At 52.2% G+C, this 113,743-nt stretch carries 125 protein-coding genes and 1 pseudogene (2 of these 126 cut by a window edge); 43 read left to right on the top strand and 83 right to left on the bottom strand.

Going from position 1 to position 113,743, the window contains the following annotated elements:
- From HS100_16765 to HS100_16740, 6 genes are all read left to right on the top strand, one after another.
- Positions 1-62, top strand: the end of a protein-coding gene (locus HS100_16765) for an AAA family ATPase (GenBank protein MBE7435570.1). It extends 2,437 nt beyond the left edge of the window; the window shows 62 of its 2,499 coding nt (coding positions 2,438-2,499); its start codon lies beyond the left edge, outside the window; its stop codon occupies positions 60-62.
- 2 nt (positions 63-64) lie between these two features.
- On the top strand, positions 65-2,515 hold the full coding sequence (locus HS100_16760) for an N-6 DNA methylase (protein MBE7435569.1): 2,451 nt from the start codon (positions 65-67) through the stop codon (positions 2,513-2,515).
- Complete coding sequence (locus HS100_16755) at positions 2,506-3,741, top strand: restriction endonuclease subunit S (protein ID MBE7435568.1); 1,236 nt, start codon at positions 2,506-2,508, stop codon at positions 3,739-3,741. Before HS100_16760 ends, HS100_16755 begins: the two co-directional genes overlap by 10 nt.
- Complete coding sequence (locus HS100_16750) at positions 3,738-6,788, top strand: type I restriction endonuclease subunit R (protein ID MBE7435567.1); 3,051 nt, start codon at positions 3,738-3,740, stop codon at positions 6,786-6,788. Before HS100_16755 ends, HS100_16750 begins: the two co-directional genes overlap by 4 nt.
- A gap of 2 nt (positions 6,789-6,790) precedes the next feature.
- On the top strand, positions 6,791-7,507 hold the full coding sequence (locus HS100_16745; protein MBE7435566.1) for a M48 family metallopeptidase: 717 nt from the start codon (positions 6,791-6,793) through the stop codon (positions 7,505-7,507).
- A gap of 315 nt (positions 7,508-7,822) precedes the next feature.
- Positions 7,823-9,109, top strand: coding sequence for a hypothetical protein (locus HS100_16740; protein MBE7435565.1), 1,287 nt, complete (start codon positions 7,823-7,825; stop codon positions 9,107-9,109).
- Positions 9,110-9,710: 601 nt separating this feature from the next.
- Here HS100_16740 and HS100_16735 read toward each other — a convergent pair.
- The 20 genes from HS100_16735 to HS100_16640 all read right to left on the bottom strand — a co-directional run bounded on the left by HS100_16735 (position 9,711) and on the right by HS100_16640 (position 23,751).
- Positions 9,711-13,031: a hypothetical protein gene (locus HS100_16735; GenBank protein ID MBE7435564.1), complete on the bottom strand. Its 3,321-nt coding sequence runs from the start codon at positions 13,029-13,031 to the stop codon at positions 9,711-9,713.
- Entirely contained in the window at positions 13,012-13,629 is a 618-nt protein-coding gene (locus HS100_16730; protein ID MBE7435563.1) for an HNH endonuclease, read from the bottom strand. Before HS100_16730 ends, HS100_16735 begins: the two co-directional genes overlap by 20 nt.
- Before the next feature lie 71 nt (positions 13,630-13,700).
- Positions 13,701-14,090, bottom strand: coding sequence for a hypothetical protein (locus HS100_16725; protein MBE7435562.1), 390 nt, complete (start codon positions 14,088-14,090; stop codon positions 13,701-13,703).
- A gap of 10 nt (positions 14,091-14,100) precedes the next feature.
- Positions 14,101-15,177, bottom strand: a complete 1,077-nt coding sequence (locus HS100_16720) for a hypothetical protein (GenBank protein ID MBE7435561.1) — start codon at positions 15,175-15,177, stop codon at positions 14,101-14,103.
- Positions 15,177-15,440 (bottom strand): hypothetical protein, encoded by a 264-nt coding sequence (locus HS100_16715; GenBank protein MBE7435560.1) that lies wholly within the window; start codon positions 15,438-15,440, stop codon positions 15,177-15,179. Before HS100_16715 ends, HS100_16720 begins: the two co-directional genes overlap by 1 nt.
- On the bottom strand, positions 15,428-15,994 hold the full coding sequence (locus HS100_16710) for a hypothetical protein (protein MBE7435559.1): 567 nt from the start codon (positions 15,992-15,994) through the stop codon (positions 15,428-15,430). Before HS100_16710 ends, HS100_16715 begins: the two co-directional genes overlap by 13 nt.
- Positions 15,995-16,005: 11 nt before the next feature.
- Positions 16,006-16,323, bottom strand: coding sequence for a hypothetical protein (locus HS100_16705; protein ID MBE7435558.1), 318 nt, complete (start codon positions 16,321-16,323; stop codon positions 16,006-16,008).
- Complete coding sequence (locus HS100_16700; GenBank protein ID MBE7435557.1) at positions 16,320-16,748, bottom strand: hypothetical protein; 429 nt, start codon at positions 16,746-16,748, stop codon at positions 16,320-16,322. Before HS100_16700 ends, HS100_16705 begins: the two co-directional genes overlap by 4 nt.
- Positions 16,741-17,139, bottom strand: a complete 399-nt coding sequence (locus HS100_16695) for a hypothetical protein (protein ID MBE7435556.1) — start codon at positions 17,137-17,139, stop codon at positions 16,741-16,743. The genes HS100_16700 and HS100_16695 overlap by 8 nt, the downstream gene beginning before the upstream one ends.
- Before the next feature lie 60 nt (positions 17,140-17,199).
- Positions 17,200-17,964, bottom strand: a complete 765-nt coding sequence (locus HS100_16690) for a hypothetical protein (GenBank protein ID MBE7435555.1) — start codon at positions 17,962-17,964, stop codon at positions 17,200-17,202.
- 29 nt (positions 17,965-17,993) lie between these two features.
- Entirely contained in the window at positions 17,994-18,686 is a 693-nt protein-coding gene (locus HS100_16685) for a hypothetical protein (protein MBE7435554.1), read from the bottom strand.
- Positions 18,659-19,054 carry a hypothetical protein gene (locus tag HS100_16680; GenBank protein ID MBE7435553.1) on the bottom strand — a complete coding sequence of 132 codons (396 nt, stop codon included), beginning with the start codon at positions 19,052-19,054 and terminating at the stop codon, positions 18,659-18,661. Before HS100_16680 ends, HS100_16685 begins: the two co-directional genes overlap by 28 nt.
- 8 nt (positions 19,055-19,062) lie before the next feature.
- Positions 19,063-19,440 carry a hypothetical protein gene (locus HS100_16675; protein MBE7435552.1) on the bottom strand — a complete coding sequence of 126 codons (378 nt, stop codon included), beginning with the start codon at positions 19,438-19,440 and terminating at the stop codon, positions 19,063-19,065.
- A gap of 9 nt (positions 19,441-19,449) precedes the next feature.
- Positions 19,450-20,100 carry a DNA repair protein RadC gene (gene radC, locus HS100_16670; protein MBE7435551.1) on the bottom strand — a complete coding sequence of 217 codons (651 nt, stop codon included), beginning with the start codon at positions 20,098-20,100 and terminating at the stop codon, positions 19,450-19,452.
- A 132-nt stretch (positions 20,101-20,232) separates the two neighbouring features.
- Positions 20,233-21,402: a hypothetical protein gene (locus HS100_16665; GenBank protein MBE7435550.1), complete on the bottom strand. Its 1,170-nt coding sequence runs from the start codon at positions 21,400-21,402 to the stop codon at positions 20,233-20,235.
- Positions 21,399-21,569 (bottom strand): hypothetical protein, encoded by a 171-nt coding sequence (locus HS100_16660; protein ID MBE7435549.1) that lies wholly within the window; start codon positions 21,567-21,569, stop codon positions 21,399-21,401. The genes HS100_16665 and HS100_16660 overlap by 4 nt, the downstream gene beginning before the upstream one ends.
- Before the next feature lie 58 nt (positions 21,570-21,627).
- Positions 21,628-22,038 (bottom strand): single-stranded DNA-binding protein, encoded by a 411-nt coding sequence (gene ssb, locus HS100_16655; GenBank protein MBE7435548.1) that lies wholly within the window; start codon positions 22,036-22,038, stop codon positions 21,628-21,630.
- 33 nt (positions 22,039-22,071) lie between these two features.
- Positions 22,072-22,212: a hypothetical protein gene (locus tag HS100_16650; GenBank protein MBE7435547.1), complete on the bottom strand. Its 141-nt coding sequence runs from the start codon at positions 22,210-22,212 to the stop codon at positions 22,072-22,074.
- Between the two features lie 78 nt (positions 22,213-22,290).
- A complete protein-coding gene (locus HS100_16645; protein MBE7435546.1) occupies positions 22,291-23,301 on the bottom strand; it encodes a toprim domain-containing protein in 1,011 nt (336 codons plus the stop codon).
- 219 nt (positions 23,302-23,520) lie between these two features.
- On the bottom strand, positions 23,521-23,751 hold the full coding sequence (locus tag HS100_16640; protein ID MBE7435545.1) for a hypothetical protein: 231 nt from the start codon (positions 23,749-23,751) through the stop codon (positions 23,521-23,523).
- A 773-nt stretch (positions 23,752-24,524) separates the two neighbouring features.
- Between HS100_16640 and HS100_16635 the strand changes: the two genes are divergently transcribed.
- The 6 genes from HS100_16635 to HS100_16610 all read left to right on the top strand — a co-directional run bounded on the left by HS100_16635 (position 24,525) and on the right by HS100_16610 (position 30,387).
- Positions 24,525-25,466, top strand: coding sequence for a hypothetical protein (locus tag HS100_16635; GenBank protein MBE7435544.1), 942 nt, complete (start codon positions 24,525-24,527; stop codon positions 25,464-25,466).
- 109 nt (positions 25,467-25,575) lie between these two features.
- Positions 25,576-26,136 (top strand): hypothetical protein, encoded by a 561-nt coding sequence (locus tag HS100_16630; GenBank protein MBE7435543.1) that lies wholly within the window; start codon positions 25,576-25,578, stop codon positions 26,134-26,136.
- Positions 26,137-26,138: 2 nt separating this feature from the next.
- On the top strand, positions 26,139-27,053 hold the full coding sequence (locus HS100_16625) for a hypothetical protein (protein MBE7435542.1): 915 nt from the start codon (positions 26,139-26,141) through the stop codon (positions 27,051-27,053).
- Between the two features lie 236 nt (positions 27,054-27,289).
- Complete coding sequence (locus HS100_16620) at positions 27,290-28,414, top strand: ParA family protein (GenBank protein MBE7435541.1); 1,125 nt, start codon at positions 27,290-27,292, stop codon at positions 28,412-28,414.
- A 3-nt stretch (positions 28,415-28,417) separates the two neighbouring features.
- Entirely contained in the window at positions 28,418-29,866 is a 1,449-nt protein-coding gene (locus tag HS100_16615) for a type II/IV secretion system ATPase subunit (protein MBE7435540.1), read from the top strand.
- Positions 29,866-30,387 (top strand): hypothetical protein, encoded by a 522-nt coding sequence (locus HS100_16610; GenBank protein ID MBE7435539.1) that lies wholly within the window; start codon positions 29,866-29,868, stop codon positions 30,385-30,387. The genes HS100_16615 and HS100_16610 overlap by 1 nt, the downstream gene beginning before the upstream one ends.
- A gap of 159 nt (positions 30,388-30,546) precedes the next feature.
- Here the strand turns inward: HS100_16610 and HS100_16605 are convergent, their stop codons facing one another.
- Genes HS100_16605 through HS100_16570 form a run of 8 tightly spaced genes read right to left on the bottom strand, consistent with a single transcriptional unit; the run spans position 30,547 to position 35,932 of the window.
- Complete coding sequence (locus HS100_16605; GenBank protein MBE7435538.1) at positions 30,547-31,251, bottom strand: cytochrome c biogenesis protein CcdA; 705 nt, start codon at positions 31,249-31,251, stop codon at positions 30,547-30,549.
- A gap of 1 nt (position 31,252) precedes the next feature.
- Positions 31,253-31,894 carry an organomercurial lyase MerB gene (gene merB / locus HS100_16600; protein MBE7435537.1) on the bottom strand — a complete coding sequence of 214 codons (642 nt, stop codon included), beginning with the start codon at positions 31,892-31,894 and terminating at the stop codon, positions 31,253-31,255.
- Positions 31,895-31,923: 29 nt separating this feature from the next.
- Positions 31,924-32,511: a TlpA family protein disulfide reductase gene (locus tag HS100_16595; protein ID MBE7435536.1), complete on the bottom strand. Its 588-nt coding sequence runs from the start codon at positions 32,509-32,511 to the stop codon at positions 31,924-31,926.
- Positions 32,508-33,203: a hypothetical protein gene (locus HS100_16590; GenBank protein MBE7435535.1), complete on the bottom strand. Its 696-nt coding sequence runs from the start codon at positions 33,201-33,203 to the stop codon at positions 32,508-32,510. Before HS100_16590 ends, HS100_16595 begins: the two co-directional genes overlap by 4 nt.
- A 5-nt stretch (positions 33,204-33,208) precedes the next feature.
- The gene (locus HS100_16585; protein ID MBE7435534.1) at positions 33,209-33,514 is read right to left on the bottom strand and encodes a hypothetical protein; all 306 of its coding nucleotides are present in this window, start codon (positions 33,512-33,514) and stop codon (positions 33,209-33,211) included.
- A 6-nt stretch (positions 33,515-33,520) separates the two neighbouring features.
- Positions 33,521-34,039: a copper chaperone Copz family protein gene (locus HS100_16580; GenBank protein ID MBE7435533.1), complete on the bottom strand. Its 519-nt coding sequence runs from the start codon at positions 34,037-34,039 to the stop codon at positions 33,521-33,523.
- Positions 34,040-34,069: 30 nt separating this feature from the next.
- Entirely contained in the window at positions 34,070-35,503 is a 1,434-nt protein-coding gene (gene merA, locus HS100_16575) for a mercury(II) reductase (protein MBE7435532.1), read from the bottom strand.
- Positions 35,504-35,521: 18 nt separating this feature from the next.
- Entirely contained in the window at positions 35,522-35,932 is a 411-nt protein-coding gene (locus HS100_16570; GenBank protein MBE7435531.1) for a MerR family transcriptional regulator, read from the bottom strand.
- A 129-nt stretch (positions 35,933-36,061) separates the two neighbouring features.
- On the opposite strand from HS100_16570, the gene HS100_16565 reads away from it, so the two are divergent.
- The 12 genes from HS100_16565 (at position 36,062) to HS100_16510 (ending at position 50,093) form a co-directional block, all read left to right on the top strand.
- Entirely contained in the window at positions 36,062-37,549 is a 1,488-nt protein-coding gene (locus HS100_16565) for a long-chain-fatty-acyl-CoA reductase (GenBank protein ID MBE7435530.1), read from the top strand.
- Between the two features lie 12 nt (positions 37,550-37,561).
- The gene (locus HS100_16560) at positions 37,562-38,956 is read left to right on the top strand and encodes a hypothetical protein (GenBank protein MBE7435529.1); all 1,395 of its coding nucleotides are present in this window, start codon (positions 37,562-37,564) and stop codon (positions 38,954-38,956) included.
- A gap of 4 nt (positions 38,957-38,960) precedes the next feature.
- Complete coding sequence (locus HS100_16555) at positions 38,961-39,512, top strand: hypothetical protein (GenBank protein MBE7435528.1); 552 nt, start codon at positions 38,961-38,963, stop codon at positions 39,510-39,512.
- 68 nt (positions 39,513-39,580) lie between these two features.
- Positions 39,581-41,326, top strand: coding sequence for a hypothetical protein (locus HS100_16550; GenBank protein MBE7435527.1), 1,746 nt, complete (start codon positions 39,581-39,583; stop codon positions 41,324-41,326).
- Entirely contained in the window at positions 41,323-43,821 is a 2,499-nt protein-coding gene (locus tag HS100_16545) for a type IV secretion system DNA-binding domain-containing protein (GenBank protein MBE7435526.1), read from the top strand. The genes HS100_16550 and HS100_16545 overlap by 4 nt, the downstream gene beginning before the upstream one ends.
- 124 nt (positions 43,822-43,945) lie before the next feature.
- Positions 43,946-44,287 (top strand): hypothetical protein, encoded by a 342-nt coding sequence (locus HS100_16540; protein ID MBE7435525.1) that lies wholly within the window; start codon positions 43,946-43,948, stop codon positions 44,285-44,287.
- Between the two features lies 1 nt (position 44,288).
- Entirely contained in the window at positions 44,289-44,456 is a 168-nt protein-coding gene (locus tag HS100_16535; protein ID MBE7435524.1) for a hypothetical protein, read from the top strand.
- A 9-nt stretch (positions 44,457-44,465) separates the two neighbouring features.
- A complete protein-coding gene (locus HS100_16530) occupies positions 44,466-46,586 on the top strand; it encodes a hypothetical protein (GenBank protein ID MBE7435523.1) in 2,121 nt (706 codons plus the stop codon).
- Positions 46,587-46,609: 23 nt separating this feature from the next.
- Positions 46,610-47,158, top strand: coding sequence for a hypothetical protein (locus HS100_16525; protein MBE7435522.1), 549 nt, complete (start codon positions 46,610-46,612; stop codon positions 47,156-47,158).
- Between the two features lie 150 nt (positions 47,159-47,308).
- A complete protein-coding gene (locus HS100_16520) occupies positions 47,309-48,148 on the top strand; it encodes a hypothetical protein (GenBank protein MBE7435521.1) in 840 nt (279 codons plus the stop codon).
- A 120-nt stretch (positions 48,149-48,268) separates the two neighbouring features.
- Entirely contained in the window at positions 48,269-48,952 is a 684-nt protein-coding gene (locus tag HS100_16515; GenBank protein MBE7435520.1) for a response regulator transcription factor, read from the top strand.
- Positions 48,953-48,962: 10 nt separating this feature from the next.
- On the top strand, positions 48,963-50,093 hold the full coding sequence (locus HS100_16510; protein ID MBE7435519.1) for a HAMP domain-containing histidine kinase: 1,131 nt from the start codon (positions 48,963-48,965) through the stop codon (positions 50,091-50,093).
- Between the two features lie 228 nt (positions 50,094-50,321).
- Here the strand turns inward: HS100_16510 and HS100_16505 are convergent, their stop codons facing one another.
- The 32 genes and pseudogenes from HS100_16505 to HS100_16350 form a co-directional block, all read right to left on the bottom strand.
- Positions 50,322-50,609 carry a hypothetical protein gene (locus tag HS100_16505; GenBank protein MBE7435518.1) on the bottom strand — a complete coding sequence of 96 codons (288 nt, stop codon included), beginning with the start codon at positions 50,607-50,609 and terminating at the stop codon, positions 50,322-50,324.
- A gap of 9 nt (positions 50,610-50,618) precedes the next feature.
- A complete protein-coding gene (locus HS100_16500) occupies positions 50,619-51,614 on the bottom strand; it encodes a c-type cytochrome (GenBank protein ID MBE7435517.1) in 996 nt (331 codons plus the stop codon).
- Entirely contained in the window at positions 51,611-52,963 is a 1,353-nt protein-coding gene (locus HS100_16495) for a 4Fe-4S binding protein (GenBank protein ID MBE7435516.1), read from the bottom strand. Before HS100_16495 ends, HS100_16500 begins: the two co-directional genes overlap by 4 nt.
- A complete protein-coding gene (locus HS100_16490; protein MBE7435515.1) occupies positions 52,941-53,420 on the bottom strand; it encodes a cupredoxin domain-containing protein in 480 nt (159 codons plus the stop codon). The genes HS100_16495 and HS100_16490 overlap by 23 nt, the downstream gene beginning before the upstream one ends.
- A 4-nt stretch (positions 53,421-53,424) precedes the next feature.
- On the bottom strand, positions 53,425-53,871 hold the full coding sequence (locus HS100_16485; protein ID MBE7435514.1) for a hypothetical protein: 447 nt from the start codon (positions 53,869-53,871) through the stop codon (positions 53,425-53,427).
- 124 nt (positions 53,872-53,995) lie between these two features.
- Positions 53,996-54,295: a heavy-metal-associated domain-containing protein gene (locus HS100_16480; protein ID MBE7435513.1), complete on the bottom strand. Its 300-nt coding sequence runs from the start codon at positions 54,293-54,295 to the stop codon at positions 53,996-53,998.
- 12 nt (positions 54,296-54,307) lie between these two features.
- The gene (locus HS100_16475) at positions 54,308-54,511 is read right to left on the bottom strand and encodes a YHS domain-containing protein (GenBank protein ID MBE7435512.1); all 204 of its coding nucleotides are present in this window, start codon (positions 54,509-54,511) and stop codon (positions 54,308-54,310) included.
- 150 nt (positions 54,512-54,661) lie between these two features.
- Positions 54,662-56,275, bottom strand: a complete 1,614-nt coding sequence (locus HS100_16470; protein ID MBE7435511.1) for a multicopper oxidase domain-containing protein — start codon at positions 56,273-56,275, stop codon at positions 54,662-54,664.
- A 149-nt stretch (positions 56,276-56,424) separates the two neighbouring features.
- Positions 56,425-56,994 carry a DoxX family protein gene (locus tag HS100_16465; GenBank protein ID MBE7435510.1) on the bottom strand — a complete coding sequence of 190 codons (570 nt, stop codon included), beginning with the start codon at positions 56,992-56,994 and terminating at the stop codon, positions 56,425-56,427.
- A gap of 149 nt (positions 56,995-57,143) precedes the next feature.
- A complete protein-coding gene (locus HS100_16460) occupies positions 57,144-57,353 on the bottom strand; it encodes a YHS domain-containing protein (protein ID MBE7435509.1) in 210 nt (69 codons plus the stop codon).
- Positions 57,350-57,556 (bottom strand): hypothetical protein, encoded by a 207-nt coding sequence (locus HS100_16455; GenBank protein MBE7435508.1) that lies wholly within the window; start codon positions 57,554-57,556, stop codon positions 57,350-57,352. Before HS100_16455 ends, HS100_16460 begins: the two co-directional genes overlap by 4 nt.
- A 21-nt stretch (positions 57,557-57,577) precedes the next feature.
- Positions 57,578-57,955 (bottom strand): cupredoxin domain-containing protein, encoded by a 378-nt coding sequence (locus HS100_16450; protein MBE7435507.1) that lies wholly within the window; start codon positions 57,953-57,955, stop codon positions 57,578-57,580.
- Between the two features lies 1 nt (position 57,956).
- Positions 57,957-58,607 (bottom strand): methyltransferase domain-containing protein, encoded by a 651-nt coding sequence (locus HS100_16445; protein MBE7435506.1) that lies wholly within the window; start codon positions 58,605-58,607, stop codon positions 57,957-57,959.
- Positions 58,588-59,334 carry a prolipoprotein diacylglyceryl transferase gene (locus HS100_16440; protein MBE7435505.1) on the bottom strand — a complete coding sequence of 249 codons (747 nt, stop codon included), beginning with the start codon at positions 59,332-59,334 and terminating at the stop codon, positions 58,588-58,590. The genes HS100_16445 and HS100_16440 overlap by 20 nt, the downstream gene beginning before the upstream one ends.
- Positions 59,334-59,885, bottom strand: coding sequence for a TlpA family protein disulfide reductase (locus tag HS100_16435; protein ID MBE7435504.1), 552 nt, complete (start codon positions 59,883-59,885; stop codon positions 59,334-59,336). The genes HS100_16440 and HS100_16435 overlap by 1 nt, the downstream gene beginning before the upstream one ends.
- Positions 59,885-60,199 (bottom strand): thioredoxin family protein, encoded by a 315-nt coding sequence (locus tag HS100_16430; protein MBE7435503.1) that lies wholly within the window; start codon positions 60,197-60,199, stop codon positions 59,885-59,887. The genes HS100_16435 and HS100_16430 overlap by 1 nt, the downstream gene beginning before the upstream one ends.
- 6 nt (positions 60,200-60,205) lie before the next feature.
- Positions 60,206-62,842: a cadmium-translocating P-type ATPase gene (gene cadA / locus HS100_16425; protein ID MBE7435502.1), complete on the bottom strand. Its 2,637-nt coding sequence runs from the start codon at positions 62,840-62,842 to the stop codon at positions 60,206-60,208.
- A gap of 133 nt (positions 62,843-62,975) precedes the next feature.
- Positions 62,976-63,329: a hypothetical protein gene (locus HS100_16420; protein ID MBE7435501.1), complete on the bottom strand. Its 354-nt coding sequence runs from the start codon at positions 63,327-63,329 to the stop codon at positions 62,976-62,978.
- Positions 63,330-63,341: 12 nt separating this feature from the next.
- The gene (locus tag HS100_16415) at positions 63,342-63,515 is read right to left on the bottom strand and encodes a zinc ribbon domain-containing protein (GenBank protein MBE7435500.1); all 174 of its coding nucleotides are present in this window, start codon (positions 63,513-63,515) and stop codon (positions 63,342-63,344) included.
- 153 nt (positions 63,516-63,668) lie between these two features.
- Positions 63,669-63,848, bottom strand: a complete 180-nt coding sequence (locus HS100_16410) for a YHS domain-containing protein (GenBank protein MBE7435499.1) — start codon at positions 63,846-63,848, stop codon at positions 63,669-63,671.
- Between the two features lie 92 nt (positions 63,849-63,940).
- Positions 63,941-64,363 carry a rhodanese-like domain-containing protein gene (locus tag HS100_16405; protein ID MBE7435498.1) on the bottom strand — a complete coding sequence of 141 codons (423 nt, stop codon included), beginning with the start codon at positions 64,361-64,363 and terminating at the stop codon, positions 63,941-63,943.
- Positions 64,360-65,106 (bottom strand): DsbA family protein, encoded by a 747-nt coding sequence (locus tag HS100_16400; GenBank protein ID MBE7435497.1) that lies wholly within the window; start codon positions 65,104-65,106, stop codon positions 64,360-64,362. Before HS100_16400 ends, HS100_16405 begins: the two co-directional genes overlap by 4 nt.
- A gap of 34 nt (positions 65,107-65,140) precedes the next feature.
- Positions 65,141-65,317: pseudogene (locus tag HS100_16395) on the bottom strand (hypothetical protein).
- 686 nt (positions 65,318-66,003) lie between these two features.
- A complete protein-coding gene (locus tag HS100_16390) occupies positions 66,004-67,698 on the bottom strand; it encodes a HAMP domain-containing protein (GenBank protein ID MBE7435496.1) in 1,695 nt (564 codons plus the stop codon).
- The gene (locus HS100_16385; protein MBE7435495.1) at positions 67,695-68,384 is read right to left on the bottom strand and encodes a response regulator transcription factor; all 690 of its coding nucleotides are present in this window, start codon (positions 68,382-68,384) and stop codon (positions 67,695-67,697) included. The genes HS100_16390 and HS100_16385 overlap by 4 nt, the downstream gene beginning before the upstream one ends.
- On the bottom strand, positions 68,329-69,099 hold the full coding sequence (locus HS100_16380) for a DUF2085 domain-containing protein (GenBank protein MBE7435494.1): 771 nt from the start codon (positions 69,097-69,099) through the stop codon (positions 68,329-68,331). The genes HS100_16385 and HS100_16380 overlap by 56 nt, the downstream gene beginning before the upstream one ends.
- A gap of 9 nt (positions 69,100-69,108) precedes the next feature.
- Positions 69,109-69,687 (bottom strand): DUF3105 domain-containing protein, encoded by a 579-nt coding sequence (locus tag HS100_16375; protein ID MBE7435493.1) that lies wholly within the window; start codon positions 69,685-69,687, stop codon positions 69,109-69,111.
- A gap of 63 nt (positions 69,688-69,750) precedes the next feature.
- Complete coding sequence (locus HS100_16370; GenBank protein ID MBE7435492.1) at positions 69,751-70,152, bottom strand: FixH family protein; 402 nt, start codon at positions 70,150-70,152, stop codon at positions 69,751-69,753.
- Between the two features lie 22 nt (positions 70,153-70,174).
- A complete protein-coding gene (locus HS100_16365; GenBank protein ID MBE7435491.1) occupies positions 70,175-71,257 on the bottom strand; it encodes a copper oxidase in 1,083 nt (360 codons plus the stop codon).
- Positions 71,258-71,363: 106 nt separating this feature from the next.
- Positions 71,364-71,717: a hypothetical protein gene (locus HS100_16360; GenBank protein MBE7435490.1), complete on the bottom strand. Its 354-nt coding sequence runs from the start codon at positions 71,715-71,717 to the stop codon at positions 71,364-71,366.
- A 153-nt stretch (positions 71,718-71,870) separates the two neighbouring features.
- Positions 71,871-72,893 (bottom strand): beta-propeller fold lactonase family protein, encoded by a 1,023-nt coding sequence (locus HS100_16355; protein ID MBE7435489.1) that lies wholly within the window; start codon positions 72,891-72,893, stop codon positions 71,871-71,873.
- 215 nt (positions 72,894-73,108) lie between these two features.
- Positions 73,109-73,300 carry a YHS domain-containing protein gene (locus HS100_16350; GenBank protein MBE7435488.1) on the bottom strand — a complete coding sequence of 64 codons (192 nt, stop codon included), beginning with the start codon at positions 73,298-73,300 and terminating at the stop codon, positions 73,109-73,111.
- Positions 73,301-73,586: 286 nt separating this feature from the next.
- On the opposite strand from HS100_16350, the gene HS100_16345 reads away from it, so the two are divergent.
- The 8 genes from HS100_16345 (at position 73,587) to HS100_16310 (ending at position 80,714) form a co-directional block, all read left to right on the top strand.
- On the top strand, positions 73,587-74,060 hold the full coding sequence (locus HS100_16345; GenBank protein MBE7435487.1) for a hypothetical protein: 474 nt from the start codon (positions 73,587-73,589) through the stop codon (positions 74,058-74,060).
- Positions 74,057-74,536: a hypothetical protein gene (locus HS100_16340; GenBank protein MBE7435486.1), complete on the top strand. Its 480-nt coding sequence runs from the start codon at positions 74,057-74,059 to the stop codon at positions 74,534-74,536. Before HS100_16345 ends, HS100_16340 begins: the two co-directional genes overlap by 4 nt.
- Positions 74,537-74,548: 12 nt before the next feature.
- Entirely contained in the window at positions 74,549-75,046 is a 498-nt protein-coding gene (locus HS100_16335) for a ubiquinol-cytochrome c reductase iron-sulfur subunit (GenBank protein ID MBE7435485.1), read from the top strand.
- Between the two features lie 12 nt (positions 75,047-75,058).
- Positions 75,059-75,292, top strand: coding sequence for a hypothetical protein (locus HS100_16330; GenBank protein ID MBE7435484.1), 234 nt, complete (start codon positions 75,059-75,061; stop codon positions 75,290-75,292).
- On the top strand, positions 75,264-76,358 hold the full coding sequence (locus HS100_16325) for a L,D-transpeptidase (protein MBE7435483.1): 1,095 nt from the start codon (positions 75,264-75,266) through the stop codon (positions 76,356-76,358). The genes HS100_16330 and HS100_16325 overlap by 29 nt, the downstream gene beginning before the upstream one ends.
- Before the next feature lie 250 nt (positions 76,359-76,608).
- On the top strand, positions 76,609-78,666 hold the full coding sequence (locus HS100_16320) for a thioredoxin domain-containing protein (GenBank protein MBE7435482.1): 2,058 nt from the start codon (positions 76,609-76,611) through the stop codon (positions 78,664-78,666).
- Between the two features lie 30 nt (positions 78,667-78,696).
- Complete coding sequence (locus HS100_16315; protein MBE7435481.1) at positions 78,697-80,061, top strand: thioredoxin domain-containing protein; 1,365 nt, start codon at positions 78,697-78,699, stop codon at positions 80,059-80,061.
- Positions 80,062-80,072: 11 nt separating this feature from the next.
- Positions 80,073-80,714 carry an MgtC/SapB family protein gene (locus tag HS100_16310; GenBank protein MBE7435480.1) on the top strand — a complete coding sequence of 214 codons (642 nt, stop codon included), beginning with the start codon at positions 80,073-80,075 and terminating at the stop codon, positions 80,712-80,714.
- A gap of 322 nt (positions 80,715-81,036) precedes the next feature.
- Here HS100_16310 and HS100_16305 read toward each other — a convergent pair whose 3' ends face one another.
- The 17 genes from HS100_16305 to rpmF all read right to left on the bottom strand — a co-directional run bounded on the left by HS100_16305 (position 81,037) and on the right by rpmF (position 99,130).
- The gene (locus HS100_16305) at positions 81,037-82,554 is read right to left on the bottom strand and encodes a beta-lactamase family protein (protein MBE7435479.1); all 1,518 of its coding nucleotides are present in this window, start codon (positions 82,552-82,554) and stop codon (positions 81,037-81,039) included.
- 5 nt (positions 82,555-82,559) lie between these two features.
- Positions 82,560-83,516 (bottom strand): alpha/beta hydrolase, encoded by a 957-nt coding sequence (locus HS100_16300; protein MBE7435478.1) that lies wholly within the window; start codon positions 83,514-83,516, stop codon positions 82,560-82,562.
- A gap of 84 nt (positions 83,517-83,600) precedes the next feature.
- Positions 83,601-83,993 (bottom strand): hypothetical protein, encoded by a 393-nt coding sequence (locus HS100_16295; GenBank protein MBE7435477.1) that lies wholly within the window; start codon positions 83,991-83,993, stop codon positions 83,601-83,603.
- A gap of 41 nt (positions 83,994-84,034) precedes the next feature.
- Entirely contained in the window at positions 84,035-84,742 is a 708-nt protein-coding gene (locus HS100_16290; GenBank protein ID MBE7435476.1) for a GNAT family N-acetyltransferase, read from the bottom strand.
- A 28-nt stretch (positions 84,743-84,770) separates the two neighbouring features.
- Positions 84,771-85,136: a hypothetical protein gene (locus HS100_16285; protein ID MBE7435475.1), complete on the bottom strand. Its 366-nt coding sequence runs from the start codon at positions 85,134-85,136 to the stop codon at positions 84,771-84,773.
- Between the two features lie 22 nt (positions 85,137-85,158).
- Complete coding sequence (locus tag HS100_16280) at positions 85,159-86,157, bottom strand: NAD(P)-dependent alcohol dehydrogenase (GenBank protein MBE7435474.1); 999 nt, start codon at positions 86,155-86,157, stop codon at positions 85,159-85,161.
- Between the two features lie 6 nt (positions 86,158-86,163).
- Complete coding sequence (locus tag HS100_16275; protein ID MBE7435473.1) at positions 86,164-87,066, bottom strand: NAD(P)-dependent alcohol dehydrogenase; 903 nt, start codon at positions 87,064-87,066, stop codon at positions 86,164-86,166.
- Positions 87,067-87,069: 3 nt separating this feature from the next.
- Entirely contained in the window at positions 87,070-88,053 is a 984-nt protein-coding gene (locus HS100_16270) for an NAD(P)-dependent alcohol dehydrogenase (protein ID MBE7435472.1), read from the bottom strand.
- A 248-nt stretch (positions 88,054-88,301) separates the two neighbouring features.
- The gene (locus HS100_16265; GenBank protein ID MBE7435471.1) at positions 88,302-88,451 is read right to left on the bottom strand and encodes a hypothetical protein; all 150 of its coding nucleotides are present in this window, start codon (positions 88,449-88,451) and stop codon (positions 88,302-88,304) included.
- Positions 88,452-88,541: 90 nt separating this feature from the next.
- The gene (locus HS100_16260) at positions 88,542-89,477 is read right to left on the bottom strand and encodes a DUF4386 domain-containing protein (protein MBE7435470.1); all 936 of its coding nucleotides are present in this window, start codon (positions 89,475-89,477) and stop codon (positions 88,542-88,544) included.
- Between the two features lie 188 nt (positions 89,478-89,665).
- The gene (locus HS100_16255) at positions 89,666-92,392 is read right to left on the bottom strand and encodes a helix-turn-helix transcriptional regulator (protein ID MBE7435469.1); all 2,727 of its coding nucleotides are present in this window, start codon (positions 92,390-92,392) and stop codon (positions 89,666-89,668) included.
- Between the two features lie 221 nt (positions 92,393-92,613).
- Positions 92,614-93,288, bottom strand: a complete 675-nt coding sequence (locus HS100_16250) for an isoprenylcysteine carboxylmethyltransferase family protein (protein ID MBE7435468.1) — start codon at positions 93,286-93,288, stop codon at positions 92,614-92,616.
- A 142-nt stretch (positions 93,289-93,430) separates the two neighbouring features.
- The gene (gene pckA, locus HS100_16245) at positions 93,431-95,077 is read right to left on the bottom strand and encodes a phosphoenolpyruvate carboxykinase (ATP) (GenBank protein ID MBE7435467.1); all 1,647 of its coding nucleotides are present in this window, start codon (positions 95,075-95,077) and stop codon (positions 93,431-93,433) included.
- Positions 95,078-95,119: 42 nt separating this feature from the next.
- Positions 95,120-96,337, bottom strand: a complete 1,218-nt coding sequence (locus tag HS100_16240; GenBank protein ID MBE7435466.1) for a pyridoxal phosphate-dependent aminotransferase — start codon at positions 96,335-96,337, stop codon at positions 95,120-95,122.
- A 214-nt stretch (positions 96,338-96,551) separates the two neighbouring features.
- Complete coding sequence (locus HS100_16235) at positions 96,552-97,781, bottom strand: hypothetical protein (protein ID MBE7435465.1); 1,230 nt, start codon at positions 97,779-97,781, stop codon at positions 96,552-96,554.
- A 96-nt stretch (positions 97,782-97,877) separates the two neighbouring features.
- On the bottom strand, positions 97,878-98,819 hold the full coding sequence (gene fabD, locus HS100_16230) for an ACP S-malonyltransferase (protein MBE7435464.1): 942 nt from the start codon (positions 98,817-98,819) through the stop codon (positions 97,878-97,880).
- A gap of 110 nt (positions 98,820-98,929) precedes the next feature.
- Positions 98,930-99,130, bottom strand: coding sequence for a 50S ribosomal protein L32 (rpmF, locus tag HS100_16225; protein MBE7435463.1), 201 nt, complete (start codon positions 99,128-99,130; stop codon positions 98,930-98,932).
- Positions 99,131-99,258: 128 nt separating this feature from the next.
- Here rpmF and HS100_16220 point away from each other — a divergent pair, with 128 nt between their 5' ends.
- The 7 genes from HS100_16220 (at position 99,259) to HS100_16190 (ending at position 105,284) form a co-directional block, all read left to right on the top strand.
- Complete coding sequence (locus HS100_16220) at positions 99,259-99,966, top strand: SpoIIE family protein phosphatase (protein MBE7435462.1); 708 nt, start codon at positions 99,259-99,261, stop codon at positions 99,964-99,966.
- A complete protein-coding gene (locus tag HS100_16215; GenBank protein MBE7435461.1) occupies positions 99,959-101,017 on the top strand; it encodes an NAD-binding protein in 1,059 nt (352 codons plus the stop codon). Before HS100_16220 ends, HS100_16215 begins: the two co-directional genes overlap by 8 nt.
- Complete coding sequence (locus HS100_16210; protein ID MBE7435460.1) at positions 101,010-101,387, top strand: hypothetical protein; 378 nt, start codon at positions 101,010-101,012, stop codon at positions 101,385-101,387. Before HS100_16215 ends, HS100_16210 begins: the two co-directional genes overlap by 8 nt.
- Before the next feature lie 177 nt (positions 101,388-101,564).
- Positions 101,565-102,923, top strand: coding sequence for a protein translocase subunit SecD (gene secD, locus HS100_16205; GenBank protein ID MBE7435459.1), 1,359 nt, complete (start codon positions 101,565-101,567; stop codon positions 102,921-102,923).
- Between the two features lie 9 nt (positions 102,924-102,932).
- Positions 102,933-103,850 (top strand): protein translocase subunit SecF, encoded by a 918-nt coding sequence (secF, locus tag HS100_16200; GenBank protein MBE7435458.1) that lies wholly within the window; start codon positions 102,933-102,935, stop codon positions 103,848-103,850.
- 51 nt (positions 103,851-103,901) lie between these two features.
- A complete protein-coding gene (locus tag HS100_16195) occupies positions 103,902-104,684 on the top strand; it encodes an endo alpha-1,4 polygalactosaminidase (protein MBE7435457.1) in 783 nt (260 codons plus the stop codon).
- A gap of 3 nt (positions 104,685-104,687) precedes the next feature.
- Positions 104,688-105,284, top strand: a complete 597-nt coding sequence (locus HS100_16190) for a LysE family transporter (protein ID MBE7435456.1) — start codon at positions 104,688-104,690, stop codon at positions 105,282-105,284.
- Here HS100_16190 and HS100_16185 read toward each other — a convergent pair.
- From HS100_16185 to HS100_16160, 6 genes are all read right to left on the bottom strand, one after another.
- Complete coding sequence (locus HS100_16185) at positions 105,281-106,708, bottom strand: GGDEF domain-containing protein (protein MBE7435455.1); 1,428 nt, start codon at positions 106,706-106,708, stop codon at positions 105,281-105,283. The genes HS100_16190 and HS100_16185 overlap by 4 nt on opposite strands.
- Before the next feature lie 152 nt (positions 106,709-106,860).
- Positions 106,861-107,133 (bottom strand): helix-turn-helix domain-containing protein, encoded by a 273-nt coding sequence (locus HS100_16180; GenBank protein ID MBE7435454.1) that lies wholly within the window; start codon positions 107,131-107,133, stop codon positions 106,861-106,863.
- A 3-nt stretch (positions 107,134-107,136) separates the two neighbouring features.
- Positions 107,137-108,825 (bottom strand): ferrous iron transport protein B, encoded by a 1,689-nt coding sequence (gene feoB, locus HS100_16175; protein MBE7435453.1) that lies wholly within the window; start codon positions 108,823-108,825, stop codon positions 107,137-107,139.
- A gap of 67 nt (positions 108,826-108,892) precedes the next feature.
- On the bottom strand, positions 108,893-109,390 hold the full coding sequence (locus HS100_16170; protein MBE7435452.1) for a 50S ribosome-binding GTPase: 498 nt from the start codon (positions 109,388-109,390) through the stop codon (positions 108,893-108,895).
- Entirely contained in the window at positions 109,383-109,622 is a 240-nt protein-coding gene (locus HS100_16165) for a ferrous iron transport protein A (protein ID MBE7435451.1), read from the bottom strand. The genes HS100_16170 and HS100_16165 overlap by 8 nt, the downstream gene beginning before the upstream one ends.
- A gap of 193 nt (positions 109,623-109,815) precedes the next feature.
- On the bottom strand, positions 109,816-110,472 hold the full coding sequence (locus tag HS100_16160; GenBank protein MBE7435450.1) for a metal-dependent transcriptional regulator: 657 nt from the start codon (positions 110,470-110,472) through the stop codon (positions 109,816-109,818).
- Between the two features lie 142 nt (positions 110,473-110,614).
- On the opposite strand from HS100_16160, the gene HS100_16155 reads away from it, so the two are divergent.
- From HS100_16155 to HS100_16140, 4 genes are all read left to right on the top strand, one after another.
- Positions 110,615-111,370, top strand: a complete 756-nt coding sequence (locus HS100_16155; GenBank protein MBE7435449.1) for a dienelactone hydrolase family protein — start codon at positions 110,615-110,617, stop codon at positions 111,368-111,370.
- A gap of 54 nt (positions 111,371-111,424) precedes the next feature.
- Positions 111,425-111,697, top strand: a complete 273-nt coding sequence (locus HS100_16150; protein ID MBE7435448.1) for a hypothetical protein — start codon at positions 111,425-111,427, stop codon at positions 111,695-111,697.
- Between the two features lie 91 nt (positions 111,698-111,788).
- Entirely contained in the window at positions 111,789-112,286 is a 498-nt protein-coding gene (locus tag HS100_16145) for a hypothetical protein (GenBank protein ID MBE7435447.1), read from the top strand.
- A 537-nt stretch (positions 112,287-112,823) separates the two neighbouring features.
- Positions 112,824-113,743, top strand: the 5' portion of a protein-coding gene (locus HS100_16140) for a hypothetical protein (protein MBE7435446.1). The gene runs 4 nt beyond the window's last position; the window shows 920 of its 924 coding nt (coding positions 1-920); its start codon is at positions 112,824-112,826; its stop codon lies off the right edge, out of view.

Below are 113,743 nucleotides of genomic sequence, written 5' to 3'. Positions count from 1 at the left end.
TACATATCGAGAGATTACAATCAATCATTGGATCGCTTGGACTTCGTTCCGATAGAGAATAATCATGCCCCTCAAAAAATCTGAACTCTACTCTTCCATCTGGAAATCCTGCGATGAACTGCGCGGCGGCATGGACGCTTCGCAGTACAAGGATTATGTGCTTGTCTTGCTGTTTGTCAAATATGTCTCTGATAAGTACGCGGGACAAAAGGACTCAGAGATCGTCGTTCCAAAGGGCGGCAGTTTTGCCGACATGACCGCGCTGAAAGGTAAAAAAGACATTGGCGATAGGATGAACAAGATCATCTCAAAACTCGCCGAAGCCAATGACTTGAAGGGCGTGATTGACCTGACTGACTTCAACGATGAAGACAAACTTGGTAAGGGCAAGGAAATGCAGGAACGGCTTTCCAATCTTGTCGCCATCTTTGAAAACCCTGCGCTTGATTTTTCCAGAAACCGCGCCGAAGGCGATGATCTGCTGGGGGATGCGTATGAGTACCTCATGCGGCACTTTGCAACAGAATCGGGCAAGAGCAAGGGACAATTCTACACTCCTTCAGAAGTTTCAATTGTCATGGCGAAGATCATCGGCATCAGCAAATCGAATAACAAAAGTACAACACTATATGATCCCACATGTGGGAGTGGCTCGTTGCTTCTCAAAGCCGCCGATGAGGCTCAGAATAAAGTCACCATCTATGGGCAGGAAATGGATAACGCCACTTCCGCGCTTGCCAAGATGAACATGATTCTGCATGACAGTCCCACCGCCACCATCTGGAAGGATAATGTTCTCTCCCTTCCGCACTTCAAGAATGGAGATGGTAGTCTAAAGACTTTTGATTTCGTTGTGGCTAATTTCCCCTTCTCCACCAAATCATGGAGCAATGGATTTAATCCAGCCGAAGATTTATACAAACGTTTTGAAGACGGTATGCCGCCCAAGAAGAATGGCGACTATGCCTTTTTGTTGCACATCCTCCGTTCGCTGAAAAGCACAGGCAAAGGCGCGGTTATCCTGCCACATGGCGTTTTGTTTAGAGGCGGTACCGAAGGCGAAATTCGTAAGAACATTATTCGCAGGGGATACATCAAAGCAATTATCGGCTTGCCTGCCAACCTGTTCTATGGCACGGGTATCCCAGCGTGCATCATCGTGCTAGACAAGGAAAATGCCGCGGGTAGAAAAGGCATCTTCATGATCAACGCAAGCAAAGGCTTTGTTAAAGACGGGAACAAGAATAGACTTCGCCATCAGGATATTCATCGCATTGTGGATGTCTTCACCCGCCAACTTGAAACCCCCAAGTATTCCCGCATGGTTCCAATCTCGGAGATCAGCGATCCTAAAAACAATTACAACCTGAACATCCCGCGCTACATTGACAACACCGAGGAAGAGGATGTGCAGGATATTGCCGCGCATTTGCTCGGCGGTATTCCAGAACGCGATATCGAAAACCTTTCGGCATATTGGGATGTCTTCAAAACCCTGCGCGGAAAATTATTTGGCAACGGCAAACGCAAAGGATATAGCGAGATCAAAGTGGATGTCGTCAACATCAGGCAGACAATTTTCTCGCACCCTGAATTTGTGGATTTTACCAAGGTGATAACGGCTCGCTTCAATCGCTGGATGAAGAAGAATCAGCCGCTTCTTACTGCGCTGCAAGTTGGTTCTCACCCCAAAGCCTTGATCGAAGCTCTAAGCGAAGACATGCTTGGCACTTTCTCCGTTTCGCGTTTGATTGACCCCTACGATATTTATCAACACCTGATGTCGTATTGGACTGAAACCATGCAGGATGATGTGTACATGATTTCATCCGATGGCTGGAAAGAAGCCTGCAAACTCAGGTTGATCATCGAAGATGAAAACAAGAAGATCAAAGAGAAACCAGACCTTACCATCGGCAAACTCAAATACAAAGCTGATTTGATTCCGCCTAGCCTGATTGTTACCCGATATTTTGCGAAAGAGCAGAAACAAATTGACGATCTTTCTGCCGAAATCGAATCACTTGCACAGCAAATGGACACCCTTAAGGAAGAACATGGCGGCGAGGAAGGTTTGCTTTATGAAGTTGTTGATGAGAAAGGCAAGATCAGCAAAAACGCAGTAACCAAACGCCTGAAGGAAATCAATGCCGACACCGACGCCGCAGACGAACGCAAGGCGCTCGAAGAATATTTTGCATTGCTTGAAAAAGAAGGCGAGTTGAACAAAAAGGGGAAGGAAGCCCAAAAGAAATTGGACGAAACGGTGGCTGCCCAATACTCTAAATTAAGTGTTGAAGAAATCAAGACTCTGGTAATTGATGATAAATGGCTGACAACTCTTGCCACCGATATGGATTCGCAAATAAAAAATATTGCCTTCCAATTGGCGAACCGCATCAAGGAACTAGCAGAACGCTACACCGCTCCCCTGCCCGAACTCGCTGACGATGTTGTGACTCTATCGGGCAAGGTGAACGCTCACCTGAAAAAGATGGGGTTCACATGGAAGTAAAAAAAGGATACAAGCAAACTGAAGTAGGTGCAGTGCCAAAAGATTGGGATGTGAAACCGCTTGGTCAGTTGGTCTCATCAGTTGAATATGGATCATCTACCAAGTCCGATACGCAAGGTCAAATACCAGTTCTTAGGATGGGAAATTTACAGAGCGGAAAAATAGACTGGACAGACTTGGTCTATACTAGCAACGAGCGTGAAATAAGCAAATACCAATTGCATTCTGGAGACGTTCTTTTCAATCGAACCAACACCATCGATTTGGTAGGCAAAACCTCGATCTACAATGGCGAGCGCCCAGCAATATTTGCAGGGTATCTCATACGAATTAATACCGACAAATCATTGTTGAACCCCCAATTTCTTAATTACATTCTCAATGCTGAGTTTTCAAAGAAATACAGCAGTAAGGTTCTTAGTGTTGCGGTTGGGCAAGCAAATATTAACGGTCAGAAGCTAAAGACCTATCCCATTCCCCTTCCGCCAACTAAATCCGAACAGGACGCCATCGCTGCCGCCCTCAGTGACATGGACGCCCTGCTCAATTCGCTAGACGCCCTCATAGCCAAAAAGAGGCTCGTCAAACAAGGCATTATGCAAGAACTTCTCACAGGCAAAAAACGCCTTCCTAGATATGGTGGGAAGTGGAAAGTAAAGACATTGGGAGAAATAGGCTATAAGTTTCTCAATGGTGGAACACCATCGACACAAAGGGAAGAATATTGGAATGGATCTATACCCTGGATTACAGGCGCAGATGTCATAGACCAAAAAGTCGTTAATATAAGAAGATTCATAACCGAAGAGGCAGTCAAAAATAGTGCAACTAATATTGTAGAAAAAGGTCATTTATTGATTGTTACTAGAACAGGCGTTGGCAAGATTGCCATAACACCCTTCGATGTAGCCATAAGTCAAGACTTAACTGGTGTTTATATCAAAAAAGAGTATGCCTCACCCGAATTTTTGTTTTGGTATTTTGATTACAATTCCAGCAAATTGAAAAATCTTAATCAAGGAACATCAATTGCTGGTATCACGCGCAATACCTTGGTTTCAATATCCTTAATGCTCCCATCTCACTCCGAACAAACAGCCATCGCTGAAATCCTGAATGATATGGACGCCGAAATTGTCACCCTTGAAGCCCGTCGCGAGAAAACATCCCTGCTCAAACAGGGTATGATGCAGGAATTATTGACCGGTAAAACGAGGATGGTATGAGCACAATCGGGCAAAAAGAACGCCTCACCCAAAATCGAGTTGTCAGGCTCTTTCAAGATCACTTGAAATATGATTATCTCGGCAATTGGGAAAAAGACCGTGAAAACCATAACATCGAAGAACACTATCTGCGTGCGTTCTGGAAAAAGAAACGCGTCAGTGAAACGCTGGTGAATAAAGCCCTGTATGAACTCAACAAAGTGGCGGGCGATCAAACCAAAAGCCTGTACGATATCAACAAGGAAGTGTACGGCTTGCTGCGGTACGGTGTAAAGGTCAAGGAAGAAGCGGGGGAAAATTCAAAGACGGTTATGTTGATTGATTGGGAACATCCAGAAAATAATCATTTTGCCATCGCCGAGGAAGTCACAGTCAGTGGGCATCTTACCAAACGTCCCGACATCGTCCTCTACATCAACGGCATTGCGCTTGGGGTGCTGGAACTAAAGCGTTCTGTCGTATCGGTCAGTGAAGGTATCCGTCAAAATCTGGATAATCAGAAGAAGGAATTCATTGAGCGCTTTTTCACCACAGTTCAATTCGTCATGGCGGGCAATGACACCCAGGGTTTGCGTTATGCTCCCATCGGGACTCCTGAAAAATATTACCTGACCTGGAAAGAAGAAAGCGAAATCGAAGACCCACTCGATCGCGCCCTGCTTCAACTCTGTGAAAAGAATCGGCTTCTTGAACTCATCCACAACTTCATCGTCTATGATGCGGGTACGAAAAAGCTTTGCCGTCACAATCAGTACTTTGGCGTCAAAGCTGCTCAAGAACGCATCCGAAAACGGGAAGGTGGCGTCATCTGGCATACGCAGGGAAGCGGGAAAAGCCTCACAATGGTTTGGCTTGCCAAATGGATTCATGAAAATATCAAGAACTCACGCGTCCTAGTCATCACTGACCGCATCGAACTCGATCAACAAATCGAAGGTGTGTTCAAAGGCGTGGAGGAGGATATCCGCCGCACGAAAAGCGGCGCCGACCTGGTGGGCAAACTCAACCAGGCAAAATACTGGCTGATTGGCTCTCTCATTCACAAGTTTCCTGGTCAAGAAGAGGGAAACGTTTCAGAATACATAGATGATCTGAAAAACAACCTGCCGAAAAACTTCAAAGCCAAAGGTGATATTTTCGTCTTCGTGGATGAATGTCACCGCACACAATCGGGTGACTTGCACAAAGCCATGAAATCCATTTTGCCGAATGCCATGTTCATCGGCTTCACTGGCACTCCCCTGCTCAAAGCGGATAAACAAAAAAGTATCGAGATTTTCGGTAGTTATATTCACACCTACAAATATGATGAAGCAGTCAGGGATGGCGTGGTTCTTGACCTGCGCTATGAAGCCCGCGATATTGACCAAAACATCACATCACAAGACAAGATCGACCTTTGGTTTGACTCCAAGACCAAAGGCTTGAACGATATCGCACTCGCTCAACTAAAACAACGCTGGGGCACAATGAAAAAGGTCCTCAGTTCAAAAGACAGGCTGGAGAAGATCGTTGCAGATATTTTGCTGGATTTTGAAACCCGAGACCGCCTCCAAAGCGGACGTGGGAATGCCTTGCTTGTTTCAGGCAGTATTTATCAAGCCTGCAAATTCTACGAATTATTTCTCGCACATGGTTTCGATAAATGCGCCATTGTCACATCCTATAAACCAAACCCTGCGGATATCAAAGGCGAAGAAACCGGCGAGGGTTACACCGAAAAACTCCGTCAGCATGAAATCTACAACAAGATGTTGAACGGGAAGGATGTAGAGACCTTCGAGAAGGAAGTCAAAAAGAAATTCATTGAAGAGCCTGGTCAGATGAAACTTCTGATCGTGGTGGATAAATTGCTGACAGGATTTGACGCACCTCCAGCAACGTATCTATATATTGACAAACAAATGCACGATCATGGTTTGTTCCAGGCGATCTGCCGCGTCAACCGCCTGGATGGTGATGACAAGGAATACGGCTACATCATTGACTATAAAGACCTGTTCATGAGTCTCGAAGGCGCAGTCACAGACTACACATCAGGAGCATTCGATGCCTTCGATGAAGAAGATGTGTCGGGTCTGCTCACCAATCGATTGGAGAAAGCCAGGGAACGGCTTGAAGAAGCCCGTGAAGCAATCAAGGCTTTGTGCGAGCCTGTTGCTCCGCCCAAAGATACCCTTGCCTACCAACACTACTTTTGCGCCCAGGACACTTCCAACAAAGATCAACTCAAAGACAATGAGTCGAAGCGTATCGCATTGTACAAACTCACAGTCTCGCTCATTCGCGCATACGCCAATATTGCCAACGAAATGAGCGAAGCAGGATACGGCGGACAGGAAATCGAGAAGATCAAGCAGGAAGTGGATTACTACGAAAAAGTCCGCACCGAGATCAAGCTTTCGAGCGGCGACGCGATTGACTTAAAAATGTATGAACCATCCATGCGCCATTTGATCGACACTTATATTCGCGCCGAGGAAAGTCGAAAGATATCTGCATTCGATGACATGACTCTGATTCAGTTGATCGTCGAACGCGGAACGGATGCCATCCATGATATTCCAAAAGGCATTGCAGGTAATCCCACTGCAATGGCAGAGACCATTGAGAACAACTTGCGGCGCGTCATTATTGATGAACAGCCCATCAATCCAAGATATTACGAACGTATGTCCGAATTGCTGGATACCTTGATCCAGGAACGTAAGGCTCAGGCGCATGAATACGAGTTGTACTTGCAAAAATTAGTCGATCTGACGAAACAGGTGGTCAACCCAGCCAGTGGCGGCATCACCTATCCCAAGTCACTACGAACATCTGCACAGCGCGCACTATTCGATAATTTAGGCAGGAACGAAGATCTTGCCAACACGCTCGATCAAGAGATCATTGCCAATCGTCCTGATGAATGGCGAGGTCATCTCGCAAAGGAGCGCACGGTCAAAAGGCTTATCAGGGAAACTATTGAAAAATATACAACCCTGAAAGATGAAGCCGAACTGGACCAAATATTTGAACTGGTCAAAAACCAAAGAGAATATTAGATATGCACCAAATTGAAGTGAACGGGCTAACCGTTTATGTGGTCCGCAAAAATATCAAAAACCTGCACCTGGCGGTCTACCCACCAAACGGGAGAATACGTGTGGCTGCACCCATGCGCGTCAACGACGAAGCCGTACGTCTTGCTGTTATTTCCAAACTCGGCTGGATCAAACGTCAACAAGTAAAGTTTGTAGAACAGGAACGCGAGTCGATCCGAGAGTATGTGAGCGGAGAAAGTCACTATTTTCAAGGAAATCGCTATTTATTAAATGTCATTGAACATAAGGGCACACCTTATGTCAAAATCCGAAACAAAAAAAAGATCGATCTATTTATTCGCCCCAACAATACACATGCTCAAAGAGAAAGGGTATTCTCTGCCTGGTATCGAGAGCATCTTCGCCAAGTACTCTCATCTCTTATTACAAAATGGGAGAAGAAAATCGACGTCCGTGCAAACGATTGGGTCATAAAAAAGATGAAAACAAAGTGGGGTTCATGCAACATCGAGAATAGACGCATCCTGATCAACCTGGAGTTGGCTAAAAAATCTGAGCGATGTGTGGAATATATTGTTGTCCATGAATTGGTGCATCTATTGGAAAGATTTCATAATGATCAGTTTTTGTCATTGATGAATAAGTTCATGCCCAATTGGAAACAATACCGAGATGAACTTAATCGAATGCCACTGGCACATGCAGAATGGGAATATTGAACAGTTTTGTGCGCTAAACCGAATGTAATTCTTTTGTGGAGCAAATATGGAGCAGCTAATTGATTTCGTCATTCAATTAATTTCTATAAAAGTATCTTGGGGTCTACCTGATGAAGTGAGGATCTATTTATGGCTTTGGCTTACAGGGTTGTTTTTTCTAATTGGAGCAGTTGTTACGGCTATTAGATTTGCTTTCAAGAAGATCAAAGAATTTACTGAATAGCCAGTTTAGCAACAACATAGATACCCATGAAAAATATTTATTTGACAACAAAATCTGTTTAGACCTATTTAGGACAGCAAGGAGAAATAATCATGGAATCATACATTTGCCCGCTTTGCAAACAAGAAGTCTCCAAATCTATATTTGAAAAGATTACAGGTATATGGGATGAAAAAGAAAAAAGACTTCTAGCGATCAAAAACAAAGAAAGGGATCTAAAAAAGCGGGAACAAAGCCTGATTAAAAAATTCGAAGAGGATAAGAAAAAACTAACCGCAAGCATGGATGCCAAATTCAAAGCCAGCCTGGATTTGAAAATCAAGGCGGTCCAAAAATCTGCCAAAAAAGAACAAGAGAAACTGAAAAAAGAAAAGTCCACCCTTGAAAAGACCTTCAAGAACAGGCTTGCAGCAGAAACAAATCGTCTGCTTAATTTGGAAAAGGTAAAGCAAAAGCATTTAATGAACGATTTGCAAAGAAAGTTCGAGAAACAAGCCGCGCAGAAAATCGAAAAATCTAATCAGGCACTCCAAAAAGATAAAGACCGATTTGAGCGGGAAAAGAAAGTTCAAGCGAATAAGTACGATCAGCTCAACAGACAGTTTGGTGCTCTGCAGAATAAGAACGTGGAGGAAATCCGAAAGCGAGAGACGAAAATTCAGCAGCTCCAGGAACAACTCCGTAAGAACAAAACTCCGTCTGAACTTGGCTTTGCGAATGAAAAAGATATGCTCGCGGCCTTACAGGATAAATTCCCACTTGACCGTTTTGAACATACAGGGAAAGGCGGAGATATTGTTCATTACATAAAAGACAACGGCAAGGAAGTTGGGATAATCGTCTATGAATTAAAAAGGGTCTCCAATTTTAGCAACAGTCATATTCAGCAAACGCTTGCCGCAAAACAAACCAGGAGCGCAGACTATGCCATCCTTGTTACGAACGCAAAGCGTTCAAAAAACGATTTCGGATTTTCTGTTACCAAAGGCGTCATCATCATTCACCCCGCCGGCGCAATGACAATTATTGCCATTTTGCGAGAGCAACTTATTACTATATCCAAATTGAAATTGAGCAACAAACAGCGTGATGAAGCAACGCGAGCGGTTCTTGATTACATCCACAGCCCTGCCTTTAAAAACAGTATTGAGAGTATCATCGACAACACAATTGAGTTATATGACTCGATGAAAAAAGAGGTCAAAGATCACATTAGCACCTGGAAGGATAGATTAAATAGATATAGCGATATCAACGTCAAAGCAATTACAATTGAAAGTAGGGTAGTAAATTTGATAGCGCCAACAAGTGATATCAGGAAGAGATTGGTAAAAGATTCTAGAATTTCTCCAATTGAGTTGCCAGCCGAGATCAAATAGATACTGCACCCCCGTTACGCCACTTTCATTAGTGCATCAATTAGCAACTTCTATCTCAGAAGAAACAGCTTAAAACAAAAAAGCCCCTGATTTTCAACCAATCAGGGGCATGTTGTCTATATAAACCTGAACCTTACCAAGTATTGTTGTAGCCTTTCATGCGAGATCACTCTTCCGCTGTAGTCTTCCCGCCATGAGCCATCTTCCAAAGGGATGTACACCAGCGGCTTTCTCGCTGGCAACACCAAACCACATTGGAAGGGCAATCGGGTCTCAAACAATCGTCGGCGTTCCTCCCTGCGTCTGCGGAACAACTCTCTCCTACTAAGCCGCTTCTTTGGCAATTCACCTGTGAAAAGAGGTGCTTGCACCTGGATTAGCGACTTATCAGAATAAGCCACGCGAGAACTTGGTTTGCTATGGACACGAACACTTCTCCCAGAGGCGGGCGTAATCCCCGCACACTTGGGACCCATGCCGATTGCAATACTCAGGGGAGATTTCAACCGCCGACCACATTTTTTGCATCTTGGTTGTTTTTCCATCATAACCTCCATTACAGGATAGCGCAGTCCGGGCTACACACCCGGACTGCTGTCGTTTAGAAAAGCGATACTTGATTTTGCGTTGCCTGTTTGGAACGGTGTCTCCCTGCTGCCCTCCCCGCTACACCTCTTTGTGTCATCCAGTCAGACCAGGAAACCGTCTTAGGCGTTTCAGGAACAGGTAACGGCGCACTTGGAGCTGTCGGGCAACCCATTGGAGAATTCGAGACAACCACTTCATCCGCAAACAAGGATTGTAGGTCGGGTAGATCAGCCGAATCCAGCGCTTCACGCGCCAATTTCATCAGGATGTCTCCTTCCTCCTCAGGAACAATGGCGCCACCCACATTATCACCATACAACAACTGGGCAGCTTTCATTTTCGCACCGATGAGCGCCAGGGCACGCGACTCCATTGTGTCGTTGTAGACCGAGAAGATTGCCTTGACCGGTTTCGTCTGCCCCAAGCGCCAAACCCGCCTAAGGCTTTGCCAAAGCACATACAGTGAGTATTCGATCTCAAGAAACACAACTGACGAGAAGGCGATCAGATCCAACCCGGTTGCCACCAGTTTGGGATTCACCACCAGAGCATCCAGTCCGATGACACGCCTCGCAATCCATTCCTCACGTTTTCGTGGATTGACGCCGCTTGATAGAACCTCGGCGCGTACCCCGCCATCCCGTAGGATTTTCAGGATACGATCTTGAATGTCCCGCGTTCCGGTCTGGCGCAGGTAGATCAACACCTTGCGTCCCTGCTGGCGTTCAGCACGGCAGAAATCCACCAGCCAGGACTCTTTGGGCATGGTTTCGTCATCGACCACAGCCGGCAGTTCCATCAATTCCTTTCGTCGAATTACTTCTCCTTTCTGATTAACTTCATCCACCTCCACCACTTCATCCCGGAAGGCGGAATTTGGTCGTGCCAGAGTCCATTGCAACCAGGTGGAAAGATAGCGTCTGTTCTTGATCGCCAGGTCACGCAATTTCTTTGCCATCGAACGATACTGCCCACCCTGCTCATCCGTCATTGTGAGTGTCACTACTTCTTCTGCATAATGAGGCAGAGCAAGACCCAGATCTTTCAGGGAAAGGAATACAGTCGTATCGAGCAGGCGATTGACAATGGCAGGTGAAATACCAGGTTGCTCTTTAGCTTGGTTCTGGTAACGGCGATTGCCAGTGAAACCATCCTCATCACCATCCTCTGTGGCGCGTTTACTTTTGCGGGTCATCTCCAACACGCCATACAATCTTGCCCAGCGTTTTTCATCGTTGAAGGCAAAGTCTTTTCGCACACTGGCATTCAAACGATGGAGCAGCCAGAAGATCGATGTGCTTCGACCTCCAAAGAAGGTTCCGGTCAAGGTCAGGGTGTATTTGGTTGAGGCAACCAATTGATGAAAAGCGATACCGCGATCTGAAGCTTTCGCTGCAAGTTCGTGACACTCATCCGCGATCAACAGTTTGAATGCGCCTCTGGCTTGTTTCGCAATGTATTCGGCGATTGCCCACCGGCGACCGGTGAATTGGAATAACGGCGTGCCACAAATCCGTTTTCCCCAAACCGGCTTCCTGTTTTCATCTTGTACAAGTCTGCCTTTATCATCGAGTTCATATCCGCTGATCTCAGCCTCACAAAATCGGCGTTTGTCACCAAGGTCATCAAGGCTGGTTGCCAACTTGGTAAAACCACCCGGCAGATTGATCTGAATTGGCGAACCGCATGTTGGGCATGTCAGGGCTTCAAATACCCGTCCATCTTCATCATCCACAAACCTTTTACGCACCACGGCATGTTCCCAACCAGCGCCATATTTTGCGGATGTATGGGCAATGACCGCAACTGCCCTTTGCCCCAGTTCACCTGCTTTATAAAGATTCAGGAATCTGCTCACATCATTTACATCGCCGGGATCATCTGCATTGCGACCAATCCGCTTCAGTTCCATTGCTCTTGCGCCTGGAATGGTCTCTTCGATTTCTCTGATCCATTTGGGCACGAGGTGTGGCGGGCAGAGCACAATAGCGGGATAGGCATTCAACAGCTCCATGATCGCTGCGCCAGTAATAGATTTTCCGGCTCCCATTTCGCCCTGGACGTTTCCAACGCCATGTTTCTTTATCGCCCTGGCAACGCCAGCTGCGATATGACGTTGTGTTGGCAACAATCCCGGTTTTTCCTGTCCGGGTAATGGTTTTCGCTTTACTCCCAACATATCCAGGATCGCGGTCTCTTCAAAAGTCGGATCGAAGTTATACAGAGGGCGATACGTGGACAGAATGTGTGCCCCGATCTGATCCCCGTACCTGTGCATGAACTTGGAGAGCGGTTCCACCGTATCGATGATCTCGATCCCGCTTTGGCGCAGGATGGCAACGGTGGAGACAAAGCGATCACGAAAGACCTCGGAAGTCAGATTGCCTTTCTTGTCCGTGGTCTCATCGACCTTCTCCGTGATCTTCACAACCCGCCCCTTGACCAGCATCGGTTTGCCGTCCTCATCGGTCAGGCGCAGCGTTCCCATCATGCCGGATGCCATCAACATTGCGATATGCCCCTTCTTTAAGGGCATGACCGGTTGCTTCAACTCACCCAAGCCGCGCGATGGATTGAGCAAGTCCAGCCATTCCTTCGATGAATGCAATCCACGTTTTTGTGTCGCATCCACGATCTCTTCCGGCTGCCAATCGAGGCGGGAGAAACGGACGGGTTGTCCTCCCGATCCTTTGTCAGATGCAGGAAGCAGTTCATACGACGGTTCTTCCGCTTCCACCAACATGGGTGGTTCGGTATCTGCCCATGCCTGCACCTGATGGACTTCTTCATGGGAAGGAATCTTGTATTTCACCCGCTTGGTCGCCAGCACGATAACTTGATTGAATCCGGTTTCGGGATAGCGGTAGATGCGGATATTCTCGTAATACCCAGCCAAGTGGGATGCCACATCCAGATCGCGCAATAGCGGATGCGGGACGATATAGATCAAAACACCACCACGAACCAGTTTGGGCGTGGTGGATTTCAGGAACTCCAACTCCAATCGCTTTTGATCACCCAAACGATCATGGCTATACGGCGGGTTGAGAAACAACAGCGTGATCGACTCACTGGTCAGATGACAAGAACCCCAGGGCGTATTGAACAGGCGGTCCATATTCTCAGCAGCGAGTGCGGCACGCGCGGGCGAAAGTTCCGCACCCCAACTCTGGCAGTTCAAGGCTTTCGCCAGGATCGATGCAGCCGTGCCTTCGCCGGCACAAGGATCAAGAAGCCTGCCAGAGTCGGCAGGCTTGAAATGGGTTTTGAGTAATTCAGCGACAGGTATTGCAGTCGGATACCATCCCAGTTTTTCAATTGCTGGAGGGCGCATGATACTTTTCCTTTCGGTAATCGATATGTTTATCTTTCTTTCGGGAGTTACAGGGACCGCAGAGCGGTTGGATGTTGTCGGCAGAGTGTTTTCCTCCTAGGAAAATCGGAATGACATGGTCTATTGTCAATTTGACATCATTCCTGCCACAGCATAGACACTTGTGACCGTAGAAATCCAGAATGGCATCCCATTCTTCTACGGTAAGTTCACCTCCGTTACCTAAGATGCGGGCTCGGCGATTCTGTGCATAGTGCTTAATTTTTTCTTTATTGTTCTTTCGCCAATTTTTCCCATACTCCGGATTTTTATTACGCCATGCGGTATCAGTTTTTCGTCTTTTCTCTGGGTGTTCCTTTGCCCACTTTTTGTTTTGTTCATTGCGCTGTTTTTTATGTGTATGTTTCCAATTCATATTTATTTCTCTGAATCGAATGGCGTTTTGCGTCTGCCAATTTTTCACCGACTTGGCATGGCATTTTTTACACCTTTTGTAATAACCATCTTTACGCCGTGCATCTTTATAAAACTCTACAATGGGTTTTATCTCTTTACATGACGCACAGACTTTTTTTGTAATTTCTCTTGAGTTGCTCATGGGCATCCTCTTATCGGAATCAAAATCCCCCACACCGAATGGCATGGGGGATCGAGTTGAATTTTGTTTCCTTACTTCACCTTACAGAACAACCGCCCGGCGATGTTCACAAAGCCGAGCGGTTCATTCTTTTCCAGGTCTACAAACTCCGGCAATCCACGTGACCAGTCCGACTCTGAATGACGGAACTGGATCACCAGCGTGCGATGTTTCTTGCGGAGATCGGTCCACAACTGCCAGACCTCTCCACGTCCATCGCAGATGGTGAACTCGAAGCGCTGGAGGGCTGCTTCTGCCATAACTTGTTTCTTTGTCTTCACTGGAATTTTCACATTCACGAACTTCAGCAGATGTTGCCAGTCGGCTTTACGCATCTGCGCCAGCCAGTATGCCAGGGGATCGTTCGAATTCAAGGCTTTGTTCATATCGAAGATCTCCTCTGCGGGAATGGAACGTAACATGGGTTGCCTCCTATACTTTCAAGACTTCCTGCTCCAGCAGGTTCTGCACCAGGTCCTGCCAGGGTTTGGACAGATCGAGCCTGACTCCCCCACGGCAATCCCCGCCCGTAACAAGCCGCTGGATGTATTCCGCATCCAACGCATACTCCCAGAGCGTCTTTGCCCACGCGTCCGGGATGGGAAAGGCAAGCGTCTCTTGCAGGCGTTTCAAAGTCAGCGCCTGCAATTGCGCTTCATCATCTCCATCTTCAAAAACCAGGGCATAAGCGGCATCGTCCTTTGCCTCCCACTTGCCAGGCAGCGCCTTGCGGCAGACGATCCCGGCGTGCAGAACATTGAACTCTGGCAATGGCTGTGTCAGCATCTTTACTTCGCCATCAGCCAGAACAGAAGTGCCGCGCATGGAGCAACTGCCCTTGCCGCGGATCAGCGACGCCCAGAGACTCTCCACGCTGGTCTTGTGAGCGGCGATGCCGACATACACCAACGTATGCTGGTAGGGTCTGTCTTGAAGCACGGCATAGCCAGTCACATCGGCGCGGGTGTGGGCATTGGTCAGGGCGGGAATGCGTCCTTCCGGGTAGAGGTGCTGAACAGGAGAGACATCCTCCACCGGTTCGATGCGATAGACATACACGCCGGCATTGCCCCGCACCAATTCCTGGTTGATGTCCCGTAGCAGTTCATGCGCGTTCAAGCCCACGTTGATACTGGTGAAGGTGATCTCGATCTCCTCCACCTGAATGCGGACAGTACGAGCGTTCATATCCACGGTTGCGCTCCCTGACAGCCACTCCTTGATGTTCTTCAAGACAGGCGGCAAATCAGCGCCGGACAACGGCGTGAACCACAACGCCCCATGAAACGGGACGTTCGGAACCGACTCGAATTTTCCATACGGCGCGGTATACCGATCCCTGCCCTGAAACTCCACATCGGGTAGGTCGTTCAATGCTGGCAGCCAGAATTGTTCATAGGAAGACACGAGGATTTTGCCATTCGCGGTTGCCTCTTTTTGAGCAGTCCTCAACTCTTCAATGCGTTCCTTGATGTATTCATCTTCATAGGTTTCTGTCCATGCGTACATTATTCCTCCGGGGTAGTGATGGTGAGATGGAAATCCAGCAGCCCGAAGACCTCCCCTTCCTCGGGGTCGTCACCGGCTGTGACTGTGGGCTGGTATTCGGTGAGATACCGCCAGTCCAGGATGTAGCTTGTCTCTGAGCAGATGCCGTTCTCGGATAGCAGTGCGGACATTTCATCGGCGACCGAGTCGGGGTCGGCATCGGCGGCGACTGCGATCTGGATGGTCAGGATGCGAATCTGCTGATTGGGTTTTACGGCGTGCATGTTTCCTCGCATTCCTCCACCTGAGTCTCATCATCCTCGCGCACGACCGACAGCCACGGCTCTACCTCCTCCGAATGGCGCGGCTCACAGCCGATCAGGATCGGCACGTTCGGCGTTTCATCCGCCAGCGATTTTGCGAGCGTGATGGCTTTGGGCAGATTGCCGTGAATGTGTTCGGGGAACAACCCGACCTGATGGGCAATCAGACTACCCTTGCGCCAGACCTTGAAGACACCTTGTACGTCTGGATAACGCTCTTCGGGCAGGCGCTTCCAGTCCAGATGGTATTCCTGCAAGGCGACCTCCAACGTGATCCAGGTGATACCCAGTTCCGCGTTGTGTCCTTCAAAGAGATCCTTTAGGACTGCGACTGCGTCGTCCTTTGTGATCGGGATGCCCGCGTTCAAGGCGGTTTCCAGCAGGTCATCGACCTGCCAGATGGGGGCGATCTTGTCCTGCCAGTAACGGTGCAGGATGCGCAGCACGCCCTCGTTTGGAATGTGCAGTTCGGTTGAAATGGCATCGGCCATTTCTTCAATGACATGATCATTCATGGTTTATTCCTTTACAGATGCAGATGGGAATAGGTCATGCCATCATCACCAAGCAACCAGTAGTGAATGGCATAAGCTTTTCGGATGTAGCGGCGTGCGCCGCGTTCGAAGCGGAAGAGGGGTTCGTTTTCGTACAGATACTTCCTGGGCGTGCGGCGAAAGATCGTCCAGCCGATGGCATCCGGCGCACCAGGTTGACTGCGTTCGATCTGGACGTGTACACCGCTCCGCAACAAGGACAGGGTCCGCTCCAGAGTCAGCGGAAGCGCAGCCTCCGGCAGGGTTGCCTTGAAGGGCAGGATGACCAGGTCCGGTTTGGTCGGCATCATGGCGTCCCATCTCCTTGCTCATTAAGCCATCGCTTCAATTCACGTCTTTCTTTCTCGATCTGTCGGATGAGGTCCTCACGCACCTGCTTCTCATCCCAGCCAGAGCGGTGTGCCTGTTCCAATTCCTTCAAGAAGTTGGTAATGTCGCGTTGTTGCTCCGGGACTGGATCAAAGGTGGGATCGGTGGTCGCCTCCACGGATACATACTCATGCCAGGGATGATCGTCCTCGCTCACGACATCGAAGAAGCGTTCCTCGACCTGCACCTGCCGGGCGATGAAGAACAATCCATCGGAGAGAAGGGAACGTATTTGTGTATCAACTTCCTCAACGGTCCGTTGTGTTTCATTCGGGAGGATGACTTCGCCATGCTGCTTGTAATTGCTCGCATCGCGGTACATGTAGACAAAGCGGATGTTAGTCATTCGAGACCCTGCCTCCCTCCACCCAGCCTTGTGCCTTGATATTGCGCGCCCACATGCTCAGGAAGGAGGAGACCTGCTTGTGGAAGCGGGTGTCGATGAAGGTCTTGCCGTCCCGTTCGATGAACTTCGAGCGATACCCGAAGAAGGCTTGGGTGATGCCGGTCGGCACCCATGAGGGATAATGCAGTTCCACATCCGGGTCGGCGATCAGGTCGCCGTTCTGCTCGAAGTAGTGCGCGACGCTGATCATCTCACCGTGGCGTTCGATTACCAAAGGCTGGTAGCCGGTCTTCTCAAAGCGCACATGGAAGGAGTCCTTGTTTTGGAAATCATCCAAGAGGTTGTGGGCCTTCAACAGATGTTCGATGGTTTCTTGAAAGAGTGTGGTCATTTTGGTTTCTCCATGAAAAGATTGGAGGGCGACCTTGTCGCCCTCCAAATGTCTATTGATCTATTCGTCCCAGCCGCTGATGCTGTCTTCCATTGCGGCTTCCAGCCAACCGTCATCACCGAGACGGGAGGCATTCTCATACTGCTCCACCAATGGACCTTCATCGGGCTCAATTTCCGCCTCCTGGTATTCGTGATCGGGACGCAGGATGACATCTGCCGGGAAATCGCCTGCCTTCCAAATCTCCAGCGTGCGTGCGACTTCATAGCCGGGTTTGCAGAATTCCTGTGGGTCGAGTTCCGGTGAAACGATCACCACGTATTCATCGGAGTCGGAGGTGTAGTGCGCCAACATGTACGGTCCGATTTCGGAGAGAGCCGCCTGTTTGTATTCAAATGGCGGTATTGACACACCTGCTTCGCCAAACAACCAGGTGATCTTTTCCTTGAGCCATTCGATGTCGGCATCGCGGTTGAAGATCGTGCGGCGTTGGAAATCACGGGGGATGTCGGTCAGGTTGCAGAACTCATCCGACTTCTGGTCTGCCAGGGCATATGCGGAGGTTTCGATCTCCAGTCCGACAATGATGTCTTCCTCCCATTTCCAATGCACACTGCCGACATACTCACAGGGCTTGGAAAACGCGCCGGGATTCATCACGATGCCATCCCAGCCTTTGGGATGATCTTTGGGTGTACACCAGACCTGAAAGCCACCGCTACCCGCTTCGAAGATCGCGGCAGAATGGGGATTGGTGGTGATGTCGAGTTTGCGCGCCAGGTCAAGTACGGGTTTCATTTTTTGATGTTCAGAATGGTGGGACATGATTTGCTCCTTGTAGTTGTGATTTGGATTTATCCGCCGCGCGGACCATCGTATTCGTATTGATGATGAAATTCCTCGATCCCCTCAGACCAGCGGGCATGTCCACTGAAGCCGATACCGCCTTCAAAGTATTTCAACTCGAAGGTGTGATCGGGGAACATCGAAGCAAGTTTTTCGATTACGGGGATGGGTGGACTCCAGGCGGTATCGAATTCCAGGAAAGCCTGGATGGGTTCGGCATCCGGCAGGGGACTGCCGCACTGCTGGCAGGTCAGGATGACCATCGTTTCAGTCTTATGAACCGTCTGGCAGTAGGCGCACTTGGATGTCTTTCGGAGAGGCTTGGATGCGTCCGCGCGCGTGGTGAGATGGACATGACATGCGTTCCACTTCGTCGCCCAGTTCTCGCAGGTCCATTCATAGCCGCCTGAGTTGAAGCCATCCTTGATCCACGGCGTGCCGGGTTCCACACCATATTCCGCGCCGAGCGCTTCGAGTTTTTGTTTGCGTTCCGGGTCATCGTTTGCGATGGCGTTCAGTTTTTCCCGATACTCTTCCGCACGTTTATCCATATCGCGATACATCTGCGGATAGGGGATGATCGTGTTGAAGTCCAGGATGCGGACATCTTCATCCTCCCCGGATTGGGAACGGATGGTTTCGAGAATCTTGTTTACATCGGGACCGGTAATGGTCAGTTCGTTTTCATTCCAATTAGGCATGGGATTGCTCCTTGTGTTTGAAATAGTTCCTGCCGGTTGAAAACCGGCAGGGTGGGTATTGGTGAATATTCAGCTTGATCCTGCACATCGCATTCCAACGCAATGGTGAGTTCTTCAGTCGTCATGTTTTCCTCGACGATGAGCTGTTCCATGCGTGGGTCGGCGCGTGCCAGGCGTTCGGCATCAGCGGCTGTGCGGATGTCTGGATTTTTTCTTCCATAGCGTGCGAAGTAACCTGCCCCGACTTTGCTTTTGAAGGGTCCGATCACAGCCTTGTACAAATGTCCGTGAGTCTGTTTTGTGGGTGGCATGGCAGAGTGAAACAGGATCAGATCATCCTCTTCACGCTTGCCGAGATAGAATGGCATGTTCCCTCCTAACAATCCTGGATCAGTCCCAGCAGGATCAGTTGTTCCTTTTCTTCGACATGCAGGCGCAAGCTGGTCGCGATGAAACGACCGCTGATCTTGTCATCGCGCAGGAAGTCGAACGTGAAGGAGAAGGACGGACGCTGATCCAGCACCAGATGGTGATGCGCCATCCAGAGTGCATCATAGAGTTGCTGGTCGTGGTCATCCTCGTCATCCGCATGAATGGGCATCAAGGCATCGCTCAACGATTGGCTGATCTCCACCTTCTTGGTGAAACCAAGGCAGGCGGTTGCCCAGCCTGCATTCAACCAGGTGGTGTTCTTGAAGATGCTTTTTACAGTGGGTGCAACAGCAAAGGTGAGATTGAGAGTCAGTTGTTTCATCTCTGCCTCCTAGTTGAAGCCCAACCCGCGTTCCTTGAGGCTTACCCATTTGCCTTGACCGATCACAAGATGATCCAGCAGGTCAATGTCAAGCAATTTACCCGCCTGCACTATGGCGCGTGTGACCGCCACATCATCCGGCGAAGGCGTGGGGTCACCGGAGGGATGGTTATGAATCAAAATCAAGGCGGAGGCATGGCGGCTGATTGCGGCTTGAAAGACCTCGCCCACCCGTACCTGGGAGGAATTAACTGATCCCTGATATACCTCCACGATCTCCAATACACGGTTGCGACGGTCCAGCAGGATCGTTCTCAAATGCTCCTTTTCGAGCAGCGACATTTCAGCCTGAACTAATGCGGCGGCATCGGCTGGTGAGTTGATCGCCGTGCGTTCATCGCCCGGCATACTCAAACGCAACCCCAGATTGAGCGCCGCCTTGATGCGAATGGCGGTTGCCTGATTGATGCCTTTTACTTTGGCGAGTTCGGAGGGATGCGCCTGATACAAGCGGCGAATATCACCATCGAAACGCGCCAGCAGGGACTGCGAGAGTTCGATCTGTTTCTGCCCGCCGATCACCGCTGCCATGAGTTCGGTGATGTTGCAGGCATTTGCATTTTGAGTAATGCGGTATGCGGGTTGTTCGCGCAGGGGCATGGTTTTGAGGATGGGTTGTTCATAGGTGGACGGGGATTGGAGCAACAGGGAATGGTTGTCGTTCATGGGACTCCTTGGGAAATGAAAGACGGTGGCGCGTGGCGCCACCGTCTGTGTGGAAAAGGTTTGCCGTTATGCCATTGCCATTTCGGGCAGAGAGATGGTGATGGCTTCATCCTCCGGGAAGGGATCGCGGCTTGCCTCCACCATCATCGGCATGATGACCGCTGTGAAACTCCCGGCCTCGATCAGGATCGGTTTCGTGTTATTCGTGATGCGCATGACCAGTTCGCCCTTGCAGGCTTCCGCCGCGCGTTTCAGGAAAGCAGCGGACAACCAGGCTTGGGCGTTCTCACCGCTGGCAGTCCCTTCCAGAATGTTGCGACCCTGTCCGGTTTCGGTTTCCGCTGACGCGATCTTTGCAACGCCGTTCACGGCTTTGAGGAAGGTGCTTTGCGTGCCCATCGCATTCACCATGCGGATGGATTGCATCAGGCTGGCTTGCTGGATTTGAAGCGTGGCAACCGCGTTCTGTCGTGCCTCCTCGATCAGAGTCTTGATCTGCGCCGATGGGAAATTGCCGTCTGCCGTGACGGTCGCCAGGGTCAGGTCTTTGGAGTCATCGGCATTGGTGATCCGGAAGATGTAGCGGTTCTCACCCGCCGTGCCCATGCGCACGGTGTCGCGGTCCTCAACCAGTGTGGACAGCAGTCGTGCGCTGCTCAACGGGAGCGATACGGAGGTTGGTTCAGTGGGTCCCTCAATGTTCTCCAACACAAGTCCTGCCGAATATCCATCAGCGGTCTGCGCCATCACCGTGTCGGAGTCCAGGATCAGGTGAATGACTTGTAATACGGCGCGTGAGTCATCCGTGGAGGCAAAGGGCAGGGCGCGCATCAAACTGCGGAAGATGGTTCCGGAGAACGTGGCAACCGTTTGAATACTTTCCTCACCGATCACCGGCAGGGGTTCATCCACAATGCGCAGGCTGGTGCGGTTGGAGGTTCCCTGCTGGATGACCAGCGCAGTCCCATCCACATGCAGGCGGATCTGCCCTGCCAGAGTCTCCACCACGGCTTTCAAGGTGGCGGCATCCACACAGACGGAAAGATCTTCACTGCAATCCACATTCACGGTGGAGCGCGCGGCGGTCTCGCCGTTGAAGCAGGACAGGTGCAGGATGCCATCGGTATTCACATCCAGCCGCACGAGGGAGAAGGCGGTCATCAGGGTGCTTTTCGTGCTGGCGCGGGTCACGGCATTCAAGGCCGAGTGAAGCAGATCTTGTTGAAGGGTGATCATGAGTTGGATTCTCCTTTTTGTTGTTCCAGATACTCCTGCAGGATCAGGACATCCAGATAAATATAGTTCGTGCGTTCCTCAGGCGAGGCGCTATCAAAGTGGGCTTGTTCGTCCTGCGCGAGATAATCCAGGACTCTTGTTAGCGAACGGATTTGTTCAGCGTTCATTGAGTGATCTCCAAAAACGAGAGGCAGTCCTGATGGACTGCCTCTCGTGATGTGTGGGCTAATACGGAATATCATCCTCAGCAGGATCAACCTGCGCGACAGCAAGTTCGTTGTTCTTGTTGTCCAGGAAATGAATCTCCAGGACTTTGAGTTCATAATCCGCCGCAGCCGTGCCGTCCTGACGAACCCAGATGCGCGGGCGACCCGTGGCTTTATCCGGCGTCAGCCTGCCTTCGACCAGGACCTTGCTGCCTTTTTTCAGATACTGGTTGCAGACCTCGCCCAACTTGCCCCAGGCAGTACAGCGGAACCAGGTGGTGACCTTGACCGTCTCGCCCTTCTCGTTGTTGTACTGGTCATTCGTGGCGACATTGAAAGTGGTCACGGCGGTGCCTGCCGGGGTGTAGCGCATTTCCGGTTCACCACCGAGGTGACCGACGAACACGGATTTGTTGTATTGCTTTGACATGAGAGTCTCCTTGTTTGATTTTGTTTTTTGAAATTACTTGCAGATGTCGCGCAGGCGCTGGTCCATTTCATACTCGCCGGAACCAACGTATTGGATGAAACGGACAATGAACCAGACCGCCCAGATCAGGAACAGGGTGGTGATGATGGAAGCGAAGATGGTGAGAACAGACATTTTGTTTTCTCCTTGGAAATGAAAATCGGGGAGCGATGCAAGATCGCTCCCCGATTCAGGGAAGGGTTGGATTTGAATTTACAGAATGGACGGCCACCATCCGCTCAGGATGGCTTCGTCCGGGTCAAGTTGGTCGGGAGGTCGCAGGGTGCGCACTTTTGCGCCGCCATGTCGGATGGATGCCGACACACTTTGCGCCCATTCGACGCCGGCTTTGTCCGGGTCGCGCAGCAACAGGTACTCGTACTGCGGATGTTCGCGCAACCACTGGTGCATTTTTGCGCTCGGACTGGCGCCATTGGTGTAGACCGCGACCGTGTCGGCTTCGCGTCCCAGTTGATGAATCTTCTGGGAGGTGATGAGCATGTCGAACAAGCCTTCCAGCACGATCAACGTGCGCGTGGCGGGAGTGATGCGCCAGCTTCCGAGCGGTTGCACGCGATTGCCCCAGGTCTTGTGATTCTTCAGTGGCGCAAAGTTGCGTGTGCCTTTGGGCAGTTGTTCTTCCGGGATGTAGCGCACGTTCATCACGGCTGGGTGTGTCGGCGGATCGGCATACACCACACCGCCCGCCCACAACCAGATCCCGTCCCGGCGCACCATCATCGATTGTCGTGCCGCATCGAGGATCTCACGATGAACCCGTGGGGCAGGGATGCCATACCCGAGCCCATAGACCAATGCCGTATAAGGTGTCACGCCGCGCCCTGCCAGATAGTCCCAGGCAGGCGAACGTTGGACGATGGAACGCGCTTCCGACACGGCTTCATCGAGCAGTTGCACCTGTGTCGGCGGGCGTTTGGGGCGTGTCGGTGTGGTCGCCGATACACTTGGTTTCCAGTTAGCATCCCCTTGTGGGACCTGACCTAACTTTTTTTGTAATGACTTCAACGAACCGCCACTGGCTCCACAGCGCAGGCACTTCCAGTAGCCGTTGACAAGATTGACACCGAAATTGGGTTGACCACCCTCCCCTTCCCGGCTCGCGTCGTTATGGAAGGGACACCAGAAGATGGCCCAATTGCGATGATCCTCCACACGAACCGCCGTTCCCAAAATTTCTTCGGCGGCGGACAGGATGTTTTCCATGTGCTTTTCTGCGACCTCCTTTTCGTCTGACTATTTGCCGATACAGTGTGCGATGGCAGCCATGAGGACCGTGAGCCAGTGATGAGGCTGGCTGGCGGCGATGGCGACCAGAATGAGAAGCATTGCGAAGGTTCTCATGATCTATCTCCTTGTTTGGATGGATTAAATAGTCCCAGGGAGAAGGCATGATCACGCATCCGCGCAGTCCGGTGTGTCGGCTCATTCCACCTCCACGCTGGCCCAACTGGGCGCAGTGGTATACACGGCTGCATCTTCGTGCAGCAGTGTAACGTCGGCGGTATACAGGTAGTCCCCTTGCTGTCGTCCGGCGGAGGCGGCGACGTTGATCGCCTTGCCATTTACGATCACCATACGTTCATTGGCTGGGAGCGGAAAAGGCGCGTAAATCTTGACGGTTTTTACGGTTGTGATATGATCGGGCTTGTACATTGTTACACCTTGAAACCGTCCAGCGCCAACTGGGCGGTTTCACTTTTTATCTGCCGGGCCTCTCACCCCGGCGAGTCCTCGCTGTCAAACACAAACGGGCGTTGGCATGGGAATTCCATGCACAACGCCCGTTTGTGTTGAGGGGAGTATTCAGTTTTGGGGTTGGTTCGATCAGCCTCCTATGAGGGTTTCCAGGGAATGTTTTTCACCGACACACCCATGAAAATCATGCAGTGTGTCGGTTCCGACATTGGGCTTGTTGGGGAAGATTGAACCTGTTCCGATGGGTTCCCATTTTCCAAGCATTCGAGATTCCTTTCGGTGGGTTCATACGAATTTCACAACAAGCCTGTTTCGTACATGGGGAAAGTGGAGGATACGGATGGATTGGTTTGGGGATGGTAAATTTGGGCTCCTTTCGTTGAATGGATGGTGGGGATTGGATACAACAGCAGAAGCCCGGCGGTTTGCCAGGCTTCTTGAAGAGAGGGATGGATTGTGGAAAATAGGAACAGTGTGGATTATATGGAGTTTGAGAAAACTGTCAAAGTACGTAGGCGGCAGATATTCCTCTTGCATATCATTATGCGACCTGTAAAAACGCCCCTATTCCCTACGGGTGAACTTGTGTGTGGGGACCGGGAAATGCAGCCACAGGATGCCATCGGACACATCAATAATCCCCTTTCCGGGGATTATTCAGAGGCGACACGTTCCTCATACCCCCTGACAGCCTTTCGTATCATCGCGCAAAAAACGAAAAAGGATACGAAATGGACATCAAACAAGAATGGAAAAAACGCTTTACATGGATTGCGCTTCTGGTTTTGACGCCGGCAGTTTTATTCGCTGGACTTAACTTTCAGCAGTTGTATTTCGCCTGGACAGTCCGGAGCGAAACCCAGCGGCTTGCGAAGCTGGCGGGAGATGCACCGGATGATTTTGAAAATCCTGTGCCACTCACGGAGGATTTCGAGGAGGGTCTTTCCACGGCATTTTGGGATTTCACGATCATCAATGGCGCCGGTCAGGTCTCCAATGAAACCGCCTGGCACGCAGCGGAAATGGAGATCGATCATCAACTCACCCTCCGACATGTCCAGGACTCGGAATTCGAGACGGAAAGCGCGGACTGGCACGAACCCTCCAGCGAGCAATACAACAACGTCACGTTGATCGGCGGCAGTGGCTTCCAGCCCACATCATCGAGCGACGTGATCGTGGAATTCAAAAGCCGGGTGGATGAGAATTTTTATGGAACGGCAGGTGTCATTCTACAGCCGGCCGGAACACTTCAGGCAGATGGAATGTTTGCCCTGCCATTCGATATGTTCGGTTTCTCTGTGATCGGCAGCGAGTCCACAGTCAACGGGATCAATGGTCCGATTTGTTATCTGGCGTTGAATTGGGCACCCGTCGAGGTCCAAGCCTTGAATGTGGACCCGGAAGTATGGCACACCTATCAAATCCGCCTGCATCAAGTCAGCCGGATCAAATGGATGGGAACCGTGTCGGTGGACGGGTCGGAACTGTGTCGGCTGATGATGCCGGCGTTTGGACCGCTGGAGATCCAGGTCTGGAGCGATAATTATCTGGTGAGCACCCAGCCGCAGCGATGGTGGCAGATCGCACCGATCCTTGAGTTGGGTTTCCAGGTGGGTGGGAACAAGGAGTTTCATCTGGATGACATCCGTATCTTTGAGGAAGTGAAGTAAAAATCACGTAATGAAAAATACGCCCGGTCGTGAACCGGGCGTATTTTTTTGAAAACAATAAGCGACACATGCAAACCACCTTGTCCTCCTGAAAAGTATAGTCACGCCCATGAGTGAGTCGTACCAGTCCAAACAGGAACGCCGGCAACGGTTGTTGGAGTCAATGCCCGAGGGACTTCGTCCGCACGTTTCCGTGCGCAACATCGAAGCTGTGGTAGCGCTTTCCCCGCTGGCGCAGACTCGTTTGCTGGAAGCCGTTCAAGCCGGGCTTAAACGTTTGCCGCGTGCCATTGAACAATTACGCGCCAACCCGGAGACTTCTGTTGCCGACCTGCTTGATCCTCCTGCACAATCTGAAACAGAACTGCCTGCACCGACCGACTCTTCATCCATTGGACAGGATGTGGCGGACCTGATCCAGGAATGTTTTCCAGACATGCCGCGTGTGTCGGCGGAAGCGCTGGCAGATGCGGACGTGATGCAGGTCGTGCGCTCCGTGGCAGAGACCCATCAGCAGGTCTTCAAGTCCAATCACATCAAGACGGATTTCGTCATGCTGACTTTGTATGGATTGATGCGCCAGACACTCGAACGACTCGAAGAGATGATTGAAGAAACCCCTGCCCTGCGGCAGGCATTTGAAAAAAACAATGAATGGAGAAAAGAATAAACATGTTAAAACGTATTGCTTCGACCGGTGTGAACCTGGTGGTGTTGGGCGTGTCAGTTGGAATTTTTTTGGTGGCGTTCATCGCCCTCAACGCCCTCGGTGCGGCGCAGAAGCCGCCCACCATTTCTGTGTTGTCCGCCACGCGTGACTTGAATATTGGTGACGTCATTATGGCAAATGACCTGGCGGTCAAGACCGTCTTTCAGGATGACAACGCCAGTCTGTATATCCCCGGTGAGGAAGTGACTGGTGTAATCGGCGGCATTGTCGCCCAACCCATTGGAAGCGGACAGCCGGTCTTTCGCAACGCCATCGTAGCGCCAGCAGCAGAAGGTACGCGCCTGTCGGCTGTGCTGGCTCAATTCCCTGGACACAGTTTATTCCCTCTGCCATTGGACGCGATGAATTTGGTATCGCCCGATGCAGAAGCCTTCCTGCCCGGAGACCTGATCGGCGTGACTGTGGTGATCAGCACCCGACCGCAGCAGATGAGCACACCGACCCCGATGCCGGAATTGGTCATTGATCCTGGGTATATTGAACCGACCGCCCAGCCCTCCCCGCTTGAATTGGAGCAGGCAGATGCGATGAACCGCACGTTCCCACCGCTTGCCAAGGATTTGTTCCCAATGGGTGTACGTGTGATCGCGATACAAGGCTTGCCGGCACAGACTGACTCTACTGAGAATAGCGATGGTGGTTCCTCCTTCACACTTGAAGATACGCAGAAGATGCTGATTCTGCTCGTCCCAAATGAGAGCCGTGAAGTGTTGTCGCTTGCCTTGCAGCAGGGAGATCGTTTGGTGGTCTCGCTCATGGCACGAGGGGATGAAATACCCTCTGCCGGCTTTACCTATTGGGATTTCGAAGACTTGTTCAAGCAGGATCGTGAAGAAATCCTGGGAGGAGGGCAGTAATGCAAGTTTTGTTACTCGGTGCGGGAACCGTGACATCCCGCTTGAACATGCAGCTTGCGGAACAAGGTCATTCTGTTATCGCTCAGATCGCGGCGTTCACGCCGCAACACATTGACCTGTTCGACTTCCGCGCGTTGGTAGTGGTATCGCCAGAGTCATCGGTATCCCCGGAGAGTCTGGTCAAGGCAGCCGAGCGGGGCAAGTTGATCTTTGTCATCGCGGGTGTCGGCGATGGCATGGCATCCTGGGCGAATGGCGTAGGTGTGCCATCCATTGCATATCCGCCCTCGGATGTGGACATCAATAAGTTGTATGAAGAGATGCGCCGTGCAGATGCTGGCAATCTCGCAGCGGACGACCAGTATCGCAGAGCGGTGCTGGGCAGTGATATGTCGGCACGCATTCAATCGGGCATGGCAGTGAGGAAGATCGCGATTACTTCTCCTAAAGGTGGAACGGGCAAGACGACTGTAGCAGTAAATTTGGCAGTGGCGCTTGCGTTATCTGGTATCACAACATACTTGGTGGACGCCGATGGCAATGCTGGCGCACTGCAATACCACATGCGCATGGAACGGGTGAATACCACCATGATCGGACTCTTGCGCCGTGAGATCGCCAAAGCCAACAAAGGCGTGATGGGTGATGTCGCATCAGGGGCAGCCTATCTCAATGCCTTTACCCCCTTGGAGAATTTACCGACCTTGCGAGTCCTGCCAGGTCTTATCACTGATGATCTGGGCGACGAAGTCTTGCAACAGGAAGCCAGAGTCGCCGAAGTAATCCAAGGCTTGTATGAAGCAGGTGTCGCCGCAGGCGGTGTGGTCATCATGGATGTCGGCATCAATCCTGCACATGTGGTGCATCGTGCCGCCTTGAAAGCCGCCGAAGGGATTGCAATTGTGATCAAACCCGAAATTCCTGATCTTGCTGAGACCCGCAGATGGATCGCACGCATGATCAATTCATTGGCAAGTGTAGTCGGCAAAGGTAGCGCTCATGAATTCGTCGGCAGCCGCGTCAAACTCTGCTACAACCAGGTCGTGGGTGATGGTTTTAAGGCGGCACATAAGATGTTACAGCAAGCTTTGAGTGAAGACAAGATTGAATTGGCTTTGATTCCGAACGGCATCATCCCGATAGTCGATCCACGCCTGGCAGCCCAAGCCGTGAACTCTGATCGACGGGAGGACATCCTGATCTGGCGCTACAAAAAGGAGAAGTTGGAGGAACTCGGACCGTTCGCGGATTCATTGCTCGGCTTTGCCTCCCACTTTGTCCCCGCTGTGCGTGAAGGCGCTTCACGGATTGGATTGCTTCCCAGCCCGACGAAAAAACGCGGCTGGTTCGGGAAGGGCTAAGCCATGTTTGACATTACCGGCAAAACCCTGAAGCCTGTTTCGGAAGCGCGTTCCTCGGATGAGATGGAACGCTGGTGGAATCTCCTTGCTGAGGAAGGACGTGCAAAGAAAGCGATTGAGTCTTTGCAGAAAAGCATGACTTCCACGGAAATCGAAGCTCTGGCTCGTCAGGTCTTTGAAGAAATAAGTGTTCGTGCGGTGGATGCAGGCGTCTCCTTGCCCAAGGAATACATCCTGCGTTTGATCGGTGAACTCTCCGGCATGGGACCTTTACTGGAACTGATCGCTCGTTCGGATATCGAAGACATCGCTATCAACCTCGGACATATCTATGTGTACACGACCACGAACGGCTGGGAACATGCCGGTCCTGCGCCGGATGGAATTGGCGATGCGCTGAGAGTCATGATCGACCGCGCTGGACAACGCGCGCCGACACCGGATTACCCGATTGCGGATGCGATGTTGCAGGTTATGGTTCCGCTTGTGGATGGAACCGTGCGGAGGAAAGGCGTGCGTATCAACTATGTCATGCCACCTGCCTCGCCTTACGGTGACACCATTACGTTGCGTGTTTCGAATTATCGAACAGCATCTGATCTCACACAAGGAAGCCTTGCTTTACTTTGTCAAAACAGACTACCACCTGTCCCACGTCCGAAGTTCGATCCGAAGGATTTCCCGCGTGGCAATGGCATTCTCACACCGGAAGCCGCGAATTATTTGTTGAGTGTCATGGTGCATGGCGGTACGTTGGTCATCGCCGGCACGACCGGTTCGGGCAAGACCTTTGTGGGGCAAAGAATTCTGCAGGAGATGCTGGACTACTACCCCCGTGGTGCGATCCGTTTGTTTATCGTGGAAGACAGTAATGAAATTATCCTCAATGGTTGGAACGGGGATGGCAAGGCAGATACAGGCAACATCATCTACACCGTAACCCGTCCCGAGATTCGTGGCGGTCCGCCGCCCGTCACCATGTATGATCTCATTCGTTCGGCATTACGTTCGCGTCCGCATGGAGTGGTGATCGGTGAAGCACGTGGAGCAGAAGCCTGGGAGTTGATCCGTGCCGCAGCCACAGGTCATGGACATAGCGCATTTACCATCCATGCCACCAGTGCTGAACATGTCTGGCCGCGCTTTTTGCAGGTGGTGCAGGCGCATCCGGATGCGGCACGCATGTCTGAGATCCAGATCGCGCAGTCCTTTGCGGAAGCGGTGACCGCAGCGGTATATATCGAGCGCAATCATCAGCATGGACAAATTGTGCGTGAGATCGTGGAAGTGTCCACGATTGTAGAACGCACCGCTGCACGTCCTTCGTTTTCGCCGTTGTTCAAGTATGAAGCCGGTAAAGGGTTGATGCCCACCGGCAACCGTCCCATGCGACCGGGCTTTCGTGCCAATGACTTGAACATTCCTGAGTCCATTTTCAAGGCAGGGTTGTAATGGCAGAGCAAACTATTGGTTCGACGAGAACCTTTGTTTTGGCAAAGGGCTTTACACAGGTCGGCAACCACGCGGCTTTGATCGGAGAGGATGATACACACCGATTATTTGCCGAAGTCTATGCCGACCCGGATCGCCCCGAGGTACGACCGCAGGAGGCGTACAAGGCGATCTTGTCTTCTATGCAGCCGGGCTGGACACTGCGCGTTCTGCAGTTGTTCTGGCCAGACCCCGAGCCGAGGCTGGAGTTCCAGAAGCAGGTTCAACGATGGGGGCGACCTGAGGCGGAAGGTCTGGATATCCTGCATCAGGGCTTATCCCTTGCCGTGCAGGAATATCCGCTGCCCTTTGTGCGGCGAACTGTATTGGAATTTGTATTACCAGGTGATGAGGGAATTGCCTGGTGGGAGGGACTTGTGGGATTGTGTGCCGGCTTTGGGTTACGAATTCGGTATCTGGATCAAGCAGAAATCGAAGGGTTGACCCGCTGGATATTAAATCCAAACCTGGTATACAAATAAGCTTCTAATTTTGATTAATTTGAAGAAGCCATTAATGAGATTGATATCCTTGTGCAGAACACCGTAACGGACGTTTTGGAACTCGCGGATGGCGGTGAGAGTACCGGGTGAAAAATTGAACGAACTGGCATTTGAACACGTGAAGTAAAGTGTTGGTGGCTAAAGTCTACTCAAAATGAGAGGGAGATACAGACTTTTCCATACAAGATACACCCCAGCCACAATGAGCATGACCGCGCTAAGGCGATACACATACGGCAGGAGTTTGCGATACCACTGCGCAATTGCGCCTTTTAGCAAGGCTGCGCCAAGCGCAACGCCCATCAGGATAACTGTGATGCCCAAAGCATATCCGCCGAACATAATTACACCTGAAAGAAAGCCAGAAACTGTAAGGCTTGCGCCAACAATGGATATGAATACAGGTAAAGTACAACTTAATGAAGCCAATCCGTAGCCAACCCCAAACATGAACGCTGATTTTGGATTCCTTGTGCGGGATGGGTTGATTTGAGGCAGGGACAGGGAGAACGGAAATGGTTTGCCAGCCAAAAGCCATAAACCGAGAATAATCAACGCAACACCTGTTATCAATGAACCGAAAGGCAGGTAGCGCACGATAAATCTTAACCCGATTGACAGGATTACAGCCACTGTGCTAAAGACCAGCAAAAAGCCGCCCGAAACCAGCAAGCCAAGAGTCAACCCTTCGGCGGCGCGGGCGGCAAAACTCCGTTGTTCGTACTCGGCTTCGCGTGAACCAAGATAGAATGATATGAAAGTGGGCAACATCGCCCAGGCGCAGGGATTGAACGTCGCCAGCACGCCCGCTGAAAAAGCAAAAGCAAAATTCAAGGTTTCCATTTTAGAAGCCAGCCTCCTTGATTACAAAGATAGATTCCGCCAGCCGCCGACCGAGTTGATACGCTTCTTTCACGGGCAGGGTCATTGCGCCTGGATGTTTACTTAACCATGCGGAAGCCGCTTCGTTTGAACTGAAAAAATTCACGTAGTCGCAAAATGAACGTCGGATGTCGGCTGAAGCGCCTGGAGCCACCAAGGAAACGACCGCTTCGGCTGGCTCAACTTGCTCAACACCGTTCGGTGTTACCTTTACTCGCACGGGAATGTTTGTGGTAACACACGGCGACTCAACCTGGACTGTCTGCTTAAGTAGCCCTGGGAACATCAACGCATCCAACGCGCACCAGGTAAACATCGTTCGGTCGTTGATCGTGAAACGGTGCGGCGTTGGACGAAGCGTCAAGCCTGCGCCGACAACATTTCCATCTTCATCAAGCTCGATGCTGGGCATTTGGCGCAGGGTGGTTTCGATCTCTTCGATGGAGCGTTCCAACGCTCCCGCAATACGCGCAGGGGATACAGCCTGTCCCTCTGCCAGGAGCAGGATCAAGCGGTGAAACAGGGCATAACCTTCCGCGTTGCTGTTTTCGCGGAAACTGGCATCCAGCAACGCCGTCAGTTCTTCAATCTCATGGTTTTTCATTGTGTTACCTTTCTTTGGTCGTATAGTGTTCATGGCAGGAGTTTTTCCAATTCGCCCTTGAGGGCGGCATGCGTGGTTGGGACCTGATCTCGATAGACGATGATGCCTTTCGCATCCAAAATGAGTGTGGTATCCAGAGCGTTTACTTGGTATGAAGAAGCCACTTTGAAATCGGAATCAAATGCCCACGTATACGCTCCATTGTCGGCGGCTTGCTTGAACTGCTCCAGACTTTCCGCTGTGCTGGATGCGTCAACATCCAGCGCGATAACGTTGATCTGATCGTCATATTCATTTTTCAGTTGCGCCAAAGCGCGCGCCTCTGGAAGGCAGGTGCCGCACCAATACGCCATAAACAGGATAATGGTAGGTTTGCCCCGATTCTCGCTGAGTACGAAGAGCTCGCCTTCCTCCAGTGTCAGCACGCTAAAATCAGGGGCGATGTCACCAATGCCAACTCCAGATTGAGGCGGTTTGGAATCGGTCTGGAGCGGCGAACGGGATAGGACAAATATCATTGCCACTCCAACAATCAAGAGCAGGGGTATACCCCATCGAAGCAGGGTTGACGATGCTTTGTTTTTCCCCGCGCGTTTTTGTGAAGATTTTGTTTTCATTTTTGTTCCTCATTGGAAGCCAGCGTAAAGAGATGACGGATAACCTCTGGCGGGGGCGGGACATCGCTGTGAAAGACCAGTTTTCCAGAGGGGTCAATCACCAGAAACGTGCCCAACCCGTAAACATCGTAACCCTCGAGGAACGTGGGTGTATCCAAGACAGCCCAGCGATAATTCGGCTGTTTGATTGTTTCTGCGTAACTTTGCCAATACTCGGGCAGATCTGGAATATAGATGTCTAAAACGAGAACATTCATGCTGTGTGGATTTTCAGGCTTAGCCTCTTCGGTGAGCAAGTACAAACTATATACGCACTCTCCACAGCCAAAGGAAGTCGGCAAAACCAGCAAGTATTTCCCCAATTCCTTTGAAAGGACAAACGTACCGCCTCCCAACAGCCGCGCAGTAAAATCTGCGGCGGGCTGACCAGTTGCCCGATTTCCAGGCATCTGATCGAAACTTGTGATTCCTTCCAAAGAGATTTCATTACCACCAAACGAATCAAGCGGAGCAATGGACAAGGTTGCCTGCGGCGTTGGCAGAGGGGTCGGAGTTTCGATCACGGATACGGTTTGAGTGGGAGGCATATCCGTTGCAGATAGTGGCTCCACTGTTGGTGTTGGCAATGCTGATTCAGGTGAACCACATGCCGCAAGAAACATCAACAGAAACGGAATGAACAAGCGTTTCATACCGTTTATTTATTCTTTGCTGTGGATACGGAAGAAATCGAACGATTTGGGCGCGGCTCGCAAACTTCGCCAGCCTTTTCATCTGGCGATCCCATCCACACAAAGCCCAAAGCCAGACTGAGGAGGAAGATACCCGTCAAAATCCCATATACCCAGCCGCTATGTTGCGTGATCCATACCGCCGCAGGCGTGCCCGCTAAGAAAACGAGAAAGAGCGGCATAGTGATGGGTAAATGACATGGACAACTGACGAACGCAACAACGTACATAACTCCACTGCGAATTTTTTGCCAGAACATGATTAACTCCATTTATCTCTAAACTGTTGCAACAACCAACTTTTCTGCCTGTTTGATTACGCCGCGCACATTCCCCAAACAGCATGAGCCTTGCGGGTTTCGCCAATCGCAGGCGCATTGCCCTGCCTTGATACCTGCGTTGATGTCGTCCAAAATGGCTGCTTGACTTTCAGACGAAGCGGTGCGAACTTCGCCGACGGTATGTCGAAAGCAATAGCAAACGAAAGTGTCATCCATATCAGGCTCTTTTTGGTAAACACGCTCCCGAACTTCATCCCTGCCGAACGTTTGCAGACCATCGTTTGAAAAATATACGGTGGGACAATTGCGGTTTTGGCAGAAAAAATACGGAACATCTTTGATCTGATTGAGGGAAACGGACAACATGGATTTCACCGTCGCCGTATCTACAGGTTTTCCCTTCTGCCCGCAGGTGGGACAGGCATTTTTGGCGCGTAGGGGGATCTGCGCGTTCTCTTCTGGGATTTCAATCAAGAACCCTTTTTCGTCAACAGGCAATGAACAACAACTTGACATTTCATACTCCTTTCAAAACACAGATGCAATTTACTCTGCGCAACAAGACAACTTGGCAGGGTCTTTGAAATACGAAATTGCCGCGATCTTCAACGCCTCCGCCATTGTCGGGTAGACATGGATCATGTCAATATAATCTTCAAGTTTGGCGCGGAATCTCAAAGCCATTGCCGCCTCATGGATTACCTCTCCCGCATTAGGCATGACCAATGAGACGCCTACTACTTCCTGCGTTTCTCTATTAATCACCATTTTCGCAATGCCGTTGGTTTGATGAGTCGCGCCTGCGCGGGGAACGAGTTCCAGCGGAATCGTACCGCACCAGCAACGAATGCCTGACCCAACCGCTTCTTCATCGGTCTGCCCAACGACTGCCACCTGTGGGTCTGTAAAAATCGTGCGGGGAATCACGCGATGGTCAACCTTCTGATGCGCACCTGCGAGCGCATTCTTGGCAACAATCACGCCATCATGCGCGCCAACAGGCGTGGCTGGCTGGCTTTCTGTTTGACGACCAATCACATCCCCCGCCGCCCAAATGTTGGAAATATTGGTTTGCAATTCGTCATTGACTTTCACGAAACCATGTTCATCGAGTTGAACACCGACCTTATCCAGACCTGCATTATCGGTGTTTGGCTCTCTGCCTGTGGCAACCAGGAGTTTCTGAGCTTTGAAAGGTTGTTCTTTGCCGCCAAGATTCGCAACTACTTCAATTTCCTTGCTTGATTTATTTGAGACGCGCACAACCTGCGCGCCCGTCACAATCTGGAGACCTTCTTCTCGCAGGGCAAACGTCAAAGCCTCGGAAACTTCTGGCTCGTAGTTGGGAAGGATGACTTGATTGCGTTCCAGAATTGTTAACCGTGTGCCAAAGCGATGAAACATTTGCCCTAACTCAAGCGCGATGTAACCACCGCCAATAATTACCATAGACTCGGGAAGTTCCTTTAATTCCTGTCCTTCGTCTGATGTCAAAAGGTCAGAAGTTAAATATGGAACATGGTCAAGACCCTCAATCTGAGGGATCGTTGGGCGTGTGCCTGTGGCAATCAGTATTTGGTCGCCGCTGACTTTCTGCCCGCCAACGAGAACAGTGTGCTTGTCGATCAATTCTGCCAGACCGTTAAAGACTTTGATTTTGTCCTCTTCATACACGAGGGATTGATATTTCTTATCGCGATAAGCATGAACGACATCCTGTTTTTGAGAAATCAATTCCCCGAAATCGAGTTTCATCTTTGCGGGTTTGAGACCTTTGTAACGCGGATGGGAAGATTCCCAAACAATACGCGCGGCTTCAATCAGGTTCTTGCTGGGCAGACAACCGCGATTGACACATGTGCCGCCCAACGTCCGCATTTCGGTCATGGCGGCAGTCTTGCCGAGTTCAGCCGCGCGTAATGCCGCCGCAAATGCGGTTGAACCAGAACCTAAAATTAACAAGTCAAAATGATTTTCCATGAAATTCTCCTTGTGGTTTCAATTGTTTTTTCGTTCTTTCACAAGATGGCAAATGCAATTTTTACCGTCTACGTCATCAGTCGGGAATGTCAAGCCGAGTTTATAAAGTTTCCGTAAATCTTTTTCCATTTGCTGTAATAGCACAATTCGCTCGTTAATTTGTTCTGCTTTGTGTTTGATCTGATTCAACATGGTTCGGCACGGAGCCTCTCTTTGATCTTGCATAGCCAGCAATTCCGAAATCTCATCCAACGAAAGTTCAAGGGAGCGCGCTCCCGCCACAAAACGAGCGCGCTCCAAATCTTGTTCGCTGTATTCACGGTAGCCATTCGGCGCACGTTGCGGAGAACGCAATATGCCAATCGATTCATAGTAACGAATTGTTTTGGCAGATAGACCAGTTTGTTGAGAAAACTCTTGTATTTTCATGGAATTACTCCTGTTTAATATACACCTTCCAGTTACTGGAATGTCAAGGATGGATTTTCAATCAATCATGGCATTTTTCTGCCGACACGAACAGACCACCCGTCTATATCTTTTTGTATCCTCACGTGTATGTCATCACTAACAGAACAACCCATCCAAATCCCTTTCATCCTGCGCGGGCAGGAAGTCACTGCAAAGGATCTGTTGTACCAAAGCCGGGACAGAAAGAATCAGTTCCTTTATCCCGACCCGCGTCCCCTGCTTGACCGGATCGTGCTTTCGAATCCAGTACAACTCCAGCGTGACTTTGCCTCCATACATGTTGGCGAGATCATCGACTTTCTTGCCGAAGCGGGCAAAGCCATGACCCTTAATCATGCCCGCATGGAACAGGCTTGTCGTTTCAGCGTGCCGTTCAGCGCCCTGCCGGAGTCCATCGTCCGCGGCAGCTATGACCTGATCCCGGTTGTGTTTTCGAAGATCGCGTTGCGCACGATGGTCGAGAATGAAATCGGCTCGAACTATCTGGACGGCTGGGTCGAGATGCCGTATGCGGACAAGGTCGCAAGGCGACGCGCCTACGGCGCGCGTACCCTGCATTTCATCTCCGGCAATGTGCCGGTTGTGGCCGCCCTGAGCATCGCCCGCGCCGCCTTGATCAAGTCGGACAATATCATCAAGATCACGCCAAACGATCCGCTCACCGCCTCTGCAATCGTCGGCGCGATGATGGATGTCGATCCGAACCATCCCGTCACCAAACATTTCTCGGTCGTGTATTGGTCGAAGGAACTGCACGACTTTGAGCATGAACTGATCCAACCACGCTATCTGGAAAAGATCATCTCCTGGGGCGGTGCCCTGGGTGGAGTCAACTCGACCCTCAACCACGGCAACTTGCAAGCCTCCGGCATTGATGTCATTGCCTTGGGTCCAAAGTTCAGCATTTCCATTTTGGGACGTGAAGCTTTCCAATCCAGTGCGGAGATTGAACAAGTTGCCATGCTTACCGCCAAGGATGCCGGCTCCTTCAACATGGAGTCCTGCGGTTCGTCGCGTTTCCATTTTGTGCAGGCGTCTCCGGGTCAGGCGATGGAATATGCCCGGCACTTGTACGACCACATGCAGCACCAAGACCCATCCTTGAGCGCCCTACCGAAGCATTTCCCGGCAGACTTGCGCGATGAGATCAATGCCGCCCGCGCCCAGGATGATTTCTATTATGTCGTCGGCGGGGATAGGAACGAAGGCGCTGTAGTTGTAAGTCTGACCGGCGACCTGCCCGATTTCTTCCCCATCCACAAAGTTGTAGTAGTCGTCCCCTTCGAGGATCCCATTCAGCTTGTGGATCGCATCCATCCTTCCACACAGACGGTTGGCATCTACCCCGAAACTCTCAAGAAGCCATTACGTGACCTCCTGGTGGCGCGCGGCGTTTGCCGCTTCATTTCCATCGGACATACCGTGGAGTATTCCATCGGTGGTCCCTTCAATTCAACCGAGATCATGCGGCGCGCCTGCCGCTGGATCCTGGATGAACGTTTTCCATCCAAATGGGAACTGCCCGGTTTCTATCTGCGCAAAGCCTGGCAGATCTTCAAACATCATATTTTTTAGGAGATTCATTTCATGACCAACTCTATTCTTTCGGGCACGCCCGAATCCTGGACGCGCCTGCCGGTCCAGACCTTGTTCTTGCTTTCCAAACCGGAATTGGATGATTTGCAATTGCATTGGGCGCAAACCCGCTTTCAACAATTGCAGGAGCGCATTCCCGCCCTGGATGCTTTGGCGGAAAAGCAGGGCGTGAAGATCATCACCGACTTCGAGACTCTTGCAACCATCCTCTTCACCCATCAGGTTTACAAGAACTATCTTATTGCCTTCATCGAGCGCAAGTTGTTTACCGAGTTGACGCGCTGGCTGAACAAGTTAACGGCGCATGACCTCAGTGGCTTGGACATGCGCAGCGTGGATACCATCGACGAATGGCTGACGCGTTTGGATGAAGCCGGCATGTTCGTCTTTCACTCGACCGGCACGAGCGGCAAGTTGAGTTTCTTCCCGCGCAGTCAAACGGAAAAGGAAGCCTGGGTCGAAGGCACGTATACCTTCCTCGAAGCCTTCATGCCAGGCATTCGCAATCTCCATCTGCCTGTCTTCTGGCCCGCCTATCGCAGCGGGCGGCAGGCTTCCATGCGCTTGATCACCCACTTCGGTCCGGCGCTGGCGGGGAGTGAGGCGGAGTATCACAGCCTGTTCAACGCGCCTATGTCGGCGGATTTCATGTCGCTCGCCATGCGTATGAAACATGCCCAGGAACACGGAGACCTGACGGCGATGGATACGATCAAAGCCATCTTCAAAACGAAGGGCGAGATCGTTACGCTCAAGGCACGCAAGGCAGGTCTCACTAAAAGTTTCTTCGACAAGATGGTGCGCGAGTATCGCGGTCGGCGGGTCTTCCTGATGGCTTCCGCCACGGATCTCTTGGATGTGGCGGTGGAGGGCTTGGCTGCCGGACAGGAGAAAGTCTTTGCGTCCGACTCGGTTCTTTTGACGGGCGGTGGTTTCAAAGGACGCCAGACCATTTCGGATTGGAAGGACATCCTCAAAAAGTTTTACGGTGTCGATCAGGTCTTCATGTCCTATGGCATGACCGAACTCAACACCTATAACATCGCCTGTTCCAAGGGTGTTTATCATGTCTTTCCGTGGAATATTCCGATGGTTCTTGGAAATGACGGTACGCCTTTACCGCGTATCGGGGTGCAGACCGGACGCGCCGGCTATTTTGATCTGCTTGCCCAAACCTATTGGGGAGGCATCCTGACCGGTGACCGCATCACGGTTCACTATGACGAGGAATGCGGCTGCGGCTGGAAGGGTCCGTGGATCGAAGACAACGTACAGCGCTTCAGCGAACTGATGGGCGGCGAGGACATCATTTCCTGCGCCGGGGTACAGTCTGCCTACAGTGACTTCATGGAATACATCGCCGCCGATGTGCCGGAAGGAGAATAGGCAAATGGATATCGCCGCTCTGACCATGTTGGTCTTTGGCATGGTGATCGTGGGGTCCGGTCTGACCGGGTTACTCGCACCGCAACTTCTTTTGACTGTGTTGGGTATCACGGATACCGGTTCTGCCACTCTACTATTTCTGATGGCGACCTCCCAGGCGTCGCTGGCAATGGGACTGTATTACATTCTGGCATCCGTCAACGGAACGCGCATCTTCTTTCATTGGAGCGTGCCTTTGCGGATCATCAACTTCATCGTGTTTGCCGCCCTGATCCCGCTGGGCATCGCGCCGATGCAATGGCTGCTGGTGGCAGGGCTCGAACTGGCAGGCGCATTGGCAACAGCGATTGCATTGGCTTCCAAAAGCGACTTCACATACAACCCGTTCCATGTAGTACGGATTGCCAGCCTGACTCTGGCTTTGATTGGAGGCGTCCTCGCGTTCAAGCCATTTGGTATCTATGGCAGCGCTTCCGCCTTCCTGTTGATTTCCAGCGCCGGCATGATCTACACCTATCGCCGTTTCGCGCGTGTGATCCCGGATCCATCCCGATAAAACAATCCTGCCTACCCTTAGCGACACGGACGGAACACCCGTCCGTGTCTTTTTGTATCATGCCGTCCATGCCTGAACCTCAAGATCAATTCGTTGCCTCGATAGCCTCCGAAGCCGTGGAAGTGTTGGAAGATCATCTGCTCTTTCCGGGTGGGTATCTATTGCCGCTCTCCGCGCGCGGAACGGGTGTACCGGGAATGACAGATCGCCCCTGGTCGCGTTTGACCTCGGATGTCTTTTATCCCAATCTGCCGGTGATGTATTCCTTGTCCATGCGCCGTGAACCGCCGGATGTCCTGCGTGGATCATTACGCGCGCGTCGCACGCTTTTCGAGGGTTTCATGATGGCGCTGGCAGAGAAGACCGGTCGCCGACCATCAATGGCGGAACGCTCCGCCGACCATGCAATGGATGCGGCGGAGTCGGAACTGACCTTTGGCAAGCCGGCCTTCAAGATCGCCCTGATGAGCGCACTCTTTGTCGAGCGCAATCGTTTCGAAGAAGCAGAGGCTGCACGCAGAGTCATTGAATCGAATTTGCGCGCAAGAGGACTTACTGCACAGAGACTCTTCTATATTGCAGAACGCGCCCTGCATCATTTCCAGCCGGGCGGAAAATTGTTTCCCGGATTGGATGAGCCGACTTTGTTCCTCGAAGAGACTCTGCCTTTGATGCCTGCACCATCCAGACAGGTCATGCCGGTGGACGATTCGGTCTGGATCGGAACGCATGCCCGCGATGGACGTGACATCCATTTCTCTTTTTCCAAGGGACTCGATCCGGCTGTCCCACCACCTCCCCATGCAACAACATTGATCCTCGGTGAACCAGGTGCGGGCAAGACCAGTCTCCTGCGCTGGATCATGTTGCAGCGTTTGTTACAGGGACGCACGGTTATTTCCATTGATCCCGAAGGGGAGAACAATAAACTCTGTGAAGCAGTGGGCGGCAGGGTTGTACCGGCTGGTATTCCCGAAGACAAGGAAACCTGCCTCATTCACCCCTTGCAAGGAGAGAACCCGGCAGAGTTGTTGCTGGCTGTCCGTTTCCTGATCGCATCTCTTGCTGGAGAGTCGGTCTTATCGCCCGGTGTGCAAGCTGCCTTACATGAAGCGGTAAAGAGACGTTGGGATCGTAGACCCGGTGCGATGACCATTGCGGAATTCGTGGAGACCCTGGGAACGATCAACGTTCCCGAAGCCGCCATGCCTTTGGCATTGTTACGTCCTTTTATGCGCGGTGGTTTATTTGAAGGTTTCTTCGATAGACCCAAGGCACTTCTCTCTCCTCATTTTCCTGCCGGTCAGTGGTGGAACTTCGATCTCTCCTCCCTACGTGAAGAGAATCGTGCCATTGTGCATGCGGTGTTGGCATGGTTTTTGTATCATGCGGTTACGGTCGGCAAGCAGCCAATGGATATCTTCATCGACGAAGGCTGGCGTCTGTTGCGCAGTGGTCCTTTCACCGACCTGCTGGATGAATTGGGTAGGCGTGCGCGCAAGCGTGGTGTCGGCGTGACACTAATCACTCATCTTCCAGCCGACCTGATGAAGAATCCGACTTCGCTGAGTCTCGCATCTACAGCCTTCATCGGTCGGCTTGGTCCTGATGAAGCCTTCGCCTTCTATCGTTCCCTCGGCGTTCCAGAAAGCGAAGCACGCAAGAATGCTGAGACTACTTCACGTTTGCCTCCGCGAGTCTTTCTTGCTGCTCCATCTGCGGGACGTGGCGCCTTGTTCCCGGTATTGGTCTCTATTCCTCCAGCATGGATCCAGTTCTGGAAGCAGCTTGGGGCAACAGGAGTCTCACGATGATTTATCCAAAGAGCGGGTACATGCACCCGCATGGCGGGTATGTATGTATTCACTGCGGATACGAACACGCCACGACTCCAGATCAATGTCCACTCTGTAATGGTGAATGGCAGGGATGGGAACTGCTCTTTGCGCCACACGCATTGGATGACCTGCGCGCGCAGGTCATGGGCTGGATCGCGCAACTGCCGTTTCCTTCCATGATGGAATGGAAGGCCTCCCCCAAAGGCTTGCGTGTAGTATTGTATCTGCCGCCGGACAGCGCCGAAGGCGTCGTGCAGGCCTGGTCCGCCATGACCGGGCAGCATTCGCGCTGGCGCAGTCTGGGCATGGTGAAGGTTCAAACCGATGGATATGCCTTGCATCCCTCCAACCGCTTGCCCTCCCTGATCGCCTCCGCCAAGGACAGCGATCCCTTGCTTGCCATTGGCAGCCGGTTGATCAGCACCGCAAGGGGAGGGCATGATGCCAGTCTACGTTTGTGGTTGCTCGGGAATGAAGATCAACTGCAGGAAAAGTTGCGCAGCCTGTCTTCTTACTCGTATGGCACGGAAGGCGGCGTCGGCAATGACACACCCAATTCATGGGGCCTGCAACTGGACTTCCTGCGCGCCGGGCTATTTCTAGGGATGATCATGGCTGGCATCAGCGGTGGTATTTTGTTCGCCGGTTGGTTCAATCCCTTTGGGGTCTCCATGTTCGTGATCGCCGGCATCACGATCTGCCTTGCTTCGGCACTTGGTATTCGAGACTGGCTCGCCTGGAGATCGATCCCCAAGGAAGTTGTGGAGAGACGGATACAGGAGCCGTTGTTGAAGGTTGCCTTTTCCATGTCCGAGCCGATTAGTCTCCCACTATTGGCTGGAGAACAATCGTGGCAACCCATTGAATCAGTCTGGCCTGCAATCCAGAAACACACCTTCCCATTACCAGCTGGCGAACTTGCCGGACTCATTGCCCCGCTGCAACTAGGAGAAGGATCGGGCTTGTTGGACCGCGCTGTCTGGCAGGAAGTGCCGGCGCCACCGCCATCACAACCGTTGCTCGAAGCTGGTTTCAAGATCGGGCAGAGTGTCGCGACCAGCGCGCTGGTCGGGGTCGATCCGGATGGACATGGTCTTGCGACAGGAGGTAGCCGTTCGGGTAAATCTTCCTTTGTGTATTCCATGCTGGAGCAGTTGATCGCCAAAGGTGATGATGCGCCAGGCATTTTTCTGGTCGATCCACATGTGTCGCTGGCAGATGCCTTTCTCGATGCGATTGCTCAATTGCCGGGGGAACAAAAGCAAAAAGCAATCAAGAGATTACGTGTCATCACCCCGGACCAGCCGCAGGTCATCCCTTTGAACCTGCTGGCTGTCCCAGATTTCACCTGGGCCGGCAATGCCATCGTGCAGGTCGGTCGGCGTATTTGGGATGACTACTGGGGTCCACGTATGCAGGCGGCACTATTGGGATTATTTCGTCTCGCGCATGTCTGGAACCAGCACCATCCGGAAGCAGGTCTTGGACTCCTGCATATCGTTTTCATGGCCTTCAATAAGAGATGGAGGCACACAGCAATGGCACTGTTACCTCCTGGCGAACGCATGGGCGCCTTGGCGCTCGATGCCTTATTGGGTCAGATCGGGGAGGAGGATAAAAAGAGTCAGAGTTGGATCACGGAGGTGATCAGCCCGGTGCTTTCGAAGGTCATGGCGTTGGAACTCTCGCCGTGGTTGTTCTCCGCCATGCACCAGGAACGCTTCGTGGACCTCAATCAATGGATCGACGAACGCGCCTGGATCGTATTACGTCTGCCTTCCGGTGAAATGGGACGTGAAGGCGCGAGGCTTACAGCAAGTGTGGTGTACAACGTTTTCGATGCCGCCTATCGCAAGGCGACCCTGGAAAAACCTGTGCCTTTTTATTTCATTGTGGACGAAGCCCAGGAGATCGGTTCGGGCATGCGTTTGGAGTCGATGCTTGCAGAAGGCGCGAAGTTCGGCGCGCGCATGTTCGTACTGGCGCAATCTTTATCCATGATGCGCAAGGTGGAAGGGATGGAACCGGTCGTGCAGGCCATGCTCGCCAATACCTCCACGCAGATGTTCTTCTCGCCTGATCCGGAGGATGCAGACTTGATCCGCGCCACGTTGAGTTCTACCGTGCGCTACGGCAATATGACCCTCGATCTGCCTTCCCTGCAGTGTTGGTTACGTGCGCGTATTGGTGGGAGATGGCAGCCACCGACCCTGACGCAAATTAAACCTCTGCCGCGTGCGGATGCTACGAGAGTCAGGATATTGATCGAGGAAGTGATTGCTGCTCATCCCACGGATTATCTGCCCGCGGATGGATGGCAGGAAAAAGCATCGAGTGCGCTGAGGGACATGCTCCCCAGGAATCTGTCCCACCTCCTGGATGAGTTTCTGGCGGTGTGGCTGGAAGAACAGAACAACACCCAGATCCGCCAGCCCGCGCCGGTGGAGGATGAAAGGCGGTTGGGTTTCTGATGACAGCGATGATGTTGCGTTTTCTGTTGGTGGTGTGTGGCGGTTCGCTTGCCTGTGTATTGACGTGCATTGGCGTTATTTATTCCGCCTGGAGAATGTCCCGGCGAGACAATGGATGGGATCGATGAGTGAGTTAAATGTTTTGATCGAGCAAATGGTGTTGGACATCGTAACACAGGCTTATCAGCTCGATGACCTGCGTTTGCGAATGTTCCTGAATTGGCTGGCGGCTCATAGTGGCAGCATGAAGGTCCTCGCAGGCAATGTCCTCGATATGGACATCGCCGTGCTTCGAGGGACAGACTTGCAGGAAGGATTCAAGTCAGCTCTGAAGACCTGGCTGGAGTCCCTGCCGGCGCAGGGCATGCTTTGGGAATACCGCACCATTTCCTTTGAAATTGCCTGGTGGCGCAACCTGGACCCTGTGCGGTTGAAGATGATCGTGGAATCGGAAACTGGGCAGTGAGATGATGCGCTTCCTTGCCGGCCTGGGTGTCGGCATCTTTAGTGGGTATCTGCTGGGACTTGTGATTCCGCTCCAGGTGTTCATGATCGCCTGTCTTGTGCTTCTGGCGTTGGTGATTTTGTTGTTCTTCCTGTTCCATCTCGGCATCCGGGATTTCCAGGAATATTAGGAGTTAGTTATGAAGCGTTATCAATGGATTGGGATAATCCTCTTCCTTCCCATTCTCTTTTTGTGGACATCCGCGTCCACCCATGCAGCGCCTCTGGCGGCGTATTCATTGCCGGAGGGACGCACTTATGACCAGGCTCACAATACTGGCTACATCGACTGGAGTGGTTCTGCCCAGTACGTGTACATTACTCATCGCGATGGATCCTCACTTCCACCCGAGGAAGGTGGCACATTTTGTGGTTCCAATTGTTCCGAGTGGGTCACGCGGCTGGGCAATGGTAGCGTTGCCAGCGGCTCCTTTGACCGCGATGTTTCATACTTCGAGATCATGGTCGGCTTTACGCCTGACTCAAGTGTGGGCAATGCCGTGTTGCGGGCATGTTCCTCTGTGGATACATGGTACTTGCAAACAGGCTCTGGACTCCCAGGGTTTGTGAGTATGGCGATTGCTGTTCCAGCTGGCTGTCGTTCCTGGTCTTTAACCGCATCAGGTGGATATGTGGATTTTCGTTCCATCGACGTGGAATACATCGGTCCACCGTCCACTGCCACACCCACCCCGTCGCGGACACCCACGTTCACACCGACCATAACTCGCACACCGACAGCAACCTTTACACCCAGTCTGACGCCGACGTTGACCTTCACGCCGACCATGACGTACACGCCCACGGCGACCTTCACCAATACGCCGTCGCCCACACCCACTCCGTTGCCGCCTCAAATTACAGGCGTGGTAGTTTGTGATCTATGGGGCGATGCTGGTTGGTGCAGGGGGGATGAAACATTGGAACTCACCGCCAGTGATCCACAGGGATTTGATGTGACGATCACTGGTGATTTGAACGGTCAACCGTTTACCTGTGGCGCTTCCTGTGACTTGCCTTTGCCAGAAGGAACTGGTACAGCCAACTACACTGTGACATCCACCAGTGGGCGAGCTGCGAGTGGTTCGTCCACCTGGCAGCGGGATTGGACGCCACCTGATCTTGAAGTCAGCCTTCCGCCTGTTGATGGCAGGAATGGTTGGTATGTTTCGGAAGTGGACTTGTCTGCTACGGCAACAGATGTGATCTCTGGACTTTCATCCCTGCTGGCAAGCGCTGATGGTGGAGCAAGTTGGATCACTCCACCGATGCACTTCACAGATGGGTCACATGCTGTCCTGATATATGCCAGGGATGTGGCTGGAAATGAAGTGACAGCATCCAGGGTAATCCGCATAGACACGGTTCCTCCGGTCGCTCAAATCACATCCCATTCCAATGGAGAGGTTGTGCAGGGTGATGTACGCTTCGCTGGAAGTTTGGTGGATGGCATGTCCGGTCCGGATGGAGGTGAAGTCTCGGTTGACGGAGGAAATACCTGGCAGGCAGTCTCGATGAGCGCAGGAGATGGCTGGTCTTATATCTGGCATTCCGGTGAAGTGCCCAATGGCGAGTACACCATCCAGATGCGTGGCAGGGATCGCGCCGGCAATGTTGGCGATTTGGTTTCGATTGCGTTGACTGTGGACAATGCCCCGCCCGCCGTGTCCATCACAGAACGGTGGTGGATTTGGGAAAACGGAACTCTGAAGGTTTCCCCCAATCACTTTCCGATTGCCAGCATCCAGGTGACCATCCGTGATCCGCGAAAGCGTTGGAAGGAGTTGGTGTTGGACTTTGATCCCGGCAGGAATTCCTATGTAGTGAAATGGGATCGGCGCTTTGGGGATGGAACGTTGGCGCCAGTTGGGGAATACCCAGTTCTGGCAGAAGCTTGTGATGTAAATGGGTTATGCGGACAGGATGCGGGCAGGATCGTGATCCCAGAGGTGGCAACATTGACTGCCACTCTGACTCCATCTCCAACAGCGACCAGCACTTTGATGCCTTCGATAACGCCGGTGGCAACACAAATACCGCCAACAACGACCTTGGTATTGAGCACACCTGTACCAGAGGAGATAACTGAACCTGCTCAGTCCTCCCTGCCACTTTGGCAGATCATTGGCTTGTTGGGATTGTTTATGGTGATCGCGTCTGCCAGTGTAGTTGACCCTCGCCCCAAAGCGCTGGAAAGATTGGGTGAAACGTTCAGGAACATGTCTGAAAGCTCAAAAGACGAATCTATTAATAACAAATAACGAAAAGGAAAAGGAAAAGAAAAATGGAAATACTTCTTGCTATTGTGGTGGCATCCGCCGTGATCTTCTTTGGCGCATTGATCAGTATGGGAAACGAACGCCAAAGACGGGCATTAGACAACTTGCGCGAACAGGTCTTTTTATGGGCTGTAAATGATTTGCAGATCAAGAGAGAGAAATTGGCGCGTGATGTCAAGGTTGAACATCCGTTGGGCTGGTTCAAAAATGTGATTTCAAAAACATGTAACCTTGAAGGAGATTTTCAGTTAGTTGAAGTCTTTGAAAGTCCTGCAGTGATGGTATGCACCTATTCCGAATCAGGAAAAAATATTATCCTGACACCATTATCTCCTGATGCAATACGCAGGCTGGCGTATAAGAATCATAGTCGGATAACCAAATTTGCCGATGGAAATCCATTATTGACCCTTCCGCGCAACGTCGCGGTGAAGGAAGTATCTGTGTTGAATGGCGGTTTTCTTTTTGATCTGGAATTACCACTTGCATGGAAGGGGCTGACTGGACGGGATGTACTACATATGGATCGTTTATGGGTGTATGCGTTGCCCTAGTTACTGCACCTGGGTTAGCTTCCTGCCGACCGCTCGAATAACCTTTACCATATCTTTATAGTCGCTTTACACCCTTTTCAACCACCAATCCTATACTGGTGTCATAAAACAACACACAACCGTGTGAAACATCAAAATAGGAGATTATCCATGAACAAAACTTTAAGTATGACCCTGACCGTTATTGCAGTCATTGCGCTGGCTGCAGTCGTCTTCTTCGCGGGGAGCATGTATGCCCGCGCGAACGCCTTTGGACCGTCCATGATGAGCGGTTACGGTTGGAACAATAACAATGCCTACGGACCTTCCATGATGAATGGTGGCGGACCCAATATGATGGGTGGCAACGGTGGAATGATGAATGGCAGTACTGGAATGGGACCCAACATGATGGGCGGATACGGCTACAATCCCACCAACGTTACTCCTCTCACCATTGACCAGACGAAAGCCGCCGCTGAGAAATATATGGCGAATCTGGATAATTCCGATCTGGAGGTTGCCGAGATCATGATCTTCGATAACAACGGCTATGTGATCGTCAAGGAAATCAGCACGGGGATCGGCGCCTTCGAGTTGCTTGTAGACCCCACTTCGCAGATTGTCTACCCTGAGCATGGTCCAAACATGATGTGGAACCTGAAATACAGCGGACTCAATCACCAATACATGATGGGCGTCAACGGTGGAATGATGGGCATGATGGGCGGCAATAATGGAATGATGAATGGTTGGAACAGCGCCACCCCACTAGATGTCACTGCTGAACTGACAGTCACTCCCGAACAGGCTGTTCAATACGCCCAGCAATATCTTGATACAAATTATGCGGGTGCAACCGCCGCGACTGATCCTGCACAGTTCTATGGTTATTACACTCTTGATTTCGAGAAGGATGGCAAGATCATTGGCATGTTGAGTGTCAATGGCTACAGTGGACAAATCTTCCTGCACACCTGGCATGGGACCTTCATCGAGGAAACCGAGTAAGACTCGGACTCAAACTATAAGATGCGCCGAGATAAGCCATTCGGCGCATCTTAATTTATGCAGGTGAAGTTACAATACTGGCAAACTCCTCAACCAATTATCCAACTATAAGAGTAGCACATGACAAAAATCCTGGTCATCGACGACGAGCCTTCCATCGTCAATCTTGTTACCGCCTATCTCAAGCCCGAAGGCTATGAGATTTACACAGCGACGGATGGTCCGTCGGGTCTTAAGTCTGCCCGTGCTTTCAAGCCCGAACTCATCATCCTGGATATCATGCTTCCTGGCATGGATGGAATTGAACTGCTCTCACGCTTGCGCCGCGAATCAGAAGTGTATGTAATTCTGTTGACCGCGAAAACCGAAGAGACCGACAAGGTTGTTGGTCTTTCCGTTGGCGCAGACGATTATGTGACCAAACCTTTCAGCCCGCGCGAATTGGTGGCACGAGTCAAAGCCGCGATCATGCGCATTCAAACGGGATCAGGTTCAGGGTTCGAAACGAGCGTGCTGTCCTTTCGTCATTTACATATGGATGTTGGCGCACGCATCGTTAAGGTCGATGATCAAGAGATTGAATTGACCGCCATTGAATTCGATTTGTTGAAAACGCTGGCTGAAAACCGCGGCAGGGTACTCACACGCGAGCAGTTGCTGGAGAAAGTATGGGGCGGCGAATACTTTGGCGAAATGCGCGTCGTGGATGTGCATCTCGGACATGTCCGTCAGAAGTTGGGACATGAAGATTTAATCGCGACGGTGCGCGGCGTCGGTTATAGATTTGAAGATGAACCGTTGTAAGTGAGGAATGATGATTGATTATTTCCGACGTCGCTTGGGCGCAAGGCTGTTACTGTCCTATCTTGTAATTATCGTGGTCGGGGTGTTGGTATTGGTGATCGCTAGTCAATTCATCCTGCCAACATCCTTTAACCGCCACATGAATGGAATGATGGATGGCGGCATGGGAATGGGGATGGGTATGAACAATTCGATGGGACAACTGTATGTGGATTTCCGCGCCAGTTTCAACGAAGCCCTGACGTATGCAACGCTGGCAGCCATGCTCGCCGCATCCATTCTCAGCTTATTCTTCAGTCGCAGTGTGATCGCTCCCGTCCATGCCATGTCGCTTGCCACACAACGAATTGCCGACGGGCAATATGACGAGCGCGTGCAAGTCAATGGCAATGACGAACTCGCACAACTTGCAGTATATTTCAATCAGATGGCTGAAAAGCTAAATGAGGTTGAAACCATGCGTCGCCAACTGATCGGTGATGTCAGCCACGAATTGCGCACGCCGCTCACCGCCATCAAAGGTTCGATGGAAGGATTGATGGACGGTGTCCTGCCCGCGACAGACGAGACCTATCAACAGGTCCATGCAGAAGCAGAGCGGCTTAATCACCTCGTAAACGATCTGCAGGAACTCAGCCGCGTTGAAGCCCGCGCCTATCAACTGGATATTCGCCCATTGGATGCTTCCACGCTGGTACGAACGGTGACCAAGCGCCTTTTCCCTCACGCGGAATCAAAACGCATCACACTCGACTTTGAACTGTCTCCTGACCTTCCACATGTTCTGGCTGATGAAGATCGCGCCGTGCAAGTGTTGACCAACCTAACAGGCAATGCTTTGCAATACACGCCAGACGGTGGTAGAGTCACCATTTCCGCAAAGAGGATCAGTAATGCGATCCAATTTTCCGTTCGTGACACGGGGATTGGAATACCGCCCGAACATCTTTCGCACATCTTCGACCGCTTCTATCGCGTGGACAAATCCCGTTCACGTCAGACAGGTGGTGGAAGCGGCATCGGCTTGACGATCGCGCGCGCCCTCATCGAAGCGCACGGCGGACGTATCTGGGTAGAGTCGGCAGGTGAAGAGCTGGGAAGCGTATTCAACTTCACAATACCCATCGCAAAATCAAAATAGCGGCAGGATTGTGCAATCTCGCCGCTATTTTGACTCTTGTGGATTTTATGGAATCCAATTAGACAATACGTTCACGATCATATCTGGATTTTCAGGGTCATTCGTCTTAAGATGAACCGCAAAGTTATGCGGACCGTCCATGCCTGCGTGCATCATAAACACGCTAGACTCGATGATCGTGCTTTCGCCAGGTTTAAGTACCATCGAACCGATGGTCAGTTGAGGAGGTCAGCACCCCTCCACGACTTCAACATATGGGTCTTCCTTGAAACGCAGTGTGCCATCACCCGTATTGGTGACTTTGATGGCGAAAGTCTTCTCGACGTTGAACTTCACATCGCCGTAATCGATCAGTTGCTGATCCACCGCAATGGATGGCGTCCCTCCTCCATTGCCACCGCCTTGGTTGGCAAAGAAAAACGCCGCCGCTGCCAGAAGAATCCCACCGAGTGCGACAAACAACCAGGGGAAATTCTTCTTTCTCTGCTTTTGATACTTCTTATTTTTTTTGCTCATTGAGCCTCCTTACTTTTGATATTCAAACTGGAACGAATAGATGTACGCAATCAGGTCCCAGATTTGTTCTTCAGTAAAAATTACGCCCCACATGGGCATGCCTGTTCCCATGCCACCGCGCAAGATTTTCCCTTGCAATAATGCTGGGCTCGCGCCAAGTATTCGACTTGGATCGGTGAAATCAACAGGGGTTTGCATGACCATATCCGTTGCGCCTTCCATTGTTTGCATGGAGGCTTCGCCCGCTTCGGCAAGGTCGTCGGCAAAGACGCCGTCGCCCGCGCCGTTTTCGCCGTGACACGCCGCACAGTTTTGGGCGTAGAGTTCTTTTCCGTTGGCAAGCGATTCAGGTGTGGTATTGGATTGCCAAAGATAGGCAACTGCATCCCACTTTTGGGATTCGGTTAAGGATGTGTCCGATAAGTCGGTGAAGACCTGGTAGGGGGAGTGAGAAAGATAGTAATCGAGTGATTGGTCGATTGGTAAATTAGCTCCAAGTAATTGACCATTCATTGCTGATGGCTTTTCATTTGGAATAACAGGCGAGTCGTGCGGAGCGTCAATGTCCAGGTCGAGAGAAACGTAGAGGGGAACAGAAGCAGGCTCGGATGAGCCCCCTGCGGTGATGATATCCGAACCGCCTGTTACTTCTATCGTGCCGCGCATGCGCCAGTGATTGAGTCCACACCAACGGGTGCAGAAGAAGGTATAGATCCCAGGCTTGTCGAAGGTCAACGTGATCTCGGTGACTTTGCCGGGGAGGATGTCCACACTTTGCATGTCCATCTGACCGACTGCAAAGCCATGCACAACATCATCGGAGGTGAGTTTCAAATGAAGGGGCTTGCCCGTTTCTGCTTGAATCACATCGGGGTTCCAGCCGCCATCCTCCGCCATGCGGGCGTGGATCAAAGGCGTGCGCGCCCAAAGAAACAATGGAGCACCAACGGCAAGGAGTATCCCTGTGATAATCAGGATGCGTGAGATGAGTTCGGGACGTTTCATAGCAATAACCATAGCATGATGGATGTGGCGACGAAGCAGTAGACGATGACAGGGATTGTGGACGTCCCCGCTTCATTCACCTTTTGGGCTGTTCGCGCCGACCAGACCAATCCTACGACCAGAGCGAGTGTCTGCGCGGGCGCAAGGATCGTGGTGAGCATGGGCTGCCATGCGGCATTTGCGGTGCCAAACAAATTCCAGCCAAGCGCCAGCGGATCGGACAATGCGGCGAGAATGTAAGAAGCATTTGTTAGAACGAAGGATAGACTGAAAGCAACCCAGAACATGAGTCCCAGTGGGATGAGAGCAGTGGAAAGAGACATGAAGCGTTGTTTGAGAGATTGCCTGCCTTTGGTTGTCATAATCCCCAAAGTGAAAAGCCCAGGCAGGACGATAAAGATGATCGCAAGAAAAATTACTGCATACATGAACCATGCGCCTGTACCGACGTTGTATGCCGCGTCTTTGAGTGTGCCCCACGGACCAAGCAACACGCCCGCGTAGATCATGGCGGCGCCAAACATAATGAAGGCTTTGAAGGCTTCGTCGAGTCGCGCTGTCGGTTTGGCAAGGTCAGCAGAGAAAGGGCGTAGGTTGACCGCGATATTGTCGTGCGGGCAGGTGCGGATACATTCCATACAAAGTCCGCAATAGGTGTTCTTGGTCATGCCGCCGGGGAAGACATCCCACGGACAGCCGTAGCCCGCGTCCGAGCCGTTGTAGCAGGGCTTGCCCACACACTTCACGCAAACTTGTTTATCTTTGATGCGTAGTTCGATGGGCGCGGTTTGTGAATACAAGCCGATGAATCCACCCACGGGACAGAGATAACGGCAGAAGGCGCGGCGCTCGAAGATGGCGCTCAGTCCGATTGCGACAAAGAGCATGGCAGCCAGGACAATGCCAGTGATGTTTGGGGTAGTGAGCAGGGCACTGCTAAAGAGAGCCAGAAGGAGAAACGAAATGTTCTGCATCCAGATATTGCGGAACATTTTTGGCACACGGAGATTCAACCATTTCGGTCGTTTATCTGGCGGGGCAAGGATCGCGCCGCGTTGCAGCCATTCCCCTGGAAGCGGGATCGGACAGACCGCGCACCAGCCGCGTCCGAAGAAGGGGACCGCGACGAGAATGAGGATCGCCCACCACGCGATCCAAACAAAGACAATGCTGAAGTTGTGACTGCCGACAGGCGTTCCGATGAGTCCCGCAAGGATGGCAAAGATGTAACCGACCAGCATGACGATAAAGACTGCCAATTGCGGGTAACGGCTTTTGAGAGTGTTCTTTATAAAAGGGATACGGGTAAGTTCGATGCGGTTCATGTTAGGAAGCAATATTTCTTTCATCTTTCTTCTTACTTTGATTCAGGAAAGACGAAAGAGGAAAGAAGCCAATGACTGCAAGAGACGCCAACCCTATTGAGCGATAAAGCCAATCGTTTGTGCCAACGGTTATTTTCCCGATCATGAAGGGATGCATGGCTCCGCAAGTGACGTTACAGCGGAAACGGAAGGAACCGGGTTTGTCGGCAACGAAGGTTAACCTGGCGCTTTGTCCGGGGTCAGCTTCGACGGAAATGTCGTAACCATCCACATATAGCCCATGAACAACATCTGTGCTGACCAGTTTGATGGTCACGGTGTCGCCAGCGTTGACCTTCAGTTCGGAGGGGGAATAGGCATATTGGCGCGCGTCCACCTCAAAGGTCCGCTCCTGAGGCGCAACGGCTGGAACTGGCAGAGGCGCGAACGCGACCACCAGTCCAGCCATCACGAGAAGGAGAAGAGAGAAATGAAGGCGCATGAGATTAGGGGATGTTGGAGGGTCCGTACTTGGAATACGTTGCGTCGATGTAAACCCTGGCATCCTGCGGACTTTTGCCATCCCGCAACATGCGCATCACATCCTGGGTGATGTCCACGCAGATGGAACAGCCGAGGGCATGGTTGTCGAAGGTGATGTTGTTTTTGTCATCGATGTTCGAGACGTAGCAATCGTAATTGGAAGTGTGACCGATGTCGCCGCATCCGCAATAGCAGGGAATGTCCTGCATGATGTCTGGGTTGGCGGTATTGAACTGGTAGGCTTCCTGCACTGCCACAGGCGCGGACTGAACTTCCATTGGCATTTGGTCGAGCGGCATCATGGCAAGATGCGCGTCATCAGGGTTGGAAGTGGAGCAGGCAGAAACCGCAGTAGCGGTCAGCGCCAAAATAACGAGAAGGAAAAGGAACTTTCGGGTCTTTGAAAACATATTGGGTCCTCCGTGTTCGGATGACCCAATAGTAGTCTGACCATTAAGTTATCTCCAGCGCAGTACGGCGGGTGGGGATATACGCCAAATGGCTTATGATGAATGTCATCTGACGAAAGGTCATTTACGATGCTATCACTTGCGCTTGATAATTGTGACGTCCATCGTTCCCTGCTCCAATTACCGCCTGGATCAGCATCTCGGCAGAGACCATATTCTCATCGAAGTAAACTTCCGCCATGCGCATGTTCAACATCACATCAGCGTCATGGACGCCATCCAGTAACAGAAGTCCATTACGTACCCTTGTGGCACAGTTGGGACAGCCCATCCCTGAAACGGACAGCAGGATTCGGTTGGCAGACTGGATGACATGATCCAGCGCGGACTTTTGGATCGGTTCAACGTGACAATTGTCGCTCATAATGGTTTCCTTTTAATTGTGTTGTTTTACGGGATAGTGCTGGACTTTCCTTGCCTTCTCTCCCAATTCGGGCTTGGCAAAGGTTTTTGGGGAACGTTCAAACTGAGCCTGGCATTGCGGACAGCACAGAAAATAGTTCACACCTTCGAACTCGATGGTGATATGGGCTTTGCCGCGATTGACGCGTTTTCCACAGACGGGATCTTTGAATGACATATCGAAACTCCTTGGTTGTGATCTGACGGTTGGATTGTAGAGTCGCTACTGGAATTATTGAAGCGCAGAATGGCTTGATGTAGGAATAAGCAATTCTGCGTATCGCCCTTCTAAAAAAAACAGGCTCCGATTTTTGGAGCCTGTTCCTACTCAACCTTTGATCCTGTAGTTTCGCATCATGCCCGCATCCTCATGTTCGAGATTGTGGCAGTGATAAAGATATATCCCTGTGTAATTCTCGAAGCGCACAAGCACCCGAACGGTTTCGCCTGGCATCACCAGCACGGTATCCTTCCAACCCTCGTCCACAAAGCCGCCGCTCAATTCTTGATACGCGGATTCAAATCCGCGCGCGATCTGCCTCTCAAGCACTTGGAATTGCACGCCGTGGATGTGCATGGGATGCGGCATTTCCATATTCATCATGCCCATTCCCATGCCACCCCCGCTGCCTTCGAGATTGACAAACTCCCAAACTTCCAGGTCGTTCAGCCGCACGATCTCATCCTGCGCCACTGCGTCCATCTCGAACAGGCGGTTGTTGATGGTGTGAACCATGCCCTGCATTGCCAGCCTGAACGAGCGCGGATTGTTTCCATTGACTGCATCGTTCACAGCATGTCGTTCAATCGTGGAGAGTTGCGAGGGCAACGGGTTCACGTCCGCTCCTTTCTCGCCGATCATCAAACGCAGGATGTCGAACGGCGTACCATTTGGCAATCCAGAACTGCCCATCATCCCGCCGCCCATCATGCCGCCTCCACCGCTGAAATCGGTATATGGCAGGCTGACCAATTTCATTTCACTGCCTGCATTTCTTCCGCTGAAATCCGCCCACAACTCCACGCGTTCGCCAGGTCCCATCGTGATGTAGTCGCGGGTCACGGGTGTTTCCAGTAAGCCGCCGTCGGTGGCGATCACGGTCAGGGGTGTGCCATCCTGCCAGGCGAATTTATAGATGCGCGAGTTTGAGCCGTTCAGCAGGCGCAAGCGGTATGCGCTGGCTTTGACATCCAGTGTTGCATTGGGTGAACCATTGACTAAAATCGTGTCGCCCAGAAATCCGATCATCGAATCCATCATGCCGTTTGCCAGATAGACCATTTGGTTTTGCGAATCAAAAATACGATCCTGAATCACCAGCGGCAGATCATACTCGCCCGCAGGCAAACCCAGCGCGGCTTCCTCTTCGTCACTGACGATGAACAAGCCCGCCAGCCCGTAATAGACTTGGGGTCCTGTCAACTGGTGCGGATGAGGATGGAACCAATACATGCCCGCGCGGTTGATCACCTGAAAATCATAGTCAAAACTTTTCCCAGGCGCGACAGCATAGCGCGGATGCCCATCCATCTCTTCTGGAATTTTCAACCCATGCCAGTGGATGATGGTCGGGTCGGGTAATTCGTTGTTCAACCGAACCTGGACTCGTTGTCCCTGTTTCACCCTGAAAATTGGACCCAAATACGAGCCGCTCAACGTTTGGATGAAATCCCCGCCTCCCTCCTTAACCGAAGCCTGATACCGCCAAACGGGCGTTTCCTTCCCCGAAAAAATGGGGAGCGTGCCGCGCCCAGCCGTCAGTTCCGCAGACAGAATCGGAAGATCAGGCAAAGGGGTAAGCGGAGTCGGGAAGACAGGAGCCGCTGTCGGGTTGGTTGAGGCGGACGGGAGAAGTCCGCAGGCGCTGAGGAACGCCCCTCCCGCGCCAAGTCCCATCAGTTTAAGAACGTCTCTCCGCGAAATTTGAGTCGAGTTGGTCATTGTTTTTGCTCCATAATGTATATTCAGGTCGGCAGTATAGTTTGTGCCTATAAAGATAGTGTGAAGAATTCAAAAAGAGAATATCAAGAACGACACCCGAAGTCACCTTCGGATGTCGCTTGAGAAGGAGAGATGCGCCGAACGAAGAATTACTTTTTTTGGAAGATCAATCCAGGTTGCCAGGGTGTGCCAACCTGAACCAGAAGCCAGCGGTCGAGTCCGATCCAGCCTGAGGTTTTCCAGGCAAGGATGAGCAGGATCGAGAGGATCAGGAAGACAGGATTGACAGAAGCCGAGCCCGCCATCATAAAATTCCAATTCATAAAACCGCCAATAAAAGCGGAGAACCAGATGAAGATGCCCAGGATCAGCGCCGCGCCCACCAGCAATTCGCCCACCGCCACGAGTTTGGCGAACCAGACGTAATTGCCGCTGTCCAGCATAAACTGGATGAAATTGCGATACCAGTCGAAGGCGATCAATGGGCGGGCAGGTGCATCGGGAATAACGATGGCGCGCTCCCAGAAGCCCTTCAATGCTTCGCCGCCCTGCATCCAGGCGGGGTTGGTGATCTTGCCCCAACCCGATTCGATCCATTGGTATCCCAGATACAGACGGATGGCAAGCCAGAGCCAGGCAAACGCCTTGCCTTCGAACAGGGTTTTCGTAAAGGGAACATCAGCGAGTTGATATTCCCGGGATAAGGTTTGAGTAGTCATTTTTTCTCCTTTGAGGATGAATTTTGTCTTGCTTTGAACTCATCTTACAACTCCCATGAAATAATCAACAGCGCATTTCGACCTGTTTCGAAATGCGCTGATTTGCTTATGATATTTATCAGGAATGATTTCCTGATTGTCATATTGAATTAATCAAGAGGGTGTTCGATTTCACCAGCCATAAAAGGGTCGGGATTCAAAAGAAATACATCCAAACATGCCTGCGTACAGAAATATATCCTCTCGCCGTGATACTCTGCGCTGGGATATTTGGATGGATCCTTGATTTTTCCTCCACAAGCCGTTATATATTCCGGTTGTGGAGGGGCAGGGAGGATTTCGTTTTGGTCCAACGTCATTGTTTTCCCTTTCCATGATGTTGATTTTCATTCCTGAGCCAGAAGATAGTCACAGCGGTCGCGGTTCCAATCATGCCAGCCAGAACCATCAGACCGGATGCCGAGCCGAATAACATCCTCCATAATACGGCGAAAAAGATCACGCCAATGACAAATGCCGCAATGTAGGAAAGGTTTGGCATATGGATTTTTTCGTGTTTCATTTTTACATGTTCCTTTCGTCATTATTCCACGATCAACTTGCCACGTAACATTCCCATCTGGCATTGGAAGCCATATTCGCCAGATTGTTCGGGGGTGAATTCCAGTGTCACTTGTTCGCCCTCTGGCAGCAAAGCATTCTGATTGAAGTCAGGGAACAACACTTTCTCAGAACACGCTGAACTTTCCTGGCGTGTGAACGTCAACCGCACAGGGCGTCCTTTTTGCACCACGATCACATCGGGTGTGTATCCGCCCTTGACCGTGACTGCCACCTCCTGTGCGCCAGATGCAGATACCGCAACACGCGTCTGCGCCTTGGGGGCAAACCAGAAATACCAGGCGATCAATACGGTCAACGCGATTCCCGAAAGAATCACAAAGATTTGGATTTGAGTCATATCAAGTTCCTTTCATTGCTTGGATGATGGATAACGGACCGAACACCGTGACGAAGTTCTCCGCTTCTTTTATAGACCCGAAGCCTGCCTCTGCCACGAAGCGCGGGATCAAACCGTCGAAGTTATCGGCGGTTTCCTCGAGACGACGCATGTAGGTCGTCATGAAACGTGTCGTTGAAGAATGCGGTGCGCCAAAGTCAAGCACATACAATTCTCCATCTGGTTTGAGCACACGATGGATTTCCTTGAATGCGAGTCGTTTATCGTCCGTGATGAGGTGGTGAATGACCAGGCTGGTGACTACTCTGTCGAAGGTGGAATCAGGATAGGGCAGGGAGGAGGCGAGTCCTTCATCCCATTGAATATCCGAACCGCGAGATTTATCTAGCGCAATTTTCAATACATCAGGGTCGCCATCCACGCCTGTAACCTGCGCGTTCGGATGGATTTTTTTGAGCATGATGGTGAGCGTACCTGTGCCGCAGCCGAGATCGAGAACCTTCATGCCTGGACGAATGTTCGCGTGTTGGATCAACCTTTGTTTAAAAGTTTCCTCGCGCATGACCCATTTGAGCAGAGGATCATACAATGGCGTGAGCCAGCGAAAGCTCAAGGCAGGGATATAACGTTTTTTACCAGATGCTTGCCTCATTTGGTTCGATCCTTTCCCATTGTCTCAACAAGACAATGCAAATAATAAGAACAAGCAACCCCATCACTTGCGCGGCGCGATAACCATCCAGCCAGAGTACACTGTCGCCGCGGAAGGCTTCGAGAAAGACTCGCGCCAGCGCGGAAAGAGAGACGAACTGCGCAAAGCGAATTCCTGGCGCGTGGGCTGGAAGAACTTTTGGAAGCACGAGTGTAAAGATCGCCAGCGCAAGAAAGATTTCATAAAGTTGCGTTGGGTGACGATAATCAGACCACACGTACATTGCCCAGGGGACACGAGACGGCGAGCCGTAGGCATTTCCGCTGAGCAGGTGGGAGACACCAATTGAGATCATGAAGAATGCCAACCCAGGCGTGAGCGCATCCAATGATCGGCGAAACGGAAGTTTCTGACGATATCCATATATCAAGGCTGTGGACATACCGATTAGAAAACCCCCGATGGGAGAAAGCGTGCTTGTGCTCAGCGAGAACAAGCCCAATGGATTTGCCACATAAACTGAGGCGTATTGCGCAGCATAGACAAGCCTTGCTCCGAGAATCCCGCCGAGCAATCCGTACCCAATCAGGTTATTGATTTTCTCCTTGTTTAAACCAAGGCGGGCGGCTTCACGCTCGGTGAATGTTGAGCCGATCCAAAAACCAATGAACAACATCAACAATGGCATTTGAAGCAGGAAGGGTCCAAGTCGAAGGTAAGGGAACATTACTCGCCCTCCCGTAATAGCTCTTCCACCTTGGATTGAATCAATGCCTCGCTCATGGGTCCGCCGACCACAACGGAACGAATTACTCCCTTGCGATCAATGAAGTACGAAGTCGGCAGGGCAGTGATGCGATACAGGTTCCCAGTCGCATTATCGCGGTCGAGCGCGATGGGAAAAGTCAAACCGATTTCTTTTGCAAAATCAGCCGCGGCTTGTTCTGAATCCTGGGCGGTGAGGTTCAAGCCGATCACCACAAAGCCAATGTCCTTGTAACTTCGATACGCTTTTTCGATGGCTGGCATTTCCAGACGGCAGGGTGGGCACCACGATGTCCAGAAGTTGACCAGCACCACCTTGCCGCGTAAATCGGAAAGCGCAACTGTGCTGCCGTCCAACAGGTCGAGGGCGAAGTTGGGCGCAGTGAAGCCTTCTTTGGCAACTGCATCCTGCTGCGCTTTAGGCCGGTCGGGCGAGACGCGCGAGAAAACAGTCCAGAACATTCCGAGAATCAAAGCCCAGGTCATCCACGTGATAAAGCGGGAGTTTTTCATTATGGTGTTCCAGACAGTGATTGCAGTTTTTCCCGCAGCATATGGACAGTGGGAAATCCCTTGACGCCTTCAGGCGTGGAATAGACGCGGCAACTCATCGAATACGTTTCGCGTTCCTCATGCCATAAATCCATACCATCAACACGAAAATGAGGGGAACCGAGGAATTTCAAACGCTCCGCATCTTCATCGGTCTCTACTTTCACCATTTCCACAGAGGCGGAGATTCCCTCCTCTTGTAAAGCAGTCCGAAGACTTTCCAAACCAGCTTCCCAGGAGGGACAACCATCGAAATAGAGAAGTTCAATTTTCATAACAGCTCACTTTACACTAAACTTCGGTCTGAAGCCTCGCAGGCGGTTGGCATTGCCAACTACGGTCACGGATGAGAATGCCATTGCTGCCCCCGCGATCAATGGGCTGAGCAACAATCCAAAGAACGGGAACAATACTCCCATAGCAACAGGGATACCCAACACGTTGTATATAAAGGCGCCAAATAGGTTTTGGTAGATGTTGGTCATGGTAGCGCGGCTGACTTCGATGGCAGTCACCACACCTTTGAGACTGCCCTTGATCAGCGTGATGTCCGAGGCTTCGATGGCGACATCCGTGCCTGTTCCGATGGCGAGACCGACATCCGCTTGTGCGAGCGCGGGGGCATCATTGATGCCATCGCCAACCATCGCGACTTTTTTGTTTTCCGCTTGCAACAGGTGAACGTTGTTTGCCTTATCTTCGGGCAATACTTCCGCCAGCACGCGCGTGACCCCAACCTTGCGAGCAATCGCTTCAGCGGTGCGGCGATTATCGCCGGTGATCATCACAACTTCAATGCCCATACCTTGCAGAGCTTTGATCGCTTCGGCAGAATCTTCCTTGACCGTGTCTGCCACGGCAACAATACCAGCGGCTTTGCCGTCAATTGCGACGAACATTGGGGTCTTGCCATCGTCGGCGAGCGATTTGGATCTATTCTCCAACTCGCCCAGCGCGATGTTCTCTCGGTTCATCAACTTGAGATTGCCAATCAGGATATTTCGTCCTTCAACCTTCGCGGAAACGCCATGTCCAGGGATGGCTTCAAAATCCTGCACATCGGTCAATTCCAGTTTTCGCGCCTGTGCTCCGTCCACAATGGCTTGCGCCAGGGGATGTTCACTGACCTTCTCAACGGATGCCACCAGGCGCAACAACTGATGGCTGTTACCATTCATGGAATTGGTAAGGATGACATCCGTTAACTCAGGCTTTCCCTTTGTAATCGTGCCCGTCTTATCCAACACCACGGTTTGAATGGCTCGCGCAGTTTGCAGGGCTTCGCCAGAGCGGATGAGAATCCCATGTTCCGCACCTTTGCCAATGCCGACCATCAAGCTCATGGGCGTGGCAAGACCCAAAGCGCAGGGGCAGGCAATGATGAGCACGGTTACACTGGTAACGAGTGCATATACCAATTGCGGTTGAGGTCCAATCACGAACCAAATGACGAACGTCCACACGGCGAGAATCATCACGATGGGTACGAAATAACCAGAGATGGTATCGGCAAGACGGGCAATTGGTGCTTTGGAATTTTGCGCGTCCTGCACCATCTTCACGATCTGCGCGAGAGCCGTATCCTTGCCGACCTTCGTGGCGCGGAATTTGAACGCGCCTGTCTTGTTCAAGGTCGCTCCGATCACCTCATCTCCCTGTTTCTTGGAAACTGGCAACGACTCACCCGTCAGCATCGACTCATCCACGGCAGAACTGCCTTCGACGATAACGCCATCCACGGGTATTTTCTCACCGGGACGGACCTGGATCACATCGCCGACCAACACTTCTTCTACAGGCAGATCAAGTTCTTTTCCATTGCGAATCACGCGGGCAGTCTTCGCTTGTAGACCCAACAATTTCTTGATCGCCGCGCTGGATTGTCCCTTGGCGCGTAGTTCAAGTGCCTGCCCCAACACAACCAATGCAATGACAACTGCAACTACATCGTAAAACGGCTCGGATGTCCCTTCAGGAAACACGGACGGAAATGCAATGGCAAACGTTGAATACAACCATGCCGCGCCGGTACCGAGCGCGATCAAGGTGTTCATGTTGGCTGAGCGATGTTTGAAGGCCGCCCACGCACCTGTGAAAAAGTCATACCCGGAATAGAACAACACAGGTAGTGTTGCAACGGCGGAAAGAACCCATGACCATCGGATGGTCTCCATTGACAAATCCCGGATGCCGGGAACGTATTGCGGGTATGCGAATAACAACACCGGAATGGAAACAATTGCCGAGAACCAGAACATTCTCATCAGCCGGATGTATTCACGGGCATGTGCCTCTTCTTGTTTGTCTATTGGCGCGCCAGTCAGCGCAGGACGTGGCTTGTATCCCCAAGCCTCAATGGCTGCATTCAATTGTACAAGGGTTGCCTTTTGGGGGAGATAATCCACGCTCGCTTCCTGTGTGGCAATGTTGACCGTTGCGCTTAATACGCCATCTGTGGACTTCAGTTCATCCTCGATGAACTTCACACAGGAGGCACAACGCAGGTTCTCGATTCCGATTTTGAGATTCGACCCGCCAGGTTGAAACCCCGCCAAGCGGATGACTGCCGCCATTTGCGGAATGTTCACCTTTTTGGAATCATATTCCACCTGCAACACACCCGCACCTGCATTGGTGGTTACTTGATGAACGCCCTCCAGGGCGCGCAAACCAGATTCCAGGGCGGTGACAGGTTTGTAAAACGGCAGATCGGCGACGGGTAGTTCGATGCGGGTGAGCGTCCGTTCGGGATTAAAACCCGTTGTTGCCGAAGTCATCACATAATGGTGCGGGTCGATATCGAACTGTTCCACGCAGGATTGTGAGCAAAAATACAACGTCTGCCCCATGTGTTCGCGCTCGGCGAAGGCACTTTGGGGTTCAATTTCCATTCCACATACAGGGTCACGGACAGTCATGGTTGCCTACCTTTTATAAAGATGCCAATAGTGTATATCCAATAGACGATGGCAGGGAGCGGATTTCAGCCTAGTGGTATATAAGCAAAATAGCCTATCTTCCGACAGGCTACTTTGAGAACGCGAGGTTACTTTACTTCAAGGAATTGCCGCAGTAGGGGCAAGTCTGCCAATCGGCTTGGGTGCCCTTTCCGCAGTTGGAGCAGGGCGTCAGGGATGAGGCTTGGGGAGGATTTCCTGTATTTCGCACCAGGGATGCGACACCAAACCCAATGAGCACGAGGATGCCGATGGGGATGAGCCACATGAAGATCATGCCCAATCCCATTCCGAACCAGCCGAAGGGAGAGTAGCCCCAGTTACCCATCATGCCATAACCGCCCATCATGCCATATCCACGGTTGCCCCATATCATGCCGCCTCCGAAAAGGAACAGAGCAGCAAGAACAGCTACGATGCCAACGATCCACCAGTTACCTTTTTTCATTTTGACTTCCTTTCATAAAGTTTGTCCGCAGTGCGGGCAGTTTTTCCAGTCGTTTTGCGCAGCCTGTCCACATTTGTGGCAGGTACGGCTTGCAACGGGCTTGAGCGCATTGACCAGATTATTGCCAGAAACGCTGTAGACGATCAAACCGACAAGTACTAAAGGGACGATCCACATGAGAAACATACTGTACTCCTTTCGATGATCCAAGAATACCCGGCATGATTAAAGAATGTGTAAAGGCACGGCAAAGAGTGATTGAAGATTTTGTTTCGGCAAATTGTCTAAAATAAAATAACCTGCCCAGTGGGCAGGTTACCTGAGGAGAAGAGGATGGAATTAATGATGATGCGCGTGTTCATGAGTCTTGCTGAGATACTTCTCGGGATCGGCATCAAACGCCTTCTTGCAGCCAAGCGAGCAAAAATAATACGTTTGCCCCTTGTATTCGGATGTGCCGGCAGCAGTAGCGGGGTCGATATCCATGTGGCAAACGGGGTCATGTACAGTGGTTGTCATAAGCTGGTCTCCTTTCCTTTGTATTATGCAATTAATAGACAGCCTCAACGAGAGCCATATTACTGAGGCTCTTATAGGCAATTCTGCCTATTCTATTTCTCGATTTCGCGTCCTGTCTGTTCCCATGCCACCATGCCGTCTTCGAGATTCCAGATATTGGTATACCCGAGCGAAACAAGTTCCTCTGCCGCAATTGCGCTCATGCGACCACTGCGGCAATACAGAACGATCCTTGCATTTTTATCCGCTGGCAACTGCGCCAGATTTTCCGGCGCACTGATCTGGTCGTAGGGAATGGACAGGTCTGTATCGGCAATGTTCCCTGCGAAAGGAGTATGCACATTGACAAGGATAAGATCCGTGTTCTTCAACATCGTGTCCAAATCGACAGGAGTGATGTTTTTATAGGAACCGTCAACGGTTGTAACCTCTTTGCCCGTAATCTCTTCGACGCTGCTCTGGCAGGCGGTCAGTGTCACAAGCAGAAACAAGGATATGAGGAGTATCTGTTTCATGGAATTTTTCCAGCCAACTCAAGATCGATGATCTGTTTGAACGCTTCAAGAGGTTGCGCGCCAACGATTGCCAGCCCGTTGATGAAAAATGTTGGGGTGGATTGAACGCCAAGGTTGAGCGCAAAATCCATATCCTGTTGGATGGCGTCCTTATATTTACCTGAATTGAGACACTCCTCGAAAGTGACTGCATCCAAATTGAGGTCAGCGGCGATCTGCAGGTACAACTCACGCCCAAGTTTGTCCTGATTCTCAAAAATCCTGTCATGGTAATCCCAGAAGGCCCCCTGTTCGTTGGCGCACATCGAGGCTTCCGCCGATGGAAGGGCTTCGGGATGAATGGATGTCAGGGGAAGATGACGATAGACAAAACGGATTTGACCGGGATACGCCGCCAGCAATTGTGCAGCCGTCTCATCCTGGAAGCGTTTGCAGAACGGGCACTGAAAGTCGCTGAACTCGACAATTACGATGGGTGCATCCACCGGTCCCTGGCTGGGAAAGCCTTCGAATGGGATTTCATAACGGGTGAATTGCGGTGCCTGTGTCGCTGCCGGGGCTTCGACAATGGGTCCCTGGGCAACAGATGGATTATTGACAATCGCTTGTTGTGAACGGGGGGCAAGCCCCCAGACAACATAACCCGTCAATATGCCGATGGCAAAAGCCAGTATCACCAGGACCGAATAAAAATGGGTTCGTTTAAAGGTGATGGTATCTTCCGAATTAATGGGGGAATCCATAAGGGTATCTTCTCTAAAAATATTATGATCTTTGTATCGTGTGCCCGCTCAGATAACCAAGATAGGCAGGCACGAGCGGCAGGACGCAAGGTGAAAGAAATGACAATAGACCGGCAAGGATGGCGGTGAAGTATGTCGGCGCGGCAGAGAACAGGGTAAACTTTTCGATATATAGACCATTCTTGAATGCCCAGATCGCTATCAGACTCATTGTGTTCGTAAGAAGCAGAACACCAATGGCAATGATGAAAACACCGCTGGCAATTTTGAAATACTTTTGATAGGGTCGCATGCGTTTGATCCAGCCTGAAGCGCGCTCCAAACCAAGCGCCATCGCCAGGAAGGGAAGCCCCAAACCAAGCGAGTACCCTGAAGATAGCCACATCGCCTGTCCGACCGTTTGCTGGCTGAGCCCCATTGTTAGGATTGCGCCCAGTGTGGCACCAATGCATGGGCTCCAACCTGCTGCAAAGAAAATGCCCATTAACGCCGAGCCACCATAGGTTCCGCGCTGACCTGTGTATTCCGTCCGGGTATCATAATAAAACCAGGGAAGGCGAATTACATCCAGAGTCGCCAGTCCGAACATGATCACGATCACGCCGCCTAATTGCGCGATAACCCGTTTGTATGCGCCGAACAATTGACCCAGCGCCGTCACCGAGCCGCCCCAGCCGATTACAAACACCAATGAGAAGCCGAGGACGAAGAGCAGCGCATGTAAAAATATTTTCAAACGTTCTGTTTGGGATGGAAAGGGGGGAATCGCAGTATCAGAGGTCATGAGTCTTCCTTTTCAATAAGGATATAACATCATGATACGCAAATCCCCGCCCCTGCATGAGCGCAGGATGGCGGGGAAATCGGTAGGCAAAATGGCTTATGACCTTTATCGCTTTACAAGCGAATTTCGATCCTGGTTCCCTGTCCTTGGGTGGACTCAATTCCCAGCCGTGCCCCGATCAGGTCCGCACGTTCATGAATACCGAGCAGTCCAAAATGCCCGTTGGGAGCAAATTCCGTCGGGCTGGCAGGAGCGACAAAGCCGTGGCCATTATCAGAGATCATCAGTGTTATTTCCGAATCAGAATAACGGATGGACAAGTCGGCACGAGTCGCCCCGGAATGTTTAGCCACATTATTGAGCGCTTCCTGCGCAATGCGATATAGCGACAATTCCACCTCGCGCGAGAGACGACGTTCGTTACCGGTTTTTTGAAAATCAACGATCAGAGAATTAACCTGGCTGATCTCCCGCGCCAGCATTTCCAACGCAGTGACCAGTCCCAGATCTTCGAGATAAATGGGACGCAGCGCCCGCGTCAGGCGGCGCAGATTTTCGATGGTCTGCTCCGCCAGATTTTCGAGTTCCTTAAGGGATTGTTTTCCATTTTGATCCTTGACCGATCTCTGCGCCAGTTGCACCCGTTGTTTCAATGCAATGACCGCCTGAATGGTGTCGTCATGCAGTTCCCGCGCCAGTCTGGCACGTTCCTCTTCCTGTGCCGAAGTGATCGCGCCGATGTAATCGTGCAATCCCTCCTGAGCCGCCTGCACTTTACGCGACATTTCGGTCAATTCCATTTGCAGGTGTTGGACCTCAGATATGCCGCCAACTGACTCCTTTATGGCTTCGAAATCCCCCCATGCCAGCGCCGCCGCCTTGGACTCAAGTTTTTGCAGGGGCTGGACGATCTGTTTGGCGCCGAACCAGATGGCAATCAATGCCAGGATGAAGGCAGGCACCATTACCAGCGGAGCCATCTGGGTCAATTGCAGGGAGGGGCTGATCACCATTTCCCATTCCTCCTCCGTGATCAATGCCCAGCCTGCAGTTTCAATGGGGCTATAGGCGACTACATGTTCCGTCGCTTCCTTTTTCACATACAGAACGCCACTCCTGCCTGCCAGAGCTTCCGCCACTCCAGGATGGTCCGCATCCAGGCTTTCGCGTTCGAGCGCACCGCTGACGAACAAAATACGGCGGGAATTATCCAATAGATAGATGGTCACGTGACTGCCCGCCGGGTAGGTGGGTGTCAGGGTTTCGGACGCGAGTGTCTCGGGTGAAAACGCGCCGGCGACAATCACATCGCGGGAGTCAGAATAGGCTGAGATGATGACAAAGAGTTGGTTGGAGTTTGGATCCAGGGTCGGGTCGGAGAAAACAAATTGAGGGCTGGATGAAGAAGCGAGTTTGACCGACCTGGAGTTTTGAGATACCCATCCCCAAAATCTGTCATTCCCCGTTTTCTCGATTAAGTGTCCATCCGTATTTAGAAAGGCAATCCCCCCGTTGAAATCCTTTGCCAGGTCGGTGGTGGTGGCAAATATATCCTTGAAGGAAATATCCTCGGATGCCAGCACCGCCATGCTCGAAACAGTCGCCATGCGATGATGAAGTTCGGATTGCAGCGCTGCGGCGGCGGACTGCACGGCGCGTTCGTCACGTTCCCCGACCAGGGTGCGCATGTCCTGCTGGTGCATGTTGACCCCGCCGAACGCAATGAACAATAACAAAAGCGTCAGCGGCAGAACCGTGACGGCAAAGAGTTGCGTCAGACCGCGCCAGCCTGGCAGGATTCGTTTCATTCTTCTGGAATATTGCCCGAGCTTTGTGAGATCAACCCCAGCGCCACCCCGCGCATGACAGCCTCGGTGCGGCTGTTGGATTGCAGTTTGGCGAAGATGTGCGCAAGATGTCCCTGCACGGTGCGGTCGCTGATATTCAGTTGCACACCGATGGATTTGTTGGTGAACCCCTTCGCCGCGAGTCGCAGCACATCCAGTTCACGGTCAGTTAATGGTTCGACGATCTTTTTTTCCGGTCCTTTGAAGATGGTGGACATCAACTTGCTGGTGATGGATGGATCGAGTGCAGACTTACCTTCATAGACATCACGCACCGCCTGGATCAGCTCATCCGCCTGCCCAGTTTTGAGGACATAGCCATTTGCACCTGCCTGCAAAACCGCCATCACGTAGGGATCATCGTTATAAGCGGTCAGGATTAACACGCCCACTTCGGGCAGATGGGCACGCACCCAGCGTGTGACTTCAATACCGCTGGCTTTGGGCATCTGAATATCAAGCACGGCAACATCCGGCTTGTGTTTTTGGATTAAGACCTGCGCCTCCTCCCCGTCTCCTGCCTCGGCAATGACCTGGAGGTCGGTCGCACTCTCAAGCAGTTGTCGCACCCCTGCACGGACGATATGGTGGTCATCCGCCAGGAGAATGCGTATTTTGGTTTTTGATTTGCTCGATGACTTTGGCATGGCTTAATGTATCCAATTGCTGATTATAAACTTGTGATTGATTAATGAACGGGAAGGCAAGCCAGACAAGACCCAGCCCCGCCAAAAGCCCGGTAAGGAAGCGCATGAGCGAGTTGAACGATCCCAGCGCATCACCGGCGTAAAACGTTGCAGGAAAGGTGTTGTTTGTCAACACTGCCAGCCATGCATTTGTATCACGAAATCCATTTCCGATACCGGCAAAATCGCTGACCATGTGTGTTCCACCATCCAGCGCCATCGGCAGCAGGAGCAGAACAAATCCCCACCAACTCAAAGTCTTTATCGTGTGTCGGAAGGGATACCACAATGCCGCAAAAAGCCAGACGCTGGTATAGAACGAGATCATGCGATCCGACCACGCCACCTTCCAGCCCATCGGTTCGTTGCCGATGAATTGGCGCAGGATCATGGGATTGGATGTGTTCTGCCAGACCGCCTGGATTTCGCCCAGGGAATACATGGTCTTTTCGCCGAACCAAAAGAGGGAGCGTTCCGGGAGTTGGTGGCAGAAGAACGAGTAAATGAAGTAGACCGCCCTGCCTGCACCCGTCCAGCCGATCTGCATGAAAACCGGCGCAAGGAAGGGAACAAATACCCAAACACCATAGATGGTCAGAAAAACGGCAAACCAATGAGTGCCTATCCACTGAAAGGCATTCGTTATTTTAGGGGCATTCAAGGTGGTTGTTGACATTTTATTCCCTCATGGGGCGTTTGGTTCGGGGGCGCGATTGAGGTTGGCGCGATAGAAGGCTTTGGCTAGTTCCATATCAAATATCTCGAACTTTTGGATCCGCCCCCATGAGGTCATCGCCACCGGAACCTCAATGGAATTCCAGGGATAGGCGATCATCTTCACGCCGCCCAGATCATCCATGACCGTGCGGATTTGTGATTTTAACTCCGAACAACCTGCCTCTTCCAGTTGGTCACAGTTGTACCAGAAGACCACATAGCCGTGTTCCAGATTGTGAACCAGATAAGCAGCGGGAAATGTATAGATATTCTCATCATAAAATCCCGCCTGAGCTTCGGTTGCGTAATGTAATCCGGACGTTGGCGGATCGGAATTATATTGTCCAGGATCAGAGTCCGTGGGAAGATGCGGATCGCTCGTCATAATGGCAATCGACTCCCCTGCCGCCGGTCTGATTCCCTGCCAGACTATGACGCCAAGGATCGCCAATACGGCAAGTCCAATTGCGCCCCAGATGATCCCTGAAACCAGTTTTTGTTTTCTGTTTCTTTGTTGAATGTGTTGTCGTCTTTTTTTGTTGTTCATGAATAAACCCTGCCGGCAGGAAAGCGGGTATCACTGGATGTGACACCCGCTTTAGGCGGCTCATTATTGCACCTTGAACTCGATATCTTCCTTGTAATCCAATCCGTCCTTGCGAACATACACGGTTATCTTCCAATTGCCGCTCATGCTGAAATTGGCATTGATGGAATAGCGCCCTCCACCCTGCTCGGTGGCAAGACCGCTCATCCCCATGCCGGTCATGTCCGTATGATCGGCAGAGACATCCACTGTTGCACCCTCGATGGGCTTGCCGTCTCCGTCCGTGATAATCAGGATCAATTCCATGTCGCCCATCATGGCAGGGCTTGGATTGGACGCCACCGTGATGTTTACCTGGCTCGACGATCCAGACTCGACCGGGGCGGCAGGCTGTGCGGATCCACCGCAAGCCGCCAGTACAGCCGCCAACATGACAAACATACTGATAAAGAACATCTTTCGCATTTTTACTCTCTCCTTGAGTATTTTATTCAACGACTTCGATCATCAACATCAAGCCGCCCGGCTCGACGTTATCGTTGGTGGTGTGGTGCAGGATGTGACAGTGCAGCATCCATTGACCGGTTTCGGTGGCGATGAATTCAATGTCGTAGCGTTCACCCGGGGCAACACTGACCGTGTCCTTGGTCAACTGCGCCGCCTCGGGGACCGGGTGCCCATCGGTCGCCACGATCTTGAAAGGCACACCATGCAGATGCATAGGGTGTATGAACTGACCAATGGCAATAAAGCGCAGCCGGACCAGATCCCCTTTCTTGACGGTAATGGTTTCGGTGGCAGGGAAGGACTTGCCGTTGATCGTGAAATAGTTCGGCTCCATCCCGCCCATTGGCATGGCGGCAAATGTTTGCCCATCGGTCATGCGCCATTCCGAGATCATCAGGGTTTTATCCACAACGGGTGGATTGGCATCCGGTTCCTTTGGGTCAATGATGAACGGCGCGTACAGCCCGGCGCCAACCTGCACATCACCTTCATAATGGGAGTGATACATAAAGGTTCCTGCCGGCTTGGCAGTGAATTCGTAGGTAAACGTCTCGCCCGGCTGGATCGGGTCCTGGGTGACACCCGGGACGCCGTCCATTGCATTGGGAACCTCCACACCGTGCCAGTGGATTGTGGTCGGATCGGGTAATTCGTTCTTCACGATTATCCGAACCTGATCACCCTCGGTCACGCGGATCATCGGTCCAGGCACAGTTCCGTTATACGTAAAAGCAGTCACAGTCACCCCATCCAAAATCTCCCATTGAACCGCTTTCGTAGTCAATTCAAAAACTTTGACGCCATTCTCCTCGCGATATTCCAGCGGTTGTCCGCCCTCAGTTTCTGTGGCTGGCTGGACGTTGGGAGCCGTAATCGGCTCCATCATGTGCGCGGCTTCGGGGTTGTCCATCATCATGCTGCCCGGGGTGGGCGTCCCATCCTCCATGCCTGAATTGTCATTGTTCATTGGCATGTCGTCCCCATTGGATGTCGCGGCAGGCGCGCAAGCCGACAATATCAAAGCCAGACTTATTATCGTAAAAAGAAATATTTTCCTGATCATGGTTCCTCTGTAAAGTTGGAATAGCAGTTGAATATAAGGATTTCCCCTTGATCCATCCAGCGCAATTTGACGCGGGAATCCATAGGCAATATTGCCTATATGAATATCAGGCAGACACCGCCACCTTGATATCCAATGCCTCTTTGATGGAGGCAACCAGTTTTCTGTCTGCCTGTTGGGATGGGTCATCGGCAATGGAGAAGCGCGTTTGTCCGTCACTTCCGTGCAGGATTAGGGTGGCAGGTTCAGCAGTCTCCCCATAGACCATCAGAACAACCATCTGGCAGTCGCATTCTGTGGTGCCGTGATTTGGGCAGGGACAATCCTGTTGGGTATGTCGCGCGGTATGCAGATCAAAGGTTTGCAAAGCCCGCAAACCGCCTTGCGATAATTTTTTCTTCGCCGCCTGCAAAGCCATATCGCAGGGCAAATCAACTGTCAGGAAGGAAAGTGTGGTCATACTATGCCTCTATCATTGGATGTTCTCCATTGTATGTATTTTTTCAGGTGAAATATAGAGCCGCGTGGCGCATTCAGGGCTAAGCCATTTTGCCTATAAAAATTCCCCTGTCATTGCGTACCGACAGGAGAACCATCTGGCTGTATGTGCCCATTAGGGCATGGGCATATTCATGCCGCCCTCCGGGATTTCAAGTTGGATTTCCAATGCGACATTGGCTGGCGCGGGAAGCGGTGAGAAACTAATGCCATTGGGCGCATCGCCGGTTGGAATGGTTGCGATAACACTCCGGCTCTCAAGATCGATCACCGACACCGTGTCTTCATAGATGTTCGATATGTAGGCGTATCGGCTCGATGGATCGATGACGACTCCGTGGGCGCCTTTTCCAGTTTCAACAGTTGCAATCACTTCGAAGATCGCAACATCGACCATCGAAATGGTGGTAGTGGGTTTTTCCTCGGTTCCCTGATTGGCGACCAGAATATATTGATTGTTCGGTGAAACAAAGACCTGGATGGGACCCACGCCTACTGCCACCTTGCCAAGCAGTTCCTGTGCGGTAACATCCACCTTGCCCAGCGCATTTTCGCCATTGAGGGAAAAGTAATTCACCATCCCATCCGGTGAGAACCCCACCTGCACCGGGCGCTCTCCAACTTCGATGTCTGTCACCTTCACATCCTGGGCAACATCGATAACGCTTAAGGTGGTGGACTTGGCATTGGCGACATAAACCCACTTTCCATCCGGGCTGACGCGCAAGCCGTGCGGGTACGCGCCGACGGGGATCGTGGCAATTACAGACATCGCTTCCACATCAATCACGGTGACAGTGTTGTCCTCACCGTTGGTAACGTATGCCTTTTTGCCATCGGGCGTCAGCACGATGTGCGCAGGCATCATGCCGGTCGGCACCACGCCATGAACCTCAAAAGTGACGGCATCAATCATGATCGCCAGTGAGTCATGCCCGCTCACTGCCCAGACGGTTTTTCCATCCGGGGCAACCTGCAGGTTGTGGGCGCCCTCGACTCCTGTAAGCGTGGTCAGGACTTGATTCGTCGCCGCATTGATCACGGTAATGCTGTTGCCCTCCTCGTCTGCAACCCAAACTGTTCCATCCAATCCTGCAACGGGTTGATCCGGTTGGGTCTGGGTGAGTTGTTCGGTCATTTCAGGTTCCGCCGGCGCGCCACATGCGCTCAATACAACAGTGGCGATGATCAGCGCGGGCATAATCTTCCAAATCAAAAACTTATTCATATGGTTCAACTCCTTCTGGTTGGATCGAATATCGTCCGCACTTATACAGCATCCACCCTCAAGTTGAACATACGCATTTTTGCCTAATACGTCATGGTTTGTCCAATTTATTCACAATTTCGATTCTATTCGCTATCTTCTTCCATTCGAATATATTGATCGGGGACACGTTCAAACAGATGCTTGCAGACCTCGGAACAAAAGTAATAGGTCATCCCCTTGTGAATAACCTGAAAGGGCGGATTCTTTGGATCGACTTTCATTTCACATACAGGATCGATTTCATACTCCTGTCCGGCTGGATAATATCTTTGCATGTTGAAACTATCCATGATTTCCTGATCTCCTGTTGGCGCGCCACACGACGAACAAAAGCGCACAATCGATTTATTTTGATTTTCACAGTCCGTGTAGTTTGATGAATTTATTCATTACCGAACACAAAGACTCTTTTCGACTGAATATCCTACTCGATGTGTGCGAAGAACATATAAAGAATCAGTGAGGACAAACATAGGCAGTATTGCCTATCAATTTTTCAGCCACTTGGCGCAAGACATCCAGCATAAGCCAGGGCTATGATCACACCAAAGGAGAATAACGGTGAAACGAATTCTTATCCCCCTTGCGACGTTCCTGCTCGGCTCAGTCTTCATCGCTTCATTCTATCTCGGCATCCTCACCTGGGCACAGGGCTGGGATTATGCCTCCTCGCAATTCGCGCGTGACCGGTGGTATGTCATCCCGATTATCCTCGGCTTTGGTGTTCAAGCCGCGCTCTATTCCGTTCTGCGATTTCGTCTATTCATTCCAGTTGCATCCACAGGACATGCAGGCTCAATGATGGGAGCCAGTGGCGGAACCTCTGCCACTGCGATGGTCGCGTGTTGCATTCATCATGTCACCGATGTTTTGCCCATTCTTGGTTTGAGCGCGGCGGCAAGTTTTCTCACCCGTTATCAGCGTCCCTTCATGCTTACCGGACTCGCCATGAACCTGATTGGAATTGGTGTCATGCTCTTCGTGCTTTATCGTGAACGTCAAAAATTACATCCTGTTCTTCTGGAGACAAAATGAAACGCCTCATAATTCCCGCCTTGATGATTTTGACTTTTGTTATCACAGCCTGTTCAGCGATTTCGTCTCCGCTTCCAACCCAGCCGCAACCTGATTCTGTTTCGACGGAACCTGACTCCCCTGAATTTGACCCTGCCACCCGCATGGACGATCAGGGAGCGATTATCTTTGAAGTCACTCCTCTTAACCTCGACTCAGCGACTGCTGAATCCCTTGAATTCAGTATTGTCCTAACTACCCATTCGATTGACTTGAGCATGGATCTTGCAGCAACCGCAACTCTCTCGACTGATACTGGGATAAGCGTCAACTCCGCCCTCTGGGATGCGCCGCGTGGCGGTCATCATGTGGAGGGAAAGTTGATCTTCCCGGCAATGCAGAATGGTAAATCTATTTTGGATGGAGCGACAAAACTCATCCTGACCATCGCCAACGTGGATGCCCCCACTCGCATCTTTGAATGGGAGTTGAGATAACAGGAGAAGAAAATGGCGAGCAAACCTGATATCAGCCGTCGTGACTTCATCAAATCGGTCGCCGCGTTTGTCGGGACCCTCATCGGCGTCGGGATCGGTCTTCCTTCCATTTTCTATCTTCTCTCGCCGTCGCTTGAAAAAACCGAAGATGATTCCTTTATCGATCTCGGCTCGCTGGAAAAATATCCGATTGGCATTCCAACCCGATTTGAATTTACCCGCACCAGGGTCAATGGCTGGGAGCGGACTGCAACCAATTATGGTTTGTATGTTTTCCGAAGGAATGAAAGTGATGTAAGAGTTTTTTCTGATATTTGCACCCACCTCGGCTGCCGTATTACCTGGCATCCCGACCAGGAACACTATATCAGTCCCTGCCATGACGGTCATTTTGATATTGTTGGCAACGTGGTTAGCGGTCCGCCACCGCGTCCGCTCGAAGAATTTATCACCAGGATTGAAAATGGAAACTTGATTGTTGCCCCTCCGCCTTTCAAACGGAGCGGCTGAAAGAAGGTTCAAATGAACAAACGACATATTTGGATCATGTTGCTTTGCTGTCTGCTCCCGCTCATCGGGTTGGCGGCGGTATTGCTCTTGAAGATACCAGTCAGCACGGTTGTGTACATTGGGCTGGCATTGCTTTGCCCGCTGGCGCATTTCTTCATGATGGGTAACATGCACAATCACAACCACCAGCCGGATCAATATCACGATCATTCCGTCCATGACAAAACATCCACTCACTCGCCGTGATTTTCTAAAAATCTCTGCGTTGGGCATCGGCGCATTTGCTTTTCGACCATTTACCTGGCAGGGGATTTCAGAATTACAACAGTCGGAACTGTTGGGGCGTATCACAGTTGGCAAGGTGGATGTGTATGCCCGTCCTGATGGGAACGAACAGATCGTTGGCGCGCTATATGAAGATCAGGTCGTTCCCTGGATTCGGGAGGTGGTTGGAACCATGCCCGGCAGGATCAATCAACGCTGGATCGAGACTCCCTATGGCTATGTGTGGGGCGGAAACCTGCAACCCGTGCGCAACTTGCCGAATTCGCAAGTGTCCACTCTGCCAAACACAAGTCTGGGTGCTGGCATGTGGATGGAAGTCACCGTTCCTTATGTGGACTTGATTCTCGATAACCCGCCACCACGCGCACCCTGGCTCCAATACCGAGAGTCTATCAGTCTGCCAGCGCGCTTCGTCTATAGTCAGGTGGTCTGGGTGGATCAGATTCGTACCGACGCGGATGGCAGGGTCTGGTATCGGCTAAATGAACGTTTCGGATCCGGCGACCTGTTCTGGGGTCCAGCTGAGGCGTTTCGTCCGTTGACTGCGGATGAAATCGCTCCAATCAATCCCGAAGCCGAAGAGAAAAGGATCGTGGTCAATATTGATTACCAAACCCTATCGTGTTTCGAGGGCAACAATGAAGTGTATTTTGCGCGTATTTCCAGCGGCGCTCTTTATGACGCATGGGGGAATCCTGTGGATGCGTGGGCAACTCCGGTGGGGGAATTTCCGATTTGGCGCAAGGCGATCTCATTGCCATTAAGCGGAGGAAGCGCATCAGCAGGCTGGAGTCTGCCGGCCGTGGGATGGGTCAGTTTGTTCGTCGGGACGGGCGTTGCCATCCATTCTACCTATTGGCATAATAATTATGGCGAACCATCATCAAGAGGTTGTGTCAATGCCAACCCAGACGATGCAAAATGGGTCTTTCGTTGGAGTCAGCCCCAGGTCATGTATGACCCGGGGGATGTCACAGTGGAGATGCCGGGCGGAACAAAGGTTAGTGTTGAAAAGATGGAGTTTTAAATTCAAAATTAGCGACATTCTTGAAACACCTATGCATCATTAACATCAAGATCATTTTTTAGAAGTGGCAAGGCATTCTCACAACCGCAATAGGATCTGTCCCACAGGGTACAAATCTGGTATACGGGTATAAATATCCGAATACAATAACACCCAACATAAATCCTGATTCAAATTTATCAGTTACCGCCTATTCGCATGGGCTATAATCCTCTACAATTCCATTTCGCAATTACCATAAAGGTAACTCATGCCTAACCATCTTATCTCGGAAAACTCTCCTTACCTGCTTCAACACGCAAATAATCCCGTGGATTGGCATCCTTGGGGTGAAGAAGCACTGAGCAAAGCCAAAGTTGAAAATAAGCCTATTTTTCTGAGTATTGGTTATGCTGCCTGTCACTGGTGCCACCGCATGAGGGAGGAAAGTTTCGAAGATCCTGAAACTGCTGCTTTGATGAATCAAGAATTTATCAGCATTAAGGTGGATAGAGAAGAACGTCCAGATGTAGATGGTATATATATGCAAGCCACAGTCGCGATGACCGGCTCTGGCGGCTGGCCCATGTCTGTCTTCCTCACACCTGACTTGCGTCCGTTTTACGCCGGCACATACTTTCCACCTGTTCGACGCTACAATATGCCAGCCTTCAAAGAAGTCTTAAGTAGCATCGCCAAAGCATGGCGTGAAGATGGTCAAGAAGTGGATCGAGTTGGAAATCAAGTACTCGAACATATCCGCCCGCCTATAAACAAGCCCGAGAATAGCAATGAAATAACCACAGAGGCTCTGGATGCAGCTATAAAGAGCCTGATTGAATCTTACGATTGGGGATATGGAGGCTGGGGCTCGGCGCCGAAGTTTCCGCAACCCATGACCATCGAATTTCTTTTACGCCGAGCAACCACTCATACAACTCAACGTGAACAAATACTTAAGGCTGTCACCCATGTTCTGAATGCAATGTCACGCGGCGGGATGTATGATGTCGTCGGCGGCGGTTTTTCCCGATATAGCGTCGATAATTTTTGGAGAACGCCTCACTTTGAAAAAATGACATATGATAATGCCCAGCTAGCCCTTGCATATCTTCACGGATATTTAGTCACTGGCAGTACCGACCATCGTAGGGTTTGCGAGGAGACACTGGATTTTGTCCTGCGCGAATTGACCCATTCAGAAGGTGGGTTTTTCAGTAGTTTGGATGCAGACTCGGAAGGTGAAGAAGGGAAATTCTATGTCTGGTCACAAGACGAACTCGAGGGAGTGCTCGGTTCGGAATTCGAATTTTTCAAAGCCGCATATGGCATTACACCATCTGGGAACTGGGAAGGCAAAACCATCCTGCAACGCGCCTTGGATGATTCCACACTCGCAGCCCGCTTCAAAATGGAGCAAGAAGAACTTTGGCAGAAATTGTCCAAATGTCACGCAAAACTTTTAGAAGCAAGAAGTTCACGCATCCGCCCTACCACCGATGACAAAGTGCTTGTAATGTGGAATTCCCTGATGCTCAAAGCCTTCGCAGAGGCTGGGCGTTATTTGAATAGGCAGGATTATCTTCAAGTTGCCATTCGTAATGCACATTTCTTGTTGGATAATCTTTACGTAAATAATCGGCTACACAGATCCTGGCGGGAGGGACAAGCAAAGCACAATGCCTACTTGGAAGATTATGCCGGGCTGATCCTGGCACTTTCGGCGTTATATCAATCCGATCCGAATAAAGAATGGTATCTTTCGGCTTTGAAACTCGCAGATGAAATGGTTGAACACTTCAGTGATCCCAACGGAGGTTTTTTCGATACCCGCGACGACCATGAAACCCTCCTTGTACGTCCGAAAGATATTCAGGACAATGCCACTCCATCTGGGAACGCGCTTGCCGCTACTGCCCTACTCGAGCTGGCAGCATATGGGGATAGGACGGATTGGCGAGATCTTGCCGAGGAGATGCTTTCCTCAGTATATGGAGCCATGCTACGCTATCCAACTGCCTTCGCACAATGGTTGTGCGCGGCTGATTTTGCTGTCGGTCCGACTCGTGAAGTGGCAATTATCGGTGACTCACAGCATACCGAAACCAAAGAATTTTTGAATACCCTTTGGAAAACGTTCCGGCCCCGACAGGTAACAGCGATTTCCGCTTACCCACCGGAGCCGGATGCGCCAGCCTTGCTGAAGGATAGACCTTTATTTAATGATCTCCCAACAGCTTATGTGTGTCAGGGATTTGTTTGTTTACAGCCTGTCAATTCGCCAATTGAGATGGAGTCCCAACTGGTGGGCAACTCAAATCCTAAGTGAGCCATCAGACCATACTACCGACTGATAACCGTGCTGAAAACACAACTCCGTTTGTACGATTGGGTACACCATTACGAGAAGATGCTTTACGACAACGCCTTGCTCGCACGCGCCTATCTCCATGCCTGGCAGGTCACGCGCGATCCGTTTTACAAGCGCATCGTCACAGAGACCCTCGATTTCGTCGCAAAGGAAATGACTCACGAACTCGGCGGGTTTTATTCCTCGCTCGATGCCGACTCCGAAGGCGAGGAGGGAAAATTCTATGTTTGGACTCTCGAAGAAATCCGCGGTGTGTTGAAAGAGGATTCCGATTTTTTTGAAGCGGCGTATGGGGTCGCCTCGCAAGGAAATTGGGAAGGCAAAACAGTGCTTCAACGCGCATTGGATGACTCCTCCCTCGCCGCCCGCTTCAAGCTTGACCTTGTGTCTGTTCAGGCAAAATTAGCCGAGTCTCACTCGAAGCTTTATGCCGCGCGCGCAAAACGAATCCGTCCGGGGACAGACGATAAAGTCCTCACCGCCTGGAACGGCTGGATGCTGGCAGCTTTTGCAGAAGCGGCAAGAGTGTTAGGCAATGTCGTTGCGAGTGAAACAAAGCAACCTCACGATGAACAGGAGATTGCTTCGTGGCGCCAAGGCGCCACTAGCAATGACATCTACCTCAATCTGGCTACCCGCAACGCGGATTTTCTCCTCACCCACCTGCGAAGGGACGGCAAACTCCACCGTTCCTGGCGGGACGGCAAAACCACAAATGAAGTATTCCTTGAGGATTATGCTTCATTGATCCTCGGATTGCTGGAGTTGTATCAAACCGATTTCAACGAGAGATGGTTCAACCCCGCCAAAGAACTCGCGGATGAGATGATCCAGAAATTCAGCGACCCCGCTGGCGGATTCTTCGACACACCCGTGGATGGCGAAAATCTCTTATTCCGCCCGAAGGATGTTCAGGATAATGCCACTCCAAGCGGGAATGCACTGGCGTGCGAAGCGCTGGTAAAATTGGCGGCGTTCACCGATGAAGGACCCTATCGCGATCTTGCAGAGAAAGCGTTGGAGTTTGTCACCAAGTTTGCCCTGCGGTATCCGCTCGGGTTTGGGAGATGGCTCACAGCGGCGGAACTCGCTTCGGGGACTTTGAAACAGGTTGCGGCTGTGGGTGAAGCGGAAGACCTCCACCTCCAGCGTTTGATCCAAGCGGTTCGAGCCGAATATCGCCCGGCTGTGGTGCTGGCTGCTTCATCTTTCCCAATCAAGGAGAATGCGCCTGCGCTTCTAAAAGATCGCGTCATGGTCGAAGGCAAAGCCACCGTTCATGTATGCGAAGGTTTTTTCTGCCAACTGCCGACAACGGAAGTGGAAATGTTGATCGAGCAATTGAAATTTTAAGAGGTGAAATAATGGAACCAGTATTGATGGAACAGTTGATCAAGGTGGGCATGGCGATCGCGGTGGGCGGCGTGATCGGGGCGGAACGCGAATATCAGGACAAGGCAGCGGGGTTCCGCACGATCATATTGATCACCCTCGGCTCGACCCTTTTTACGATCTTTTCGTTGAAGATGGACCCCGGCTTTACGCAAACACGCATTGCGGCAAATATCGTCACCGGCATCGGTTTTTTGGGCGCGGGCGCCATCATCCGCGAAGGCGGGCGCATCGCAGGTCTCACGACCGCGGCGACGATCTGGCTTTCGGCGGCGCTTGGTATGGGGGTCGGTGCGGGCGATCTGGTCTTTGTCAGCGCGGCGACGGCGGTAACGTTGTTGGTGTTATTGGTCTTTCCGAAGTTGGAAGCCCGCATCGACCGCATCCGCGAGGCGCGCACTTATGAGATCGTTGTTGGCGCGAGCGACCATAAAAAAGTGGAAGGGATCGCCAGCCTGTTCGATTCATTATCTCTGCGGGTGTTCGAGCATCACCAGGCCAAGAACGAGAAATCCATCATCAGCACGTGGAAGGTGATCGGCTCTCCGGATAATCATGATAATTTCGTGCAAAGGATGATGCGCGACAAGAGCGTGAAGGAATTGAATTATTAGCGGGCGTAAAAATTTTGGTGACGGTTACCTTCGAGGTGACCGTCACCTTTTTTGATTACCATACGAACGGGATCAAACGATACCTGACCTTCTGCTTGTACTCTTTGTGTCCTGCCAACTCATTTTCCTGGGCTCTTTCTTCATCCAAAATACGGAAACAATGACGGGGCTCATGATGAGCGCGTGAGACACCGCCCATCATGAGCCAGGAACGATATTAGAAATATTAGACTTCCTGCAAAAGTCACAATTTTATCTTGCTCAAGGCGGCGTCCCCGCCGCCGGGGACTGCGGCGGGAGCACTTATGCAAGAGGTCTATTATTACTTTTTAGGCATGGAAAATCGGTCTTTATATAGTCCAACAATGACAATGCAAGTCCCCACTACTCCCCATACGATCGCGAAGACGCCGCTCGCAATTGCCACCCAGCCGACATCTGGCTGGAAGAGAATCATAGTCGGAATGTTTGCCCCGAAGGTATCAGGCAGGGTAAAAAGAAGTACATAAGCGACGACGGCATTCCAGACCAATGGCAGGGCGACATGGCGCACGATTTGCACCTGCGTTGGGGATTGAACACTCTTCCGCCAGGAACGGATGCGGCGAGTCGTTGTCAGAACGGCGATACTATGGATGACAGGAATTAACATCACGAGTGCATAGACGATTCGCATATAAAGGAATTCATTTCCCGGTATGACTTCCTGTCCAAGCAACATGCGCAGTACACTGCTTGGAAGTCGCGATATACGAATCCCCAACATCGGACTATAGGTGTTCATCACCATCGCAATAGCCATGTCTTCCTCTGGCACAAGAAACATGTCAGTGGTATAGCCCGGAACCTCTCCATTGTGTCTTATCACTTCCACATCTTGAAAGTGTTGCACTTCCCAGCCCATGCCATAAAAATCCGTCGAACCTGTCATCGGAACGTCGGGGCTATGCAAGGCGACGATTCCTGCCGGGGACAGAATAGATACTCCCTGATAGTTCCCATCGTTCAACTGTGCGATCAAATAATGACCGAAATCCTCAGCGCTTAGGATGAGTTGTCCCGCCGGGAGTGAGCCGCGTGGGAAAGGTAGATTTGGCGAAGCGATGGGTATCCCAAACCACTTCTGATAGCCTATTGCGAGCCCGCTTTGTTCAGCTTCAGTTTTTGATGTGAAGCTGTTCTGCATATCAAGGGGTTTGTAGATATTTTCATGGATGTACGTCTCATAGGATTGACCGGTGAAAGCTTGAATAACCATGCCCAAAGTAACATAGTTCGCATTGGAGTACTCATAACGCTCGCCCGGTGCCGCAATCAGTTCGATCTTTGCCAATGCCCGCACGTTGTTCTCGATCGCAGATTCACTCAGGTCGGTATTTGCCAATTGCTCCCGCCCAATGGATACAGGGAGCCCGCTGGTCTGGTTGAGAAGCTGGCGGATAGTGATTAATTTGGACGCCTCAACATCTGCAACCCGAAACCAGGGCAAATACGTTTGTACGGGCGCATCCAACTCGATCTTGCCTGCTTCCACCAATTGCATAACGGCAAGCGCGGTAAACGATTTACCAGTAGAACCGGTGAAGAACGGCGTCTGCGGTGTGGCCGGGCGACCGTCCGCATCGGCAACTCCAAACCCTTTCAGGTGAACAATCTGATCGCCCTGCACAATGACAAGAGCCGCGCCGGGAATGCCAAGTTCTTCCATTTTTACGGTGATGTACGCGTCAATCGCTTCAAATTCTGTACGCTCAGCTTTTGCGAAGGATCGGCCGGTGCCAAGTACGGAAGAAACGAACACCAATATCGTAATACTTATAAATGTTATCTTGCGAATCATAAAGCCTACTTCGATTCCATCTCACGAACTTGCTGAACCATTTGGAGGATTGCTGCAACGGCGGCCTGCGGCTCATCCACTTGAATATTGTGACCGCTGTTTTCTGCAAACATTTGCTGGCTGTGGGATGACAACTGGAGCAGTTCAGACTGCCATTCGGTCCAACCTGGAATGTCATTCTGTTTGCCGGTTAGAACTATCAACGGCAGGTCGCCGAAGGTCTTCACGGCAGCCGCTTGTGCTAAAGAGGCTGGCATCCCCTGTCCTTCGTTATCAGTCGTTTGAAAAGATTGCGGACGAACATATAGCGGATAGTAGGCTTCCTCACCGGCTTGCATACTGGGAGCAATTGCAGGTACTTTCACCAGCAAGCGAGCAACTCCGAAACGAGCCAATGTGGCCTGAAAGGAATATGGCTGAGATCGCGATTCCGACTGAGACAGTACCTCTGGTGACAGGGTACTTTGTTTCGGATTCATCGATTCTATTAAAACAACTCCCGCCACTTCTGACACATAGTCGTGGACAAATACTCGTACGGCAGCACCACCAAGTGAATGCCCGACCATGATATAAGGTCCCGGAACATTAGCGTTCTGCAATAGAGTATGCAGTTCCTGTGCGAAATGGGCCGCATCACGCGGGAGTGGACCCGGATCGCTCCAGCCCATGCCAGCGCGATCATAAGTGCAGACCCGGGTCGTCTTCGATACATCTGGTTGTACTGTTCCTCCCCACGATGTTGACCAATCACCCAATCCAGCCTCGATCACTACAGTAGGACTACCGGTGCCGATGCAGTTGATATGCAGGCGGTGTCCGCCAACGTCCACCAATTGACCGGGCGGCGGATATGCTTTTGCATCAGCAGCTTCAGCCACAGACTCGTAAATGGCTCCCACCAACGCCAATCCCATAATCGAAACCAAAACTCTGCCTAGCCAGAGTAGGCTTGTTTTCATCTCTTTTTTCCTTTTTAGTAGATAATGGTTTCACAGGCTCTTCTCTATCAGGTAGTTTCCATCACGGTCAGGACATAGCTGACCTTATTGAACGGCTCTATTTTCAATCAACCATCTTTTTGCCTGGTCAATATCAGTAAACACCTTTTCGATTTGTCCACGGTTGACCATGACATTTTCATGAAAAATATAGTCGTCCAGATCGTTCGCAACGACATTCGCTCGTTTGCAGAGCGATACGTTTGCGCCAAAAGAATTGAAGATGTTCTTGATAAGGTCAGGTAATTGATAAATCTCCAGAATCGATAGTTTCTGTGACACCTCGCGAAAATCAATGAATATTAAGTGGCAATCCTTCACATTAGTTATTTCCGCAATTTTTGTAATGAATTCATCGACTTCGCCTAAAGTCATATCCCCGGTCAATTTTGATTCAATAATGCGTAGTTCTGGGTTATAAATAACTATATGAGGCATGGTTCACTTCCATTAATTCAAGGTATTACGTATGCATGCAATCAAACACCACTGATCGCACTGTTCGATTTTTTGACTTCCTTCGCACAGCAACAAACGCTTCCATTGGATCTTTTGGGCGGCCAGCACGAATTGGCATCTGCTTTGTCGGGATGTTTTGCAACCATCTCACCACAGGTCCAGCATGGAGCCAGGACCCATTCAATGAGACGGACCCGTAACAGGTCTGCGCCGATGCGGGCACGCTCGGTTGTATCTGCATAAGGTGCAAGTCCTACTTTCCCATCCGGTGTGTAGGAGAGTTGTCCCACAAATTCAAAACCTGCCTTGCTCATGCCCGCGCCGGAAGGAAGATTTTCCGGCGCGTGGATGATCCAAAACCGTTTGGCGTTTTGGATTTCCCGTTCTAGGATGGATTGCAGCAAACGCGGATACAGTCCCCGACCCTGCCAATCTGGAAGCGTGGCGAAATCCCACAGATAACGATCATCCGGCGGAAGTTCAACATGGATATCGAGTTCGCCGATGGATATCTTGCTCGTAGCGAGCCAGCCATACGCAACCGGTTGACCATCCATTCGCGCCACATAGGGACGATGCCCATCATTGAGTCGTTCAAGAACTTCTCCGTGAGAGATGTGATTGGTCATCGCGAGTTCATGCCAATCGGAGGCAGGACCCGCTGTAAATCCAGGTAACGAAGCGATCGGGGTCAGGGTATCTTCTGTCCAAAAAGTGGCGAATGACATTTTGTCTCCTTTTTATACCGAACCTATACTACGTCCAACTCCATGCGTACCAAATGGTGATCAAGTTGAATCCCAACCCAACCACAATCAGGAATTTGTCGTACAACGATGGATAAGTAGGCAAGCCGACGGCATTGAAGAGAAAGAAGAAAGCGGCGACCAGGATATGCACCCAGCGGTGAGCAGGTTGATTCAAAATCAGTGAGAGAAAGATCATCAGGATCGGAACGAGCATCACAATCGCAACGCCCAACCACATGCCTTGACTCAGCTTCTGCCCCATGATCTCACCCGGTTTGAAGTCGCCGCTGAAGATGCGCAGGACATCGCCAAGCAGGTAGGCCAGCATCAGGCATGTCCACAACGCGGCGAGTTTGATTTGAATGGTTTCCATGTTTTTTCTCCATTGTTGGATTTTAGGTCATGGTGTTATGGTTTACGGTAATGACGACATTTCCCTTTTTCTGTCCTGTCTCGACATAGCGATGAGCTTCGGCAATTTGCTCCAGCGGATAGCTTCGATCGATCACAGCCTTTAATTGTCCTGCCTCAGTAAGGTCTCTGAGGAAAATTAAATCTTCAGTCTTTTGGCTTGCTGCTCCAAAGAATACTTTTTTACCGCTTCGCATTGATGTCCATGGTCCTTGAAGCGTATGCGACAGTCCCGGGTTCGCCAAGAGATAGCGTCCATATTGCTTTAGTGATCCTATGCTCCCTGAAAATGAACTCGTGCCTGGTACGTCAAAAATAACATCATAAATTTCGCCGTTCCTGGTGAAATCTTCATGGGTGTAATCAATGACATCGTCTGCGCCGATCGAATGCAACATTTCCAGCTTGCCTGTGCTGTCCACACCGGTTACTTCAGCCCCAAAGTATTTGGCAAGCTGTACCGCAAAGGTCCCGATACTTCCACCCGCGCCAATGACCAAAACCTTTTCTCCGCGCTGGATATTTCCTTTTCTAATAAAATGCAGGGCTTCAAGCCCGCCGGTTGGAACGGCAGCGGCTTCATCGTAGGTCATATTGGCTGGTTTCGTTGCCAACACTCCCATTGTGGATTCTTCGGGGAGGCAAATGTATTCGGCATACGCTCCAAAGCCCAGACCGGTGGTCCCAAAAACCTGATCCCCTGTTTTGAATCGTTTTACATCTTTGCCGATCGCTTCAATTTCTCCCGCGAGTTCCTGCCCTAATACCGTTATCCGATTGGGTTTTCTGAGACCTACATACATCCGCATGGGAAGCCCGATGAGGATTGGCATCTTGAGGTTCCGAGTTTCACAGTCTCCTGCTGTGACCGTGGTGGCATGGATTTTTATCAGTACTTCATTGGCTTTCGGAGAAGGTTTGGCTATCTCTTTAAGCTGAAGAACATCCGGCGATCCATATTTTGTCCACACAATCACTTTCATAATACATTACCTCACGTTGATCACAACATTTCCCTTTTTATGTCCTGCTTCGACATAGCGATGAGCCTCGGCGGTCTGTTCCAGAGGATAGCATCTATCGATGACGGATCTAACTTTCCCTGCCTCAATCAGCTCTTTGAGGAAAAGTAGATTCTCGGCTTTTTCGCTGGTGGAAGATCGAACGGAAAGATAGATTCCCTTCTCCTTCAACACGCCTTTACTACGATAGAACGAAGTCCTGCCGACCGCGTCAAAAATAACATCGTAGATCTCACCGCTTTTCGTGAAATCCTCTCGGGCGTAATCAATAACCCGATCGGCTCCCAAAGACTTCACCATTTCCACATTCGCAGTACTGCATACTCCCCCAACCTCCGCACCATAGTGTTTGGCGATCTGCACGGCAAACGTACCTACGCTTCCGGAAGCACCGTAGATCAGAACCTTCTGCCCTCTCTGGATATTGCCTTTTCGAAGAATATATAATGCCGTCATTCCGCCGACAGGGGTCGCCGCGGCTTCTTCGTAAGTCATATTGGTCGGCATTGTTGCCAGCACACCTGCCTTCCACGTTTCAGGAAGGCAGACATACTCAGCATTGGCACCCACGCTCAACCCGGTCGTCGTTCCAAAGACCCGATCCCCTGTCTTAAATCGCTTTGCCCCTTTGCCTATTGCTTCGATTTCGCCGGCCAACTCATGCCCAGGGATTCTTTTCCTTTTCATGCCAAACAGTTGCAGAGGGAGGAAAAACATGGGATGGAGTTTTCGAAGTATCACGTCTCCAACGGTTGCGGTTGCGGCATGTACTCTTACCAGCACTTCATTTTCCCTGGGCATGGGTTTCTCTACCTCTCGGAGCTGCAAAACGTCCGGAGGGCCAGCTTTTGTGCACACGATCGCTTTCATAATCTAGTTGTTTTGTGTCACGGTGATGACGACTTTTCCCTTGGCCTGTCCTTCTTCAAGATAACGGATTGCTGCAGCCGTTTCACTTAGCGGGTAGGTTCTATCGATCACAGGCTTTACTTTGCCAGCTTCAAGCAATTCCTTCAAAATAAGCAGATCTTTTTTGTTTGGTTTGGCGACTCCCATGCTACCCATTTTTTGGCCACCGCTCCTTGAATACCAGGGTCCCTGGATCATCGCTTGGGTCATTTGCGCCATGGATCCGCCAGTATGAACATAGACGCCCTTGGGTCTCAACGCGCGCCTGTAATCTGAAATCGAGCGGTCTCCATTCGTGGCAAGGATCAGGTCATAATTTTTTCCATTTGCGGCGAAATCTTCCTTGGTGTAGTCAATGACATGGTCTGCGCCGAGCGAGCGCGCCACATCCAAATTTCTCGTGCTGCACACCGCGGTGACTTCAGCCCCGAACGCCTTGGCGAGCTGCACTGCAAATGTGCCGACACCGCCGGACGCTCCATTGATCAAAACTTTTTGTCCGGGACGAATCTGTCCGGCGTGGCGTATCCCTTGCAGGGCAGTGAATGCCGCCATCGGCATTGCCGCCGCTTCTTCAAACGAGATATTGGCCGGTTTTAGGGCAAGTGCCTCTTCATGAACGGATACATACTCGGCAAAACCGCCCCAACCATCCGCCGAGATATTCCCGAATACATCATCGCCCGGCTTAAACTCCTTTATATTGCTACCAACCGCTTCCACCCGCCCCGCTATGTCTGATCCGAGGATCTGGTTTTTCGGTTTCAGCAGCCCCGAACTCAAGCGGATCAGGAACGGGTCAGCCTTAAGGAGGTGGAGGTCACCTGAATTTACAGAGACTGCATAAACTTTTACAAGGACTTCATTGTCTTTGGGTGTCGGTTTGGTTATCTCCTTGAGTTGAAGAACATCGGGGGACCCGTATTCTGTGTATACAATTGCTTTCATTGGATTCTCCTTTTTTTGAACCTATTAAGTAATGGGCAGAACTTTATACCCGGCATCACTGCCTGTTTGGGTTCCAGTATATGCAATGTGCCAATCATTCAATCTCAGCCTGGAAAATACACAGTCAAAGCTCAGCAGAGTATTTAGTCCATTGTATATAGCCTGTTAAGATTGTCATCAGACTTTTGGCGGAGATTTTCCTACTCTTTTGTGCCTAGACAGGTAGCACGATTCTCCCGTATTTAATATCATTTAGAGCGGTATTGAGACAGAGATCGTAGTCCCAATCCCAGATGGACCTTGACCAGCATTTCATTATCCCTGGGGGTGGATCGTTTGACCTCTTTGAGTTGCAGAATGTCGGGCGAGCCATATTGGGCGGTTACAATTGCTTTCATTTGATTTCTCCTATTTTTTGTTCATTCAGAGCGACCCGGCCATAACGTCAAGCGAATACAACAAGATTGACGGGTCGCGCCTGCTTGGTTTTATTTTACGGACTCTGAAACGAATGCAGCAGAGTTGAAGCCCTTGACGATCAGCCAAACCCCGATGGACATCTCCCACAATCCGCCTGGAAGTGTGTGGAGCAGTTGTAGATTGAATCCCAGGATTTCCAGCATGGACCCGCCCAGAAAGCTCACGTATCCAATGAAGCCCCAGATGACAAATAACTGCGGAACCAATTTTGCCCGAGAGAGACCGTAGCATAGCGTCAAGCCAGCCATCCCCAGGGCAACCATGCCGATCTGATAGGTGTACGCCTGTGATTGCGCGAACAGCGCGCTCAGGGATTGAAAGTAGGAAGTTTCGGATGCACTGGCTTTTATGAATTCAACGCCCAGTGGAATTTGGAGCAGAATAAACAAAGCCGAGATTGCAATAATGGCGGCTTCCACGGTTCGGGCAGCGAAATAACCGAGTGCGATGCGTTCGTTACTTTGCTTCAAAATCGGGAACATCATCACCCCATGAGCGGCGTCACCAGCTGCGGCGAGCACCCAAAGCAATCCGCCAATTGCGATCATCATGCTCCTGGCAGGAACCGTCTCAAGCTGACCGGGTGTACCAAGCATTGATCCCGCAATTCCCACAACGAATCCCAAAATGTATAGTGCGCCTACCACTTTTGCTGTCGTTCTGTATGTGTTAACTTTTGTTTCCATGCTTCTTTCTCCTTTGGTTAAATAAAATTGATTGACCGATATCAACGTCATGCCTGCATCACGTACTTTTCTTAGCAATCCGTGTAAAGCAGCCTGATCGATCACGGGACCCGTCAACAGTGTATTGCCGTCCTCTTCCAGGGTGATGTTCATGCCCTCGAACCAATCCACCCATTGCTCGTTCAGGTGTCCTTTGATTCGGATTTGAAAAACGGCTGGCTGACCTGGGTCAGTTTTTTGGTTGTCTTTATTCGTCATTACCGATTCCTGCCTCTTGTGGTCGGTCATTACAGCCCGTACCACATGTCGGATGTAGAGTTAGTTTATCTACCAGGAGGTATTAACGGATAGACACTTAAGTGTTGTTCGGAGGTGTTGTTTTTGGATGTACAGTGGCGAAAAAAGGCTGAAGACTATGAGCTACCCCCCTATTCGGCGCTCAGCCCTTACAGGAGACCCAATTCGCGGGCGCGGGCAACGGCTTCGGTTCGATTTTGGACCTGCAATTTGTCGAAAATAATCCGATTGTGCCCCTTGACCGTGTTCAATGCCAGGAAAAGTTTTTTGCTGATCTCATTATTTGAGAGTCCCTGGGCGATGAGACGCAGCACTTCCAACTCACGTGGACTCAACGCTTCGACCAGGTCCGAAGCTTGTTTGGCGGTGCCCGTCGGTTGGGCAAACGCTGACAGGAGTTTTCCGGTGTAACCGCGCAGTTCCTGATACTGGCTGCCTGGCTGCTTTTCGATCCACGTTTGAAAGGCAGAAAGCAATGCCTGCATGGGTTCGCCTTCATCGACAAAAGTCCGGAAGTAGCCTTCGGGCTGCGCCAGGTGCAAGGATCGCTCCAGAGAAGCGAATGCCTGGGGTGTGCTGCCAGCCGCATGGTGGGCAAGAGCCGTCACCATCAGAATTTGGAGCGCACTGCCCATTCTGTTTTGATTCTCCGCTGCGGTCAAAAGGCGTTCCAATAAGTGCAGCCCCTCAAGAATGATTTGTTTTTCCCGATTGTTCTGATACTCGGCGATCAGCACCCGCGCCAGTGTAATGTGTTCGAACTCACGCAAATAACCAAGATCATCTTTCGCAGAAAGCCCCCGCTCACGTACCCATTCCTCTGCTTTGGGCAATCGTCCCTGCTTGAGGTGAATTCTCGCCTGGATGGCATCCACAGGTTGTGTATTTGGAATGAGGGACCTGACATAATAAAGTTTGGCGTCATCCAAAAGATCGAGCGCCGAATCGAGATCACCCTCCGATTCCTTCATCCGCGACTGTGCCAGACACTTACGATAAGTCCAGTCATGCAAGAACGAGTATGGACCCAATTCCAGGCTCTTTTGAAAGTGTTGCGCGGCAGACTCGTCGTCTTTCAATTCATGGTACAACATCGCCAAGCCCAAATAATGATGCGCAATGATGCTCTGCGACACGGCTTCGTGCTCGGAAGCAAGCTGCAATGATTGTTGATAGGTTCTTAACACATCACGGAGATGTCCCTGCTCCTTCAGGATATCCGCTTTTCCAGAAGCGCTGGCAATGGCAAACAGGAAATTGCCAGCCTTCTGTGAGTTCGCGATCCAGTCGCTCATGGAGTTGCAGGCGGCATCCAGATCGCCGTTTGCCCAATATGCACTGGTTAGAATCGCATTTGTTTGGGCGTGCAAATAATCGTTTTCATCTGGAGTGAGTTGAAGTGCCTGTTCTGCAAATTTCATGGTAGCTGACGCGTTGCCCAATGCCTGAGCATTGTATGCGCGTGCAAAGGCAATCCTTGCCCGCACAGATCGAAATTGGGCGTCTTCTACAAAAACGATCTTCTCTGGTGGACCATCTAAAACGTGTTCTGCATCCTGAAGCCGGGACTCGCTCGCGTTCACGTCTCCATTATTCATAAAGGACCATGCCATTTGAACGCAGAGTACCGGGCGGGAACGGATCACCCCTTCCGGCAGCTGCTTCACCCAGCCAAGCCACGCAGTATTCTGAAAACTTTCATTCATTCCCAGCCAATGTCTTTCTGCCAACATTGCTGCTCGATTGAGATCGCCAGCAGAAACAGCATGGTGGAATGCCTGAGTTGGGTCATCGTTCTTCTCGTACCATTCGCTGGCGCGGAGGTGATATCCGGCGATCTCTTCGGGTGTTCGGCTTCGTCCCAGCCGTTGGCGCAACAAACCTCCAAAAAGATGATGATACCGATACCAACTTCTCTCATTATCAAGCGGATTGATGAAAAGGTTATTGTGCTCAAGCTGGTCCAGAGTATCCCGCCCAGATGCCGACGAATCAAGCAGTACGGCATCGCAAAGAGGACCACTCATGCGGTCAAGGATGGAAGTGCAAAGCAGGAAATTCTGGACCCGTTCAGTTTGTCGGTGCAAGACCTCTTCCACGAGATAGTCCAGCACGAAATGATGACTGCCGGTGAAAGATTTTATGAAGTTGCTGGTGTCTTTATGCCCCTGCATCGAAATGGCAGCGAGTTGCAAGCCGGCGATCCAGCCTTCCGTTCGGGCTTCCAATGCGGCGACATCATCCTCGGAAAGGTTTAATCCCATTCCCTGGTTGAGAAATTCGGCAGCTTCGGAATTGGTGAATCGCAGGTCAGTGGCGCGCAATTCGGTCAATTGACCACGGGCTCGTAATCGGGCCAACGGAAGATTCGGATCTTCGCGCGTAGTGATCACCAGGTGGATTTGTGGCGGCAGATGCTCCAACAGGAAGATCAGAGCCTTGCGAACCTCTTTGTCTTCAATCACATGGTAGTCGTCCAGGACAATGATAATGTTATCGGGGAGGCTGGCAATTTCATTGAGAAAAATCGTCAGGATCGATTCGATTGGTGGTAGCTGAGCGGATTGAAGCATGCGCAGCACTTCCACCCCAATCGTTGGGACGGTCGTCTGTAAAGCCGCAATGAGGTAGTTCAGAAAGCGTGTGAGGTCGTTATCCCCTTCATCCAATGACAGCCACGCGATGGGTCTCCCACAACTGGCGATCCATTCTCTGACCAATGTGGTTTTGCCAAAACCGGCAGAGGCGGAGATAAGGGTCAATTTATGACCCATAGATAATCCATCTGTAAGTTGTTTGATCAAGCGGGAACGGACTACTACTTTGGAAGGAAGGGGTGGGATGTAGAATTTGGTGGTCAGAATTTGGATAGCCATGATTAAATTATATATCCGAATCATAAACCACTCAGATGGTTCATGGAGTTCTACTATCTAGACCGTCCAATGTTTCAGCCTTCGTGGCCGCCAGGCAAAATGGTTTGGACGATTTTTCCAAACAACGGGTAGATTTGAAAACACATAAATCGAAAAATTCAGAATTACGAAATTGATTTTTTTAAAGCTAAATCCCGGACATAATGAAGCTCTTCACCTGGTCACCATACGAACGGGATCAAACGATACCTGACCTTCTGCTTGTACTCTTTATATCCTGCCAACTCATTTTCCAGGGCTTTTTCTTCATCCAAAATACGGAAAACAATGACGGGGATGATGACCAGCGCGGGAATCACCGCCCACCATGAGCCAAGAACAATAGGTGAAACCACGTATAGAATGGTCATACCGACATACATCGGGTGACGGACCCAACCATATACGTCGGTATCAACGACTTTTTGATTCTCCGCCACTTCGATCACGCGGGAAAGAAAACTGTTGACCTGCATGGTGCGGAAGACGAGCAGATAGCTGAGGAACAATATCACACCGGCGAGGATCGATATCCATGCTGGCATGTTCGACCAGCCGAAGCGGATATCGAACCCCGGAATGATATAGGCAAGGATGAACGTCAGCGCGGAGAGACCGATGATCCGGCGCTGCTCGCTGCGTTCTTCGCGCATCCTCATCCGGCGTTCCAGCAGGTCCGGGTCGTTCTTCATGAAATAGGCTAGCACAAAGAGCATCGGAATGAACAGGATGCCGATGTACATCCATGCCTGCCAGTATCTCCACGTACCTGCCGGGAGAAAGAACAAGAGCGCGAACATGATCGCACCGCCGAACAGGCGGCTGAGGACGGTCATCAACAGCTTTGAGCGGGACATTTGAGCCTCCATGCCTTCATAGTACGCCTGTTTTCGACGAATTCAAAGATGACAAACCTCACACTTGAAACAAAAAGCCGGGCGTTTTAAAACAACCCGGCTTTTCATTTCCACTCACCCCTTTCCACTTTCTAGTTTTCACTTATAGCTTCGGTCCCGCCTCGATCACATCCTGCGAGGTTTCGTCCGTGAATTTTGCAAAGTTCTGGATGAAGCGCGAGGCGAGGTCTTTGTATCGCCGGTCATATTCCGCTTTATCACCCCATGAAGCGGACGGATCGAGGACTTCGTCGGGCACATCCGGGCAGGTCATTGGCACTTCGAAGCCGAAGATGGGATCTTTCTTGAACTTCACGTGATCGAGTTTCCCATTCAACGCCGCATTGAGCAGGGCGCGCGTATGTTTGATGGAAATACGCTTCCCCACCCCGTAAGGTCCGCCCACCCAGCCGGTGTTGACCAGCCAGCACTTCACGTTGTAGCGTTCGATCTTGTTTCGAAGCAGTTCCGCATACCTGGAAGGATGATGCACCATGAACGGACCGCCGAAGCAGGCGGAGAACGTGATCGAGGGCTCTTTGCCGAGCCCCGCCTCGGTCCCTGCGAGTTTGGCGGTATACCCCGAAATGAATTGATACATCGCCTGTGGCGTGGTCAACTTTGCGATCGGTGGCATGACGCCGTTCGCATCGCACGTAAGAAAGATGATGTTCTTCGGATGCCCGGCCTTTTTCTCCGGGACGGCGTTCGCGATGAATTCAAGGGGATACGATGCGCGGGTATTTTCCGTGATCGATTCATCGTTGAGGTCGATCTTGCGCGTCACCGGGTCGAATGGAACATTCTCAAGGATCGTTCCGAACATTTTCGTGGTGGCATAAATTTGGGGTTCGGCGGCCTCGGAAAGCCCGATGACCTTTGCATAGCATCCGCCCTCGTAGTTGAAGACTCCGTCGTCGCTCCAGCCGTGTTCATCGTCCCCGATGAGGCGGCGTTTTGGGTCCGCGGAAAGAGTCGTTTTGCCGGTTCCGCTCAACCCGAAGAACAAAGCCACATCGTTCGGGTCGTCCGGGCTGACGTTCGCCGAGCAATGCATGGACATCACTCCCTGCAGCGGCAGAAGATAATTCAGCAAAGTGAAGATGGATTTCTTCAGTTCGCCCGCATAGGCGGTGTTCCCGACGATTGCCAGCTTGCGTTCATAGTTAAGGACGATAAACGTCTCGCCCGCGGTGCCATCCACAGAGGGGCTGGCTTTATATCCCGGCGCGCTGACCACGGTAAATTCCGGGACGAAACGCTTGTATTCCTCGAGAGTCTGCGGCGGGATGAACATGTTGCGGATGAACATGCTGTGCCAGGCATACTCGGTGACGAATCGGATCGGCAGGCGATAATTCTCGTCCGCGCCGACGTATACATCCTGTACAAAAATATCCTTGCTTTGATAATAGCCCAACAGCCGGGTGTATAGTCCTTCGAACTTTTCGCTGTCAAAAGGCTTGTTATAGGTCCCCCACCAGATGTGATTCTCCGAGTCGGCATGCCGGACCGTGAACTTATCATTCGCGGAACGCCCCGTATGCTTGCCGGTATGAGCCACGAAAGCGCCGCCCGATGAGGTAACTCCCTCGCTGCGAAATACCGCCTCCTCGTACAGCGCTTCCATCGAGAGGTTCCAATAGGCGAGTCGCAGATTCCCCACTCCGTGATTCGAAAGGTTGAAGTCCGCCTTCCTAGCCTGTGCGACGGATTCAGCCGGAGTCTTGATATTAAGCAGATTGCTCATACATTAATTCCTTTCTCTCCTCTATTGGTTTTTACTTTATTTTTAATTCCAATCTCGAATCATTTTCCTATCGCCGATGTAAATCTCGTTCGGAGAGGTCATGTCGAGCGCCCAGCGGATGCGCGCCAGACCCTCGGTCACTTCGGACGCCGATCCGGCGAACGATATGCGGATGTGCCCCTCCATGCCGAATTCCCTCCCGGGAACGGTGACCACCATTGCCTTCTTCAACAGGAAGCGGGAGACCTCGACAGAGTTATTACTGAACGCGCGCAGGTCCGGGAGCGCGTAGAACGTTCCTTGAGGCTCGATCAGTCGTGCGCCAGAGAAGGACCTCATTTCCTGCAATAACACATTGCGGTTATTCTCGATTTGCAATCGCAGCGATTCCACGACCGATTGCAAACCGTTCAACGCGCCTTCAGCAGCTGCCTGTGCAATGGGTGATACGCATGAAGTTGTCTGCGCAAGGACGTTGGTCATCACCCGGATCAACTCGCGCGGCGCGACCACCCATCCGATCCGGAAGCCGGTCATTCCGTACAGTTTCGCGACTCCGTTGACCACGATGATATTCGAGTTTTCGATTTCGTTCTTTGTGAATGCATAGGCGGGCGTGGCGACATTCCTGTCGAAGGTCAATTTATGATAGATGTCGTCGCAGACCATGAAGATGCCCTTCTTCTCGCATAGATCCACGATCTTCTCGATCAAACTGTCCGGGTATATCGCCCCGGAGGGGTTGTTCGGGCTGTTGATGATGATCGCGCGCGTGGAGGAGGACATCGCCCGTTCGATATCCTCGAAGCGGGGAATGAAGGTTCCATCCTCGGGCGTGACCACCACGGGGATTCCCAGGCACATCCTGATCATTTCGGGGTAGGAAACCCAATACGGCGCGATCACGATCACTTCGTCCTGCGGGTTTAGGATGGAATAGAAAATATTGAAGAGCGATTGCTTCGCCCCATTGGTGATGATCACATTTTCCGGGGCGACGAGGCGGTTGTAGTTTTCTTCCGTGTAGCGAATGACCGCCTTCTTCATCGATGGCAATCCATCCGGCGGCGTGTACTTGACCTCGCCGCTCGAAAGTCTTGCGCCGGAGGCCAGTACGGCGCTGAATGGCGTTTTGTTCTTTGGTTCGCCGATTCCCAGGTTGATCACGGCCTCGCCGCGTTCCTTCAACAACCTTGCCTCTTCGTTCAATGCAAGGGTCGGGGATTCGGCAATCTCACTTGCCAGTTTGCTGAGTTTCATGTTGCTCCTAGAAAATCATGTCATTGCGAGGCGAGACCGAAGCGATCTCCCGCACATTTCGAGATTGCTTCGCCTGAAACACGCCGCTCGCAACGACATGGATGTAAACAAAAACTGGTCAGAGAATCTCCTCCGACCAGATACACTTGCATACCCGCAGTATGCGGCTGACAATATAAATTGTCAGTCATTGCGATCATGGGGCGATTATACCCTAATCACATGTGAACGCCCCCACAGCGGGGTCGCCTGCCTGACCCCAAAGTTTTTGAAACTCCTGAAGATAGAGCGCGGCGATCTCCGGATTATCCATTATGATCACGTTTTCCTCGTTCTCTTCGTCCGCGCTGGAGGAGAAATTGAGCGAGCCTGTGATGACAATGCTGTCATCTACGACAACGATCTTGTGGTGCAGGAAACTTCCGTTGCCGTCCTGCCGCACCGGGACTCCCGCGCACCAGAACGTCCTCAACTCGGAACGCGGGCTGTTACTGCCGAAGGTTTCGAACACTCCCTGCACATCCACCCCGGCGGCGGCTCGGTCGATCATTGCTTGAGCCAGCGGATAATCGGTGAACGAGAATGCCAAAAAGCGGATGCTGGTCTGCGCGTCGTTCACAATGGCGATAAGGTTGCTGACCGCTCCGTCTTCCGGGGAAAAGATCACCTGAACCGGCGTGCCGTTCAAGATCGCCCATTGATTGTTCATCGTCGAAGGCGCGCGCGGACCCAACTGGGCGTTCCATAATTCCTCCCACTCCCTTTCATAAATAAAAGCGATCTCCGGTGAATGAAGGACGATGACGTTATTGTTTTGTTTGTAGATTCCATTGACGGTGATGTTCGTGGAGCCTGTCCACAAAATCTGGCGGTCGAAGATCCAAAATTTATTATGCATCAAGGCGGAACGCCCCGCATCGTCTTTGACCTCGATTCCGCCAGCCATCAGACGGGTGAACTGCCCCCGGTTCGGTTGCGCGTCGATTCCCAGTCCGTTCTCGTCGTCTGTGACCCAGCGCACGTCCACGCCGCGGGTTTTGGCGGCGATCAATGCATCCGCCACGCGCGGCAGGTTGAACTCGAAGGATGCAATGTGAATGCTGGTTTGTGCCCTATTGATGTACCCGAGCAGTTTTTCCTCGATCGAGCCCGCCGGATTATTCGGATCCTTCATGGTGAGCGGATCTGTGAAATACACTTCCCACTGCATGGCGGGTGGAGGAGAAGTCGGCGTCTCGGTGATTATCGGCAAACCAGGTGTGGGCGTTTCCGTTATCGGGATGATGATCTGCGGCGTATCGGTAATTGGAATGATAATGGGCGGCGGTGTGTCGCTTGCAAAGAACGGGATTTGAGTGACCGGTACGTAGGGGGTGCCGAAATCCATGGGCACGCAGGCAGCGACAAATAGTATGGCAGGGAAGGTTACAAAATATCTTTTCATGGTTTGAGGATTGTCCCGGATTCAAAAGCGGCGGCTGCCCAATTGTACCGGACGCAACTGCCGCTTTATATACCGCGAAGATGTTTCAAACAATCCCTATTCCAACGCCTTGAAATCATCCGGGCTGCCGAGCGGGTAATTTGCAGCTTCGCTGGCGATCCGTTTGACCAGACCACCCAATACAGTGCCTGTCCCAACTTCGACAAAAGCCTTGATCCCTCTTTCATTCATTGCCTTTACGCTATCCGTCCATCGCACGCGGGATTGCATCTGGGCTTTGATGTCGGAACGGGCGTCATTGGCGGTTTTTAAAACTGAAGCATGCACATTACCGATGACAGGAATCCTGGGGTCGTTCATCGCGATGGAATCCACAGCCTGATTCCATTCTGCTTGAATGGGATCCATCAATGAAGAATGCGCGGCAATGGATACCGCCAACGGGAGAGCGCGCTTCGCCCCGGCAACTTTTGCGCCAGCCATCGCGCGCTCCACAGCAGCTTTCGCACCGGAGATGACCACCTGGCCGGGGCAATTATCATTCGCCACTTGCACAAGTTCTTCGGCGGTGCTGGCCTCCTCACAGACTTTTTCGAGAGTTGGGATATCCACGCCCAATATCGCAGCCATCCCGCCGGGAGCCAGTTCGCCGGCGCGCTTCATCAGCTCGCCGCGTTTACGGACGAGACGAAGCCCGTCCGCGAAGGATAAGGTTCCGGCAGCAGCGAGAGCCGACAATTCGCCAAGCGAATGCCCGGCAACAGAATCAGGCTCAAACCCGGGAAAGAGGCGGGTGAATGTTTGAAAGGAGGCGATTGAATGAAGAAAAAGCGCGGGCTGTGTGTTGACCGTGTCGTTCAAATTGGCTTCAGGTCCATTCCACATCAGGCTCGAGAGGGAAACTCCCAAAATGGAATCGGCTTCATCAAAAAGTTTTTTCGTTTCGGGGAATTCCCCGGCAAGGGATTTGCCCATGCCGACGGTCTGCGATCCCTGACCGGGAAAGATAAAGGCGGTTGTTTTTACATCGAGTTTCATTTGGCTCCTTTAACAATCTGGGAGATTGCTTCGGGCAAAACCAAGAGCGCCCTCGCAATGACATCTGCCATTAAAACACGAACGGGTCGCGAATGTCACGACCCGTTCGATTATTCGGAGGATTTCTTTTCTTTCTTGACCTCGTACACTTCGCGCCCCTTGAAGTGCCCGCAGTTCGGGCAGACCACATGCGGCAGGCGTTTATTCCCGCAGTTGGAACAGGTGACGAGGTTCGCGGCGATCAATGCGTCCTGAGAGCGGCGGCGGTCGCGGCGGCCCTTCGAATGTTTGCGCTTTGGATGGGGTGTCATGAAACGTTCTCCTTTTATACATGCATCAGACGGGCGCATGCCCGTCTGGTCTGGTTTTTTACGAAGCGCGATGATTATATATGCGCAAGGCAGTGACGTCAAGTCGAATTGGAAGTAAAATCCGAAGCATGGAACTCCAGATCGCAGTTGCGAAGATCAACAAATACGCGGTATCTGAAAGCGGGGATACGCTTGAAGTGATCGAACGCCCCACCGGCGGGCTTTCTGTAGTGCTTGCCGATGGCCAGACCAGCGGTCGCGGCGCAAAAGCGGTTTCCATGATGGTGGTGCGCAAGGTGATCAGCCTGATCGCAGAAGGCGTGCGCGATGGAGCGGCAGCCAGGGCGGCATCGGATGCCCTCTTCGCCGAACGCGCGGGCAAAGTGACCTGCACCCTGAATATTGCGTCGGTCGATCTGCACAGCAACACGATCGTATTGACCCGGAACAATCCCGCCCCCATGTTCATATGCCGCGGCGAGAACATCGATATACACGCCGAAGACAGTGTTCCGTTGGGCATTTCACGCAATGTGCGTCCGATCATAACCGAACTCACCATCGAAGCGGGATTGACCATCGTCATCTTTTCCGACGGGATCAGTCACGCGGGAGAACGCCGCGGCGAACCGATGGACGTGCGCCACACGATTCGATCCCTGATCGAAGACCAGGACCCCAGCCCCCAGGAATTGGCAGATAGCCTTCTCGCCCAGGCTGTACGACTCGACGACAACCGCCCCGCCGACGATATCAGTGTTTTGATCCTGCGCGTCTCGTCGTTGACGGGGGACAATGTGCGGCGCATGACCGTCCGCCTGCCGATTCATGCCTAAATCCCGTTATCCCTTCGACAAGCATCGCTTGCGGCACATCCAGGCGGGTTTTCGCGATACCACCATCCTCATGCGGGAATTCCGGACGCCGTTGCTATGGTTCTCTTCGGCTGTATTGGGTGGCGGCATTCTATATCATTTTCTTTCGGAAAAATTGAATGAGCCGGTTTACTCCCTCGCCGAGTCGATCTACATCGTTTTGATCTCCACTTTTTTACAGCCGCCAAACCGCGAATTTCCGCACCATATCCTCCTGCAGGCCTTTCATTTTCTGATGCCCATCGTCGGCTTGGTCGCTCTCGCCCAGGGCCTGGCCGATTTTGCAAGTCTTCTCTTCAATCGAAAATCACGCAACAAGGAGTGGGAAATGGCAGTCGCCTCCACCATGAACAATCACATCATCCTCGTGGGGCTGGGTCATCTCGGCTACCGGGTAGCGATGAAACTGCACGAGATGAACGAAAACATCGCCGTGATCGATCTCAAAGCCAACGGGGACACTGTCGCCGCGGTGCGCGAACTCGACATCCCGGTCATTCATGACGATGCCACCCGTCCGGCCGCGCTCGAAGCGGCAAATATCAAGGACGCGCGCACGATCATCCTGGCGAGTCAGAACGACGCGATGAACCTGCAGATCGCGCTAAAGGCGCGCAGTATGAATCCGAAGATCCAGGTGGTCATCCGCATCTTCGATGAGGACTTCGCCCATGCCCTGCAGGAACAATTCGGTTTCGTCGCCTTGAGCGCAACAGAAATGGCGGCACCCGTCTTTGCCTCTGCCGCCGCCGGGGTGGATGTGACCAACCCGATCTCCATCGAAGGGCAATTGCTCAGCCTGGCAAGATTGACCATCAATGAAAATTCACCCCTTTCGAACAAAACCGTCGGTCATATCGAAGACAACTATCATTTGAACGTGGTCCTGTTACGCCACGACCATCGCTCCGAAATGCACCCGACGGATAAAAGCGAACTCCACGCCGGGGATACCATTGCTGTCCTTGGCAGTTCGGCGCAATTGCAAACCCTGATCCAGGCAAATGAGTGACCCGGCGACTCCCGCGCGGGATGAAAGCCCGCTGATCGGTATTGTAGGTCCGTGCGGGGCGGGAAAATCCACGCTGGTTGCCGGGTTGGAAAGACACGGCTTCCGCTGTCGTCACATCGCACAGGAACATTCGTACGCGAAGCAAATGTGGAAGGTCATCACCAAGCCGGATATTCTGATCTATCTTGGCTGCTCGTTCGAAAACTCCACCAATCGCCGCAAGCTGAACTGGACTCCCGCCGATCATGAAGAACAGCTCCGACGCCTCGCGCATGCCCGCGAGCACGCCGACCTGTTCATCGATACCAACACGGCTGACGAAAGCGGAGTCCTCGCCCAAGCCCTCGAGTTCTTGAAGAGCCGGATCTAGGATCGAGCCTTGCCCCGCTTCCGGCGTGGACCCAGGTTTTGGGCGGTGATCCTGGCCTTCCCCACGCCCCGAAGCGGTTTGTGAATGTAAATCCATAGACTTGAATTCCGAGTGGGAGTATAATGTCGCCCGCGTGGCGCATAAGCGCCACATTTTCATGGATGGAGAAACCCCCGCATGATACGAAACCTAACCAACCGCATCGCCATCATCGCACTGATCCTTGCGTTCGCTTTATGGGTCGACCTGAGCAACGACATCGAAATCCTAAACCCGGTGAACAATCAAGCCCTTTTCTCACGCAATGTCGAACCCCGTCTGGGACTTGACCTGCAAGGCGGGCTGCAAGTTCTGCTCGAAGCCGACATCCCTGCCAGCCAGCAGGTCGATTCGCAAGCCATGGAGATCGCCCGTGATATCGTTCAACAGCGCACCGACGCATTGGGTGTCAATGAAAATGTCATCCAGATTGCCGGAGACCGCCGCATTGTGGGCGAATTCCCCGGGCTGGAAGATACGGAATCCGTGCTGGCGACCATTCAACAAACGGGTCTTTTGGAATTCGTGGACACCGGCGATTACAGCCCCGAAGAGGGCACAATTCTTAACACAGATTACAGCCCCACGGGTGAACCGGTTGAATTACCCGAAAGCGGCGAGGTCCTTTATCACACCATCATGACCGGCTCTGAACTTGACGCTGTCACGGTCGGGCAGGACCAATTAGCCACGAACTACGTGATCAATTTCCGGTTGAAATCGGAAGGCGCGAGGATCTTCGGCGATCACACCTCCGCGAATGTCGGCAAATTCCTCACCATCGTGCTCGATAAACAGGTCATTTCATCTCCCCGCATCGAAAGCGCGATCACCGGCGGTGAAGGGACGATCACCGGCGGCTTTACCTTCGAATCCGCCAACGCCTTTGCGGTGCAATTGCGCTACGGATCGCTTCCTGTGCCCTTGAAGATCGTCGAGACCCGCATCATCGGTCCAACCCTCGGCGCGGACTCGTTGAATAAAAGCCTGCGAGCCGGGTTGATCGGCATGGTGATCGTGGCAATGTTCATGATCCTGTACTACCGCCTTCCCGGCATTGTGGCGGTGCTGTCCATCCTGATCTATGCTGCGATCGCATTCGCCGTGTTCAAATGGTTCCACTTCACATTGACCCTGCCCGGCATCGCCGGCTTTCTGCTCAGCACCGGCGCGGCGCTCGACGCGAACATCCTCATCTTCGAAAGAATGAAGGAGGAACTCCGCAACGGCAGGAATCTCGCGCAGGCGGTCGATCAGGGCTGGACCCGCGCCTGGTCCTCCATCCGCGATTCGAACCTGGCCGCCATCATCACTTCGTTGATCCTCTTCTGGTTCGGCTCCACTTTCGGTGCCACCATCGTCAAGGGTTTCTCGCTGACCCTCGCTCTCGGCGTCGGCATCTCTCTTTTCACCGCGATCTACGTCACCCGAACCCTGCTCGTCATCTTCCTGCAGGGCTTCAAGCCGAAGAATTACGACCTCTGGTTTGGCATATAGGATATTCCCATGATCGATATACTCAGCAAACGTTACCTGTACTTTCTATTCTCCCTCTTTGTGATCGTGCCCGGGTTGATCCTCCTTGCCGTGGATGGGCTGCCCCTTTCGATCGACTTCACAGGCGGAAGCCTTTTTGAAGTGACCTTTGCCGAGGGCAAGGGACTCGACACGGAATCCATCATCTCGATCTATGAAGAAGCCGGCATCGATGACGCCCAGGTCACGACAACCGAGACGGGATCCGTGCAGATCCGCTCCTCCTTCCTGACAAACGAAGCGCGCGACGAAATCCTGACAGCCATGCAGGAAGCCACCGGCGAGCCGGTGACTGTGATCAGCTTCGACAGCGTCGGTCCGACCATCGGGGCGCAGGTCGCATCGCGCGCGGCATTGGCGGTCGGGGTCGCGGCATTGGGTGTGGTGATCTACATCACGCTGGCATTTAGAAAAGTGCAAAACGCCTTCCGGTACGGGGTTTGCGCGATCATTGCCATGGTACACGACGTGGCGGTCGTTTTCAGCATCGCCGGGATCGGCGCTCGTTACTTCGATTGGCAGATGGATGCCCTCTTCCTGACCGCATTGTTGACTGTCATCGGTTTTTCGGTGCAGGACAAGGTGGTCGTGTTCGACCGAATCCGGGAGAACGCAAACCTTCTGCGCAGGCTCGAATACGAAACCCTTGTCAACCATTCCATCGTCCAGACCCTTCAGCGTTCGATCAACACCCAATTGATGACCGTTGAATTTCTTCTGCTTTCCCTGGCATTATTCGGCGGGATAACCCTCCAGGAATTCGCTGTGATTCTCCTGGTAGGTCTCCTGAGCGGAACCTACTCCTCCATTTTCGTGGCGGCTCCGATCCTGGTGTTGTGGGAAAAGCGCGAGTGGACCACGTGGTTCGGCCGCGGCGCAAACGCGTAAAGACAAGATGAAAGACAGCCATGCACTAATCGGCTGTCTTTTTTTGTTCGAATGTCAATCAAGCCGGTAACCCTGCCTTGTCTGTTTTGCTTATTGGTCCTTCTAGCGACATCTTCCTGCAGCCGAGATGCCGGGGTTGGGCTTCCTTCAAAGATGACGTGGCATATCCAATATTCAGGCGCGGTGGATTATTCGTTGGATGTGGATATGTACAACCTCGACCTGTTTGATATCGGTGCGGATAAGATTCAAATGATCAAAGATCGGGGCGTTCTCGTCGTCTGTTATTTCAGCGCCGGTTCGTACGAAGACTGGCGGCCGGATGCAGGCGACTTTCCCATTGAAACACTGGGCAAACCAATGCATGAGTGGGAAGGTGAATCCTGGCTGGATATTCGAAATATCGAAAGCCTGCGACCGGTCCTTGAAAGGCGGCTTGACCTGGCGGTCAACAAAGGCTGCGACGGCGTGGACCCGGATAACGTCAACGGATACGAATCGGATACGGGTTTTCCCCTGACATATGAAGATCAGATCGAGTTCAATATCTTTCTTGCAGGGGCGGCGCACGAGCGCGGATTGGCCATCGGCTTGAAGAACGACCTTGACCAGATCGAAGACCTGCTCCCGTATTTCGACTGGATTATCAACGAGGAATGTTTCTCATACAACGAGTGCGAACTGCTTTTGCCCTTTGTCGAGTCTGGCAAACCTGTCTTCGTGATCGAATACGATCTATCCCCGCGGATGTTCTGTGAGGCGGCAAATCGGATGAATTTCAATGCCCTGCACAAGAACCGGGACCTGGATGCCTACCAAATCGCCTGCAGGTGACATATGCTTTTTCTCCGCGCCTTCATCATCGGGATCTCCATCGCCGCGCCGGTCGGACCGATCGGCGTATTATGCATCCGCCGCACGTTGGCGAACGGCCGCCTGGCGGGCTTCGTTTCCGGGTTGGGCGCCGCCAGCGCGGACATGATCTATGGCGCGATCGCCGCCTTCGGGCTGACCGCCGTCACCGGGCTGCTCGTCGAAAATGCGTTCTGGCTGAGGATCGCAGGCGGATCGTTCCTGCTCTATTTGGGCGTGAAGACGTTTCTGGAAAAACCCGCGGATAAACCCGCAAATGCCTCGCAGGGCGGATTGTTGAGCATGTACACCTCCACTTTCTTTTTGACCCTCACCAACCCGATGACCATCCTATCCTTCGCCGCCATCTTTGCGGGGACGATGCTGGGAAAAACGACCGGCTCGCCGCTGGTCATGGTGTCGGGAGTCTTTGCGGGCTCGGCTGCCTGGTGGCTGACCCTCAGTTTCGGCGTGGGGATTCTCAGAGACAGAATGACCCAAACTCACATGGCCTGGATCAACCGCATTTCGGGCACGATCATTTTTGTGTTCGGCATCTACGCATTAATTGGGGCAATCTAATCGTCCTTGCGGCGGTGGTGATGCTCGGCTTTGTTCATATACATGGCATCATCGGCAAGTTGAATGACCTTTTCAAGACTCAAGCCCGGTTTGCTGCCAGCCGCGCCGGCCGACAGGCTCAGGATGGGTTCACGGTAATATTTATTATTGATGTCGACGAGGGTCTGAAGCTGCTTCAGCATTTCGGTCGTTTCAGCCTCGTCCCTGCCGGGCAGCACAACTGCAAATTCATCCCCGCCCAGGCGCGCCACGACCTGATCGTCGTTGAATCCGGCGATTAAAACCTCGGCAACACGACGGATCAATTTATCCCCGGCCCGATGACCCAGGCTGTCATTCGTCTTTTTGAGCGAGTTCAGGTCGACGATGATGATGCTGACCGGATCGGTCCGGTTCGTCTCAAGTTTCTGGATGGTCTCTTCGAAGTAAGCCCTGTTGAAAAGCCCGGTCATGACGTCGTGCGTGCCCAGATATTGAAGATATTCCTCCGCCTTCTTGCGCGCTGTGATGTCCTGTATGGAGACCAGCGCCCAGCTGAAATCGTCCTCGTGTCCCGGCATGATGCGGAAGTTCAGAAGGATATTGATCGGGTCGCCGTTCAACGAGTAGTTGATCCCCTCGCGCTCATACATCAACCTGCCGTTCCACAGGTCGACCAGCTCCTTCGCGAAATGCCTGCCCATCTCATCGCGGAAGACGTTTCCCAGGTTCGATACAAGATCCGCTTTGGAATCCGCCGCGAACAGGTCCAGGGTCCGCTGGTTGACATCCAGGACCTTGATCATGCCTGCGCACTGCAATGCCGCCTCGGGGTGGGCGTCCAGATATGCTTGAAGGTCTGTGACCCCCTCCGCCCGCAGGGCATCGAAATACTTCTTTATCTCGCTGTAATCCTCCTCCCACAACGATATCGGCGAGGCTTCGAATAGACTCTGCAGCCTGCGCTCCGCCTGCCTGCGCGCCGTAATATCCTCGAGAGTGACCAGCACGCGCTCCCAGCCTTTTTCATACTCCGGCAGGATGCGCCAATGCAAAATAATATCCAGCGGCTCGCCGCCCAGCGTGTAATTGACGCCCTCGCCAGACCATTCCACATCGCCGTTCCAAAGGGCGCGCAGCTCGTCGCTGAAATGGTGCCGCATCCCGTCGCGGAAGACCTGTCCGAGGTTGGACAGCAATCGTTCCTTGGAATCGGCTTTCAATAACTCGACCGTTCTTAGGTTGACATCCAGCACGCGGATCTGCGACATGCACAGGTCGACGAATTCGGGATGCATCACCAGGTGCGCATCCAGCGACTTGACCCCCTGAGCGCGCAGTTCATCGAACGATTTTTTGATCCGGCTGAAATCCTGCTCCCACAGCGAGACGGGGGCATATTCGAATAATGTCACAAGATACTCCTTGTCGTCCGAGTCTGGCATGCTGCCCTCCGGTCTTCGTGCGGAACAATAGATTCTTTCCAAAAGCGCTCCCGCCGCAGTCCTCGGCGGCGGGGACGCCGCTTGGAGCAAAATTATACCTTTGCGGAAATCGGATACGGCGGAAGAAATGCATCGGGAAAAGGGATTCAGGTTCAGGTGAGCGCGAGGCGCGGCGCTTCATTCCCCAATTCGCGCGCAAGCAGGTAACGTTTCCCGCGCGCGGCAAGCAGGTTGCATTCCGCTTCGAGGCCGCAGGTGGTGCAGCATTTCCCGTCGGGACCGATCTCGATCAGCCTCCCCTTTTGAACCAGCAGGTCGATCATCGAAAGGACCGCTGAAGGCTGCGCGTTCAACGCGCGGCTGATCTCGGAAAGGCTCATGCCGTTCTCGTTCGCTGCGAGCAGGTCGATCAATCGACTTAGCATATGCTATCCCAACCCGAACAGCAGGCCGCCTTGATGGACGATGAATGCCGCCAGCCACGCAACGGCGGTTTGATAAACAGCCGAGACCACAGCCCAGGATGCGCCGAATTCATGTTTGATCGCGCCCAGGGTCGCAACGCATGGCACGTACAGCAGGACAAAGACCAGCAGTGAAAGCGCGCTCAGCGGAGTGAAGTGATTGCGCAGGGCGACGCTCAATGCGGTATCTTCGCCCCCGGATTCTTCATCCACGAGGTCCACACCGGGGATGATGCTCAGAAAGATTCGCCCGGACCTGACGAACGCCTCGCCAAATCCGCGGACGATGCCGATGAGGTCTTCGCCAAGGGTCGATGTTTCGACTGGTTGCGCTTCCGCCCCGCCGAGATAGATCACGCTCATCGTGCTGACCACGATCTCCTTCGCCATAAAACCGGTGACCAGCGCGCCGCCCGTTTCCCAATTGCCAAAACCGAGCGGAGCGAAGACCGGCGAGATCGCGCCGCTGACCCTGCCAAAATACGAATCGCGCTGATCTCCCACGCCCCACGGCAGGTTGAGCAGGAACCACATCACGACCGAAGCGAGCAGGATCATCGTCCCAGCCTTGCGGACGAATTCGCGCGTGTTCTCCCACATGTGGATCAAGACGCTTTTCAGTGAAGGCTGGCGGTAGGGCGGCAACTCCAGCACGAACGCGGAGGAAGCATCCGGTTTGAGGATCGTGCGCGTGAAAACCATCCCAGCCAGCATCGCCACCAGGATGCCCAATGCATACATCGCCCAGATCACCGTCCCGGCGCGCGCGCCGAAGAAGGCGAGACCGAACACAACATACACCGGTAAACGCGCAGAACAGGACATCAACGGGACGAGCAACGCGGTCAGCACGCGGTCTCTGCGGCTGGAGATGGTGCGCGTGGCGTAGATCGCAGGGACCGCGCAGCCAAAACCGAGGATCATCGGGATGAACGATTTGCCGTGCAAGCCTACCACGCGCATGAAGCGGTCCATCACGAAAGCCGCGCGGGACATGTAACCGGAGTCTTCGAGCAGGGCCAGGAAGAAATATAGGATCACCAAACCGGGGACGAACACAAGCACGCCTCCCACCCCGGCGATGATTCCGTCGATGACCAGCGAATGGGTCCACGCCGGGAGCGGAGCGAGGTTCAGCAGGAAGCGAATCCAATTTGCGATGGGACCGTTGATGACCGCGTCCATCCAATCGAGGAACGGCGAAGAGACATCGATCACGAGCCTGAAAACGACATACATCACCGCGAAGAAGACCGGCAGCCCGAGCCACTTGTGCGTGACGATGTCGTCGATGCGGTCGGTCAGGGTGATGCGGTCCAGGCGCGGACGGTGAAGCGACTGCCGCACCACGCCGTTGATGAACCCATAGCGCCGGTCGGCGGTCAGCAGGTCGAAGTCATCGCCCAGCATGGACGAGACATGTTCCGCGCCTTCTTTGGCGAGCGCGATCACCCGCTCCCCCTCCGGCATCGACCGGACCCGTTCGAAGATCTCCGCGTCGGCTTCGAGCAGTTTGATGGCAAGCCAGCGTTTGGGGTAGCGCCCGGGGTCGAACCGCAGTTCGCCGAAGGCTTCGATCAGTTTTTCGATCTCGCGTTCGATCTTTCCGCCGTAATCGAGTTTGAATAAAGGGTTCGTCGCGGATGTCGTCATGTCTGCCTAATTGACCGCAATGGGTCACAAAGATTTTTATATATATTTGCGACCGCCGTGATCGGTTTCAACCTGCCGCGCGAACGGCTTCGTCGATCAGTTCGGAAATACCCTTGTCCTTGTTGGCGGTCGTCTGCACCACGGGGATGTTCCCGAGCAGTCGTGAAAGGTGATCTGTATCGATGCGCGCGCCGTCCTTCTGCATCTCGTCCGTCATATTGAGCGCGAGGACGACCGGCACATCCAGTTCGAGGATCTGCACGGTGAGATATAAATTCCGCTCCAGGTTGGTCGCGTCCACCACATTGATGACCACGTCCGGGCGTTCTTCGATGATGAAATCGCGCGCGATGATCTCTTCGGGGGAATACGCCGTCAGGCTGTAGGTGCCGGGCAGGTCCACGATGTTGATTCGGACCCCGTCATGCTCGATCTCCCCTTCCTTCTTCTCGACCGTCTTGCCGGGCCAGTTGCCGGTGTGCTGGCGCAAGCCCGTCAGCGCGTTGAAGATGGTCGTCTTGCCCGCGTTCGGGTTGCCTGCCAGCGCGATCGTCAGGTCAGGCATGGGGGGAAACCTCGATCAGCGCGGCTTCCTCTTTCCGCAGGGCAAGGTGATACCCCTTGATCACGTATTCCACCGGGTCGCCCAGCGGGGCATGGCGTTCGATCAGGATCGTCTCCCCTTTTACGATGCCCATCTCGACGAAACGGCGGCGCATGGCGCCCGTGCCGCGGATGCGCAGGATGACGGCTTTCTGCCCCGGGCTCAGGAGGTGGAGTTGGATGGTTTCAGGCATGGCGTTGTCAGCTTTCCATTGGGTGCGCTAATTGTTTGTAGAGGACCTGCTCCCTCCGCCGTCCTTGGCGAAGGATTTACTCGTGGCACGCCGCCGGGGTCGGCGGCTTGAGCCAAGTTGCCGGCAAACCTTGAGGGCTCTGTTCCCTGATTCTTATTCAAGTTTCTCATTCACGGGCGGGGAGACCCCGTCCCTACGATTTCACGATCACAAATTCCGCGGCAGATAAGCCCAACACAACCTCCCTCCCCTCCACGCTCAAGGTGAGCGGACCCTGAAGCGGCGCGGCTTCCATCAGGATGATCTCGCTGCCGGGTAAAAGATCGCGGTCCTGCAAATATTTGAGGACCTCGGTCGCGGTCGCATCCACCGCCAGCACCGTCGTCTGCTCCCCCGGTTTCATTTCGGTCAGGCGCCTGCCCTTCAAGGGGATCGTTACGCCGTTCTCATCGGGGATGGGATTGCCGCGCGGGCAGGTCTGCGGATGGTTCAAATAGTCCGCCAGCGCCCCGGTCACTTCGGGCGCGGTGGCGTGTTCGAGCGCGCAGGCAAGTTCGTAGACCTTCGCCCATTCGATGTGCAAATGGTCGTACAGAAAACACTCCCAAAGCCTCTGCCTGCGGATGACGTTGGAGGCCGCCTCGCGCCCCTTCTTCGTCAGCGTGACCCCCTTATAGGGCACATGGTTCACCAACCCCTGTTCGCCGAGGCGGCGCATCATCTCGTTGGCTGAAACGTTCGTCACGTTCAGCCGCGCCGCCAGGCTCGAGATCGCCACGTCGCGGTTTCCAAGCTCCGCCATGGCTTTCAGGTACATCTCGGTGCTTTCGCTCAACTGGGGAAAGGTCATAAGGTTTTCCTTTTCAAAATCATAAGGTCGACCTTATTATGACAGAAGCGCTTCGCCCCCGTCAGTGACGTCCGTCACAAGTTCGTCACCTGCATGTCACCATGCTATACTCGAAATAACACCGATAACAAAGGAGCGCCCCATGTATACGACCGACCAATACGAAGGCTTGATGGCGGAAACCGTCACGATGACCGGCGCGAACGGCGATGCGATCAACGCCTTCTTCGCGCGCCCGCTCGGCGACGGACCCTTCCCCGCCATGGTGCTGGCGCATCACATGCCCGGCTGGGACCAGTGGTACCGCGAAACCACGCTCAAGTTCGCCCTGCGCGGCTACATCGTCATCACGCCCAACCTGTACTTCCGCGCGGGGCACGGCACGCCCGAGGATGTCGCGGCGAAGGTCCGCGGGGACGGCGGCATCGCGGATGACTCCGCCGTGGGCGACCTCGAAGGCGGCATGAAATACATCCGCGCGCTGGCGTATTCGAACGGCAGGGTCGGCATCTTCGGCACCTGCTCCGGCGGCAGACATGCCTATCTCACCGCCTGCCGCGTGAAGGGATTCGATGCGGTCGTGGATTGCTGGGGCGGGCGCGTCGTCATGGCGCCCGATGCGTTGAACGCCAAAACCCCGGTCTCGCCTCACGAACTGACCCGCGACCTGCCCTGCCCCATCCTGGGTTTGTTCGGCAACGACGACTCCAGCCCCACGCCCGCGCAAGTGGACCAGCATGAAGCGGAGTTGAAGAAGCACGGCAAGACCTACGAGTTCCACCGCTACGATGGCGCCGGTCACGGATTCTTCTATCACCATACCGCCTCGTACAGGCAGGCGCAAGCCATGGACGGCTGGGGCAGGGTCTGGGCGTTTTTGGAGAGATATTTATCGTAATCGAAGACCTGACAGGTTTTCAAAAACCTGTCAGGTCTGTTTCTGGAGGCAACCATGTGCACCATGATCGTCGAAAAGGTAAAGATAAACGGCAGCGGCAGGGGCGTGAACGGCTGGTTCAAACTGGAACAGGCGAACGTCTCGTATGACCATCCCTTCGATGCGCCCTTCGAGCACGCGCTCAACATCGACTTCGTCAACGAGTCGCAGGGACTCGGCGCACGGGTCGCAGTGGAGTTGAGCGAGGGCGCCGCCCGCGAGTTGATCCGCACCATACAAAAGGTGTTGGACCAGGCTGAGGCGGGCGGACACCTGCCCAGGTCATGAAAGAGGCGGGAAAGCATCCCATGCGGACTTATGTCACAGCGATCCTCCGCGTTGTGGGTAGAATCAAGCCATCTTACATACGGAGAGTTCCATGCGCATCAAACAATTGACCGGGCTTCTCGCGCTCGCGTCCATCCTGCTCTTCAATACCGCCCTCGCCAAAGGCGGGTTCGATTACATCGCCATCAAAGGACCGGGCATCATCGGCGAGATCGATGTGACCCAGGCCGCGCTGACCGGGGATTACTTCGCCTTTGCCGACTTCTCGCAGGGCGAGATTCCCCCGCCCGCCCAAGCCGGGCAGGGATACCAGATCGTGCGCCTGTACGTCGAGTTCGTGGACGACAAGCCCAGGGACCTGCCTTTCGATGAACTGCATTACTACCCCTACACGGGCTATGTCTATTACGACGGCGTCGTGGACGGGACCTCGGAATACGACGGCAAATGGTATGCCGCAAACCCCGCCGCCGAAGCGCCCTTCCGAAGCGTGCTCTTCCAGCGCGCCCTGCTTGCCTGGGTTCCGTTCGCGGCGCTTGTGGTGATTCTGCTCTGGTTCGCGTTAGCCTATACCCGCAAGCCGAAATGAGGCGGTGTGGAGACTCCTTTGGAAGGGTCTCGATCTCGATCTGCGCATGTGCCCTGCCAAACCGGGTTGTTTTTCAAGCCGATATGTTATAAGATTCAACTGCAGGACCTGAATATTTATTCCGAAAGGAGCAGAACATGGGTCACAACCGCGACAAGGAAAAGAAGGAAAAAAAGAAGAAACCCAGGCACGACATCAAGGAGAAGCGCAAACTGAAGAAGGGGAAGAAACAGCCCCAGACTTCGATCACGCTCACAAAACATTCCTCCTAAACAGTAGCCCGCCGGAAAGACCGGCGGGTTTTGCTTTGCGGGGGAAGGGCTTGAATTGCGCGCTGAACTTCCTATAATGGAATTATTGCGGCGGTTCGAGCGGGCGGGATGACCGGGGCGCGTTCAAGAGAGCGTTTTGAAATTGTCATTTCGAGTGGCGCTTTGCGCCGCGAGAGATCCTGTTTGCGCAAACCGGGATTTCTCCCCGCTATCGCCCGGCGAAATGACAAAATGACGCGTTATATGGCAGTGAAAGGAACAACTCATGGAAATCAACGTCGTCCCCTCCTGGCGCAGGCTTGTCAGTTACGCGGCGCTCCTGCTCTTCCTTGCCGCGCTGATCGGCTTGCTCGCCACGAACTATCTGGCGGGGCTCGTCTTTCTGGGGAGCATCGCCGCGGCCTGGCTGTTCTATCTGTTCGCGGCTTCGATCATCGACCGCTTTAAGAGGTCGGGAGTCTTCGGCCGGGTCGTCATCGTCATCCTCCTGCTGGCCTTCGGATGCGGCCTCCCCCTGGCGCTCCTGGCGTTCTTAAATTTATACACCGCACAGTATTATTTCACGAGCTCTATCAGCATATCCATCTACCAGTATCATGTCCAGGTGGGGATGGTGGACAATGTCACCCTCGAACTGCGCGAGCAGATCGTATCGGGAAGCGGCGATGAACCGGTGGACCTGCCCCCAAGGGTGGTGACCAGCCGCCCGGCGGGATTTCTGCTGAACGAGGTCACCATCGCCCCGCTCGGCATGGACGCGAACGGGAATTTCTCCGTCCTTCTTCCGGACGGGGGTGAGCTGGAGGGCATGTTTTGCGAATCGGGATTGTGCCCCACCGTCGATGTGGAACTGCTGGACTTCCCCAGGGATTCCTTCTATGCCGCCACTATGGCGGCGAATTTGGAGCGCTTCCCTTATCTGGACAAGGAAACCGTGCGCTGGACGGTCGTGGACCCGCGCAAGGGCATCACGCTGGCATACATCCGCCCGCCCTTCAACCGCTTCCTCTTCCTGCTGAAACCCTTCATCGGCGCGTCCACCCTCGGCGAATGGAGCGTGGCCGTCCTCGGGTTTTTCGTCTCCTCGGTGGTCATCCCCATCGTCAAGCCGGTCTTCACCAACCTTGCGCAGGAACGCATAAAGAATTTATGGAGGGGATTCCCCCGCAAAAAGAAGTCGAAGAA

The organism is Anaerolineales bacterium, from assembly GCA_015075725.1.
Lineage (GTDB): Bacteria > Chloroflexota > Anaerolineae > Anaerolineales > Villigracilaceae > Villigracilis.
This window is presented reverse-complemented; position numbering and strand designations above follow the sequence as displayed.

What these genes read in the sequence shown, in the direction of transcription:
- HS100_16755 (MBE7435568.1), top strand. Translation starts at nt 2,506, where the DNA reads ATGGAAGTAAAAAAAGGATACAAGCAAACTGAAGTAGGTGCAGTGCCA.
- HS100_16170 (MBE7435452.1), bottom strand. Translation starts at nt 109,390, where the DNA reads ATGCCTGACCTGACGATCGCGCTGGCAGGCAACCCGAACGCGGGCAAG.
- fabD (MBE7435464.1), bottom strand. Translation starts at nt 98,819, where the DNA reads ATGAAACTCGATGTAAAAACAACCGCCTTTATCTTTCCCGGTCAGGGA.
- HS100_16645 (MBE7435546.1), bottom strand. Translation starts at nt 23,301, where the DNA reads ATGGAAAACATCCTGTCCGCCGCCGAAGAAATTTTGGGAACGGCGGTT.
- HS100_16625 (MBE7435542.1), top strand. Translation starts at nt 26,139, where the DNA reads ATGTTAAAACGTATTGCTTCGACCGGTGTGAACCTGGTGGTGTTGGGC.
- HS100_16320 (MBE7435482.1), top strand. Translation starts at nt 76,609, where the DNA reads ATGCCTAACCATCTTATCTCGGAAAACTCTCCTTACCTGCTTCAACAC.
- HS100_16305 (MBE7435479.1), bottom strand. Translation starts at nt 82,554, where the DNA reads ATGATTCGCAAGATAACATTTATAAGTATTACGATATTGGTGTTCGTT.
- HS100_16295 (MBE7435477.1), bottom strand. Translation starts at nt 83,993, where the DNA reads ATGCCTCATATAGTTATTTATAACCCAGAACTACGCATTATTGAATCA.
- HS100_16750 (MBE7435567.1), top strand. Translation starts at nt 3,738, where the DNA reads ATGAGCACAATCGGGCAAAAAGAACGCCTCACCCAAAATCGAGTTGTC.
- HS100_16665 (MBE7435550.1), bottom strand. Translation starts at nt 21,402, where the DNA reads ATGATCACCCTTCAACAAGATCTGCTTCACTCGGCCTTGAATGCCGTG.
- HS100_16650 (MBE7435547.1), bottom strand. Translation starts at nt 22,212, where the DNA reads ATGTCTGTTCTCACCATCTTCGCTTCCATCATCACCACCCTGTTCCTG.
- HS100_16150 (MBE7435448.1), top strand. Translation starts at nt 111,425, where the DNA reads ATGTGCACCATGATCGTCGAAAAGGTAAAGATAAACGGCAGCGGCAGG.
- HS100_16165 (MBE7435451.1), bottom strand. Translation starts at nt 109,622, where the DNA reads ATGCCTGAAACCATCCAACTCCACCTCCTGAGCCCGGGGCAGAAAGCC.
- HS100_16505 (MBE7435518.1), bottom strand. Translation starts at nt 50,609, where the DNA reads ATGAGCAAAAAAAATAAGAAGTATCAAAAGCAGAGAAAGAAGAATTTC.
- HS100_16435 (MBE7435504.1), bottom strand. Translation starts at nt 59,885, where the DNA reads ATGAAAAACTCCCGCTTTATCACGTGGATGACCTGGGCTTTGATTCTC.
- HS100_16695 (MBE7435556.1), bottom strand. Translation starts at nt 17,139, where the DNA reads ATGACCACACTCTTTCAAGAAACCATCGAACATCTGTTGAAGGCCCAC.
- HS100_16310 (MBE7435480.1), top strand. Translation starts at nt 80,073, where the DNA reads ATGGAACCAGTATTGATGGAACAGTTGATCAAGGTGGGCATGGCGATC.
- HS100_16300 (MBE7435478.1), bottom strand. Translation starts at nt 83,516, where the DNA reads ATGAAAACAAGCCTACTCTGGCTAGGCAGAGTTTTGGTTTCGATTATG.
- HS100_16285 (MBE7435475.1), bottom strand. Translation starts at nt 85,136, where the DNA reads ATGGAAACCATTCAAATCAAACTCGCCGCGTTGTGGACATGCCTGATG.
- HS100_16540 (MBE7435525.1), top strand. Translation starts at nt 43,946, where the DNA reads ATGAGTGAGTTAAATGTTTTGATCGAGCAAATGGTGTTGGACATCGTA.
- HS100_16700 (MBE7435557.1), bottom strand. Translation starts at nt 16,748, where the DNA reads ATGACTAACATCCGCTTTGTCTACATGTACCGCGATGCGAGCAATTAC.
- HS100_16640 (MBE7435545.1), bottom strand. Translation starts at nt 23,751, where the DNA reads ATGTACAAGCCCGATCATATCACAACCGTAAAAACCGTCAAGATTTAC.
- HS100_16710 (MBE7435559.1), bottom strand. Translation starts at nt 15,994, where the DNA reads ATGAATGATCATGTCATTGAAGAAATGGCCGATGCCATTTCAACCGAA.
- HS100_16735 (MBE7435564.1), bottom strand. Translation starts at nt 13,031, where the DNA reads ATGCGCCCTCCAGCAATTGAAAAACTGGGATGGTATCCGACTGCAATA.
- HS100_16365 (MBE7435491.1), bottom strand. Translation starts at nt 71,257, where the DNA reads ATGATCAGGAAAATATTTCTTTTTACGATAATAAGTCTGGCTTTGATA.
- HS100_16400 (MBE7435497.1), bottom strand. Translation starts at nt 65,106, where the DNA reads ATGGATTCCCCCATTAATTCGGAAGATACCATCACCTTTAAACGAACC.
- HS100_16580 (MBE7435533.1), bottom strand. Translation starts at nt 34,039, where the DNA reads ATGTCAAGTTGTTGTTCATTGCCTGTTGACGAAAAAGGGTTCTTGATT.
- HS100_16675 (MBE7435552.1), bottom strand. Translation starts at nt 19,440, where the DNA reads ATGAAACAACTGACTCTCAATCTCACCTTTGCTGTTGCACCCACTGTA.
- HS100_16490 (MBE7435515.1), bottom strand. Translation starts at nt 53,420, where the DNA reads ATGCGCCTTCATTTCTCTCTTCTCCTTCTCGTGATGGCTGGACTGGTG.
- HS100_16355 (MBE7435489.1), bottom strand. Translation starts at nt 72,893, where the DNA reads ATGACCGAACAACTCACCCAGACCCAACCGGATCAACCCGTTGCAGGA.
- rpmF (MBE7435463.1), bottom strand. Translation starts at nt 99,130, where the DNA reads ATGACACCCCATCCAAAGCGCAAACATTCGAAGGGCCGCCGCGACCGC.
- HS100_16535 (MBE7435524.1), top strand. Translation starts at nt 44,289, where the DNA reads ATGATGCGCTTCCTTGCCGGCCTGGGTGTCGGCATCTTTAGTGGGTAT.
- HS100_16340 (MBE7435486.1), top strand. Translation starts at nt 74,057, where the DNA reads ATGAAACGCCTCATAATTCCCGCCTTGATGATTTTGACTTTTGTTATC.
- HS100_16560 (MBE7435529.1), top strand. Translation starts at nt 37,562, where the DNA reads ATGACCAACTCTATTCTTTCGGGCACGCCCGAATCCTGGACGCGCCTG.
- HS100_16585 (MBE7435534.1), bottom strand. Translation starts at nt 33,514, where the DNA reads ATGGAGTTAATCATGTTCTGGCAAAAAATTCGCAGTGGAGTTATGTAC.
- HS100_16325 (MBE7435483.1), top strand. Translation starts at nt 75,264, where the DNA reads ATGACAAAACATCCACTCACTCGCCGTGATTTTCTAAAAATCTCTGCG.
- HS100_16210 (MBE7435460.1), top strand. Translation starts at nt 101,010, where the DNA reads ATGAGTGACCCGGCGACTCCCGCGCGGGATGAAAGCCCGCTGATCGGT.
- pckA (MBE7435467.1), bottom strand. Translation starts at nt 95,077, where the DNA reads ATGAGCAATCTGCTTAATATCAAGACTCCGGCTGAATCCGTCGCACAG.
- HS100_16455 (MBE7435508.1), bottom strand. Translation starts at nt 57,556, where the DNA reads ATGAAACACGAAAAAATCCATATGCCAAACCTTTCCTACATTGCGGCA.
- HS100_16610 (MBE7435539.1), top strand. Translation starts at nt 29,866, where the DNA reads ATGGCAGAGCAAACTATTGGTTCGACGAGAACCTTTGTTTTGGCAAAG.
- HS100_16685 (MBE7435554.1), bottom strand. Translation starts at nt 18,686, where the DNA reads ATGCCTAATTGGAATGAAAACGAACTGACCATTACCGGTCCCGATGTA.
- HS100_16415 (MBE7435500.1), bottom strand. Translation starts at nt 63,515, where the DNA reads ATGTTTCTCATGTGGATCGTCCCTTTAGTACTTGTCGGTTTGATCGTC.
- HS100_16220 (MBE7435462.1), top strand. Translation starts at nt 99,259, where the DNA reads ATGGAACTCCAGATCGCAGTTGCGAAGATCAACAAATACGCGGTATCT.
- HS100_16235 (MBE7435465.1), bottom strand. Translation starts at nt 97,781, where the DNA reads ATGAAAAGATATTTTGTAACCTTCCCTGCCATACTATTTGTCGCTGCC.
- HS100_16260 (MBE7435470.1), bottom strand. Translation starts at nt 89,477, where the DNA reads ATGACGAATAAAGACAACCAAAAAACTGACCCAGGTCAGCCAGCCGTT.
- HS100_16385 (MBE7435495.1), bottom strand. Translation starts at nt 68,384, where the DNA reads ATGCCAAAGTCATCGAGCAAATCAAAAACCAAAATACGCATTCTCCTG.
- HS100_16215 (MBE7435461.1), top strand. Translation starts at nt 99,959, where the DNA reads ATGCCTAAATCCCGTTATCCCTTCGACAAGCATCGCTTGCGGCACATC.
- HS100_16330 (MBE7435484.1), top strand. Translation starts at nt 75,059, where the DNA reads ATGAACAAACGACATATTTGGATCATGTTGCTTTGCTGTCTGCTCCCG.
- HS100_16405 (MBE7435498.1), bottom strand. Translation starts at nt 64,363, where the DNA reads ATGAAACAGATACTCCTCATATCCTTGTTTCTGCTTGTGACACTGACC.
- HS100_16705 (MBE7435558.1), bottom strand. Translation starts at nt 16,323, where the DNA reads ATGATGCCGACCAAACCGGACCTGGTCATCCTGCCCTTCAAGGCAACC.
- HS100_16420 (MBE7435501.1), bottom strand. Translation starts at nt 63,329, where the DNA reads ATGAAAAAAGGTAACTGGTGGATCGTTGGCATCGTAGCTGTTCTTGCT.
- HS100_16495 (MBE7435516.1), bottom strand. Translation starts at nt 52,963, where the DNA reads ATGAAAGAAATATTGCTTCCTAACATGAACCGCATCGAACTTACCCGT.
- HS100_16145 (MBE7435447.1), top strand. Translation starts at nt 111,789, where the DNA reads ATGCGCATCAAACAATTGACCGGGCTTCTCGCGCTCGCGTCCATCCTG.
- HS100_16630 (MBE7435543.1), top strand. Translation starts at nt 25,576, where the DNA reads ATGAGTGAGTCGTACCAGTCCAAACAGGAACGCCGGCAACGGTTGTTG.
- HS100_16465 (MBE7435510.1), bottom strand. Translation starts at nt 56,994, where the DNA reads ATGACTACTCAAACCTTATCCCGGGAATATCAACTCGCTGATGTTCCC.
- HS100_16475 (MBE7435512.1), bottom strand. Translation starts at nt 54,511, where the DNA reads ATGTCATTCAAAGATCCCGTCTGTGGAAAACGCGTCAATCGCGGCAAA.
- radC (MBE7435551.1), bottom strand. Translation starts at nt 20,100, where the DNA reads ATGCCCCTGCGCGAACAACCCGCATACCGCATTACTCAAAATGCAAAT.
- HS100_16350 (MBE7435488.1), bottom strand. Translation starts at nt 73,300, where the DNA reads ATGCAAAGATATTATCCAGCCGGACAGGAGTATGAAATCGATCCTGTA.
- HS100_16545 (MBE7435526.1), top strand. Translation starts at nt 41,323, where the DNA reads ATGATTTATCCAAAGAGCGGGTACATGCACCCGCATGGCGGGTATGTA.
- HS100_16595 (MBE7435536.1), bottom strand. Translation starts at nt 32,511, where the DNA reads ATGAAAACAAAATCTTCACAAAAACGCGCGGGGAAAAACAAAGCATCG.
- HS100_16160 (MBE7435450.1), bottom strand. Translation starts at nt 110,472, where the DNA reads ATGACCTTTCCCCAGTTGAGCGAAAGCACCGAGATGTACCTGAAAGCC.
- HS100_16570 (MBE7435531.1), bottom strand. Translation starts at nt 35,932, where the DNA reads ATGAAAATACAAGAGTTTTCTCAACAAACTGGTCTATCTGCCAAAACA.
- HS100_16550 (MBE7435527.1), top strand. Translation starts at nt 39,581, where the DNA reads ATGCCTGAACCTCAAGATCAATTCGTTGCCTCGATAGCCTCCGAAGCC.
- HS100_16460 (MBE7435509.1), bottom strand. Translation starts at nt 57,353, where the DNA reads ATGACGTTGGACCAAAACGAAATCCTCCCTGCCCCTCCACAACCGGAA.
- HS100_16515 (MBE7435520.1), top strand. Translation starts at nt 48,269, where the DNA reads ATGACAAAAATCCTGGTCATCGACGACGAGCCTTCCATCGTCAATCTT.
- HS100_16255 (MBE7435469.1), bottom strand. Translation starts at nt 92,392, where the DNA reads ATGGCTATCCAAATTCTGACCACCAAATTCTACATCCCACCCCTTCCT.
- HS100_16555 (MBE7435528.1), top strand. Translation starts at nt 38,961, where the DNA reads ATGGATATCGCCGCTCTGACCATGTTGGTCTTTGGCATGGTGATCGTG.
- HS100_16590 (MBE7435535.1), bottom strand. Translation starts at nt 33,203, where the DNA reads ATGAAACGCTTGTTCATTCCGTTTCTGTTGATGTTTCTTGCGGCATGT.
- HS100_16265 (MBE7435471.1), bottom strand. Translation starts at nt 88,451, where the DNA reads ATGAAAGCAATTGTAACCGCCCAATATGGCTCGCCCGACATTCTGCAA.
- cadA (MBE7435502.1), bottom strand. Translation starts at nt 62,842, where the DNA reads ATGACTGTCCGTGACCCTGTATGTGGAATGGAAATTGAACCCCAAAGT.
- HS100_16155 (MBE7435449.1), top strand. Translation starts at nt 110,615, where the DNA reads ATGTATACGACCGACCAATACGAAGGCTTGATGGCGGAAACCGTCACG.
- HS100_16360 (MBE7435490.1), bottom strand. Translation starts at nt 71,717, where the DNA reads ATGACCACACTTTCCTTCCTGACAGTTGATTTGCCCTGCGATATGGCT.
- HS100_16280 (MBE7435474.1), bottom strand. Translation starts at nt 86,157, where the DNA reads ATGAAAGTGATTGTGTGGACAAAATATGGATCGCCGGATGTTCTTCAG.
- HS100_16485 (MBE7435514.1), bottom strand. Translation starts at nt 53,871, where the DNA reads ATGTTTTCAAAGACCCGAAAGTTCCTTTTCCTTCTCGTTATTTTGGCG.
- HS100_16185 (MBE7435455.1), bottom strand. Translation starts at nt 106,708, where the DNA reads ATGCCAGACTCGGACGACAAGGAGTATCTTGTGACATTATTCGAATAT.
- HS100_16390 (MBE7435496.1), bottom strand. Translation starts at nt 67,698, where the DNA reads ATGAAACGAATCCTGCCAGGCTGGCGCGGTCTGACGCAACTCTTTGCC.
- HS100_16620 (MBE7435541.1), top strand. Translation starts at nt 27,290, where the DNA reads ATGGCATCCTGGGCGAATGGCGTAGGTGTGCCATCCATTGCATATCCG.
- HS100_16335 (MBE7435485.1), top strand. Translation starts at nt 74,549, where the DNA reads ATGGCGAGCAAACCTGATATCAGCCGTCGTGACTTCATCAAATCGGTC.
- HS100_16370 (MBE7435492.1), bottom strand. Translation starts at nt 70,152, where the DNA reads ATGCGAAAGATGTTCTTTATCAGTATGTTTGTCATGTTGGCGGCTGTA.
- HS100_16190 (MBE7435456.1), top strand. Translation starts at nt 104,688, where the DNA reads ATGCTTTTTCTCCGCGCCTTCATCATCGGGATCTCCATCGCCGCGCCG.
- HS100_16635 (MBE7435544.1), top strand. Translation starts at nt 24,525, where the DNA reads ATGGACATCAAACAAGAATGGAAAAAACGCTTTACATGGATTGCGCTT.
- HS100_16760 (MBE7435569.1), top strand. Translation starts at nt 65, where the DNA reads ATGCCCCTCAAAAAATCTGAACTCTACTCTTCCATCTGGAAATCCTGC.
- HS100_16745 (MBE7435566.1), top strand. Translation starts at nt 6,791, where the DNA reads ATGCACCAAATTGAAGTGAACGGGCTAACCGTTTATGTGGTCCGCAAA.
- secF (MBE7435458.1), top strand. Translation starts at nt 102,933, where the DNA reads ATGATCGATATACTCAGCAAACGTTACCTGTACTTTCTATTCTCCCTC.
- HS100_16605 (MBE7435538.1), bottom strand. Translation starts at nt 31,251, where the DNA reads ATGGAAACCTTGAATTTTGCTTTTGCTTTTTCAGCGGGCGTGCTGGCG.
- HS100_16520 (MBE7435521.1), top strand. Translation starts at nt 47,309, where the DNA reads ATGAACAAAACTTTAAGTATGACCCTGACCGTTATTGCAGTCATTGCG.
- HS100_16275 (MBE7435473.1), bottom strand. Translation starts at nt 87,066, where the DNA reads ATGAAAGCGATCGTGTGCACAAAAGCTGGCCCTCCGGACGTTTTGCAG.
- HS100_16730 (MBE7435563.1), bottom strand. Translation starts at nt 13,629, where the DNA reads ATGAGCAACTCAAGAGAAATTACAAAAAAAGTCTGTGCGTCATGTAAA.
- HS100_16375 (MBE7435493.1), bottom strand. Translation starts at nt 69,687, where the DNA reads ATGAACAACAAAAAAAGACGACAACACATTCAACAAAGAAACAGAAAA.
- HS100_16615 (MBE7435540.1), top strand. Translation starts at nt 28,418, where the DNA reads ATGTTTGACATTACCGGCAAAACCCTGAAGCCTGTTTCGGAAGCGCGT.
- HS100_16450 (MBE7435507.1), bottom strand. Translation starts at nt 57,955, where the DNA reads ATGACTCAAATCCAAATCTTTGTGATTCTTTCGGGAATCGCGTTGACC.
- merB (MBE7435537.1), bottom strand. Translation starts at nt 31,894, where the DNA reads ATGAAAAACCATGAGATTGAAGAACTGACGGCGTTGCTGGATGCCAGT.
- HS100_16480 (MBE7435513.1), bottom strand. Translation starts at nt 54,295, where the DNA reads ATGAGCGACAATTGTCACGTTGAACCGATCCAAAAGTCCGCGCTGGAT.
- HS100_16430 (MBE7435503.1), bottom strand. Translation starts at nt 60,199, where the DNA reads ATGAAAATTGAACTTCTCTATTTCGATGGTTGTCCCTCCTGGGAAGCT.
- HS100_16500 (MBE7435517.1), bottom strand. Translation starts at nt 51,614, where the DNA reads ATGAAACGTCCCGAACTCATCTCACGCATCCTGATTATCACAGGGATA.
- HS100_16690 (MBE7435555.1), bottom strand. Translation starts at nt 17,964, where the DNA reads ATGTCCCACCATTCTGAACATCAAAAAATGAAACCCGTACTTGACCTG.
- HS100_16525 (MBE7435522.1), top strand. Translation starts at nt 46,610, where the DNA reads ATGGAAATACTTCTTGCTATTGTGGTGGCATCCGCCGTGATCTTCTTT.
- HS100_16720 (MBE7435561.1), bottom strand. Translation starts at nt 15,177, where the DNA reads ATGTACGCATGGACAGAAACCTATGAAGATGAATACATCAAGGAACGC.
- HS100_16445 (MBE7435506.1), bottom strand. Translation starts at nt 58,607, where the DNA reads ATGAGGCAAGCATCTGGTAAAAAACGTTATATCCCTGCCTTGAGCTTT.
- HS100_16410 (MBE7435499.1), bottom strand. Translation starts at nt 63,848, where the DNA reads ATGACAACCACTGTACATGACCCCGTTTGCCACATGGATATCGACCCC.
- HS100_16565 (MBE7435530.1), top strand. Translation starts at nt 36,062, where the DNA reads ATGTCATCACTAACAGAACAACCCATCCAAATCCCTTTCATCCTGCGC.
- HS100_16740 (MBE7435565.1), top strand. Translation starts at nt 7,823, where the DNA reads ATGGAATCATACATTTGCCCGCTTTGCAAACAAGAAGTCTCCAAATCT.
- HS100_16510 (MBE7435519.1), top strand. Translation starts at nt 48,963, where the DNA reads ATGATTGATTATTTCCGACGTCGCTTGGGCGCAAGGCTGTTACTGTCC.
- HS100_16290 (MBE7435476.1), bottom strand. Translation starts at nt 84,742, where the DNA reads ATGTCATTCGCCACTTTTTGGACAGAAGATACCCTGACCCCGATCGCT.
- HS100_16180 (MBE7435454.1), bottom strand. Translation starts at nt 107,133, where the DNA reads ATGCTAAGTCGATTGATCGACCTGCTCGCAGCGAACGAGAACGGCATG.
- ssb (MBE7435548.1), bottom strand. Translation starts at nt 22,038, where the DNA reads ATGTCAAAGCAATACAACAAATCCGTGTTCGTCGGTCACCTCGGTGGT.
- feoB (MBE7435453.1), bottom strand. Translation starts at nt 108,825, where the DNA reads ATGACGACATCCGCGACGAACCCTTTATTCAAACTCGATTACGGCGGA.
- HS100_16380 (MBE7435494.1), bottom strand. Translation starts at nt 69,099, where the DNA reads ATGTCAACAACCACCTTGAATGCCCCTAAAATAACGAATGCCTTTCAG.
- HS100_16270 (MBE7435472.1), bottom strand. Translation starts at nt 88,053, where the DNA reads ATGAAAGCAATTGTATACACAGAATACGGGTCCCCCGATGTTCTTCAA.
- HS100_16470 (MBE7435511.1), bottom strand. Translation starts at nt 56,275, where the DNA reads ATGACCAACTCGACTCAAATTTCGCGGAGAGACGTTCTTAAACTGATG.
- HS100_16240 (MBE7435466.1), bottom strand. Translation starts at nt 96,337, where the DNA reads ATGAAACTCAGCAAACTGGCAAGTGAGATTGCCGAATCCCCGACCCTT.
- HS100_16660 (MBE7435549.1), bottom strand. Translation starts at nt 21,569, where the DNA reads ATGAACGCTGAACAAATCCGTTCGCTAACAAGAGTCCTGGATTATCTC.
- HS100_16195 (MBE7435457.1), top strand. Translation starts at nt 103,902, where the DNA reads ATGTCAATCAAGCCGGTAACCCTGCCTTGTCTGTTTTGCTTATTGGTC.
- merA (MBE7435532.1), bottom strand. Translation starts at nt 35,503, where the DNA reads ATGGAAAATCATTTTGACTTGTTAATTTTAGGTTCTGGTTCAACCGCA.
- HS100_16250 (MBE7435468.1), bottom strand. Translation starts at nt 93,288, where the DNA reads ATGTCCCGCTCAAAGCTGTTGATGACCGTCCTCAGCCGCCTGTTCGGC.
- HS100_16440 (MBE7435505.1), bottom strand. Translation starts at nt 59,334, where the DNA reads ATGTTCCCTTACCTTCGACTTGGACCCTTCCTGCTTCAAATGCCATTG.
- HS100_16530 (MBE7435523.1), top strand. Translation starts at nt 44,466, where the DNA reads ATGAAGCGTTATCAATGGATTGGGATAATCCTCTTCCTTCCCATTCTC.
- HS100_16725 (MBE7435562.1), bottom strand. Translation starts at nt 14,090, where the DNA reads ATGTTACGTTCCATTCCCGCAGAGGAGATCTTCGATATGAACAAAGCC.
- HS100_16680 (MBE7435553.1), bottom strand. Translation starts at nt 19,054, where the DNA reads ATGCCATTCTATCTCGGCAAGCGTGAAGAGGATGATCTGATCCTGTTT.
- secD (MBE7435459.1), top strand. Translation starts at nt 101,565, where the DNA reads ATGATACGAAACCTAACCAACCGCATCGCCATCATCGCACTGATCCTT.
- HS100_16715 (MBE7435560.1), bottom strand. Translation starts at nt 15,440, where the DNA reads ATGCACGCCGTAAAACCCAATCAGCAGATTCGCATCCTGACCATCCAG.